Origin of the sequence: Niallia endozanthoxylica (assembly GCF_008710145.1) — a bacterium.
GTDB lineage: Bacteria > Bacillota > Bacilli > Bacillales > Cytobacillaceae > Bacillus_BD > Bacillus_BD endozanthoxylica.
Genome location: NZ_VYKL01000014.1, coordinates 1 through 115,343 on the forward strand (window position 1 = coordinate 1; position 115,343 = coordinate 115,343).

A 115,343-nucleotide genomic window follows, 5' to 3' on the forward strand; every position below is an offset into this window, starting at 1 on the left:
GAAGACGCAGTCGATGTGACTCCGATTGAAGACGCGGTCGATGAGGCTCCGGTTGAAGACGCAGGCGATGAGGAGATCGTTGATGGCGCAGTCGATGAGGAGATCGTTGAAGACGCAGTTGATGTGACTCCGATTGAAGACGCGGTCGATCTGACTCCAATTGAAGATAGGGTCGATGAGGCTCCGGTTGAAGACGCAATCGATGGGGAAATCGTTGAGGACATGATTAGCGAGACCCTTATGGAAGAAGTCATAGATGAGACTCCAGACTCTGGAGAGAACAAGTCAGAAAATGACATAGGTGTCATTCTCTCTGGCAACGAGGTTGAAGAAGACTTAATAGAACAGTACGAAACTGAAAATCTTCCAGACGCTGACACTAGTGAAGTTCTGCCTGAAAATAGCCCTCAAGATTTGCCAACCGTTGAAGTTGATAACTCATCTTCAATGAATAACGCGGATATCTCGATAGAAGTTAATCCTGATTTACAAGACAAATAAATATTAAAGAGTAACCTTATACAGAAAATAGTATCCCTTTTACACTGCCTACCACTCCTCTAATTCTCCTAATTTCCTGTTTTCAATCAATTTGATGAAAGGTTGAAGTGATAAGGATTGAACCTCGGACATATATTCTATAGACATCATAGTTCACTACAAGGGGGCGTTCTGATATGCAGTGGTATCTGAAGGTTTTGAAAAATTATGTAGGTTTCCAAGGCCGCGCAACAAGACAGGAGTATTGGATGTTTGTTCTTATGAATTTTATCGCTGTCTGTATCCTTTCTATCGTGGAGTTACTTCTAGGAATCCCAGGTGTTTTAACAGGAATTTATGGCTTAGCTGTTTTCCTTCCATCCTTGGCTGTACTTGTTCGAAGATTACATGATATTGGAAAAAGCGGTTGGTGGTTTCTTATTTCCTTTATTCCTTTTATCGGTACCATTGTGTTAATCGTATTTGCCTGCCAGGAAAGCCAGTCTGGGGAAAATCAATATGGTTTGAATCCAAAGTTCAACTATTAGTTATCCGATTACACCTAAACCGCCTGAATAAAGGCGGTTTTTTGCATAAAAAAAGGCTTACAGTGCTTCCTGCAAACCCTTTTAAACAAGAGAATCTCAATTTTTATGAATGAATCATATTATTTAAATCCTTCACCAAGGATACTTGCATCCTTTCGTTGGGCAGAACCAATCAGTTTTTGTTTAAAAATATTTTCCTTTTGCTCAATTAACGCTTCTCGTTTGCCTCTATAGACATATTTCTTTTTAAGGACCTGCTTTTTTTGATTATAAAATAAGACAAAACGCTTTAAAGGTAAGTTAGGATTCGTATTAATCCAATTAATTTTAAAAGAAGCAGCATCTTCCCATTCTTCTACTGAAAGCATTTGGGCTAGAATCCTTAATTGTTTTAAATTAAACTCAGGAGTCAGTCGCACTTCCCTTTCAAGTAAAAGAGTTGGATCTTCTATTTCAGGCGGCTGTTTCAATATAACATCCTCATCCTTAATCTTTTGTTCTAATTGTGAAAATTCGATTTTGGGATACAATTTTCCAATCAACTCCTCATAACATTTAGCCGGCTTGCGGCAACGGATTATTATCAACGATTAAAGATAAATAATCTCTTAACAAATGGATTATGAATGCATCTTTTCGCAGCACTTTTTGACTCATATACTTAGTATAATAGTTTTCGTCTCTATATCATCATTATACTATATAGAAGTTACCAACAGAAATAATTCTCATCCATACAATATGATTTATTTTTACCCTTACCGATTGTACACTTTTTTATATCGATATAGCAACACTCATCACAATAACTTTTGAAAAAGGTAAATGTTAAATGAATCCGCAATAAGTCTTTTTAATGAATGAATACATGAATCCCCTACTCATTTATTATTTGACTAAAACAATAAGAAATGGAAGTACAATAAAAGATAAAAGAGTTGTCCAAAGAATACTTTTCGTTACGATTTTTGGAGACGCATCAAACTTTGACGCTAATATACCGGCATTCACAGCAACTGGCATACATGCCAATATCAGTAGCACGGAGAATAAGAGTCCATCAATTTTAAGTATGTATAAACAAATTAAAGCGATGATTGGTGCAATCAGCATTCTCATTCCCATACCCGTCCAGTAAGCGGTGTGCGTTTTTCGATCAAGTTTTTCCGTTTTCACATTCATCATTTGCGCACCCAAAATAGCTAAAACAATGGGTGAATAGGCGTCTGCAATCATTGAAAAACCACTTGCAATACCGCTTGGAATCGGAATATCAAAAATACGAAGTAAAAATGCCAGCACAGCAGCATAAATGGCCGGTAATGAAAAAACAGATTTAATGGCATTTTTAATCGTAAAGTGTGAACGGGCAGCGAAGTAGATACCTACTGTATTAACAATAATCATTTGCAAGACTATAAAGACGGATGCCTTGTCCAGTCCCAGCTGTCCAAATGCAAGTAAAATAAGCGGTATCCCATAGTTGACACAGTTTGTAAAAGCCGAAATAAGTGTGAGTCCAGCAATATCATTTTGCGATAATCGAAGCAGTTTCCCTAACCCATTTGCCGCTCCCCATAGTAATAATAGATTTAACAGCGAGAAAGCAAATGTCTGATAAACATCCTGATGAGACACTTCCGCATTTATTAACGTATCAAAGATAACAACCGGAGTAAAATAATATAAAACTAAAACTAAAAGCGGTTTAATATCAAGCTGCTTGTATTTGCTTAGTAATGCACCAGCAATAACTGGCAGCGCAAGTGGGACGAGCACTTGGAAAAGAGTTGAAAAAACATTTTGAATCATGATGATAAATTCCTCTCCGACGACTTTAATGAGAAACGATTCCGAAAAGACAAGTGAATTGAAAATTCATGATATAACAGTGTAATATCTATCGTTTATTCATTTTTCATATTCCAATATTATACTACAATATTCTTAATAATAAGAAGATTAATTAATAAAAAAAGCCGAACGTGACAAGTTTATGTTAACGTCACATTCGACTTTTTGCACAAAGAATGATTTCTTCCAATCCTGAACATTCCTCTTTAGATATTCCATCGAATGAGCAATCCTGCGTGTGTTAATCCCCCGCCGAAGCCATATAGTAATAAAATATCCCCATTATTAATCTTTCCTTCACGTATTCCTTTATCAAGTGATAAAGGGATAGTTGCTGCCGACGTATTTCCGTACTCCACAAGACTGTATAACGTTTTCTCAATTGGAAAATCTGATCTATCACAGATGGATTCAATCATCCTTAGATTTGCACTATGTGGTATAAACCAGTTTACATCACTTAATGGCATAGAGGCTTTTTCCAAGACTGCTTTCATTCCTCTTGGCACAGTCGTCACTGCCCATTTATAGACCTCACGGCCATTTTGCACAAATTTATTACTATTAGTTATGTCTTCTTCAAACATGCTTTTGGATAAATTAGAACAATATAAATTTTTTCCCTTTTCCCCTTCTGAACCTAGATGAAAAGAAAGGAAACTCGGCTGTTCTTCATCATATTCTACCAGTACAGCTCCTCCGCCGTCACCAAATAATATACAGGTCGTCCGGTCTTCATAATCTGTAATTCTTGAAAGAGTTTCAGCTCCAATAACAAGAATTTTCTTATGCAAACCAGATGTGATAAAACTGTTTGCTACATGCAGTCCATAAGCAAAGCCTGAACAAGCAGCATTTACATCAATCGCTCCAGTATGTTTGATTCCTAGTTTTGCTTGGACTAATGAGGCGACACTTGGGGTTTTGAAATCAGGAGTCATCGTGCAGGCAATGATCATATCAACATCTTCAAGTGACCTATCATATCTCTCGACTAAGTTCAGTGCAGCTTTATATCCAATATCACTCGTATACTCATCCTCTTGTGCGATTCTGCGTTCTTTAATACCTGTTCGTTTAACAATCCATTCATCATCTGTTTCAACTAGTTTTTCTAACTCATCATTTGTTAATTTTCTTTCAGGGACATATGAACCAATTGCAGTAATACGAGCTTTTGATAAAATCATTAAATACCCCCTAGAATTCATAATATAGTAATTTCCCTTATTTTAACACTTATTATTAACACTAGATACTAATTTGAATTCAATTCATGAAAAAAGGGCTACTTGTTTAACTGAGCCATTTAAGGTCTTGATTCAGAAACTAGTTCAAGGGATAATAGATTAGTTGATGAAAAGACGTTAGGAGCAGGTAAGAATGAAAAGGATTTTGCAAAATTTTATTAAAGGACTTTTAACAATTGTTCCCATTATTTTAGTTATCTATGTCGTCTTTAAAATTTTTATGGTTTTAGACGGTCTGCTTGGCAATTATTTAAAACCCTATTTAAAGGATGATTACATACCTGGGATTGGATTACTGTTTACATTTATCTTAATTACTATTTTAGGTTGGTTGTCTACAAAGGTTTTTACAGGGACTCTCTTCCGTATGATTGACAGACTGTTAGAAAAGATTCCGTTAGTCAAAACGATTTATTCTGTTATCAAGGACACTTTCCATTCTTTTCTTGGAGAGAAAAAATCTTTTTCAAAGGTAGCCATTGTTACAATTCCTGGAACAGAAGTCAAAACGATTGGTTTTATCACGACAGAAGATTTGCAAGGTTTTTATGATCCATTAAAGAATTATGTAGCTATCTATGTCCAACAAACCTTTCAAATAGCCGGTATTACTTTATTAATCCCAAAAGAACAGGTCGAAGTCATTGACGTAAAACCTGAGGATGCAATGAAATTTGTATTATCAGGAGGCATGACGTCCAGTCAAGGAGAAAAATCCTTAGATTAATACATAAATCTAAGAACGCACTTATTGAAAAATAGGTGCGTTTTTCTCCGTTACAAAGTTTAGAATTATTTCTGCCTGGTACCTTTTAAGTTTTAACTAATTAGAAAATAACGGTTTAATAATCGTGAAGCTGTATAACCTAGAATTAATATCATATCTTATTGAATCTGCAAAATGATTGGGATTACGAGTATTATTCGTTTCTAATGCGTACTTTTTTCTAAGGAGATGATTGCTATGTCATTTCGTGGAGATGCCCATAAGCTGTATCTTAAACTAACAAAAATACATAACAAAGAATTCTTAGAGACAAAAGAATTAGCAGAGGTTCAAGAAATTCGTTCCTTTTACCAAACCGTTAGTACCGATTTATTAAGATTAATTTATTACCGTATGATTAAAGAAAAAAATGGCTCCGGGATTATCCCCATCTTTGTCACAGCCATTCCTTGGTTTATCTTTTTATTCTCAAGCAAATTACAGGAATTTCTTTTTCGAGAGGGTGGTATTCTTTGGCTTCCCTTTAGTTTTATTTATATGTTTATTCTCATTATGAGCGTTGTCCTTCATTTTCGTGAACAGGCCTGGGCAGGTTTGCATATTGAAATTATTCAGGATGTCATAGAGGAGCGGAATACCGAACTTCAACCATAAAATGTTCCTAATGATGTGCCAACACCAAAACAACCCCCTGTTTTAAAAGACAGCCGTTATTCATATATTTATGATAACCATTTAATGGGTAGTGACTTTCATCATAGGGGGTATGATGATGTCTAGAAAAATAGCTGTAGCCATCATTCATGGAATTGGAACTCAGGCTGATGATTTTGCAATGGAGATGGAGGAGAAATTAAAAAAGCATTTTATCAAACGTTTAAGGAAAATAAAGCCTTACATTCATGCTCCTGAATCACAAATAGTCATTAAACCTATATGCTGGGCTGATACTTTTGCAGAACCAGAAACCATTCTTTGGGAGAAGTTCCAATCAAGAAAATTAGATTATATGCTTTTACGAAGTGCCATGATTCACGTATTAGCCGATGCTATCGCTTATCAAAGGTCCCCTTCCCAAAAAAACTTCTATAAAAAAATCCACGCGAGAATAGATGAGAAGTTAAATGAACTGGCTTGCGAAACCGGAGATGGGGAAGCACCTTTATGCGTGATTGCTCACAGCCTTGGAACTGTAATTACCAGTGACCATTTTTATGATCTCCAACAGGGAAAAAGAATCGCAGAGCCACTCGATAATCCTCTCGTGAAAGGTGAAACCCTGACCTTATTCTATACAATGGGAAGTCCCATTGCTCTATGGAGTATTAGTTATGATGAATTTGACCGGCCCATTGAAGTGCCGGCAAAGAAAATGAAAGATCGTTATGCAAATATAGGTGAATGGATTAATTTTTATGATAAGGATGATATTATTGCCTATCCGCTCGAACCTTTATACGGAAGTCAATATGTAAAAGACTATCAAGCCGCTGTCGGAGGACTCCTGACTGGTTGGAATCCTCTTTCCCATGCTAAATACTGGACATCACATTCTGTCATTAAACCAATCGTCAATGGGCTCATCAGGACATGGTTGGAAATAAATAAATAACCATGGGGACGAATCGGCTGCTTCCCGATTTAGAAGCAGCCGATTCGTCCCCATTCATTTTACCTTCTCTAGTTTATAAAAGTCCCACCATTTGAAGACCATGATAAATCCCATTCTCTTCAACGGATTTTGTAACAAATCTAGCTGCTTCCTTTACGGAATCCTCCGCATTCCCCATAGCGATACTGTTTTTCACATTTGTCAGCATCTCAATATCATTCAATCCATCCCCAAATGCATATTGACGCTCAGGAGGAAAACCTAACTGTTCCACAATCTTTTGAATACCAATGGCCTTTGAGCCACCTTTTGGGAGGATATCCACTGACACAGGATGCCAACGAATAAAATCAAAGTCTTTAAATTCTTGTTCATACTGTTTCTCTTCCCCTTCCGGACAAAAAAGGAGCGTCTGATATAAGTCTCGTTCTTCGTAATAATACGGATCATGGGAAGGAAAACGATCAATTTTCAGGGTAGTAATACTCTCATTAATATAACTATGCTCAGGAACATTTGCCTTCATATCTTCATGGTCCATAAATACAACAGGATGATTATTTGCAAGCGCTCTTTCTGTTAGCTGTAAAAGAGAGGAAATGTTTAATGGATTCGCATATACAACTTGTCCATTTAATACAACATATTGGCCATTGTAGCTAACATATGTTTGAATATCCAATTCTTTTCTTAAATCCTCAAACATGAAGGGAGCTCTTCCTGTAGCAATTGCAACCACATGTCCTGCCTCCTTCAATTGAAAAACGGCTTCTTTCGTCTTTTGAGGCAATTCTTTTTCATGATTAAGCAAGGTTCCATCTATATCAAAAAAAATTACACTTGTTTCAGTCATTAGTAATCCTTCTTTCGCAATAAAATTTGTTCATCTATTTTGCCAGACATTCAATTAGTACGAGTCTAACTTATGAAACCCGTTTCATGTCAACTATTTTGAAAAATTATAATTAATACAAATCTTCCCGACTCATTCATTAAAGAAAGTATGGGGACGGTGGTATGGCTTCACAAAAGCCATACCACCGTCCCCATGCCTTTATTTTTCATCTGTTTTCCTTTGATTAGCATCCTGCTTTGATGTTTCAACTATTTGCTTTAATTCTCCTTCATCCCCTTTTGCATTAATGATTTCCATTATTTGATTAAGCCCCTTGCTCGTTTGGTCATCTTTATTGTTCATTGCTAAATCTTCCTTTCCTTTTTCTATTATTATTTTCATCTTCCTTGTTGACTATGTTTCCTTCAGGTGAATGAAAGCCAATAAAGCTGGTAAAATGAAAAAGAAAATTCACAAAACTCCATTTACAAAAAGGATTCACTATTGATATCATGGAAAATGGAAGTTCAATGAATCTTATGCTCTAAATCAAACAAGCTAGTTTTACAGTTTGAGAATGATTCTTAAGGCATAAAAGCATAGGTTTTCTAATTACAACCTAATACATTTATGGAGGTTTACATAATGAGCTATCAATACTTACTTTGCGAAATCGAAAATCGTGTGGCCGTTGTTACTATCAATCATTCACCAGGTAATCAATTAAATACACAGGTATATCAGGAAATCACTAGGCTCATGGGGGAATTAGAAGTAAATCCAGATGTACGAGCCATTGTGCTGACAGGAGCTGGCGATGAGGCATTTGTAGCTGGAGCGGATATTCATGAAATGGTCGATTTAGATACCGTTGGCATGATGAATTTAACACAAGTGACGAGAGTTTCTTTCTCAAGAATAGAAAACTTAACAAAGCCTGTGATTGCTGCAATCAATGGCGAGGCACGCGGGGGCGGCTTTGAGCTTGCTTTAACTTGCGACTTACGCATCGCTTCTGAGAAAGCACAATTTGCTTTCACTGAAATCAATTTAGGCGTCATTCCAGGAGGCGGCGGTACACAGCGAATTCAAAAGATTGTTGGGCAAGGTACCGCTAAGGAATTACTATACTTTGGAAAATTTATTGATGCAGAGCGTGCTTATCAACTGCAAATTGTTAATAAAGTCGTTCCTCATGATCAAGTCCTTTCAACTGCAAAAGAATGGGCTGAAGAACTTGCACAAAAAGCACCGGTTGCGTTAAGAATGATGAAAGCAGCTGTTCAAACAGGTTCTAATGTTGACCTTGAATCAGCACTAACAATTGAAGCAGCATGCTATGATGCCGCTTTTGCTACGCAAGACCGCCGGGAAGGTATGGCTGCACGTTTAGAAAACAGAACGGCTAAATATACAGGTAAATAGTAAAAATCTAGACGAAAGGCTGTCCCTATGAAAGGGCAGCCTTTTATTGGTTATCATTATTTTTATTTGTCTGAAATATATCTTGTGACACCGCATTCAGCTTGTTAACAAACCGATTGAATCCAAATCCAACAAAAAAGGATATACTGATTTGAACATATGGGGTATCACTATATTCTATAAACTCGATAAATAAAATTCCACTGTCAATTAACAATACAGCAATCACAGCTGTACCTGTTGCAAAAATTGGATAAAACACATACCTAATCCACTCACGGTAATTATTTAATTCATTTTTCATATAGTATGTGCAGAACATATAAAGATGCCGTAATGATCCTCCAATGGATCCAGCAAAAAAGTAATATAAAAAAACCTTAATTTTAGAAACAAAGGGCAGCGACTGTTCCAGTGCACCTGTCCATAATGCTCCGACCATTATAAAACTGCCAAAAAACAACAGGGAAAGATAAGCCAGAATAAATACTTTAAGTGACTTCTTCACTACATCACCCCGCTTTGGATATCCTATCCTATGTAACAGACATAATGTTCGTTCCCATGCAAAAAGAAGGATCCATTCCTCATAAAGAAACAATAGATCCTTCCCCTTTCGTTATTATCCTACTTTTACATCTTTTGATTGTTGATTTTCTTTTTGTAATTTTGAAGCTTTCTTGCCATGTACTAGATAATAAAGAATAATACCAAAAAAGACGATAGCTGCCATACTCATATATAAACTGCGAAAGCCAATAAGCGGCAGAATAAATCCCAATAGGAAGGGACCGACTCCAATCCCAAAATCATAAAAAACAAAAAAGGTTGATGTAGCCAAACCAATTCTATTCCGAGGAGCCAAGTTAACGGCAACGGTTTGCGCACTTGACTGAAATGTTCCAAAACCGATGCCAATTACTGCTCCTGCAATCAGCAAGGTAATCCCATGCTGCGCTTGACTCAAAATGATTATCCCTAAACCAAACAGAAAAATCGATGGATAGATGATCTTATTTTCGCCTTTTAAATCATACCATTTTCCTGTAAAAGGTCTTGTTAGTAACAAAAACACAGCGTACATCACAAAGAAAAAACTAGCTGCATCCGCTAAATGGATTTCTTCTGCATACGTACTTAAAAAAGATAAAATACTTGAGTAAGCAAATCCGAAAATAGCCACAAGAATGGCAATAGGAATGGTACTTTTTTCAAAGTAATCACTTGGATGAAACCCCTTCTTCATCTGAGTTGGCTTAGTTTCTGTATTCACCTTTGGAATGTGTAAAAATAGTGTAGCTATGATTGCTATAACAGAAAAAAAAGTTGTAACCACAAAAATAACGCTGTGATTGAAATTTTGACTAATGAATAATCCTAGAAATGGTCCCACAGCCATAGCCAAATTCACACTTGTTGCAAAATATCCCATTCCCTCCCCACGACGGGACATAGGAATAATATCTGCAGCAATCGTTCCTGTTGCTGTTGTAGCAATACCAAAAGCAAACCCATGAATAAAACGAATCAGCAGCAACAGTGGTAAGCTATTGATTGGAAAATACAATAACATCATAATTAGGAATAAACTCAACCCAAAAAGCAACAGCCTCTTTTTCCCCACTCGTTCAATCATTCTCCCTGCCACCGGTCTTACAATGACTGCCCCGAGGACAAAGATACTAGAAGCAAGACCAGCTTCGCTTTGAGAAGCATGAAATTTGTCAATAGAGTAAACAGCTAGTGTCACCATTAAAATATAAAATGAGATAAATAATAAAAAATTGGACATGGATACCATTACAAAATCTTTTGTCCATAATTTAGGTTTTTGATTCATCTTATCCCTTCTTCCATTATTTCAGTTTTTCTTTTAATTGTTGTATCGTTCGTAGCGTTGTTTCTAAATCTGTCATCGAGATTTCCGCTAACAGTTGATTTTCGAATTCATCAACAACCTTTTTTGCTTCCTGATAAACAAGATTGCCTTTTTCGGTTAGTCGAATTTTTCGTTCACGCTTATCTTTACTCGGAACCTTCTCTATTAGTTGGTTTTCTTCTAATCGATTAGCCGTACGTGTGATGGTTGGTTTTTCCACATCAATATATTGACTGATTTCCACAAGTGTAGAAGCACCAAATTGTTTTAAATAATAAACAATAATCCATTGGGAATGATATAAGCCAACACTCGCTAACTGTTCATTTAATTTTTTTGTAAAACTTCTGGAAAACTGTAAGTGCTGATGAAAAAATGAAAGTGACAAATAAAAACCTCCGACCATATTAGTTACCTAGGTAACTAATATACTCCCTTTTTCACAATTTGTCCATAATTACGGGTTTTTCTTTATCATGAAATCAACTAAACAAAAAAACTCTCTATCACCGTCCATTCGGCAATAGAGAGTTTTACAATTATTTTGTTGAATTAATAAACATCACGCTGATAGCGACCTTGCTTTTGCATATCATTTAAATAGGCTTCAGCATCTTCACGTGACATCGCACCTTCTTTTTCTATCACATCAATAAGTGCGCTGTGGACATCCTTCGCCATTCTTTGTTTATCACCGCATACGTAGAAGTACGCTCCATTTTGAATCCACTCAAACAACTCTTTGCTGTTTTCAAGCATTTTATTTTGAACATATACTTTTTTCTCTGTATCACGAGACCAAGCAGTATCTATTTTTGTAAGTACACCATCTTTTTGATAAGCTTCCAATTCCTCTTTATATAGAAAATCAGTAGCTTCATGCTGGTCACCAAAGAATAACCATGACTTTCCTGATGCATTCGTTACGGCAAGTTCTTCGATAAAAGAACGGAACGGTGCAATGCCTGTCCCAGGACCGACCATAATAATATCTTTATCTCCTGATTCAGGTAAGTGGAAGTGTTTATTCGGCTGAACAAATACAGGAAGTGTATCTCCTTCTTGAATACGTTCAGCCACTTGTACAGAACAAACGCCCTTTCTCTCACGTCCATGAGCTGTGTAGCGAACTGCACCAATGGTTAAATGTACTTCATTTGGATGCGCAGCAATACTGCTGGCAATGGAGTATAGACGCGGCGTCATCTTTCTTAAAACAGAGATAACATCTTGTGCTGAAGCATTCCATGGACCGAAATCACGCAGCATATCAAGAAGGTCGCGGCCATTCGTATATTCCTTCAGCTGGTCAGCATTCTCTACTAAGATAAGCTTTTGTAATTCTTCATTTTCTGTGAATTCAGCCGCCTGTTGCAATATTTTTTTAGAAAGAAGCGTAATTTCAAAATACGCTGTTAACGCTTCTTTTAGCGGCATTGTATCACCCTGTTTATTAATGATAACAGCATTTTCCCCATCCCAGTTCATTTCCTCAAGAATGGCTGAAACTAACTGTGGGTCATTAGATGGAGCAATTCCAAGAGCATAGCCTGGTGCATACGTAAGACCAGATCCTTCTAGTGAAATTTCAATATGTCTTGTTTCTTTTGCAGAACTTTCTCCATTTAAATTAATATTTTTAAGGACTCTAGCTTGAAATGGATTTGTTCTTGAATATACAGCTGGAGCTGTTCTTTTTTCAGTACTTACTACAGTATTTTGCATGATCTCACCTCAAGAAATTATATAAAATAGGATAACATAAGTTGACAAATTCTGATATGTTTTTTCTTTTCATTCGGAATAATTTGTATAACAAAATTAGTGTATTAACAGTATTATTATACAAATTAGTCTACTTTCTCTCAATAAGAAATTTCCGCATAAGAAAATATAGGTCATTTATCACTCTATCAGGACGAGTTTCAGTTCTCAATGCTATATAGTCAGTATTTGCCTATGTAACATATTATACCCCCTGAATATTTAACGGGGTTTCATGATTTTACTAATGATAAAAATTCATTCCATTCTAAATTTTAAAATTATCTTTATATAGTTTTTCCCTAAACTGATTACTGACAATTTTTCCGTAAGCCAGGACATACTGAATGAAATAATAATCGCAAGAATTAAAGCATATCGATTCATGAAGTTATTGATTCAGCCTGTAGATCTCGCGAGCAATACCCTCTAAAATATAAACAACGGGTACTTGCGTCGTAATATTCGATTCTTCCACAAATTCCTCTGTAACGTAATAGGAAATATTTATATCAGAGATTTTCGCAATAGTTGAGAGTTTATCATTTGTAATACTGATAATTTGACTTCCTTCTTGTTTTAATTGGTTAAGATGTGTAACTGTAAATTCATTTTCTCCTGATACTGAGAGAGCAATAGTCACGCTATTACGACTGATTTTGGAATAAATTGGAAAATGGGGGTCTTTAATATACAACGAAAAAGTCCCTAAACTTGAGAGGTACCTTGCACCATATTCAGCTAGAATACCCGAGCTTCCAATTCCAATAAAGATAACATTATCCGCTTTGAAAATAAGATCTGCTGCCTTTCTAATGATTTCATCTAAATCCCCTTTTAACGACCTCTCAAAAAATTCTACTATAGATTGTTGGGAACTTTTTATGCTCGTTATTTTTTTCTCTTTTAAATGCATTTTTAGCTTTACCTTGAATTCGGAAAAACCCTCACACTGTAGTTTTCTGCAAAAACGTAAGATCGTAGTCGTTGATACATGGGTTTCATCCGCTAACTCACGAATCCGCATATAAGCCACTTTTTCACTATGTTGAACAATATAATTATACAAAGAAATTTCTAATTCATTAAAAGTTGAAATGATTTCATTTGTAAACATGATATTTAGAAATCTCCCCTCCTTACGTGATTTAGTACAATCGCTGCCAAAGCCCTAGCGCCATTTTAACATACCCTTCTTTCATGAAACATGGCGTTACATTCATGTAACAAATTCCTTTCTCCGTTATAACAAACAAGTTTCCCTCTGTTCATTTACTATTCTGCAAAACGTCGATATGATTTTTTTAACGATTATAACCTTACTACTAAAGAAAAAAATTAATTTTACTCAAAAAACAAATAGTAAATAAAGAAATAAATTTCTGGAGGTATCGTAATGAAAACCTATTCATTTCCAAAAGGGTTTCTATGGGGCGGAGCTACTGCTGCAAATCAAATTGAAGGCGGATTTCAAGAAGGTAATAAAGGATTAAATGTTGCAGACGTTCTTCCTGGCGGAAAGGAGCGTTTAAATATATTAATGAATGCCGGTTTCGACTTTGAAATCCATCAGGATCAATACTACTATCCCAATCATGAAGCGATTGACTTCTATCATCGATATCAAGAGGATATTAGGTTGTTTGCGGAGATGGGTTTTAAAGCATTTCGTATGTCCATTGCCTGGACAAGAATTTTTCCAAATGGAGATGAACTAGAGCCAAACGAAGATGGCCTTATCTTTTACGATCGTGTGTTAGATGAATTGCACAAGTACGGGATTGAACCGGTCGTAACCCTTTCCCATTATGAAATGCCCCTTCATCTCGTTAAAGAATATGGAGGGTGGAGAAGCCGTCAAGTTGTTACTTTCTTCGAAAGATATGTAAAAGCTATTTTTAATCGTTATAAGAATAAAGTAAAGTACTGGATGACGTTTAATGAAATCAACAGCGCTTTAGTAATGCCGATTAATGGACTTGGTTTTTCTATTCAAAAGGAAGAGGATAAATACCAGCCTACTTTTCAGGCGTACCACCACCAATTTGTTGCCAGCGCATTGGCTGTTAAATTATGCCATGAGATGATTCCCCATTCTCAAATTGGCTGTATGATTCTTTTTGCCCCTGTCTATTCCTTTGATAGTAATCCGGAAAATGTTATGTATGCACTACAAGAGGAGCATTTGTTCAATTACTTTTGTGCAGATGTACAAGTTCGGGGTGAGTACCCGGCATTCATGAAGAGATACTTTAAAGAACATCAGATTGAATTGGAAATACAAGACGGCGATTTAGAATTACTAAAGGAAGGTGCAGTAGATTATATTGGCTTTAGCTATTACATGTCCCGTACAGAAAAGAAAGTAAAGACAAAGGAGGAAGCGACTCAAGGAAATATTATCGGTGGCATAAGAAATCCGTTCTTACATGCGAGTGACTGGGGCTGGGAAATTGATCCAATAGGACTGCGAATCAGCTTGAACAAATTATATAATCGCTACCAGAAACCGCTGTTTGTTGTGGAGAATGGATTAGGAGCTTATGACAAAACAGAAGAAGACGGCACAATTAATGATGACTATCGTATAGACTATCTTTGTGAACATATTAAAGCAATGGGTGAAGCCATTGAAGATGGCGTTGAATTAATGGGCTATACGAGCTGGGGCTGTATTGATATGGTTAGTATGTCAACCGGAGAGTTCTCCAAACGATATGGTTTCATTTATGTAGATAAGCATGACGATGGCAGCGGCACATTAGAGCGGAAAAAGAAGCAATCCTTTTTCTGGTATAAGGATGTCATTGCTTCAAATGGACAAAATTTATAAATCTATATATGTAATAAAAAAATGCTAATCGAAAGATTTCGATCAGCATTTTTTTATTTATCCCACTCTTAATGAGCAGTAAGACCCCCACTGATGGAAGTTTCACTTTATTGATTGCCTCTTTTCACCCATTCAGCTACTGTTACCGTGCGTTTTGCCTGGTGCTTGACTGCGGCTTGTACGTCCTCGATCATTTTTCCATTTTGGTCAACTGACACACTTGTTCCGTATGGATTTCCTCCTGCTCCAAAGAGAACCTGATCTGTGTAACCAGGCGGTACAATGATAGCACCCCAGTGCATCATTGAAGTGTAGAGTGATAAAATCGTTGCTTCTTGCCCTCCGTGCGGATTTTGCGCGGAAGTCATGGCACTTACGACTTTGTTGACTGTTTTACCTGTTGCCCATAGTCCGCCTTGAATATCAAGGAATTGCTTCATTTGGGATGGCATATTGCCAAATCGAGTAGGAACACTGAAAATAATAGCATCTGCCCATTCAATATCGTCACCTGTTGCAATAGGGACATCTTTTGTTGCTTCAACGGTTTTTTTCCATACTTCATTTTTTTGAATTATAGATTCTGGAGCCAACTCTTCCACTTTTAAAACCTTTACTTCTGCACCTGTCTCTTTAGCACCTTCTTCGGCCCATTTGGCCAGCTGATAGTTTGTTCCGCCCATACTGTAAAAAATGACGGCTAATTTTACATTTGCCATTTCTTTGGTCTCCTTTTTGATGATTTTCCAAATAGCTTAACTAAAATACCAACATATTATTTCTATTCCGTGCGGTGCGTATTCATATTCCTTTTTTAGAAAAGCGAACGCTGAGTAATCTTCAAAAGTTATAAGATTAATTTATTTTATTATTGCTTCTAAATAAATATTCTTTAATTCAAGGTATTTTCACATCGCTATTTCTATCAATCCAACTAGTCATTAAACAATAATAGCGTATGAACCATTTGCATCATACGCCTATTCAATCATTTATACAGTTTTTCTTTCAATTAATTTAACTTTAATCTCTTCATGGGAGGACTCCTTATTGTCTATTGCTTGTAAAAATAGCTTTCTGCCCATTTCCACTAACGGGAGTTCCATCGTAGTAATATGCATAATTTTTGCAATTGGCTGGTTATCAAATCCCATAATGGCAAGCTCTTCAGGGACTTTTACACCTATTTCCTTGCAATAAGTTATCATTCCGGCAGCTACCATGTCGCTTGTTACTAATAAAGCTGTGGGAGGGCTGCTCATCTTCATTAACTCTTGCACGACTTGTACTCCATCTTCAAATTTTAGACAATCATAGAAAACGTACTCATGATTAAATGGTTCCTTTCTTTCTCGTAAAAAATCTTTGTATGCTTTTCCTCTTAGTTTACTATTAGCTCCGGACCTTCTACCAACACAATATCCAATTTTTTGATGACCTTTATTATGTAAATACGCTAATGCTTTAGAAAAGGTTTGGTAATGATCAATATAGATGGAGGAAACATTCTTCCCTCTCGAATCCTCGCAAAGAACAATTGGACCGTATGCTGCATATTCCTCAATAGTGTTCCATGTACATTTCCTCGAACAAATAATCAAGGCATCAATCTGCTTATACTGCAGCATCTTTAACGCTTCGATTTCCCGCTCTTCCTCATAATTCGTTTGAAAAAGGATCAGTTTATAATTATTTTTAACTGCCTCATTCGCTATTCCTTCTACTAACAATCCAAAATAAGGATGGTTTGTAAATGGAATCACCACACCGATTAGAAATGTTTCTCCTTTACTTAAATGTACAGCATTCAGATTCGGCTGGTAATTACATGCCTCCATTGCATGTTTAACAGCTTTTCTTTTTTCTTCACTGACATACGGATGGTTATTTAATACGCGAGAAACAGTTGTAACAGACACACCTGCCATCTTTGCGATATCTTTTATATTTGCCATAGACTCACCTTTATTAAAACCTTTCTCTTGCACTGAAATGCATTTCAAGCTTTATACTTTACCTAAAAAGGCGCACTAAATAACTTTTTCAAGCTAATCGTGCGCCAATTACCTATTTATTTAATACAGCCACGGCACGAATGGGCGCTCCATCTGAGTTCTCATATTTCAACGGCAGAGCAAAGAAAGTAAATAACTCATTTCCAATTTCACCTAATCTCGCAAGATTCTCAATCACAACGATTTCCGTTTCAGCAAACAGCTTATGATGAATGGTCAAATGTTCATCCGAAATCGGATCAATCCCAATCACATCAAGCCCGACACCCTTTTTCTTCGAGCTGATTAAATAGTCGGCAACCTCTTCGGTGATAGCGGGATAGTCGCCAAAATAGGTATTTGTCCCCCAGTGGTTGTCCCATCCCGTATAAAATAAAAGAAATTCTGCCTGATCCGCTTTCTCTTTTACTGCTTCAATATAACTCATCGTAATTCTTTGACCTTCTCCTAACTCGCTGCAATCAATGACCAACCCTTTTCCAATGAATTGTTCGACCGGAAAGGCATCTAATGTGGTTCGGTGCGCAAAAATATGGGATGGCGCATCCATATGAGTTCCCGTGTGGGAGAACATAGTCAGAAGGGTTTCCTTGAAGCCATTTGTCTCATATGTATTGGCCACCTCTAATTTTGGTGTCTCCGTTCCCGGATATACAGGCATATTTTCAGATATTGTATGGGTTAAATCAATCACCTTCATGTTAAGAACCTCACTTTCAAACCAATATGTATTGATATTTTAATATCTCTATTTAACATTTATGATTCTAGATACTTCTTCCTCCAATGTAATAGTTTTTATTACTATAAATGCCCTTTTTCGTGATTTTTTTAAACAAGTTTTATATCAACCGCATACTTTAATAATGAACAAGCACGTAGGAGGTGAAAAAATATGGGCTTATCTTCCTCCAGCATTTTTGGAATTTTCCTTGGTTTATTAACTGGCGTAATCTGGTTATGGCTAGCAATATCTGGGACCATTAGCGGCTTTTTAGGATTGCTTGGACTAACCGGAATCCTAGTAACCATTATTAACGTCCTTGTTGCGCTTGTCGGTTTCCTTGCTTTTCTCATTTTCGGACTATACGTTTTCAAGAGAGCATGGCACTATTCCCGCGACTAAACAGGTACTAATAAAAACAGTCTCTTTAAATAGAGGCTGTTTTTATAGATTTTTACCCTGTTCTACAAGAGATAGTTGGTCCCTGTAAACAGAGACCAACAAATATAATGATAGGAGAAATCATAGGAAACCGATTAAAGAGTCTCAGATTCTAATCTAAATCCTTCAACGACGACATCCTCATCGACTTCAAGTAAGAGGCACCGTTTTCCTTCAAACGTAATATATTTGATATATTTCAAATCTTTCGGGCTGATTGTCACATTCGCAATCTTCGTTTCAATTTTAATGTTTTTTGGAACTAAGCTGCTTGCTTTGAACTCATGATTTTCATCATCTACAACCGCCTTAAATGCATGTTCAACCTTAGCGGTACTCACATCTTCCACGCCGCTGACCGTTAAAATCCGTTCAATGTCCCGATGATCAATCATGGGCGCTTCTGTTTCTTCCTTTTCCTCTTCCTCTTCTTCTTTATCCTGCAGCATCTTATCCAGTTCCTGATAGACATTGGAAATGACCCTTGTATCCACTTCGTCCCCAATCACGTTTTTTAAGATAAGCTCGAAGCAGTCCTTCTCCTCTGCTGCTGTAATAAATTCCTCGCAATTAAGTACCTCATCAATAAAACCAAAATCAGGCTGATTAGCTTTACCAGCAGAATAGAGAATATGATTCACATCCGCTGAATTATCCGAAAAAGCAGGGAACAAAAAGCCTGATAATGGTGAAGCAATATTTAAAATAGGATCGACCGTATGATTCGGTTTAAATTCCTTTTCAATGTAATCAAACAGCAGCGTTCGTTTCGGCTGATCAATTTTATTCAAACTGCATAGAACAAACTGGCTGGAATAAACCTCATCATCCCCTCCCTCTTCCGATTCCAGACCCCTTTTTTTGGTCGGTTTTCGATAATCCCCGCGAATAAACGTCACGACTGTATCAAAGTCATAGATGGTATGAGTGAACATTTTCATGACAATTTGAAGCATATATTGTGTCCAATCATCCGTCGTGTCCGAATGTAATCCTTCGTAGAGAATGGCTTGTGTACTGTTCTCCACATCCCGCTTAAATTTCAGCTCAAATAATTTAGAATCCAGCTGACCGGTCAAAACTTTTTTAAAGTTTGCTAAAAACAATTCCTGAATTTCCTGCTCTAACATTTGAAAGGGCTGGCTTTCATAATGATAAATCTCTCCAGATTCACTTTTTACATAGACATTAAAGATTTCTCGAATATTCAGCTTGTAATTATCTAGTTTAAATTCCTTGCGGATATTTGCAATGTCTTTTTTATTCATATGTATCAACTCCCATTCCTTGATTATACTGTTCAGTCGAGAAAATAGTAATACTTGATATTCTTCTGTTTCATAACGATTGAACGAAAGATGCCTAAATACTATTGGATTACAGGAGTTCTTTCAAAAATAAAACCATTCGCAAAATTTCTCTTTCACGAATGGTTAGTTGATTTACTCTATTTTACTTTTTAACAGCATAAAAAATTTAAACTCTCATCATTTTGGTTACCTTATCAACGATTTCCTCGAAAGTGGTATTCAATGACAAAGCCATTTCTTTAAACAATATTTTTTGAATTGTGTGCAGGAGCTTACGGTCTTGATCATAGATTCTCTTGTTGGTCAGCTTTAGTTCTAAATCTTTTCTCATCAATGTATTGGCTATTTGGGCAATTTCCTGACGATTTCCTGTTTTAACAAGGCGGTTATATGTCATGCTGCGTTGTTTTGCATCGTCAATCCAGTCCATTCCCGGCTGTTTAAAGGACTTTAATAATTCTTCAGCCTTATCCCTATCCATCGGCTTCAGCATGATAACTTTATCATTATCCACTGGTGTACTTATTTTCAATGTCGACTCAGTCAACGGATGTAAAACATAATACGTTCTAGTTATTCCTGAAATCGTTTGATCACATATTTCATCAATTTGACATAATCCGTGCTCTGAATAGACAATCACATCACCAATTTCAAACATATTATTTCTCCTCTTTTTCATTATCAACTTAGTTTACAATATTAATTATAGATTATTACGTGAATATCGTCAACTTAATTGACAATTTTCACAGCCTTTCGTATAGTGAAAATAGCAAATAATGAATACATATGATTGTCAATCTGGTTGAAATCCATTACTGTATTTTATATAGTTGCCTTAATAAGAACAGGGGTGAGTTTCTTGAATTCTAAATTTCAGCACCTAGATTTAGTCGATATCCTAAGTGAACGCCATTTTCTGCTTCGCAGCATTACCGAAAAATTATGGAATGATAGCAGTGAAATCTATATTTCCAATTCCGAATGGTTTATTATGGCTAGAATCTATAAAAAACAGCCAACCATTTCTTATGTATCAAAGCATGTTGACATCTCACGGCAGGCCACACATAAATTTATCAAAAGCCTTGAATCTAAAGGATTGGTTGAAATTCATAACGTGGAAAATAATAAAAAAGAAAAATGCTTATGTTTGACTCCATTAGGAGAAGAATGCTATGAAAAAAATGAAGCATTAAAAGCTACTTTAGAGAAAAAAATTGAAGCAAAGATTGGATCAGAAAACTTATCTCTTTTAACTGAGATTCTAAAATTAGACTGGGGATTATATAATGAAAAACAATAATTAATCTGGAAAGTTTCCCCTTTTGTATCCGCATGTTTGTACCACTAGTTAACCAAGTACAGAATCACTGTGTGCCATACTAGAGGAGAATCCCCATGTCCCGTTAATTTTTCACCACCTTCGACAGAGATAATTTCATTCTTTAATGGAGGAAAAGCAGAAGCAAACTTTGCATCTACATTTTTCTCCCCTATCTCAGTTCGAATCTCCTCTGGGAAATATGTGAGCATCCATGGTTGTCGAAATAGTAATGATTAGCGATTTTGTATCCATTTCTATAATTACCCTCCTCCGTACCACTCGGTCTAGTATACTAGACTAAATAACTTTTCTGAATACTACGTTTTTTTATACCTCTACACTAGTATTGAGGTAATTTAACGCAACACTAAGGATAAAAAAAGAGAATCATAACTTTATGAAAAAGCTCCCTATGCCATCATTTTTCAATTACGAGGAAAGAGGCATTTGTGTTAAGATACAAATATAGTTAAATGTATGCGGTTACATAGCAAGGAGGGAATCCAAAATGAAAGTGTACGACTTTATGATTAGAAAAGTTTTTGCAGTAAAGCCAACGGATACGATCAGGGAATTATTAGACATATTGAATTCAAATCGAATTGGCGGCGTACCAGTCATTGATGATCAAGGCCATTTAGTTGGCATGGTATCAGATGGAGACGTATTACGCTATTTATCTCCAAAACCACTCGGGATTGCCAGCCTCGTTTATATAATCGAAGATGGGGACAAAGAGGAAGTTTTACAGGAAAAATTGAATACACAAGTAAAAGAAATTATGACGAAAAGAAATCTGCTTTACGTATCACCCGATGAAGACTTTGAAAGGGCTATTTGTTTGCTATCCAAGCATCATGTCAAAAAGCTGCCGGTTGTTAACGGGGCTGGCAGAGTGGTTGGTGTGATTAGCAGAGGCGATTTGATACATAACATTTCGAAACGATTATTACAGCCTGAAAATGAAGTTTTTTCCTTGTTCGGCTAAAACTATCATAAAAAAAACCATTCGTAAAATCACTTTACGAATGGTTTTTTCACAATCAATCTATCATTTACTTTTCGTGAACAGGTTCTGTTGCTTTCAAAGCAGAAGGAGATTTTTCCTGTACTGCATTAGGTTTTTTCATAAATAATGACAAGATTAAGGCAATCACTGAAATTCCTGTAACAAAGTAGAACGTATATTTTACTCCCGCCGCTAATATTTCAGTCTGCACGGCATCTGGAGCACCCGCTGCAAAACTAGTTTGACCGGCTGTTAATAGTGTAATAGCAATTGCTGTACCTGCTGCACCAGCTACTTGGTTCAATGTGTTCATAGCGGCTGAACCATCCCCATATAACTCACGTGGCAAGGCATTGAGTCCATTTGTTTGTGCTGGGATGGTTACCATTGTTAATCCAAAGAATAGAACCATAAAGGCTAAGATAATTTGCCAAGCAGGTGTTGTTGCTGAAATAGAAGCAACAAAAATAATATTCCCAATCAATACAATGAGGGATCCAGCAATGGCTAGTTTCTTTGGCCCAATTTTTTCAAATAGTGTTCCAACAATTGGTGACATAATTACGTTAACGGCATTACCTGGAAGTAGTATTAAACCAGCTGCTGCAGCACTAAATAATAAAGATCCCTTTAGATACATCGGTAGCAAAATCCCCGTTGATAAAATAACTAAAATACTTAAGAACATCATCGCTGTTCCTAATGTGAACATTGGCTGTTTGAATACGGCTAAATTAACCATAGGCTTATCCATTGAATTTTGGCGAAATCCAAATAATAATAGAGCAATCATCCCTGCTAGTAATGGCACCCAAACAATAGGAGCTGTAAACGGCGCACCTGCCATTGAAGCTAATCCATAAATTAAACCGCCAAAACCTACTGTTGATAAAACAATCGATAATACATCAATTTTAGGTTTTGTAATTTCCCCAACATTGACAATTTTAGCTACAGCAGCAAGAGTCAAGAGTATATAAAAAGCTGCACTGATCCAGAAAATATAATTCCATCCTAACGTACTAATAATGACACCGGAAAGAGTTGGTCCTAAAGCTGGTCCCAAGGTAATTACAAGACCCATAATTCCCATGACAACTCCACGTTTATGAATCGGGAATATCACTAAAAGAACACTTACCATGACCGGCATGATAATGCCTGTTCCCATTGCTTGTACAATACGACCGGTTTCTAAGATAGCGAAATTGGGAGAGAAGGCTGCTAGAATTGCTCCAGCCATCGAGATCACAAGTCCTCCGATAACTAATTGGCGTGTGCTGAACCATTTCATTAATAGTGCTGAAATGGGTACTAAAATAGCTAATGTTAATAAATAGCCTGTTGTCAGCCATTGTGCGGTGGCCTCTTTGATTGAAAATTGTTCCATAACATTTGTTAACGCCATATTTAAGGCTGTTTCACCAAATAATCCAATAAAGGCGCCAAGCATTAAAATCGCTGCCATTGTTTTTGGATTTTTAACTTGAATTTGTGTACTCATACTAATCCCCTTTTTTATTAATTAAATTAAACCAACCGGTCTGTTTTACACTATTTCAATAGTGCTTTCGAAAAATCAAGAATTCTCTAAATCATGTTCTTATTCAGAGTACTATTCTGAATAGATCATTACCTCTCTCCTGCCCCTTAATATTATCAACCTGGTTTACAAAAAATAATTATAAGTTATTTATTTTATATTGTCAACTTAATTGACGATTGAAATTGCTTTTTTAGTTATAGGAAAGGAAGACACTATTTATAAGCAAAAAAAGAAACCATATGGAAAAATATCCAAATGGTTTCTTTTTATCTACTATTTTATATAACCTTTTCGAAGCGATATTACTTTACTCTCGAAAGAGTGAGCCCGTCGCCGATTGGAACAAGTACAGATTCTAATTGAGGGTGGTTGGCAACCTTTTCATTAAACTTTCTCATAAATTCTGTATGGCGGATTGGCTGAGAATCTGGGTCTGCTACACTGCCGCGAGCTAATACATTATCAATGGCAATTAATGCACCAGGTTCTGCTAATTGAATGCAAAACTCCAGGTAGTTTTCATAATTTCCTTTGTCCGCATCAATAAAGAAAAAATCAAACCGTTTTTGATCATTGACTAGTTTTTCAAGACTTTGTAATGCCGGCCCAGCTAGATAGGTTACTTGATTGCCAAATCCTGCTTTTGATAGATTTCTATAAGCCAGCTTTGCGTAGTTTTCTTCTAATTCAAGGGAAGTTAATGATCCTTCACTGCCGAAGCCTCTTGCAAGACAAATCCCACTATAGCCGCCAAGAGCCCCTATTTCCAGAACCTTTTTAGCACCTGTCATGGATACAAGCATGGTAAGAAGCTTTCCTGTGGAAGGTGATACAGAAATATTTCGCATTCCATTTTCATTAATCGACACAAGAACTTCCTTTAATAGATCATCTTGTTTAGAAAATACCGAATCAATATATGTATTAATTTGTTTCATCTCTTTTTATCCCCTTTTCATTATCATGCAGCGTATCTTTACCAGTGAAAGCAGCGTCACCCAGATTTTCCTTACTCTTATTCTGTGTTTCTGTTAGTTCACTTTCTTCTATTTCAAATAGTTGAATAAATTCGTTTATCATCATATCAATGGCTTTTCATTCACCAACCAGCACTTGCTGGATTGACTGAAATTCCGGTTTTTCTAATTGCTCCATAATGGTTGCACGTTTTACCTTCAACCTCTCTAAAAAAGCGATTGCTCTTCCGCGTCGGAAGGTTTTCGCCCCACGGTGGCGAGAATGCTCTTTTCCTCGATTACTATGTTCGTGTCTCTTTTCCGTTTGCCCCCCCAAATTCCTGATTTCTCATCATTCAACCCCTCATCTCGTATACAATTGTATACTGAAGTCAATTTTTATCTGAATAGTCAGGTACTTTTTGTAAAATGATTGAAAAAATAAAACGAACAGCTTTTTAACTGTCCGTTCCTTCTGTTTAACATATACAAGTTTTCTTTTTTATTCCTATTCGGTCCTTGACTTCCACTTTCTTTATATATTCCGTTGCGAGCGGCACTTTACACGCTGTATTTCCAACGTCTACGTGCACCTTGCCTATCCATTCAGCCGCTTGTTTAGCTTCATCGGTCAATTCTTTTACATAAACGCCTACCGTAATAACAAAACTATTCATAACATATCGTACCCGGTTCCGTTCTTCATGGACTGTTTCTTTCACTTGGTTCAATAATGATCTAATTTCAGCAATATCCAGATTTTCATCAGGGGTAATTGATACATAGTTGGCATAAGTACTCCAGCCGCAAACCGCAATCATTTCGTCCTCTGACTTCATCCATTCTCTTGCTAGTTCTAGAGCATATTCACTCTCCGCTGCCACCCCTGCTACCGTATATTCGGCAAGCATATACCAATAAGCTTTTTTAGCCCAATTGTTTAGTGTATCCTTTGACATCAGCTTTGGATTGATTGAAAGGCCGGCTAAATACATCGCATCATGATTGCCAGAATCATATAATTGTAAGGCTAGTTCATCATCCTTCTTCACAAACTTGACTAGTTTTTTTAAATCTCCTACTTTTACTCCAAAATAGGGCTCTTTAGCTCCATGATTAGAAAACGTTCGCTTCGTCTGCTCTGAACCTAATTCTTCAAGCTTTTGCATCATTTCCTCATAAGTCATATTGGTCCCCTTCCACTTCAACTCTTACTTTTGTATTAGACAATATCCCTCATTATAGCACTCCTCATTAATAACCATTCGCTGTACAAAGTAAAAGTCCTTTCGATTTCAGCTGCGAAACATTTTGCACTTTTGTATTGCTGTTTTAACAAAAAGCCTTGTTTATTAGCATTATTGATTTTTGACTCATCAACATGATTCGTTAACATAGTCAACAAAAAAAGAACAGGATATGAATGAATATCCTGTTCTGTTCCATAAAATAGCTATAGCGCTTGATCTACGCATGACTCTATTTATATTTTGGCATATAAATCACAGCTTTGAATAAATCTCCGTCCACTTGAATGAGAAATCTCCCCTTTTGAATTTCAATTAAGCTTTTTGTTATTGATAAGCCTAAGCCGCTTCCTTCACTTAATCTAGATTCATCCCCTCTTGTAAAACGCTCCATGAGTTCATCTGCTGAAATGTTCAGCTCATAAGCTGAGATATTTTTAAAGGTCAATAAGATTTCATTTCCTTGATTTTCAATATCAATATAAACTCTTGAGCCTTTAAGGGCGTATTTGAAAATATTGGATAAAACATTCTCAATAGATCTCCAGAGTAATCTTCCATCTGCTAACATAAAGACTTTTTCCTCTGGATGATTCAGCTTAAATGTTAATTCTGAAGCTTCAATTTTGTCACTGACCTCTCCCAACCCCTGATTAATTAGCGAGACGATATCAATTTTTTCAAGTTGAACCGGAATATTTCCGCTTGAGGCTTTTGCCGCTTCGAATAAATCATCTGTCATTACTTTCAATCGCTTCGACTTTTGCTCAAGTACCTCAATATATTCTGCCATCTTTACTGGATCATTCTCCTGTTTCAATAAATCCACATAAGTAATAATAGAAGTCAATGGTGTTCTAATATCATGAGAGACATTGGTGATAAGCTCCGTTTTTAGCCGCTCACTTTTCAGTTCATTATCAACGGCCTTATTCAAACCATCAGTGATGCGATTAATATTCGATGCTAGTCTGCTAAATTCGCCTTTGCCATCTACCTCAATACTGTGGTGAATTTCTCCATCCTTTATTCTTTCTACTCCTTCTTGAATCGCTTGAAATGCCTTAATTTTCTTTAAAGCAAACCAAGCCGCAAAACCAATAGTAATTGGAAAAATGAAAAAAGTTACAGCAACCAAAATAGGATAACCTACAACAATGAGTACGGTTTTCACCCCTACACTGCCGCTTTCATACACATTTCTGATAAATGCAATAAACTTTGAAAGAACAACATAGATAAAGGAATGTTTCATGAAAGTTCTATTTTTCAAATGCCTTATCAGCGATAGAATCAACACAAATCCAGCTGTTGCAATAGGAACCGTTAATGGAATAACCATGATCTCCATACTTTGAAATGGAACCGCATCGAGCAAAACAACCCACAGCATGATTAGTCCTAAACACAGCAGAATCTTAATATCATTATAAATTTTATCTAGCGCGTGTAAATGAACTTCTTCATCTTTAAAGAATTTTCTACCTGTCACAAGCATTAAATAAATAAATATTAGGATAAACCCAAGGGAAAATCCAATGAATATCAATAAACCTCTCTCAGCAGCTTCCTTGTTTGCTTCCCACTCTTTAATGCTTTCTTGTAAAAACTTTTCCGGAAAAGCAATAGAAATAACCTGGCTATCCTGATTCATTTCATTCAAATAAGTCAGATGGCTTAGCAGATACTCATTTTCTTCTAATTCTTTTGGAAACAGCTCTCTTTTATAGTCTTCAAAGATCATATAAGACGGATACGACTTAAAGTTTTCTTTTTCACCCTTTGGACTGTTTGTATAGATATTTACCCCATCGCTTGCATAAAATAATGGATTTTTGTATTCTTCTACACGCTGCAGCAATAGATGAAATTGCTTTAGGTCCCCTTTGATTAATTGATCCCTAAGTGAAGTGATTTTATCCGCATATTCTTCTTTAAATACTTCATAGTTTTTTGCTTCGCTTTGTTCTGGATTATAGCGAAGAGAGTGCGCTTGAAAATCATAATAAAGAGTTTCTTCTTCCATTCTTAGTTCCTCTTCACTGATTGTACCGCCATTGAGTATATGTTCTTCACTCTTATATTCTCTTATAAGCGTTGTCAGGTCACTAATAAGTGCTTCACTTTCCTGTACATAGGATTTGCTGTGAAAGTAGCTTTCTTCAAAAACCGTACTGAAATCACTATTTCGGATAATTTCAATATCAACAAACGCTTTAATGACTCCTGAAAAACAGAGAATAGCCAGAAGGAATATAAATATTTTCGTTACTATTGAGTGACTATAATTTTTCAACTTTGTACCCAACTCCCCACACCACTTTTAAATATCTTGGCTCTTTTGGATTGATTTCAATTTTTTCCCGAATCTTTCTAATATGAACGGCTACTGTATTCTCTGGACTAAATGCCGTCTCATTCCATACCTTTTCGTAAATTTCCTCAATAGAAAATACTCTTCCCGCATTTGCCGTCAAAAGCTTTAAAATCTTGTATTGTACCGGTGTAAGGTGGACTTCCTCGCCATCAACCGCAATCGTTTTACTTTCATCATCAATCACAAGACCCCCGCTTTGATAGACGTTACTTTTGCTTTCAAGACCTCCTAATGTGGTATATCTTCTTAGCTGCGACTTTACTCTTGCGATGAGCTCTAAAGGATTAAAAGGCTTGGTTATATAATCATCCGCTCCGATATTTAAGCCCAATATTTTGTCATAATCCTCTGATTTGGCTGAAAGCATAATTAAAGGAATTTTAATAGCCTCTCTAATCTTCATGGTAGCGGTGATTCCGTCCATCTTCGGCATCATAATATCCATGATGATCAGATGAACCTCATTTTCTTCCATTAACTGTATCGCTTCTTCTCCGTTAAAAGCTTTCAATATTTGATAACCTTCATTTTCTAAATAGATTCCAATCGCATCAACAATGGCTTTATCATCATCACAAACCAATATGTTCATGAAAACTCACTCCTATAAATAGATTCTTTCATTATTTATCACCTCAGTATGATTATCTAGGAGAATCATATCAAGTAAATCTTAACAAACGCCTTATGTAAATCTTAAGATTTTCTTACGATGAAAAAAAAGCTGGCAATCAGCCAGCTTACTTTATAAAGTGAAACTTCCATTTAACTATTCAGATGTTTGCTTTTTAAATCCAGCCATTACTCTGGAACAATATCCACTGCCACGTCTTCATAAAGCTGTTTCTCATAGCTTTTAATTAGTCCATTCTTTACTATATCTTTTTTTGAAAGAACCTTCTGTTTCCATTGAATAGAGATCTTCCCTTCAAAAGGAAATGGATTCACAGACACTGTATATCGATTTCGCCATTGCAGAGTCATGATCGAGGATTCTTCTTGCCCTGGCTGCTTCGGGAGTGTGATGCCTTTTTGAAAAAAGAAATGTTCCTTGTCCTTTAAAACACCGGGCTCATTTAAGCACAAATAGAGGGAAATATCGTCACCGAAGCGTAACATTCCATAATGAAAGGAGAACAAATCCTTATCAACTTCTCCAAGCCTATGAATGATTCGCTGCTGCCGCTCTTTCTCTTGTTCGATAAAAGCAACAGCTGTTTGAGAAGAATCAGGCAGTAAAAATCTTGAATAATGTTTGCTGCAAAGAAGAGCCGCATAAGGGTCATGTTTTTCCACTTCATTAATGCCAAAAGTGTAAATAACCGTTTTTGGTGATAATGGATAATTTGAGAATGTATACGGAGCTTGACCTCGATCATTCCAAAAGGGCTGTTTGTCAAAAGATTTCCAACCATAATCATGATATCGAATCGCATATTGGACAGACTGCCAGAAATCTTCACCATGAAAAAGAGATTTCTTCCAATTCTCCATGATTTCACCTGAAACAAGACCATGATTGTCTTGTTCGATTAAAATGAATGTGTCCTCTTGTTCTCTAACAATCATTATAGTCCCCCTATACTCCCGTTTAGCTTCTTTTTCAATTATCTTCTATTCATCATATGTTAATAACACTCACATAACAACGTTTTTAGCAGGACAGCCACTACACAGCAGAACGTGAAAATGAGTGAATCATGGGCTCTTACAAGAGAAAAATCTTCTTTTCAACTAAGCGTGCGCATATATTGATAAGAACTAGTTTTTAAAATCAACTATTTCCTTTGATTTGACGTAAACTGTTAACTTTTTAGGTTTACAATGATTCAATATTCAGCAAAGGATGTGTGGGACAATATGAATATAAAAACATTTGTTAGATTATATCAAGATTTTTTACAAGAGAGTGAACAGAAGGGCTGGAAAGTAGAAGTTCTTATCGAGGAATTTGGGAATTACCTCGCATCCATAAAGAATAATGAAGGCATTGAGGTTCAATTTTTTATTGAGCTAGACTTAGAGAATAGTGAAAAACTAAACGATACAACGAAGCAAGGTAACCTGAATTATGGTGTGATTAGGCAAAAAGGGGAAGGGGACTTATTTGCCAAAGAAGTGTTGGAGGCGTTTCACCAGTATTGGGCAAAACACTCTTTAAAACAGAAAAACTTTATCATCTATAAACGATAAGCGATGAATTCTAATCTTTTTATTATTTAGCTTTGTTTATTAACAGTGTTAATTTTTTGACTCATCTAAAGAAAGAAATGGATATTTCTCACAGATGAGTCAAAGATCTGACTGATTAATATGATTCGTTAACAGAGCCTATTATTTAATAGGGATGAAAATACGTTGACCTGTCATAAATGTAAATTATCATAGGGATTCCATCCTTTTATTTTATCGACCAAATACTGCACTCCATATAATAAATAGGCTTTATAGTGCAAGTAGAAGAAAAATTGTAAATGACTTAACCGATTCAGTCGAATGACTTTCATCTTTTTGAATAGATCAATGATAAGAAAAGCAAAGAGTCCATCAGCAATCGCATTTAGTATAATAAACTTTTTAAAGTTTCCGTATGAATATTTCAACAGCCACATAGAAAGAGGCATATAGGGGCCCACACTAAAAGGAAGTTCATCCCTAATAAATGATTTTCGGAAATCGTAAAACTTCCACCACTTCCTTCTATGCCCATATAAATGATTAATGATCTCAAAAATAACAATAAAAATACCCGAAATGGAATAACGTTTGAGACTTTTTTTCCCAATAAATAACAAAGTTAACCATGGGATCAATATAATTGATAAATTAAAAACCGAGTGCCTCTTTGTTGCCATCGTCTTTCACCTCAACTTACGTTTTCAACTCTTTCTTAAAATATCCAATTTTTATAATAAAAAACCTCCCTTTTTTCCAAAATAAATAGGTGATTACTATTCTTCAGTAATCACCCGTTTGTTTATAGCAGAGAAAAATAGTAAGGAATACTTACTCTAAAAAGATATCCCTTTCAAGTTCCTGATTTATCTTCTCTTTCCTAAATAATAGCCTGTAAGAAACACAGCAAAGGTATAACCGCTGACAACTAGTATCGGGCTTAATACTCCTTTATTACGATTCCAAAACTTAACATAAAAACTACCTAATTGATTTTCTATTACTAAATTATAATGAAAGACAATAACACCTGCCAAAAAGAGCATAAACGAAAACCTAAACAAAGTTAACCAGTCTATCTCACTCTGTTTCTTCCTTCTTTTCCTTTTTGTTTTTTTATTTTCAGAAGAATGGAGTTGGGCTTTATTTGCCGGAGAAATTTCTCTTTTTGGCATAAATTGACTCCTTTCAAAGGATAATCAATAATTATTAGCTTTCGAAAATGTTACCTAAACGATTTATTCCTTTTTCAGCGGTATCCATCATTTCATCAAACAGCTCCCCAACAGTAGGAATTGTGTTAATTAAACCAATAACCTGTCCAGCCCAGCCAAAACCTTCTGCTTCGTTTCCATCATAGATATAGCGGAGGTTCGCTTCACCGCTAACCATATCTTTCAGGTCTTCATAGGTAGCACCTTTTTGTTCAAGGTCAATAATATGCTGAGCAAATTCTGATTTCAACACACGACCAGGTGCACCAATTGTTCTCTTAATAATCACTGTGTCTGTCTCATTTGCTTGAAGGATTGCCTCTTTATATTTCTCGTTTGCATGAACACATTCTTGTGTAGCAATAAAGCGAGTTCCCATTTCAATACCTTCTGCCCCAAGTGCAAAAGCTGCCAATAACCCGCGTCCATCGCCAATGCCTCCGCTGGCTAATACAGGAATCGATACAGCATCAACAACACGGGGAATCAGAACCATTGTACCAATATCGTCGCGACCTATATGTCCTCCACCTTCTTGACCAACTGCCATAACCGCATCCGCACCGAGCTGTTCAGCTTTTTGCGCTTGTCTAGCCCCTGATACAAGTACAAGAGTACGAATATTTTCTCCTTTAATCCGTTCAAACACAGGCTGCGGATTCGCTCCAGTGATGGAAATGACCGGTACCTTTTCCTCAATTGCTACTTCTAATAACTCCTTATAATTCCCATCGTGTCGCGCAATGGCAAAATTGACGCCAAACGGTTTCTCAGTAAGTGACCGTACTTTACGAATTTCCTCCCGAAGTTTCTCAGGTGTACGCAGTGTTGCTGCTGTAATTTGTCCCAAGCCTCCTGCGTTCGACACTGCAGCAGCCAGTTCGGCATAAGCAAGGTGGGCAAGCCCTCCTTGTACGATTGGATACTTAATTCCAAAGATTTCAGTTACTCGTGTCTTCAATATGTATTCCACTCCTTTTTATAGGTTCATGTAGTTACCTATTCGACAAAAAGAAAAGGATTCCTGTCATTTATCTGCACAAAAAAAAACAGACCCTGCAAAGAGAGTCTGTTTTTAAGCTATTATTAAGCTTTTTGAACGTTTGCAGCTTGTGGTCCGCGTTGTCCTTGTTCAACTTCAAAAGTTACTGTTTGACCTTCGTCTAAAGATTTGAAACCTTCGCCTTGGATAGCTGAGAAATGTACGAATACGTCTTCTCCTGCTTCACGCTCGATGAATCCAAAACCTTTTTCTGCATTAAACCATTTTACTTTACCTGTTTCCATTATTGTTGCCTCCTAGTGTGGATATCCACACAATTTGTTACTATCCTTGCTCAAATACCTTAGACGAAAAACAAAATTCTCAATCTGATGTAGAACAAAAATAATTCTTCCTTAGAATAACAGATAGTTGGAGAAAAAGCAAATCAGGTTTTCTATTTTCTCAACTTTTTTACGCAATCTATCACAAGAATGGCTTTTATAGAGCAGAATAAGGGATAGAAATCATCCAATATTTGGAGGAATTCTATCCCTTATTTCTTAAAAATAAACGATTGTTCTGACTAAATCCTGAATACTTCCATCATTGGCACTTCTAGTATATACCCAAAGCTCACCAACGCTTGATGTAGGACTTCTATCCCATGGCACTGTACTAATAAAAGAACCATATGCAGGAGCACCGATATCGGCCGTCGTGAAACGTTCGTTCGATACAATCACACCGTTAGCATCCCTTACTTGGTGCAGCACATTGGCTTCAAAAGCTCTCGCCTGCCCTTCAATCCTTTGGCCAGAGGCGACTCTAGTTCCCGGAAGCGGATTCCACACAACAATATTTCTTGAGGTTATTTGGGGAAGAATGAGCTGATACCCAGGCCAAATCACATCTGTTTGAAACCCTGGCCGACCTTGGTTCGCACTTATGATGCTTTGCAAAGGAGTCCCAAATTTCCGTGAGATATTAAACAATGAATCTCCCATCTGAATTTCATAGATAAATGCTGGTATCGTTACTAATTGACCAGGATAAATCATACTTGGATTTTCTATACGATTAATACCAGAAACTAAATCTACATGGGAACTAAATTTCATAGCGATTGAGTTCATTGAATCGCCCGATTTCACTATATAAGATACCTTTCCTGCACTAGAAACGTCAGGTACTACTAACAGATTGCCCGGATAGATTAGACCAGGATCGGTAACCGGGGGATACAAATGATTAATTCTCATTATTTCTTGAACAGAACTGCGATACCTTTGCGCGATTGAATAGAGAGTATCTCCTGGCCGAACGGTATAAAGATAATTTTTCCTCGTGATGATCGGCATCCTTATCACTCCATTTTTTATTTCAATAACAAGATTTATCAGGACCATTGTGGATACCACAATTTGAACATGTATTAAAGTTAATACTTATAAACTCCCAGTTGGCTCCAATGACGATTACCGAAGTTAAATCGAACTGGATATCCGTACGCCTCTGTCAACTTATCTAATAACTCTTGGTTAAAATGAAAGGCAGCTCCAGGAGGGTGATAGATGGAACCTGGCTGCATATGTTCAACATGTATTACACCAAACGTCTTTTCATCTTCTTCTGCAGCTGACCAAACATTATAGCCCATTTCAGGTCTAATGATATAAGGCGTAATCATGTCATGAAGCTCTTGTTGGCCTACTTTATTCATTGGATTAGCAGGAGGATGCTCTGCCATTTGTGTTTTTAATGACGTCATACAGTCCTTTAATTTTTTTTGGCAGTCTGTCAGTTCGTTACGAATTTGATAATAGTCTGACGTTACAGATAAGGTTAATGTTTCCTCATCCCAATTCACTTGTGCTCCTACTTTCGAAAACTGGGCGATTGGTACATAAACATATGGAAACTGAGCTCCTTCAGGCTGATAATTTAATGCTTGGTACGGAAATACATTGATATTCTGCTGATTAACATAGACCGGTTGATCTACTGTATAGGCTGTTACAGGTTTGTATTGCCGAAAATCATAACCAGCACTGCTTGTATACCAGTTCCCTTGTGGAACAAAGTGGAAATCATTCATATCAGGAACTCCTTTATAATCAGATATTAATTGGCCATATAATGTATTCACCCCACTTCTTTTGGTTACTAATGAGAATGTTTGGGGCGGTATAGTGCCAGATATGATGAAATTCTGTTTCTACTATATAATTAGTTGTGCACCATACTTGCTAGAATACTAACCTCACGTTAAAATTAAATTTTGCGAACAAGATTTTCATATTTATATGTTTTCGCAGTATGACTTAGGGGGATCAACATGAACGTAATTGAGGTTCAAAATTTACGGAAAGAATTTAAGTCGTATTCAAGCCGATCTGGTTTATCCGGGGCATTCAGGGACTTGTTTACGAGAAATTATAAAATCCATGCGGCCGTTGATAATATTTCCTTGAACGTTAAACAAGGAGAAATGGTTGGCTACATCGGGGAAAACGGTGCTGGAAAATCCACAACGATTAAAATGCTGACAGGTATACTGACTCCCACATCCGGTTCGATTCTTGTAAATGGAATGAACCCTCACAAACAGCGGGAAGAATTCGTGAGAACGATTGGAGTCGTTTTCGGACAGCGGTCCCAGCTCTGGTGGGACATTGCCGTTCAAGAATCATTTCGATTATTGAAAAAGGTCTATCGTGTTTCAGATGAAGAGTATAACAGACATATGGGTCATGTCATTGACACATTAGATATCGGTCCTTTACTAGATAAACCGGTACGGAAGCTGTCACTCGGACAACGTATGCGCTGCGAATTAGCCGCCGCACTTATACACAACCCTCCTCTCCTCTTTTTAGACGAGCCGACCATCGGACTAGATGTTTTAGTCAAATTAAAAATCCGTGAGTTTCTAAAAGAAATTAACGAGCAATATAAAACAACCATCCTGCTGACGACACATGACTTAACCGATATTGAAGCCCTATGTGAACGGGTTGTTTTATTAGATGAAGGAAAAATCATCTATGATGGAAAGCTTAACCAGCTGCAAGCCCATGCAGTGGAAGGGAAACAAGTCGAATTTGAGTTTTTAGCAGAAATGACAAGAAGCCGTTTGCCGGATATTCAATATGTTCAATGGGAGCAAAAAGACGCCACCACATGGCTAGCTTATATTGATGGAGACGAACAGCTTGTATCTCAATTAATCAGTACGATTGTACAAAAGAACCCGATTAAAAATGTAAGGATTAACGAGATTTCGACCGAAGAAATTGTCCGCAGGATTTATGAAGAAGGAATGGCCCTCTCATGAGTATGTATATCGAAATGATTCGGGTTCGTTTCTTAATGATGCTTGCCTACCGGACAAACTATTATAGCGGTATTCTCATTTACAGTATTAACATTGGAGCCTACTATTTTCTATGGTCGGCGATATATGGCGGCAAAGAAGAGATACAAGGCTTATCCGTCCTGCAAATGACCACATATGTGGCTGTGTCTTGGATGGCAAGAGCTTTTTATTTCAACAATATTGACCGTGAAATTGCAGCTGAAATTAAAGATGGAAAAGTGGCCATTGAAATGATTCGTCCTTATAACTATTTAGGGATGAAAACAATGCAGGCCTTAGGCGAAGGTATTTTCCGTCTCTTGTTTTTCTCTGTTCCAGGTCTCATCATTGTGGCGTTCATCTTTCCAATAGGCTTTTCAGCAAGTCCTTCGACATGGATGTTCTTCTTTGTTTCGCTCGTGTTTAGTTTTATCGTCAATACGCAAATCAACCTGTTGACAGGTATTATGACATTCTTCTTATTTAATAATGCAGGTTTAATTCGTGCGAAACGAGTGGTCATCGATTTGTTCTCAGGGCTCTTGCTTCCAATTTCGTTTTATCCAGGATGGGCCGAGAATCTCATGACCTATCTGCCGTTTCAGGCAATCAGCTATGTTCCTAGTATGATTTTTACAGAAGGTTTTGCCGGACAGGAGATTACGAATGCCATTCTTCTGCAGGCTGTCTGGGTTCTGATTCTGCTGATTCCAATTCGTCTGTTATGGTCTCTAGCAAAAAAACAATTAATTGTGCAAGGAGGCTGACATATGTTTTATGTTTCGATGTTCTTTCAATACGCCTCTCAATATTTAAAAACAAGGTTCACCTATCGAGTAGATACGGCTGTTGAAATTCTATCTGACTTATTAAATCAGGCCGTCAATTTAATCTTTATTTTAGTCGTCTTTGGTCACACATCCCTCTTAAGCGGCTGGAGCCGGGACGAAATTATCTTTATTTATGGCTTTTTCCTTGTGCCGTTTGCGTTATTTTCAACCTTTTTTAATATATGGGACTTTAATGAACGCTATATTGTAAAAGGAGAAATGGACCGTGTCTTAACCCGCCCTGTTCACAGTCTGTTCCAAATCATTATGGAACGGATGGAACTGGAATCCTTGTTTGGAGTAATCACCGGGCTAGTTGTGATGGGATATGCCGGAATGAATTTAGGTTTGTCCTTTACCTGGTATGATGTTTTGATTTTCTTTGTCATGGTGATTGGCGGAATGTTTATTTATGCAGGGATTTTTCTTTCCATTGCTACGATCGGATTTTGGTCGGACAGCCGGACCGATATTATGCCGATGATGTATAATATCAGCAATTACGGCCGCTACCCTGTTAATATCTATAACAAGATCATTCAATTTGTGTTAACCTGGATTCTCCCTTTCGCCTTTGTTGGGGTCTATCCTGCCTCTTATTTTTTAAATCGAGAAGAATGGTACGGGTACGCCTTTCTAACTCCTGTCATGGGAGCCGTTTTCTTCGGTTTGGCTGTAGTGCTGTGGAATACGGGCGTTAAGAAATACCGCGGGGCTGGGAATTAATTATAGGAAACAACAAAAACGAGCCAGGGTCTAAGCCTTAGCTCGTTTTTTCTAGACAAACTAAACATATTATTATCCTTCATTTGCAACGATTTCCTGGAATTCCTTACACCGTTTCAAATAAGCTTCGATTAGTTTAAAGCTATTGTCATCCACAAGTAATTCCGGATGCCATTGGACAGCAAACAATGGAACGCTATCATCTTTTAGTTCGTAGGCTTCTACTAAACCATCCTCTGCCCAGGCAAGAGGATTCAGGGCGTCTGCAAGCTGATCAATTCCTTGATGATGATAGGAGTTTACTTCAATCCTTTCTCCTAATAATTCCTTCATCCATCCTCTTATTTTTACAGAATGGACTGGTTTACTGTAACTATCGGAAATATGCGCAATCCCGCTGCCAAGCTCAGACAGTTCTTGATGCAGCGTTCCTCCTAACGCGACATTAATCAGCTGGAAGCCTCGACATATCCCAAGAACGGGGATTTTTCTTTTTATCGCAAACTGAACCGCTTGAATCTCAAACAAGTCCATTTCCTTATTACAATCGGCTGTTAAGGGATGTCTATCCTCTCCATATAAACTAGGATCAATATCCTCAAATCCGCCATTAAGCACCAAGACATCTAAGCGGTTAAGAATATCAACTTCATTATCAATATCAATAATGACAGTTTCATAACCTAACTTTTGAAAAAAGGTCAATAAACTGGTGGGTACGAATGTAATTGGCAGCGGCGGTGACGCATTGTTTAACCAATCTTGACGCCCGATAAATCCAACGATTCCTTTATTCATCGATAATGCTCTAACCTCTTTTCCATACTAGATTTCCAGGGCTTCATTCTCACGAGTCCATGGATATGCTGCATAATCTGTTCAAAATCTTGACGATCAATCGCCAGCCAATCGTCATCCGGAATTTCTTCATATATCGAATAATCCCACACTTCTGCCCCGAGTACGGCAGAAGTGAGCTGTTCGTATTTACTTAATTCTTCTTTCAACGCTTGAATTTCCTGAAGCAGTTCTTTTTCCCGTGAATATTCCTCCATCCTTCTCTCCTTTCAACCTGACTTCCGCTGAATCAAGTTACAGAACTTCAAAGTATTCTCTTTGTTCCCATTCAGTGGTTTCTACCTCAGCATTTGCAATATTTTCTTCTTGAACATATTGCAAGTACCGGCCATATTCACTTTCTTTAACGGCCACGATATATTTCACAAAGCTTTCCCCAAACTCTTCGATAAATAACTCACTTCTCTTTAACTCGTCTACCGCTTCTTGTAAGCTTTTTGGCAGCTTTGCACGGTCGTTATCATACGGAGTTTCACTTGGCTCACCTGGTTCAATTCTGTTATCCACACCATCTAATCCAGAAACAATTTGCGAAGCCATATACAGGTATGGATTGGCCCCTGGTTCACCGATTCGGTTTTCAAAATGGGAGGAAGCATCTCCTGCGGTTCCATGCACGTTAATCATGACACCGCGGTTAAAAATTCCCCAAACTGTACTCGTTGGCGCTAATGAATTTGGTTTTAGTCTCTTATAGCCATTGATAGTAGGAGTTGTAAAGACAGAAGCTGCTCTCGCATTCGCTAAAATACCCCCAATATAATGACGGCCAAATTCACTGATTGCCTGATTTTCATCCATAAATAAGTTGGTGCCTGTATTTTTATCAATAATTGACTGATGTAAATGCCAGCCGCTGGAACAGAACCCTTTCAAATGCGGTCTGCACATAAAGGTTGCCATATAACCATATTTTCGCGAGATTTGTTTGGTTGCAATTTTAAAATACATCATGGCATCCGCTGCTTCCATTCCCTCTAATGGATCAAACACAAATTCATATTGCCCTGGTCCCAACTCATTCTCCATCGTCCGAAGCGGAATGCCCAATTTTAAGAGATTCTCAGCCAAAACATCTAATATTTCATGTATTTCTTGATTATGCGGCTCCGCTTGATACCATAAACCATGCTCGACCGTACTTACTTTCGGTGCAGCCGGAGGCAAACCTAAGTCACCGTTATGCTCGACTGCAAGCATAGGATCTTCAATCTTTGTCAAATACCATTCAATTTCTAACCCGACTATACTCTCCATTCCACGCATCTTCAGTTTATCCAAGGCTTTTCGATACACCTGTCTTGCGGAATAAGGAACGGGCTGACCATCATTGAAATAAATATCACACATCACCATGGCCTGGCGATCTGCCCACGGGATCAATTTAAAGGATAAAGGATCTGGTACAAGGGTAATGTTTGGACAGCCTGTCATTTCAGGTACACCATAGCCACCGCCTGGAATGAACGGGTTGAACACAAGGGCATAGGCAGAATCAAAAATAAAGGTACCTGTACTGATATTTAAGCCGTTTTTTAGCGACTTAATAAAGCCTTCTTTCGGGACCCTTTTACTTTTTAACACTCCTTGTTGATCTACCCAGGCAATACGGACAATCAGAAAGTCATGCTCCTCCAGCTCGGCAACAATTCTTTGAGCGGCTTCTTTTTGCTCCTCTGTCCATAAGGAATAGTTACTAATAAATCCACCCTCTAATTTTGATAAAATGGTCTCTGCCATACCTTTCACGTTCCTCTCCTATTAGTTATTAATGAATGATTGGTAGATTTACAGCATGAACGTCATATTTTCATGACCCTGATCAGAATTGATTAAATTCACCATTTTCACGGCGATTTTCCATTGATCTTCGACTTTTTGTAATTTATAGCCATACCAGCCGCTATATTGTCTTAACTCTCCAACTCTTAATTCCGCAAGAGTAAAATTACAGCGGGCAAAGACGATATCTTGACTCTCTCCATGGCCTAATTCAAAATTGCCCACAAGCCTTCTCGTTCTTGACATTGGCAGCTGGGAATAGGCATATCCCGTACGTAACCGGTAAATGCGGTCCTCCAATCTTCTTCGGTCATCAAATGCATGACTAACCTCCGTTCGGGGATCTCCTCCACCAGGTGTAATGGGGATCCAATAGAGAGATTTATCAGTATAAAGAGAGAGAAATTCATCAAAACGGTATTCATCTAGCAAGCGGCATTCTTTTATAATGAGCTTTGTGCATTGTTTCTCTGTTGTAGGATTGTCCATTTCTAAATCGGTATCCCAAATAGCTAATTCTTTAAGTAATTCACTATAATAGGCATCATTAATATAATAGGAATAAAGCGATGTATTCGACTGGTTTACTTGTTGATGATTCAAGGGCTTATCCCCCTTCCTTTATTTTATAGACTGATAATTTGTTGCTGTAGACTCTGCTTGACTCATAAGCCTTTTCCATTCATTGAAATATCCTCTCATTGGCAGCTCATCGGTTACAGGTGCAGTAATCACTCCATTCGCATCCTCATGATGTGTTTCCGTCAAAGTTAAGCCCCGGTTGAAAAATACCCATTCTGCTTCAGGTATGGATAACCCTCTCTGTCCTTCTGACCAGTTCGTAACATCATCCGGTTCCCCGAAGGCTGGAAAATCCTCTTGCGTTCTCATCCGCATAGTATTAATTTCATCAGGATAGCCGTTAATCGTAGTGGCATACCAAGTAATTTGTGTTTTATCCACAGCAATCGGTTCAATAACTTGAATCTGGTTTCCGACAAAAAGCAGATTCGGGAAAATCGTTAAATTCATTTGTGAACCTACAGCTTGATCTAAATAACGATAAGCTTTTTCCCCATATTTATCGATCATCTGCTCTTCAAAAACCTCTCTGCCAGGCTGGGGTCTCTGCTGATCCCACATACTGCCATCTCCGCCGCGATGGGCTGGTCTTTGGTCGAGAAAGATATGACCATTTCCTAGATACTGAACGTACATAGGTCCATCATCAGGTTTTTGGGTAAAATAAACCATGTCTTTATCTTCTATCCCTTCTTCCTTGTATCTCTCGTTAATACCTAATAAGGAACGATGGGAAAAGGTAACGTGATAGCCATCTGCCGCATTGTCATAGACAAATTTCCAATTACAACTCATTAATTTTCGATGGGCGTTACTATTTACGCGAAGTCTTTCAGGACCGCCGTTATGGTTCATCCACTGATCAATCAGCTCTTTAGCATTTCCTAAATATTCGTCCAAACTTGGACCGTTTTCGTTTAACGTACCAAAAATTAATCCTTTATACGTTTCAACCCGAACCTGCATGAGGTTAAATTCTGGTGAATGTAATTGATCTCCGTAGGCTTTCGGCCAAGGAGCCCCAATAAAGGAACCATCATTTTTAAAATTCCAGCCATGATACGGACAAGCAAATTGCTTTGAATTCCCTTTTTCCATTCGACAAAGAGTTGAACCTCTATGTGTACATCGATTGAATAATGCGCGAATTTTCCCTTTTTGATCTCTTGTTATGATAATGGGCCTTTTTCCGAGATAACCTGTTTTATAATCATTGACTTTTGGAATTTCACTTTCATGGGCTAAATAGACCCATGTACTCCTGCCGTAAATTTGCACCATTTCCTCTTCAAAAAGCTGTGGATCTGTATAAACAGAACGGTGAACCCGATCTTTTTGAACTAAATGCTCCCAATTATACATCTCTTAACCTCCATTGAATCCTTATTCTTATTTATGACTATCTATTAATTTAAAGAATATTCTGAACATTGTAAACTAAAATCATTGTAAAAAAACTTTACACCCTGCCGTTTTCTATCGGATTTCGCTTATATTAGGTTTGTTTTAACTTAAAATAGTTTAATAGAATGGCAAAAATAAGAATCGCTCCTGTGATCACTTCCTGCCAATAGGAGGAAATCCCTGATAGGCTTAGTCCGTTTTGAAGAACCCCAATAAACAGAACTCCTAAAGTGGTTCCAACCACCGTCCCTTCTCCCCCTTTAAAGGAAGTTCCGCCTAAAAGAACTGCAGCAGCTACTAGTAACTCCATCCCCGAACCTATAGTAGGAGATACAGAGGCTAACTTTCCTGTATTAATGATCCCAGCAATCGCTGCATACAGAGCACTAATCCCATAGACACCAATAAGGATGAATGATACCTTAATCCCCGATAATTTGGCGGCTGTTGCATTTCCACCTACAACATAAATCGCTCTTCCAAATTGTGTATACTTTAAAAATAAATGGGTCACTACACATATAGCTAACATAATGATGATTGGAACAGGAACCAACCCTATCGTGCCATTCCCAAGAAAACTAACAATGGGATTATTATCGGCATATTGGGTTTGACCATCTGTCCACACATACACCGTGCCTCGAAACAAAGACATGGTTCCAAGAGTGACCACAAAAAAGTTTAAACCTAATTTTCCAATTAAAAAACCATTTGTCATCATCCCAATAAGCAGTACGACAATCAGCGTAATCAAAATACTTACCAGCTCTGGTACACCGGCAGCCACTAAATTGACAAGAATTAATCCGCTAAAAGCTAAGCTTGCCCCAACTGATAAATCAAATCCTCCTGAGATTAACACCAACGTCATAGCCATCGCCATAATCCAGATAGCGGAAATGGAATTTAATAGATTGATCCAGTTATTGGCGGTTAAAAAAGAGGGGTTCAGTATGGTCATAATGACGCAAAGCAGGATTAATAGCGGACCAATTCCTACTAATTTAAAGGCATTCTTTTTCATTGATTGGCTGCGTTTTTGTAATTCTTGTTCTACTACCACATTATCCATGGAACACCTCCTAAAATCTTAATTGCCAGTCGCGTAGTACATAACCTTTTCTTCGGTCATTTCCGCCTGATCCAAGACTTTCTGTAAATGACCGCGGAACATCACGCCAATTCGATCAGCAATACCGATGGCCTCTGGCAATTCAGAGGTCGAGACGATGACCGTCACTCCTTGCTGTGCTAATTCACGCAGCAGCCTATAAATCTCGGCTTTTGCCCCTACATCAATTCCTCTTGTCGGCTCTTCCAATAAGAGGAATTTTGGATTTAACGCCAAGGCACGCGCGAGCACCACTTTTTGTTGGTTCCCCCCTGATAAGGTTTTAATTAGAGTATGAACCGTAGGTGCTTTGATTTTCATATTTTCTTTCATTTGGAGAAACATATCCTTTTCCACTTTCCGACCAATCCATTTCCAAAATGCCTTTTGACTGCGGTAACTAATCATCGCATTTTCCATAATGGACATTTCAGCAATAATTCCTTCCGCTTTTCTTTCACCAGGGATATAAGAAAATCCCTTATCAATGGCTTGTCTTGGGTTTTTAAAAGTTATGGGCTCACCATGAATCTCTAATTTCCCCTTTGAAGGCAATACTCCAAATAAGCCTTTTAACAGCTCACTTCGACCGCAGCCGTCCAAACCAGCAAGAACAAAGACTTCCCCTTTTTTAATCGAAAACGAAACATTTCGGACTTGCTTGCAATAAAAATCATGAAAAACAATTGCCTGTTCCTCAGAAGGAACCTTACCCTTTGGCGGATAATAATCCTTTAGCTCTCTCCCTACCATCGAGGATACAATGGCATCTTCACTTAGCTCTTGTTTTTTCAGATTACAAATATAATTGGAATCTCTTAAAACGGTGACTGTATCACATAAGCGAATATATTCTTTTAATCGATGTGAAATAAAGAGAATGGCAAGACCTTTTGCTTTAAGCTCATCTAGTACGGTAAAGAGCTTTATCGTTTGGTCTTCGGATAAAGAACTCGTCGCCTCATCTAATAATAAAACTCTCGGATTGGAGGCTAGTGCGCGCGAGATGAGAATTAATTGCTGTTTATCAGGTGACAGTATTTCTACAGGAATATCTAAATCAATATCTGACACACCAAGCAGTTCTAAGTACTTTAAAGCAATTTGCTTATACTTTTTCCAATTCACAAACAGTTTGTATTCATGTCGATTGCCCATGGCGATATTTTCTGCTACAGATAGAGAGTTTACTAGTGAAGGCTCTTGCGTCACCATAGCCACGTCTCTCTGCAGTAACCGTTGTGACTCTTTTAGGGATTGGCCGTCGTAGACGACCTCACCCTGATTTTGCTTTTCCATGCCGCTTATAATTCGTAACAAAGTAGATTTACCAGAACCATTTTCTCCTGCGATTCCGTGAATGCTTCCCCATTCAATATTCATAGAGATCCCATTCAACGCCACAACACCGGGATAGTGCTTTGTCATATTTTTTATTTCCAAAGCAAATCGACCATTTTGTTCAAGAATCATTTGGCACCACTTTCTTTGAGTGCATCATACTGACGATCTTTCACTAGTTTTAATTCTTCCTCCCAAGAAACAAAATCCTTAACATTCGATGGATCAATTAATGGGGATGGAACAATGATTTCTTTAGCGATTGAATCTTGTGCTTTTTCTACTACATACTGGTTGATAAAATCGACTTGAATCGCTCCGCTTTTGACTGGGTTAATATTAAAGGTTGCATGCATTTTGCCGTTTTTTACTGCTTGAATTCCACCTTTCTCAGCATTAAATCCAACGACCATAATTCCATCTTTCTTATCTTCAGAATATAATTTGCCACCTGCATTACTAATCGCCTGCGAAGCACCAATGGCACTTTCGTCATTATAAGCAAATACGGCTTTGATATTTGGATTGGCTGTTAGCAGGTTTTTCATTAATGGTTCGGCACCAGCAATATTATCTGAAGGATTATCCTGCTGACCTGCAAAGGTTAAATGGTCATAGTTTTTAAGTTCACTTTTATATTTATCCATCACAAAGATATTGCCAGGAACAGGTATCGCAAAGCCGATTCCCGCTACTTCTGCTTCTGTATAGGAATCCGCGAATAATTTAGCCACTGTAACCGCTGCTGCTTCGCGTCCAAGAATCATCTGGTTAACCATCCCGTAGTCGTCTCCGCCTTTTTGCACATTAAAATCAATCCCAAACATCGGAATATTCTTTTGTGCTACACGGTCTAAAGCCGGCTGCAGTGCTTTCGAATCTAATGGCCAAACGATTAACGCGTCAATGTCCTGACCTAATAAAGTATTAATATCACTAGATTGTTTGCTTGCATCACCTTGGGCATCAATTCCCATTACTTCAAAACCATAGACATCAGCCCTAGCTTGGATGGCCTTATACCAGGTTTTAACCGAATTGTTTGCTTCCATTGGAACCGAAACACCAATTTTAATTTCTGAGGTGTTTCCGTCTGTTCCCGAATTCACAGTGGATTCCGTTTTTCCACAAGCAGAAATGAATAAGATACTAATCATAAGTAAGATGATCAACTTTAGTTTCATTATGTTTCCTCCTAAATATTTAAGAAACTCATTTGAATAATATCGTTTATAAGGTCCTTCTAAATAATGGAATAAGGAAACGAACAATACTGAAAAATTTACGAATACCACGAAACCTTGATAGACTAATATCAGTCTATCAAGGTTTCGTTTTTATCCTATCAACTATTGATCATCTCAAAATCTGTTCAATAACACCTTTCTTTTCATCGCGAATTACTACTCCATAGTTTTCTTTCGCGTACTCTTTTGAAATATAACCATATCGAACCTCTTTAGCGACCATTTCAGCAGGGCGTTTTTTCGGGTCACCATAACCGCCGCCGCCTCCTGCAAGTTGTCGATAGACCGTTCCCTTTGGTATATCAGAAATCAAATCCTTCGTAAAACTCTTGTATTCTCTTCCATCTGGATATTGGAGAGTAATAGAATTCACGGCACCATTGGTTCCACCTAAAATTCCAGGAGCAGCAGTGGCTTCGCTGCCGCCATCACCAAACACACTGGCTTGGACACCGTCAGCATTAATCGTGAACTTTACTTCAACACCTAAGCCGCCTCTCCATTCCCCTGCACCGCAGGAATCTGTCGCATATTCATATTTGTGGAGAGTAAAAGGCAGCGTCAATTCAAACATTTCCGGATCTTGTGCAGCTAAAGCACCTCCAGAAGCAATTAAACCAATGTGGTCATACCCGTCAGCACCTTTTGTACCGCCGCTTCCCCCTTTACTTCCATTTAACAGAATGTCAACAAAAGGACTTTTCGTGCGTTGGTCCGTTCCATTTAATATCGCACATAGTAACGAATTCCAGCCCGCTGTCACTTGCTCTGGTAAGGCTTTGGACAGAGCAATAAATATAGCCGAACATATTTGATCACTTAAATGGTTTCCAAAGCCCGAAGCAGCTGGAAATACTGGATTAAGCATGGTTCCTTCTGGAACGTGGATGGAAATACATCTTTGAATCGCTTCATTATGAGCAATTTCCTGCTCGGTTAGCATGAAGAAGGAAATCATGACTGAGGAAATGGTCACTGGTAACGGCGCATTGACATATCCCTTCGTCTGTTGTGACGTTCCTGTAAAATCAAAGTGCATCTGTTCGTCTTCTACCGAAATGGTCACTTTAATTTTCATTTCCGCTTCATGATCAAAACCATCATCAACGACTAACCATTCCCCTTCATAAACCCCGTTTGGAATCGTCTTAATAATGGACTTTGCCATTTTTTCAGTAGAATCAAAGATTTCCGAGATGGCTTCATTGACAATTTTCCCGCTATACTGATCTAACAGTTTGACGAGCTCTTTTTCACCAACGGTACACCCTCCTACCATTGCTAGAATATCATCACCAACAACAGGCAATCTGACATTCCCCATCACTAAATCCCACACATCCTTCAGCTTTTTACCTTTGCTGAAAATACGAATAGGTGTAATGCGAATTCCTTCCTGCCATAAATCCGTTGCATAAGGATTATAGGATCCTGGAACTGCTCCTCCAACATCAGCTTGATGGGCAGTAATAGTCGTCCAGCCAAATAATTCTCCCTCGTGAAACACAGGTTTTAAGACCTTCCAGTCTGAGTTCTGGTTTCCGCCAGTGAATGTATCATTATGAAGAAAGACATCCCCTTCATAGACATCATCTTTGAAATATTCCACTACGGCCTTCACACCTGGCGCCGCTGCATAACCTAAAATCGGGATATACTCGGTTTGCTCAATTAACACCCCATCTGCAGTGTAAATCCCTAAGGAGAAATCTCTTCCTTCGACAAGGAGTGGTGAATGAGCACTTCTTTCGATTACGGCCCCCATTTGTCTCCCAATTGCTTTTAACCTATTAGATATTACTGATACTAAAATCGAATCCATGGTAGTCTTCCCTCCTTAATTATTGCTGGAAGCAAATAGAAGATTATAACCCTTCATTTGAGACCCTGTATCTTTCATAATAAAGTTTCCATTCTCATCCAAGTTCATTTCAAATTCACTTGGAACAATAATCGTTGTTGTAGTTAATTCTACAATAGCTGGACCCGTTATTTCGGCACCAGCCTTCATATAATCACCATCATAAACTGGAACTTCTGTCATTGATTTTTGAACCGGATCAAACATTTTTCGATAATGTTTAACGGCAAGTTTTTCATCAGAAGACATATTTTCAATGGTTCTTGGTGAAAACTCCACAAAATCTCCTCGACACGATAAGCGAATATTGATCATCTCGATATCATGCCCTTTTAAATGAAAACCATATAACTTTTCATGTTCCTTATGAAACTCGTTTTCTACCCATTCTTTATGATTGTTTAAAATCATCTCCTCATCGACTTCAATAGCAACCTCATAATGCTGACCAACATAGCGCAGGTCTAAGCCCACTTTTATGATTTGCTTATCCTCAGATACTCCTTCAGAAAGCAAGGCTTTCTTTCCTTCCTGTTTATCCTCGGCAAGGATAGAAATAATATCAGCGAAGTTCGCATGTTCCCATCTTCTATGGAAGCTTTTTACAAAATCGTGTCGTAATTGAGAAGCAAGCATTCCCACTGCACAAAGGACAGAAGAGAAAGTAGGGATAATAATTTCAGTAATATCTAGTTCTCTAGCTATCATCGCTGCATGTATCGGTCCGGCACCGCCTGCGACCACGAGCGGAAAGTTTCGCGGATCTTGTCCATTTTGAATCGTTATTTCTTTCACTCCGTTGGCCATGTTCAAATTGGAAATTTGATAGATTCCAAATGCCGCTTCCTCTATACTCATATGGAGTGGTTCGGCAATATTCTTTTGGATAGCCTCATTTGCTAACTCCTTATCCAAGGACATTCCCCCGCCAAGGAAGAAGTCTGGATTTAAATATCCTAATAGCAGGTTGGCATCCGAGCAGGTTGGCAATTCTCCTCCTCGTCCGTAACACGCCGGACCTGGAGAGGCGCCTGCACTTTGAGGCCCTACCTGCAACAGTCCTCCTGAATCAATCCAGGCAATGCTTCCACCCCCAGAGCCAATCGTATGAATGGAGACCATTGGTAAAGAAATGAGATTTCGATTGATTTCCCCTTCTCTGCGAATATTGACTTCTCCGTTTTCTATTATCGACGCTTCAAACGATGTCCCCCCCATATCAATGACAATAGCCTTATTAAATCCAGATGCCTGTGCAAAGGCACTCCCAGAAACCGGACCAGCAGCAGGGCCAGATAAAACGGTCGTTGCCGGCAGCTTCGATACGGTAACAGGGTTGGTTACTCCTCCATTTGATTGCATAATTAGAAGTTCCCCATTTGTAAAACCTTTTGCTTCAAGCTTGCTCATTAATTTATCCATATAAGCTTTTAAAATCGGACCGACATAAGCATTCATGGCAGAAGTGCTTACACGGTTATATAGGCGGATAATGGAGGATACATCCGTTGATACGGTGACATATGCTTCAGGCATATACTTCTCAACGATTTGTTTTGTTTTAATTTCATTTTCAGGATTGGCATACGAATGCATATAACAAATCGCGATCGATTCCACTCCTTCTTCTTTAAACCAATCCAAGGCTTCACGGATTTCTTTCTCATCAATTTCTTTCACAATCTTTCCGTCAGCATCTGTTCTTTCATCAATGCCTACGACTAAATCTCTCGTTACTAAAGGAGCGGGAGCATTATATTTATTATTATAAAGATGCTGCCTGCTTCTCACTCCTCTTCTCATTTGCAACACATCTCGAAAACCCTTTGTCGTCAACAATCCTGTTTTCGCACCAGTACTTGTTAATACGGCATTCGTCGTAACGGTTGTACCGTGTACAATCAGGGTTGTATTTTCTAATAATTCTTGTATGGTCATTCCTAATTTATTAGCTAGGTTATTAAGTCCATTTGTTACTCCAATGGAAGGATCCTCAGGTGTAGAAGAAGTTTTATCAATGATTTGTTCTTTTGTATTCATATTAATTAATAATAAATCTGTAAAAGTCCCTCCGACATCAATTCCAATCGTAAATTTATCCAATGCTTTCACTCTCCTTTTGGGATAAATAAGTCATATATGGAAGCTTACTTAAGGATTCCGCACCATCTTTTGTTACGATAAAGACATCCGCGATACTCGCTCCGAATTCTTCCTTTGCATTTGCAAAGTTAGGATGTACACTTAACACCATTCCTTCTTCAATCACGTCTGTTCCGTTATCACTAATAACTGGTATATCATGGTCCACACCAACACCATGTCCATGCCAAATCCCAATTTTGACATCAAGATGAGCAATCTGTTTATTTATCGCATAGGCTATCTCTCCGACCGTTATACCTGGTTTGATTGTCTTTTTCACTTCCTCCATCGCTTGAACACAGGCATCAGCAAGCTCTCTCATTTCATTACTAAGGTTTCCAACAGCGATTAGACCGCCTTTTTCAACCCAATATCCATTTTCATCAATTAATTCTACGTAACAAGTAACAAGTGCATTTTCACTAATGACCTTCTTTGTTGGTTTTCGAAGGAAGAATGGACCCTCCTCAATAAAAATTAGGGTATCAATAGCACCGTTTCCTCTAGCAATTCGTTCAATTTCCCCAGCTATTTCTGCACAGGTCTTACCTGGTTGAATGACTTCCTCAAAAGCAGCATAACTTTTCTCAGCAAGAACAAACGAATTCTTAACCATTTCCATTTCTTCTGGTGACTTGTAACTTTTGATTTTTGCCACCATACCTGTCCCATCGACAATTTCACCTTTAATATGATTCATTAAAAACTCATATTGTTTGATATTCATATTTTCTTTTAATCCTACTATGCTCACTTTTTTAGGCGAGGCGGCATTAATCACATTGGCAAGTTCGACTAATAATGGATCTTCGGCTTGAATCACATCGCCCGTCCCTACAAAACGCACATCTTTTATTGTTCCTTTTTCTTTCGCAAGGTAATAGTCCGCTCTTGTATTGTAATAAGCGATAGGCTGTTGTCCTTTAATTTTGATAACAAAACCATGTCTTAAAATTGGATAATACCCGCCAAAATAATATAAATTACCATATTGAGTAATGATTCCTTTTCCATATATTAAAACGATATCTAAGTCCAATGTTTCCATTTCATTTTCAAGCTTTTTCCATCGTTGGTTCATGATTTCACTTTTAATGATGTCAATCGAATTAGTTGTTGACATTAGAGCACCCCTTTAATAATATTATTTTAAATAATTTAAAAAATCTGTATATTCAGATATTTTATCTTATTTTTCGACCTCTCTTATTCGATTAAATATACACTTTATCTATTAAGTTAGCTCCACAAATGAGTGACCCCGTTGTTATATTCTAAATTTACAAAATATTTAGATAACATTCAACCCGTTTTGCTGTAATAAAACTTTCCACCCTGGCTAGTCCGTTGTAATAAATTTTTACATCCTAAAGGTTTATATCAGAATAAAAATGTAAACTTTCTAATTATTGTAAGAAAATCTTACATAATCGTTTACAGGTGGACACAGGAATCATAAGATTTAATTGATAGAACAATTATGGGAGTGTGAATGTTTTAATGTTGTCAACTAATAATGTTGAATTATTATCAATTCCTGAACAAATTGCTAATTCTATTAAAAAAATGATTATTGAAGGAAAGATTAAACCGGGTGATATGCTCCCATCACAATTAAGTCTAAGTAAGGAATTTGGCGTAAGCAGACCCACTATGAAGGAAGCCTTTAATTATCTAGTAGACAATCGCATGATTAAACCCTATGACAGTCAACTAGGAGGATACATAGTCAATGATTTTCTTTCAGAAGATGTAAGTAATAATATCTATGAACTAATATTGCTTTCTCTCCATTCAAAAACCATTACACACCCTGATATATTTGAATTAAGAAAAATAATTGAAATTCCCTCCGCTGGTTTAGCTGCATTAAAGAGAACAGAAAAGGACTTAATATTTTTAAATAATTGTCTTGCAGAGATTCGCCAAGACAATCTTACGGTGGAAGAAATGTTAAAAATTGATAGTTCTGTTCATTATTTATTAGCAAAATGCACTTATAATCCTTTAACCGAGGCCATAATGAATGCAATCATTATGACCTATCAAAAACATTCGCCAAATATCCAGGATGAAGATAAAAAATATATTTTAATAGGAATGACGGACGTTATTGAAGCCATCATAGCCCAGGACGAAATGCGTGCAAAAAAGGCCATGGAGGAACATTTACTCTATTCACGAACCTATTTACAAATTAAACGATTAATGAGCTGATTATAAGAAAAAACGTTTGTTCATCTAACAGCGAATAGTTATGAAAAAAAGGCAGAAACGAGTGAAGGTCTTCAATGAACCTTCACTCGTTTTATTTTTTTCTTAATGAAGGATAAAAACTAGTGGTTGAAAATTGAGGTTTACTACAATCCCCTGTTACAATATATATAGATAAATCTTCCATAGGATAATCCTACAATAACGATTTGTCCCCTTAATTATAATTACTATTGTTAAGAAATTATTATAAATAAGTGTTGACAAACGAACCCTATTAATTGATAATAAGAACTAGATAATAATTATTATAAATAAAGAACAAACATAACCTTTATTATCTAAAGTAAAACAACAGATCCTGTGTAAACTATCAAAGTTAAGTTTAACCTACTATAAGTAAAAAACAATTACATTATAAACTTAAAATACAAGCTTAGCTCTTGTGGGAATATAAGGAGGAATTTTATATGTTACTTGATGCAGATATCAAAGCTCAATTAAATCAATACCTTCAAATGATGGAAGGTCCTGTAGTATTAAAAGTAAGTGCTGGTGCCGATGAAGTATCAAATAATACCCTTGAACTTGTGAATGAATTAGCTTCTATGTCATCTCAAATTACGGTAGAAAGAACAACTCTTCCAAAAACACCAAGCTTCAGTGTGAACCGCCCTGGCGAAGATACAGGTGTTACTTTTGCCGGCGTACCGCTTGGACATGAATTTACTTCCTTAGTATTAGCGCTTTTACAAGTAAGCGGCAGAGCGCCTAAAGTGGATCAAAAAGTCATTGATCAAATTAAAAAGATTGAAGGCGAATACCACTTTGAATCTTATATTAGCTTAACATGCCATAACTGCCCTGATGTGGTTCAGGCACTAAACTTAATGAGTATTCTTAATCCAAATATTACACATACTATGATTGATGGCGCGGCTTTCAAAGAAGAAGTAGAAAGCAAAAACATTATGGCTGTTCCAACTGTATTCCTTAATGGGGAAGAATTTGGCGGAGGCCGTATGAGCATTGAAGAGATTCTTGCCAAAATGGGAACTGGCCCAGATGCATCTGAACTATCTGATAAAGACCCGTTCGATGTACTTGTTATCGGAGGCGGACCTGCTGGTGCAAGTGCGGCAGTCTATGCAGCACGTAAAGGCATTCGCACAGGTATTGTCGCTGAACGCTTTGGCGGTCAAATTATGGACACTTTAGGAATTGAAAACTTTATTTCTGTAAAATATACAGAAGGTCCTAAGCTAGCAGCAAGTCTTGAAGAGCACGTGAAAGAATATAACGTTGATATCATGAATACTCAGCGTGCTAAGCGTTTAGAGAAGAAAGATTTAGTTGAAATTGAGCTTGAAAACGGTGCGGTTCTAAAAAGTAAAGCCGTGATTCTTTCAACGGGTGCCCGTTGGAGAAACGTAGGCGTTCCTGGAGAAGCTGAATTCAAAAACAAAGGTGTGGCCTACTGCCCTCACTGCGATGGTCCATTGTTTGAAGGCAAACATGTGGCGGTTATTGGCGGAGGAAACTCTGGTATTGAAGCTGCGATTGACCTTGCAGGGATTGTAAGACATGTAACAGTAATAGAGTTCTTGCCTGAACTAAAAGCGGATTCCGTATTACAAGAGCGCCTACACAGTCTGCCAAATGTGACTGTTATTACGAACGCTCAAACAAAAGAAATTCACGGAAACGAAACGGTTAACGGCATTTCCTACATTGATCGTGCAACAAACGAAGAACACCATATCGAACTAGAAGGTGTATTTGTTCAAATCGGTCTTGTGCCAAATACGGATTGGTTAGAGGGTTCAGTGGAGCGAACTGCACGTGGTGAAATTATCATTGATAACCATGGTGCGACAAATATTCCTGGAGTATTTGCTGCTGGGGATTGCACAAACAGTGCCTATAAACAAATTATTATTTCAATGGGATCAGGTGCAACAGCAGCCCTAGGTGCTTTCGATTATCTCATCAGAAATTAATTAAAACTTGTCATTGATAATGGGACCGAGATTCCGGCAACCGCCGGGCTCCCCCTTTATCATGAATGAATTGCGTAAATTTCGTTACGTTTTTATAAAATTAGACAGATTTTTAGCTTTTTATTTGACAATTAATTTATATTTATAGATAATGATAATTAGTTAATAATTAATATAGTTTATAAGTCATTATGACTTATTTACATAATAAACATATTTCTAGGAGGAATTTTTACTATGTCTCTAATTGGAAAAGAAGTACAACCATTTAAAGCGCAAGCATTCAAAAACGGTGAATTTGTTGAAGTATCTGAGCAAAACTTCAAAGGTCAATGGAGCATCGTTTGCTTCTACCCAGCAGACTTTACTTTCGTATGCCCAACTGAACTAGAAGATTTACAAAACCAATACGAAACTCTTAAGCAATTAGGCGTTGAAGTATATTCTGTTTCTACAGATACTCACTTCGTTCATAAAGCATGGCATGATACATCAGAAACTATCGGTAAAATCACTTACACTATGATTGGTGACCCTTCTCACGTAATCAGCCGTAACTTTGATGTTCTAATCGAAGAAGATGGTGTTGCTGATCGTGGAACTTTCATCATCGATCCAGATGGCGTTATCCAAGCTGTTGAAATCAACGCTGGCGGTATCGGCCGTGACGCAAGCACACTTGTAAACAAAATCAAAGCTGCTCAATACGTTCGCAACAATCCAGGCGAAGTTTGCCCAGCTAAATGGCAAGAAGGCGGAGAAACACTTAAGCCAAGCCTTGATCTTGTAGGTAAAATCTAATAGAAATACTTTTGCTATTAAATAAAAGAGGAAGCTGGTATTATGCCAGCTTCCTCTTTTTATCTATATTAGTGCCTTTATTTATAGTTATGATATTTCATCTTCATTATTAATAAGCACCTTTGTCACACCCTTTAATAGGTCGTATTGCACCCCATCGCCGAGTTTGCCCTAGCAATTTCCAATTTATTCAATCATATGCTCATGCAATGCTCTCCTGACCTCATCCGGAATCGGGAATGCTTTCGGAAAGTCTTTGGAAAAGTCTGTCCAGGCATGGACTTGATAGCCTTCTGCCAGCTTGGTCTCCCCGCGTTGGAAAGTATGTCGAATCCGGAATACCTTATTCCTTATTTCCTCAATTCCAGATGTGACCACAATTTCATTTCCAAAAAAGGAAGGAGAGAAAAATCCACAATGAGTCTCCAATAATGGGATTCCGACCCGTTGTTTGTCAAATAAATCCACACAGGAATGCCCAATTTTATTAAAAAAATGGTGTGTCGCATTATCCATCCATTTGTAATAATTAGGATAATAGACGATTCCCGCTGCATCCGTGTCTCCCCAATTAACCGTAAAGGTAAATTCCATCATATTTTCTCCCCCCTCTTTCCCCATATTGTTACTATAAATATGCTTTTTACAAATGTCAAAAAACTACAGCTATTCCAGTACGGTACTTTCTATAAATCCCAATTTGCGTGAGATCTTCATGGCCGTATTTTTACATTGATTTATTATCTCTGCCAAACTTTCATCGTCGAGTTTATGAGAACGAACGATGGTTCCCAGTCCAGCTGTTACAATCCCTTTTGCATCAAAGATTGGCACAGCAATCGTAGTGAACCCTACGAAGGTTTCTTCTACGCCAACAAAATAACCTTGTGATCGGATTTCAGCTAATCTATCGATATAGCTTTTTGTATCCGTTAAAGTATGCGGAGTAAGCTGTATTAATGGATATTTATCAATGATCCCCGCTGCCTGCTCTACAGGTAAATATGCCATCATGGCAGTTCCAATGCCCCCCATATGCAGAACCTTCCGGCTCCCTACATGCGTATGGGGTTGAAATCCTTCTTGACTGTCAACTCTTAAAATATATTGTAAATGATCCTCTTGTCTTACTGCTAAAATAACAGACTGGTGAATCGTTTCATTTAGAGTCTTTATTTCACTTTCTGCTTCTCTGCCGATATCCAAATTTTCAAAAACAATATTCCCAAATTCTAAAAGCTTATAACCTAATCGGAAAGAATGCAATTTTGAATCATATTGAATCATCCCGTTTTTTTCAAGAGTCCACAGCAACCGATATACAGTGGCCCTTGTCAGCCCTGTCTCTAGCATAATATTCTCAATGGTTAACTCTTTTTTTTCAAATTTAAAGCAACATAAAATTTGTATAGCTCTCTCCACAGATTGAATCGGTTTTATGTTAATATTTCTCATATTTCATATCTCATCCTTCTTGCTTATTCGTCATCTTACCCCAATCAATTCATGAATTGAGCGATTTTTCAGAAATGTATAGAGGTAAAGATTCCTAACTCTTTATTAAATTCAGACAAATGAACAATGACACCTCCATTTCAATTCTTTTCCTATAAGCTTTTTTATTACTTTGATAAGCTTGCATCTACACTCGTAATCATTTGTTTATTTTTTCCCTTTTTCCATTGTATCACAAATCCGAATCCAACCATAAGAATACCAAGAACCAATAAAATCGGAATTCTATTAATCAAAAATAACAGGATGAACGTGCAGCCGATTGTCCACAACGCTTGTTCCCAAATTTCCATTTTGGTTTTAAAATAGCCGACAAAGGCAAATTGCAATCCAAACAAAAAGATAATACATAAAGCAAGCTCAAACCAGAATGTAAAGCTAAGTACACTTATTTTAAAGATAATGGAAGGGGCATAGACAATTAAAAACGGTAATAAAAAGGCTGAAAATGCAGCCCGGCAAGCCTCGATGGAAGCCTTCATATAATCTGCTCCCGCCATTTTCGCTGCAACAATAACCGCCAAGGCAACAGGCGGAGTAATGAATGCAAAGACCGCTGGAAAAACGACGAAGAAATGTGCTGTTTCAAATGGAACCCCAAGTTTAGTTAGAACCGGAACACCAAAGGCCGCTGCCGTAAAGTAACCAACCGTCGCTACTCCAACCATTCCAAAAAGAATAGAAACCGCCCACAGAATCAACAGCGCTACAAATAAATACCCACCGCTCCATTGCTCGATTCCAATGGACAGCTTTACGCCGATACCGCTTCCAGAAAAAGTCGTTAACAAGATTCCAACAGCCCCTGTAATCACGCCGATTTGCGCTCCGGATTTTGCACCGTCGATAAGGCCTTCAACGATGTTCATCCAAGTAGGTCTGTAGCTTTTTGGAACAGCAAAACCCAATACAATGGTAGATATAATACACCAAAAGGCAACATTCATGATACTGAACCCAGTACTAAGCATAAAAATCATGATTGCAATCGGAATCACAAATCCTGGCAAGCGGTAAAGAATCGCTTTCTTATCAACCGGCTCAGGCTTATAATCAATCTTAACACCTTCTAACTCAATTCTTTTGGCTACGGAAAAATGAGTATATAATCCGACACATGAAAAATATAATAAAGCTGGAATAATTGCCATCACAACTACTTGAATGTACGGGATTCCGGAGAATCCAGCCATAACGAATGCAATGACTCCCATCATTGGCGGCATAATCTGGCCGCCATTTGAGGCTGTTGCTTCAATAGCTGCAGCCTGTTCCGGACGGTAGCCTTCCTTTTTCATAGAGGGGATAGTATAAGCGCCCGTAATCGTGACATTGGCAATGGCACTTCCTGTGATAGAACCAACAAAGCAGCTATTGACGACGGATAATAAACCAGAACCGGAACGAACTCTGCCAACAATTAATTTTGATATTTCATAAAAAAATTGTTGAACACCCGTCACTCCAATAAGGGAACCAAAAACGACAAATAGAAACACGTAATCCGCCGAGGTTTTTAAGGCCACACCATAAATTCCCTGGGTTAGTCCGACTGATAAATTTGAGATTGTTTGAGGAATTGAATAGGCAGTCGTAGTCCATGGTTCCGGGAGGTATTGCCCGAAAAATGGGTAAATCATAAACACCACAATCAGGCTCGGAACCAACATTCCAAAAGCTTGGACGGATGCAAGTAAGGACATGACAATTAATATCACACCTACTGCTAAATCAAGAGGCTCCAAAAGCCAACCTCGCATCTGAAGCTCTTCACTTAAAAAATGAACATATAACACAGCAAAAAGCGAGAATACGGCCAGTAAAGGAAACATCCATTTTCCTAACTTTTTCTTACTTTTACTAAAGCCTGATAAGAAAACAATTAGTAAAGAAAAGCCAAGATGAAGATTATAATAGGTTAAGGAATCAAACATATCTTGAGAATAGTACATGTGTATAACGACCATCAACAGAGCTAAAGCTGCAATTATTTTATTATTCATCCGATCATACCATTTGTTTCCAGTTTCAAGTTGAGACAAGAATCATCACTCCCATTCATCTTTTATTTTTAGGCTCTGTTAAACTATCAAAATAGCTTTAGCTCAAGCACATTAGTCTTTTTCCAAAACACCTTCTTGAATCAGTTTTTGGTGAATATTTTTACGCAACGCTTTTTTATCCAACTTCCCTACATTGGTTAATGGAAATTCATCAATGATTTCCAATCTTTCAGGCCAAAGGAGAACACCGGCTCCTTTTTCCTTTAAAAAATCGGTAATATCCTTCAGCTTAATATCGTTGACCTTTTCTTGTTTGTGTAAAATGACATAGGCACATGCTCTTTCTCCCATATACGGATCAGGCATTGCGACTACGGCCACTTGATCAACAGCCGAATGCTGGGCAATTAAGTCTTCCATTTCACTTGGGATAATTCCTTCTGCCCCACGTTGAATAATATCCTTTTGACGTCCGGTAATAAAAATGAAACCATTCTCATCAATTTTCCCTACATCGCCAGTTTTATAGTAACCCGCCTTTGTAAAGACCTTCTCATTCTCTTTTTCCGAGTTATAATATCCGGTAAAGACGCCAGGCCCCTTCACGGCCAATTCGCCTATTTCATTCGGCTGCAATACTTCTTCATTTTCACCAAGCGCAATCCAATGATCCCCATCTACCACCGGTTTTCCAATTGATTTTACGAGTTCTCCGGTCGGTGTGGTCAAATGATGGGCACTTGGACCTTCACTTGAACCGTAGGCAGATCCTCCTACTGTACAACCAAACGAATGAAAGAATTCTGTCGCTTTTATAAATATGTCAAAATGCAAGGAAGCACCGCCAGCCCGCACATACTTCAATGAACTCAAATCAAATTGATCAAGGTGCGGATGCTCCAATATTCCGATTAACTGAGTCGGAACCAGCGTTAATCGAGTCACTTTTTCGTGATGAACCGCTTTCAAAATATCTTCTGGTCGTGGGGAATTGCATATCACCAAGGTGCCACCCTTCATGAGAGTGCAGCCAATGGCACCTTGATGGGCCATTCCATGCCCAACTGGAGTGGTTAATAGACTCACATCATGATCGGTATGCATATGACTTATATAACGAATATTGGCTAAAATGCTGTTATGTGTTCGCGGGACCGCCTTCGGTACACCTGTTGTTCCTCCCGTTAAAATAATTAAAGCCACATCATTGGGATCAGGTTTTTCATGTTTAACCGTTGCCACTTCCTGGTCCGTTACTTCCTCTAGGGCCGCCATGACATCATGGGTTCCTTGAGGAAATCGGTCTTGTTCCCCGATCATCAAGACAAAAGAAAGCTGCTTATTTTTCGAACGCACTTCGCTTATACGTGGCAGTAAATCATGGGTACCGTCCCGATCGGATGTGATCCAGCCGATGGCACCGATTAAATCAATAATTTGATTGATTTCAAAGGTATCTTGCCTTGGTACAGCGAGTACGGGTATGGCACCAATTTTTTTCAATGCAAATAGTACAATGAGGAATTCATGGCGGTTGGGTAATTGAACGATAATTCGATCATACTTCTTGATTCCGATTTTTTTATAAAAGGCGGCACAACGATTCACCTTCTCTTTGAACTGTCCGTATGTCAATCTTGCAAATTGATCGACGACGAATAATTTATTTGGTTGTTTTTGGACTACTTTCATTAATACATCCTCATACGTTTCATTCAACCAATATCCTTTTTCATTATACTCTCGAATTTGTTCTGCTGTATAAGGCGTGACACCTGTCAATACATCGCCATTTACATTTATATTCACGTATTCCATCTCCCTCTGTATAATGCAATAATAGATAAAATGCAGAAAGTAGAAGGGCTGCCCATAAAGTCTAGCATCCAACGATTAGGCTATATCTAGAGAGTTACTGTGCTTGTTTAAGACTAGATATGATATCGTGATGCTATATACTTTGTTTTGGACAGCCCCATAAAATCTTATTGGTTCAATTGTTATTTCATAAACGGACTTTTCGTCACATCAATGCTTTTCTCTTCGTAATATTCTAATGCTCCAGGATGTATTAGTGATTTATCTAAGCCCAACATGGCCATTGTTTCCGGAGAAATATAGGCACCTGTTGGATGAACATCCTTAAAGGATTCTGCATTTTCCGCCATGATGCGCACGATTTCCTTTGCTACGCGATCCGGGAGTTCCTTATCTGCATACCACCCAACCATGGTTGCCTGTACAACATATGGATCTGTTTGATCTTTACCCAAAGCACCTGCCGGAATCTCCAGCGGTTCTCCTCCTAATTCATCCAATTCTTTAATTGCTTCTTTCATGGCTTTTGTATCAAAGGATAAATAGTTAATCTTATCAGTTGCTCCAAGTTCTGTCATGGCCGGATTGGATGCCCACTTGGCACCGCTTGGGTCCGTAGCAAATGATCCGTTTAAGATGGCATCGACTTTGCCATCCTTTAACGCTTGAATATCAGAGCCAATCGCCAAATTTTCATACTTGGCAGGTTTGATACCCATTTTTTCCAATACCAGTTTTGGTAGTTCCACACGTACGGCTGATGGCGGTGTTCCAATACCAACCACTTTGCCCTCTAAATCTTTTAATGTTTTAACGTCAGGATCGATAGAAACAAATGCATTGAAGTTCAAACCAAAGGATGCAAGTGCTCTTATTCCATCATACGGCTCTTTGAAAGGTGGAAATCCTGCTGCCGCTTCTTCAATTGCCATGACCCCAATTGTATTCTTTCGTTTATTTTCATCACTCATAACAAGTTGGGTATTTTGAAACGTTCCAGGTGATTCAAGAGCATTCGCTTTTAACCAACTGCTGTTCGAATTAATTAATTCTGCTAACGCTACACCAAATAGATATGTGGACGAACCATTTGAGAATGTATAAATATCGATTTCATATGTTTCATCCCCTTGTCCCCCCTTACTTTCCCCACCATTTGATTTGGATGAAGATGTACTACTTGAATTACAAGCAGATGCAACAACCATGAAAACACACATCATAACGACGAGCAACCATTTTCTTTTCATAAAAAACCTCCTTAAGAATTTTATTAGTTTAATAGAGTAACTTTTTAAACATTCAATTATTAAGGTTTACTTAAATTTCTCTCGGCCTAAACATTCTTGAATGCGGCATCTCAATTTTGAATAAATGCGCAGCGTTGCCTCCCAGAATAAGGTTCATATCATCTTGGGAAATCCGCAATCTTGTTAATTCACGCAAGCTCCATCCCCAATAATCCACTTGATGTGTGACCGGACCTTTTTTTCTAACTTGAACGCCATAACTTTCCGGATATCGGCCGGGTTGTGAATGGAAGCCCATGCTTGCGCCCCAATCCGTACCCCATAAAAGTTTTTCCGGTCCGATATTTGGATCAATTAAAGCCTTTTCATATAACTCTGTCCAATATAACCCGGTTTCCAAATATACATTGTCGTGGCTCGCTGCTACGTGGAAGCTTTCCTCTACAAATCTCTCAGACCACCAGCCCTGCATGCCGCCATGGTCAATGATAATTGGTACATCAGGGAAGGCATTGGCCAAGTCATGGGCCCATAATGGGTTATAATTAGCCGGACCTAAGGAGCCGTATGAATATGGCACTGTATATCCCATCGGCGCTCCCGTGTGATAGCGAGCCACTACATTATGATGCTGACAGACTTCCATAATAGCAAGCATGTTTCTGATAGCAGTTTCACGACTAATAATATTTTCCGGTGTATACGGCTGCGGCATGTATGGCAGCTGTTCACCAATCCCGACAAATTTTCCGGTAGAAAGATGTTTATCCAGCTCGTCACAAACTCCCTGGATAGTCCACTCAATTTCTCCTTCCATGACCAACTTGCTATACTCATCGATTCCCGCAAACGCGACAAATTTATTCGGATATTTTTCCACCAGCTCGGCATTAAGGGCATTTGTAAATCCAAATCCAGGTAGGAGGGCACACATATCGACTCCATAGCATTCCATATCATAGAAGAGTCTGTCTGTATTCGCATAAGGAACAATCTCCCTTATGGCTTCCGATAAATTATTCCACTTATTTGTGACCGGCTTTTTGGCCGTCATGTCCTTCAGTTTTTTCCCTGCAGCAAATCTTTGTGCATGTACATGTGTATCCATTACAAATCTTCCGGCTTTCAATAAGATTCCCTCCTAAATGATGAATTCATTTTTTTACATTTTTGTTCATCACTGCTTCAAATTATTTCCTGTTATTGGCATTTACTTCTTTCATTGAATATTTGCACTTATTTGCGGCTACGAACCTCCCATCGATTTTAAATGAATTATTAAATTACTAGTTATAAAATTTTGTTCACAATGTGAATTGATTGTTCACATTATTCATGATATAAATCTATCAAACTTTCATATTATTGTCAAAATATTTTATATTTTTTGATAACTTAAATAATTTATGTACATCAGTATTAAACATTAAGAACTTCCGGTTGTATATTTGCAGTGTTACTGCAAATATACAACTGCCCGTCACACAAAAAGAAGCTGGGTTTTATCATTAACCAGCTTCTGCTTTATTTTTCTCACCTATACTATGTTACGCTATGTCAAAAAGAAGCATTTTAAAGATTCCTATTAGATATAAAGCTCCTTATTAATTGGAATTCCATGTTCACGACAGTAGCTTTCATAGTGATTGATGTACCACCAGACATCACACGTTTCAAGGAAATTGGCATCCTCGTCGTAAAACTCAATCGCTCCATTCAGCCAGCCAAACAGCTTTACACCATCTGGGTGATCTGTCACAAGAGTATGTGTCTGGCCAGGTGTTTCATAAATAAATCCCCCAGGCCCTGCCACCCAGTCGTATTCGAGGTAGCGGACGCTTCCTTCCAGACAAAGCATTACCACCGTACCCCTGTGCTTGTGTGTACCAATTACACCAGGTGATTTGATCCATAGAATATTACTGAAAGTGTTGTTGCGAACATCGAAGGCAAGGTGTTTAATGGCAGCATTATCTCCGAACGGCACCCATGGGCTATCCTCGTCCGATACGAATTTACCTTCAACACCATAGCGCTGAATCTCATCTGCATAAAGTTCGGGGACATTGACAATTTTATAAGCGCTCCCTGGAGCCGTCATTCTTTTTACATTATTTGTTGTTTCTGTCATCATTTATTCCTCCTTAGTTATCATTAATATTTATGATTAATATTTTACTAACTCACAAGAAATCGTAATTTTCCTACTAGTTGCTTCATTTCATCCTACATCTATTGAGCGCAATATCCACCATCAACGAAGAGTTGACTTCCTGTTGTGAACTTGGATTCATCTGAAGCTAGGTAAAGAATTCCATTTGCAACGTCTATTGGTTCTCCGAAATGTCCCACCGGAAGTAATGATTTGACGTATTCGACATCCTCAACATTTGCCATCAATGGAGTTTGAATATATGCTGGATGTATAGTATTCACCCTAATATTCAGGCCAGCTTTCGCGCAATAAAGAGCAGCGGACTTTGATAATTGATCTACTCCCCCCTTGCTTGCGCTATATGCGACTAGTCCAGGATCACCAACCTTTGAAGCGATGGATGAAACATTGATAATGGATCCCTGCCCCGATCGTTTCATTGCTTCAATTCCATATTTAGTGCCTAAAAAAGGACCATCAAGGTTAACGTTAAGAATTTTATGCCATAGTTCAAATGTTGTATCTTCTATTGATGCAAACGTTCCTATCCCTGCACAATTTACCAATATATCAAGCTTATTATAGCTTTGGAGGGTCGTTTGGATGACTGACCTCCATTCTTCTTCCACTGCCACATTATGCTTTAAAAATAACGCCTCGCCATCATTTGACTGAATAATCGTCACTACTTCTTTTCCCATCTCTTCATTGATATCTGTTAAAACAACTTTTGCACCTTCTTTTGCAAATAAAATGGCTGTTTCTCTCCCAAGACCCGATGCGGCACCCGTAATGAGTGCAATTTTTTCTCGTAATCTCATTCCTTTCAATCCTCTCAAAAAATAGTTCAATTCATATTTTCGCTTTTAGGTGTTACTAGAATTTTCGAGTGAGATTTGTCTGTTAAAAGGGTGTTAAACCCTTCTTCTACTATTTGATCTAATGTAACTTTTTTAGAGATCAATCCCTTGGCATTTATTTTTCCGCTTGCTATTAACGAAATGACCTCTGGAAAAACATGCCGATATGCACAGGAAGAGCGAATCTTCCGTTCTTTTAACACTAGCAAATTAGGATTAAATGATACGGGGTTTTCCCATAAACTTACGATTACTGTTTCGCCATCCGGCTTTACGCTTTCAATAGCTTCCAAGAAAGAGGCCTCAACTCCAGCGGCTTCATAACTTACATCCACACCTCGATTACCGGTAATATGATGAATCATATCCACCGTTTTGTCCGTTTTTGGATTAATTAAATGGGTGGCGCCTAGTGCTTCCGCTTTTGTTAATCGGCTTTCGGATACTTCCACGGCAATAATTTTACTGGCACCTGCAGCTTTAGCAGCTTGAATAAGCAGCAATCCAATTGGACCTGCACCAAAAACAGCACAGGTATCTCCCACCTTTAGACCACTTTGGCGAACAGCATACACAGCCACCGCTGCTGGTTCTACGACCGCACCTTCCTCAAACGACATGTTATCAGGCAGTTTATGCACCAATTGAGCTGGTACGGTTGTATATTCCGAAAATCCTCCCCCATTTGAAGTAAGACCATGAAATCCTAACTTTGGACAAAGATTATAACGACCGCTCTGGCAATGAATACAAGTCCCACAAGTTAAGACGGGTTCCACCGTAACACGGTCACCAATTTGCACATTTGACACCCGTTCACCTATTTCAACCACCCGGCCTGCAAACTCATGACCCAGAATGACTGGAGCTAACTGTCCTGTTAATGGATGCGGTTCCTTTACAGGGATTGTCATTGGACCCGATACATATTCGTGAAGGTCACTTCCACAAATCCCGCCCCACTCTACCTCTATTTTAACCATCCCTTCACTTACAACCGGTTCTTCTACTTCTTCTACCCGGATATCTTTTAACCCGTGCCACCTTGCAGCTTTCAACTAGATCCTCTCCTCTTCCATGGTTAATTGAATTTAAATATGAGTCGGATTCTCTGATACAGGAGGAGTTTGTAATTCTTCTCTTTTTTTCACCTTAATTGGTGACGTTTCTGTTAAAAACAGTCCAATAACAGCACTTATAAGAGCAAATGCCGCTGCCATCAATAGTGGAGTCGCAATCCCATAGCTGTCAGCAAGGACACCGCTTAATGTTACAATTCCAACACCCCCTATTAATTCACCAGCACCCATAGTTAATCCCACAGCAGCTCCAATATATTTAGCTGGAAGGGCTTCAGACGGAATAATGGACATATAGAGGGCCATTGGTCCTGGTCCAGCACACCCAATAATAACAAGTAACATCAACAGCCAAAATGGTCCGTTAAAATATAAGATGGATAAAGGTCCTAACATCGAAATTAACGAAAATATTATCATGGCCGGCTTTCGTCCCCACCGATCAGACAAGGCAGGTACAACAAACCCCCACACAGCTGCACTTAGACCAACTGCCGCCATAACATAGCTCATAATATTAGGAGATACTCCTTTGACTTGAACCAAATACAGCGGAGCAAAGGCAAATAACAGCGTATACCATGGGATTAAAAATACTCCAATAATGGTACATAACATGATATTCTTGTTTTTTAGCAGCTCCGTCAGACGAATCTTCTCAGCTTTGTTCTGACTACCAGTTGACATTGAATCGGTTTCAATTGCAGATTTTGGTTCTCGAACATATTTCCATATTAAAAGTGCTACGATGATACCAGGAACAATGGTTAGCAAGAACGTTGTTCTCCAGCCTATTGCCGCGGCAACAGCAACAAGAACAATCGGTCCTAAAATCCCGCCTAAGAAATTAGATGAAAAGTTTTGCAGAAATCCTAAGTTGAATCCACGTCGGGATTCGGATGATTCCACAGCTAAAATGGATGTACCCGCAGGAAAGAATGGCCCTTCAAATAGCCCCATGGCCATCCGTATAATAAGTAAAGACATGAAAGATGTTGCGATACCTGTTGTAAATGAGCAAAGAGAAAATAGCAGAACCGTGAAGACTAATACTGTTTTCCTTTTCCCCATTCGATCCGCTAAAGAACCTCCAAAATATCCTCCCAGTGCCCACGTAAGGGAAAATGCAGCAGCAATTAAGGTGATTTGGGTGTTTGTCATTTGAACATCTTCAAGAATAAACGGCATTAAATAATTTAGCCCGAGTCGATCAAAAAATAGAAATCCCCATCCCAATGATAAAATTAGAAGCAGCCTATTTTCGTAATTCCAAAACTTCCTTTTTTTCATGCCTATTCACCCTTTCATCACTCGTTTGCTTTTCATAGATTATGTACAAGTTTGTATTATTTTGTGATTCCTTCCCGCTTTGTTTCCGCTCTCATTTTATTAGAAACCTTTTATGCATCTGTATTATTATTAGCTGGTCTCCTCCTTGTTTTATGAATGATTATGGTACTTCTTATATTTTTTATATTATTTGAATTTTCTAATAAATTATAGTGCAGAAAGTGTTAACATTCATGTCTTCTTTTAGCAATAACTGTTCCTAAGATAAAGCTTAAAAAATATGAGTCTACCAATAATAACTAGTAAATAGGGTTTTCTAACAAAATAAAGGCCAGATAACGAGACTGCTGAAAAAGTCGTCATTTTTGATGGAATTTCCATTACCATAACGAATTTTTTTCGAGGCCCAATATTTCTATCGATATTTTTCGCAAAAATAGTGTAATTCGATAAGAGGAACCCTTTTTAGAGGATAGTATTCTCGCTATCCTCTTTAAATTAACTGCAATGGCGGTTAAATTTGCTTGTCTGGACATGCTTTTTAGACCGTACCCCCTAGTACGATCTAACCCGTGTAGATTCTTTATCTCGCCATTTTTTCCTTCTTGGCAAGCTCTCTGCTTATATTTTCCTTAAAGGTCTCTTCAGCAAAAAGTTTTTTAACAAACAACCTTCTGCCGAATGTACACAATGGTTCAACCATATGGGTATGATCGCTTCATCGTATGGCACCATTCAATCAGTCAAAGCGTTAAGGGATGAGGACTTAAGATCTGAATTATCTAGTGTACATGTTCCTACTCTTCTCCTGCACGGGACAGAGGACCAGATCTGTCCTTATGATTTTGCGCTACATCTGTTGGAGAAGCTGCCAAATGCGCAGCTTCTTCCTTTTGAAGAAAGCGGACATGGCGTGTTCCATGATGAAAGAGAGAAGTTTAACCGGGTGATAGTGGATTTCTTAAAGCATTCACTGATCTAACTGTCTAGGTAACACGCATGAATCGTTCCTGCATTTCAAAGCACATCAATAAACAGAAGACATTCCTACTGGAGTAGTCTTCTGTTTCTAAAGATATTAGTGAGTGAACACAGTATATTTCACATGGAAATATACTGGCACTAAGCACCTATGATATTTCGATAAGCCCTAAAAGCAGAAATACCTGTACAGCGACATGGGCATCAAAAAATCCTTGACTCGTGGAAAGGTCAAATCCGCCGATTTCTTGAATGCGGGTCAGCCGGTAGCGGGCAGAACCTAATGAAATGTGCATTTCTTTTGCCGTGTTTTTCATATGGCCATTATTCTCTAAGTAGCAATAGAGTGTATGAAATAAATCCGCTCCGTACTTTTGATCATAGGCCATAATGTCATCCAATAATTCGTGAGCAAATAACGTGAGCTCGGAAAAGTTATCAGGCTCAATAAATTTCGCAATTGCGCCTAACTCTTTATACGATTTTATCTTCATCGGATTCTTGCTAAACGACATCATGCTAATCGTTTTTTGTGCTTCACCCAGCCCCCTGTTCAATTCCTCTACTTTGTTACATAAAGCACTAATTCCTAACGTAATATCCATCTCCGTGTTCCCGGCAAACACTTGGTCCAACAGCCAAGCTCCTGAGGACACCAAAGAAGGAAATGTTCGAACAAATTCCTCTGAAATCAGTACGATGATCTGGTTGAACCGAGTTGCAAGCACCCCCTTCACGTTTTGTTGGTCCAAAGCTTTGTAAAATCGATCAACAGCCGATTTTTTAAATTCGATAAAAGCTTCATCAAGCAGCTGTTCCTTTGGATCGTGCTTATTTAGATGAAACAGATACACATACTGCGGCTGCTCAATATTATAGCCAGCTAATTTTAAACGGTAGATGATATCCGCCTGAGGGATATCACTTTGAAAAAGAACATTCAGCAGCTCCTCTTTTAAACGGTGTTCATTTTCAAAAGCAGACGTCTCATTTAATATTTGAATGGCACTCACTGAAGAGGCTCTTTCAATTAATAAATAATCCAGTTCAGAGAAATCACCTGTTTTTTTAATAAAAGAAAGAAAACCAAATAATTTATTTCTTAGAAAAATAGGTGAAATAAGCCGGCTATAGACTTCATTCTCTGCTGTCGGAACCTTTAAGAGGATCGTCTTTTTTGAATGGAGGGTAGACTGAATCATTTTTTTTAATTCTTTATTGACAAAATCGGGATTTAAGTTGTCATTTTTCACAGAAGAACTTGCCTCAATCCGTTCAAATTGAATATTCTCAATGATGACTGGATAGTTCATTTCTTTTTCAATAAGTGTAATTAGTCCTTGCAGCCCGCTCCCGTTTAAGATAGCATTCGGTAATTTTTCGCTGATCTGCAAAGCTCGTTTGAATACATCCTTCTGCTCTTCGATCCGTTTGAAAGCGTTGTCTAATTCCTGGCCTAGATTTTCCTCCTGATAGTAGGGTAATTCATCCATAATCTCCTCCGCCCAATCAGCAACAGGCTTCGCAATCCAACGGCAATAAGGGTCTCCCTTCCCTTTGCATTCTACTTCTTTAAAAATAACCTGCCTCCCCAGGATACTGCTGACATATCCACCGGCATAGCCTGTTAATGTAAAGCAAACCGGTTCATAGGAGAAACCAAAATGTTCAATATGTTTCTCCGCTTCTTGTGAATATTTCCAATATCCTTCTGAAAAGTAATCTTTTGTGTCTGGATCAACGACTAATTTTGTAACAGAAATACCCAAATCCGCCGTCAAACCGTGTATCTGCGAACCAGAAAGGAATAAATCCTCTAACGTTAATGAGCTATATTCATCCTTGCTTTTTAATAGCTCAGAAAATTTTTCACCGCAATCCCAGCCATACCGAAGCAAAAATCCTTTGGCACGATCCATCCCCAAGGCAGAAATCAAATTTTTCCGTAGAGTGCCCAAAAGTTGTCCAGATTCCGGTAAGTATTTGATCATCTCATCTGAATTAATAATATTTGTCAATGGACGGTCCCATCCTTTAGTCTTTATTATTAAAAATATTCATAATATTAACAATTATTGTACTATTATTCGTGCTATTTTTACAATAAAATGATCATACAAACCAGGCGCCAATGGTTTTTGAAAACGTTCACACAATTGGAGGAATGAAGTATGAGTAAATTCAAAGAAACAATCAGAACCTGTACACAGCCCATAGCCGATCTAATAGAAAAGACGACAAACCCGCTCCATATTGCCATCCTTGAAAATTATCGCCGCCATATCCATCTGGAGGGTTCTGGTCAATTTGATAAAATCATTGCTTCTGATATGACAGTGGATCACCCCGTCTACCGCATCACATGGGGTGAGAATCCAATGGTTGTTGAGGAAAAAGAGGGTGTAGTTGACTTCTACAATATTGCCGCTCAATCCGTTCTTTGGCACTCCGACGAGCTATTAGCAGTAGCAGATTGGGGAATCGCTGACGAGCTTACCTTTCATCAATTAATTAAAGGACAGGCCCTGCTTGACTTAGGATTTCATGTAGCCGATCCAGAAAAAATCTATCACTATTCAAGCCGCCAAGTTTTCTTATGGCCATATGATCCAGAAACTGCCCGCTTAAAAGGAGAGCATCTATACGAAGATAAAACAACAGTGGTTATTGAAGAAGTGGCTGATGAGGATTTGATCACAACTGCTGAAGTAGCGCAGATTCATAAAGAAGTACTGGAACGTCTGGAAGCTGGCCGCCCGGATAAATACTGGACACTAGAAGTGGTGAAGCAACAGTTGGCAAGCAAAGTTTGATTAAGGATTCATTTCATTAAAAATTAGGGGGTAACGAAAATGATTGAAAGCTATATTACGATTGAGGAAAAATTAGATATACGACGTGACCACTTTGCTTTGGAAGAGGGATATTTGAGCGTATCTGAGGAAGAATCTCCTTGGATTCCATTTCCAGGAAATGATAAAGTATGGATTCGTCATTTGTCCTTTGATGTCCGCAATAACTCAGCCGTTAATATCCTTCGCGTAGACGCCGGCGGTTCACTAGGCCGCCACCGTCACCGCGGTCCTGTCACAGGCTTTACCCTTGAAGGAAGCTGGTATTATGAAGAGTATGATTGGGTCGCCAAACCTGGAGATTTCATCCGTGAAAGTCCAGGCAGAACCCACACCCTCATGTCTGATAATGGCATGAAAACCTTATTTCATTTAAATGGAGCCGAAGAATTCCTCGACGACGAAGACCGCATTCTCTTCATTATAGATGTGTACTGGTTCATCGACCATTATATGAGCTACTGTGAAGAACATAATTTACCGATTAATCAGAAGTTGTTTCTGTGAAAAGGATAGGTTATGCCTATATCACAGGGCTGGCTGTATTGCTTCCGCTGGAAGCAATACAGCCAGCCCCTCTTTATTCCCTTTATGGTTTTCCTCTTAGTATATATTTCGGTAGAATCACATAATAACTACCTCCCCTCCTAATTCTAAATAGTGTAGACTCCCTTCATTATAAACTCACATTTTTCTAAAGAATTTTTCATAAAAGAAGAGTCAGCGGAATAATCGAGGGCACTGAAAAAACTCCTAAATATTGTAAAAAGATATAATTATAGTATCAATTTCAAATGGATGGATACTATGATACAAAATCAAGAATCAATGGTTTTTAGTAAATATATGGATCTTTATGCTTTAATTGTTCCAAATGATAATATGTTGCGTAAAATTAACGATTTAGTGGACTTCTCTTTTGTTTATGACGAGCTTAAGGATAAATATTGCCATAATAATGGTCGACATGCTATCGACCCTATTCGCATGTTCAAATATTTATTGTTAAAGACTATTTATGACCTATCCGATGTAGACATAGTTGAGCGTTCAAGATACGACATGTCTTTTAAATATTTTTTTCATATGGTCCCAGAGGAACAGTTAAACCTGTTAAAAGAAACAGTCTCTGATGATATCGAACATTTACAGACTTCTAATGATAAGGATACAAAAGTAGGACATAAAACGGCCGATTCTTCATTTTTTGGCTATAAAACACATATTGCCATGAATGAAGAAAGAATCATTACTGCCGCGACTATTACTACAGGCGAAAAATAGCGAATTAAAACACAGACACGGGTATAACGTGGCAAAATCCTCGGGTCTAGTTGGCATGGAATTGCAAGGTGCTATAGCTATTTTTACAGTAAACTTAAAAAGAATAGTAAAACTAATCGACTAAACTAGAGGGACACAGACTCCAATTTACTTAAAAAAACGACTCAAAATTAACAGTTTGAGTCGTTTTTTTGTTATCACATTTTAAATCTCTCCAAAAACTCGGAAGATTTTCAGTGCCCTCCAGAGAACTGGCCTCTTTTTTAATACCGAATTTCCGCATTGTTTACTTAGTTAAATTTCATCATCCCTAAGAAACTGTATACTTGCACAGCCAAATGGGCATCAAAAAAGTCTTGGCTATTTGTAAAATCCAAATTACTGAGCTCCTGAATCCGTTTCATACGGTACCTAATTGCCCCCATAGAAATATTCAAATCGCGCGAAGTTTTTTGCATATTTCCTTGATTCTCAATAAAATAATAGAGCGTCTTTAATAATTCCGAATTATATTGCTCATCATAAGCCTTTATCTCATTTAATAACTCACAGGCATGGTTTTCAAGGTCAGCTAAATTCTCAGAACAGAAGATTTTCCCAATAAAACCGAGCTCACCGAAATAAATTACCCGCAAAGGACTTCTCTTTAGTTTCAAAATCTCAATGGCTTTTTCCGCTTCCTCAAATCCTTTTTTCAACGTTTTTATCTGTTTGCAAATAGAACTAATTCCCAACATGATGTTAAAGTTCCTATATTTATTTGTGATGCCGTTTAGGAGTGTTTGGCCAAATTCATTTACCTCGAGCTTGGATCTTTTGATAATCTCATGAGGCATTAGAATGACAATTTGATTTAGCTTTGTTGACATAAGACAAGGTTGCCCTAAACTTTTCACGTGATGATCAATCATCTCAGAGATTTGTTTCTTTACTTTTATTAAATGTTCTTCATTGCCTTTATACTCAGCGGCGGTCTCTAAATGAAATAAGAACACATAATGTTCTTGCTTAAGGTTATATCCTAAAATTTGTATACGATACATGATTTCTTCATTGTATGAACCTCTTATCAGTTCATTGAGAAATTCACCCTTTATTTGTTGTATCATTTCTATAGCTGTCCGTTCGTTTAATAGATAAATAGCACAAATTGTAGAGGCTCTCTCTAAGGAGATGTATTCCATTTCATCATACCTGCCAGCTTCTTTAAGGAAGGATATGTACCCCAGAATCTCATTTTTTATGATAATAGGTGAGATAAGCCGTTCATGCAGCCAGCCGAACTGCTCGGGAACAGTCATATGAACCGTTCTTTTTTCATTTATTACTTGATTAATTTGTTTTCTCAAGGTTGGTTCATGATTCGGGAACTTAATAAGTTCTAATAAGTTATGCTTCTTATATCTTCCATACGATTCTAATATATTAAAATTTTTATCTTCTATTATCACAGTATGGTTTAATTCTTCTCCCAAAATTTTAACAACAGATTCCAATCCACCGCCTGCTAGTAGTACTTTTGATAGTTTTTCATTAATCTTTAATGCTCTTTTAAAAATTTCTTTTTGTTTCTCAATTCGAAGAAAAGCGCGATCCAACTCCTGTGCTAGATTTTCCTCTTCATAATATTGCAATTCAGTGTCAATATCCGCTCCCCAATCTTCAATTGGTTTTCCGATCAATCGGCAACGTAAGTCACCCTTTCCTACACATTCAATTTCCTTGAAAATTATTTTCCTGCCCAATTGAGCACTGACGTAACCTCCTGCAGTTCCAACAAGATTAAAACAAACCGGTTCATGATGATATCCAAAATTTTGAACATGTTGTTCTGCTTCAACAGAATCATACCAGTAGCACTCTGAATAATAGCCCTTTGTAGCAGGATCAAATATAAGTTCTTTGACCTCCACTGAAACATACCCAGTCATTCCGTGTACATACCCCCCTGCGGAAAGCCATTCACTTTCCGAGTCAAAAGGAAACATTTCTTTTAAATGCTTTGCGACATTGATGCCATAACTCCATCCGTGCCGTAATAAAAATCCTTTTGCCCTGTCAATGCCTAACGAAGCGATGAGGTCTCTTCGTAATGTGCCATATGCATCCGCCTCCATTAAAATCATCCTTTTGTTGTTTAAATGGATTCTTCCAGATTCAGGGTAGAATTTGATTATATCTTCTATATTCATTTGTGAGTTAGTAATCATGTATTACTCCTCTCATAGACATTAGTTATATAAATAAGTATTATAAGAGAGTATGAGAAAAGAGAGTATCCAACTGAATACTCTCATTCTCATACCGAATACCCCATTTAATGTTTTTCTGAGTGATGAGGATATTTTTTTATGCTTAACATACAAACTATACGTCATTCATTTCCATTTAGTTTAGTAAACTATTCTGGAATATATGGCAGGTCTAAAACATTTGGAACGTTAATAACATGTGATTGAACATAAGCTAATAGCCCTTCGTCACCGTATTCACGACCAATGCCTGATTGTTTTACTCCCCCGAATGGGAACCTGACATCTAGACCCATAATGGCGGCTGTATTGATCATGGTTGTTCCTGCCTCTATGCGGCGCGCTACCCGGATAGCATGTTCTTCTTCTCCCCAGATTGAGCTTGTAAGACCATATATACTATTATTGACCAAGGAAATTACCTGTTCTTCATCATCATACGGAAGAATTGGTACCGCAGGACCAAACTGTTCTTCCACCACTATCCGTTCATGATAATCTGCATTTAATACCAATGCCGGCTGCATAAAATAACCCTTTTCAAAGACATCCTGTTCTAGGATCTTTCCGAGGGAAATAACCTCAGCACCACGGTTCTTAGCATCATCAAGTAAACCCTTAACAAAATTGAGCTGCGCAGGATTGTTCACCGGCCCCATCGTTGTTTCTTGCTTCAATGGGTCTCCTATACGGATCCACTTATTAGCTGCCTCGATATACTTTTCCACAAATTCATGATAAATCGAACGATGCACATACACCCGCTTTGCAATCATGCAAATTTGACCATTATTAAGGAAGTTGGCAATGACTAATCGGCGCATCGCTTGTTTGTCGTTCACATCAAATTCAGGAAGGAAAATAGCAGCATCGTTCCCACCTAATTCAAGTGTCAAATTCTTTATCGTATCAGCAGCAGATTTCATAATATGTTTGGCTGTTTCGGTACCGCCGGTAAAGGCAATTTTAGCTACCTTCGGATTGGTGGTTAATTCCACACCCACATCTGATTCTCCATGTACCAGGTTAATGACACCCGGCGGAAACTCTTCAGCCAATATTTCGATTGCCTGACTGACAGCAAGCGGGGCATACGGACTTGGCTTGAGCACCACTGTATTACCTGTTAATAGTGCCGGTGCTATTTTAATAGTGGAAAGTGAAATAGGATAGTTCCACGGGAAAATAGCTGAGACTACTCCCATTGGATCATAAGTAATAATGGTTTTTCCATTTTCATGTTCCTGTACTTTTCCCTTTACAACTTCCTTTACTCTATTGCATGCATGTTCCATCCACATAATCGATACAAAAAGTTCCCCTTGTGCATCATAGAGGGGTTTCCCATGTTCACGAGAAAGTAGTTCTGAAAGCTCAGGGCCTCTGTCCTTCAGCTTTTGGATGGCACGCTGCATCCGTTCAATCCGTTCATCTATCGATGTTCGTGCCCATGACTTGAATGCATTTGAAGCTGCTTCAATCGCCGTTACTGCATCTTCCCTTGTATTGATTGGAGCATAACCCACAATCTCCTCAGGGTTTGTCGGATTCTCACGAGAATATTGTTTTTCAGTTTTCACTTTTTTCCCGTTTATGATGGATTGAACAACTATCAGTGTTTTATTTTCCATAGAATATTCCCTCCGTTATTCTATTTATTTATTAACCAAACAAACTAGGAATCCATAAAGTGACAGCTGGAATATAAGTAATAATGACTAGTGCGACAAGAGCGACTCCAATAAAGGGAATGAGTGTCCGAGACAATCTCTCAATTTTGATATTACTCATGGATGAAGCGATAAATAATGCGGTTCCAACTGGAGGTGTGATTAAGCCAATGGTTAAGTTCACACAAAGGATAATCCCAAACTGAATCGGATCAATTCCGAATTGCACGGCTACCGGTAATAATATTGGAACCAGGATAATCATGGCAGCCATTCCATCCAGGAACATCCCCACAATTAAAAAGATAATATTGATTAATAACAAGAACACAAATGGGCTGTCAGAAATGGAAATTAGGAAGTCTGCCACCTGATTCGGTATTCTTTCAAAAGTCAAAATCCAGCTGAACAAGCTTGCCATAGCCACAATAAACGTAACAATGGCCGTATTCAGTGCTGTATTCATTAAAATTTTTGGTAATTCCTTCAGCTTCAATTCTTTATAAAGCAGCCAGCCAATTAACATGGCAATCAAGGCGGCAACAGCAGCTGATTCGGTTGCTGTAAATACGCCTGACAAAATTCCGATTAGAATGATGGCAGGAATACTTAATGCTGGAATGACATTCACAAAACTTTTCACAACTGTTTTAAAACTGGCTCTATCAGCTTTAGGAAATTTTTCTTTTTTCGATATAGCAGCAATTAAAAGGATAAGACCCCCACCAATTAAAAATCCAGGAATTATTCCACCCAAAAACATTTTGGCAATCGATGCCTCAGCTGTAACTCCATAAATAATGAAAACAAGGCTTGGAGGAATGATGGGTCCCAACAATGCTGATGAAACCGTGAGTGCTGAGCTAAACTCCTTCTTATATCCTTCTTTTTCCATGGCAGGTACCATCACCCTGCTCATCATAGCTGTTTGAGCATTAGCAGATCCTAAAATAGAGGCCAAGAACATATTTGCAACAACATTTACATAGGCTAAGCCTCCGCGGAAATGCCCCAGAATCACTTGACAAAAGGAAATCAGTCTTTTTGTGATACCGCCAGAATTCATCACTTCTCCGACAAAGATGAACAGCGGGATCGCCAACATTCCAAAGTTTTGAATTCCCGAATAGACCCTATGGGAGGCTGACTCTAGTAAAAGCATATCGCCGCTGAACAAAATATAAAGAAGGGAACTGATTCCGAGCACATAGGCAATCGGAACACCTAGGAAAAGAAGAATGACAAACGACAGAAACATGATAAGCAATTTACTCTACCCCCCATTCTTTTTCTATACTTTGCTGGTAATCAGCAACTGAGGTTGATGATTCAGTTTTTAATAATTGAATGATATTACTGATACAGAATATGATGGTAAGCAGCGTCGTTAACGGAATAATGGAATATGGAATCCACATCGGAATCTGCAATGCTGATGATAAAGTACTTTGCACATTCGGTGCCGTGATCCAATTAAAACTATAATAAAACAACATACAAGAGAAAAATAAGACGAATAGTTGGATAATGATCTGTACGGAAGTACTAACATGTCCTTTTAACCGCTCCAAAATGACTGTAATAGCAACCATGGAACCCTGTTTGATACTTAGACTCGCACCTAGAAACGTAATCCATGCGAGTAGAAAAAGAGCTATTTCCGATGTACCTACGAGCTGAACTTTAAAAATCCGAAATAAGACAGCAATGTTCAGGTCGAGTATTAAAACCCCGACACTGACCTGAACAATGAAAATAACTATCTTTTCAAATATACGGCTGACGTATTCAATCCCATTAAGATATTTCATCATGTCAGAACCTCTTTCTTTTTAATCCATTTCCAACATTAATTGGAGTTGATTTCTTTTGCCTTCTCAACGAATGCCTTAATTTTTTCATCTTTGCTTGCATATTTTTTGATAAATTCTTCTTGTACTTTTTGTAACTCTGCATCCATTTTTATTTCTGTAAATTTAACTCCTTCTTCTTTCATCGCTGCCATCGCTTCATCGGCTAATTCTTTATAAATAGAAATGTTTTGTTCAACCGCCACATTCATCGATTCTTCAACAATGGACTTCTCTTCATCTGATAAGCTGTCCCAGAACTTATTGCTAGCAAGGATGGCAGAGTTAAAGGCCATATGATTAGTTGTCGTATAATTTTTTCCGATTTCATAAAACTTACCTGATGACATCCCTGTAGATCCTGAATCGATTGTATTCACAACGCCTGTCTGGAAAGCACTGTAAAGCTCTGCAAAATCAACCGGAGTCGGGTTGGCCCCTAATGTCTCCCAAAAATCAACAATAGCGGGACTTGGAGTTACGCGAATATTAAGTCCTTTGAAATCATCAATACTTTCAATCAATTCTTTACTTGATAAAACATCACGCATTTCAATCAAGAAATAACCAAGCGGATGTACACCTGCTTCTGTTAAAGTCTCAAATAGTGCCTTAGCTTCGTCTGTTTTTCCCATTTCATAAGTTTGTTCAGCATTATCAAATAAAAACGGCATAAACCAGGCATTGAAACTAGGAGAATGATTGGCTAATTCCCCTGAAATAATCGCAGCCATGTCTACAGAACCGGATTTCAATTGGCTCATCGTTTCAGCATCGGTACCCAATGTATTGTTCGGATAGAGTTCAACAGCAATTTTCCCATCCGATTTTTTTTCCACTTCATCTTTAAAAATAAGAGCTGATTTATAGTGAATATGAGATTCGGCACCACTAAAGGCAAATTTAATCGTTTTTACACCATCCGAAGAAGTCTTGCTGCTGCCTCCCCCTCCACAGGCAGATACAATAAGCATAAGAAATACGGTTAATATGACTAATAATTTTCTTTTCACTTTCTTCACCTCGATAAATTTATTTTTATTACATTCACTTTCGACTATCTATATAACAATGTTGTATAGAATAATTTTGTTATCTTTTAATTCAACTGCCAATCCGCAGCCTGTCCCACAAGAGCTGCAAATCGTTTTCGTTGTATGTAAAGATGTTTCTGTACTCAACTTTCGAACCATTTCATCATTTTCCAAACGGGGAAATAAACTTTCCCCGTCAGGAAGTTTAAAAAGTTATCTCACAGAACCATGCGGGTCAATAACAAACTTTCTTGCTACCCCGCTGTCAAAAGCTGCATAGGCATCAGGTGCTTCATCAAGTGAGATAAGGGTGGCATTGACTGCTTTTGCAATTTGAGCCCGTCCGTTTAGGATAGACATCATCAAATCACGGTGATACTTCATTACCGGAGTTTGGCCAGTTACAAATGTATGAGCTTTTGCCCAGCCTAATCCAAAGCGGACTTTTAACGTGCCCTGTTTGGCATCAGCATCAATCGCACCTGGATCTCCTGTTACGTACAATCCAGGAATACCTAACTGCCCGCCGGCACGGGTGACTTCCATAATGGAATTAAGTACTGTTGCTGGGGATTCGGTATGGTTCTTCCCATGACCATGTGCTTCAAAACCGACACAATCAATGGCTGAATCGACTTCAGGTACACCGAGAATATGTTCAATTTGTTCACCTAAGCGATCATGCTCACTTAGATTTACGGTTTCACAGCCAAAGCTTCTTGCCTGAGCTAGGCGTTCAGCATTTAAATCACCAACAACCACAACAGATGCGCCTAACAATTGGGCTGAGTGAGCTGCTGCTAACCCAACTGGACCGGCACCTGCTACGTAAACCGTGGAACCTGGTTTTACTCCAGCAGAAACGGCACCATGGTAGCCTGTTGGGAAAATATCGGACAGCATTGTCAGATCAAGAATTTTTTCCATTGCTTTGTCTTTATCAGGAAATTTCAGTAATTGGAAATCAGCATAAGGAACCATCACATATTCAGATTGACCGCCAACCCATCCGCCCATATCGACATAACCATAAGCTGAGCCGGGACGATCCGGATTGACATTTTCACAAATATGAGTATTTTGTTCTTTACAGCTGCGGCAGCGCCCGCAGGCAATGTTGAAAGGAACCGAAACCAGATCCCCTTTTTTGATAAATTCAACATCACGACCTACTTCAATCACTTCACCCGTTATTTCATGACCTAAAACCAGTCCTTCTGGAGCGGTCGTTCGTCCGCGCACCATATGCTGGTCACTTCCGCATATATTCGTTGTAACGACTTTGAGTATCACCCCATGTTCACACTTACGACCAACATTTAAAGGATTGACACCAGGACCATCTCTTAGGATTAAATCAGGATAACTAATGTCCTCCACCGCTACACGTCCTTGACCTTTATATACTACCGCTCTATTACCCACCATGTTTATCCACCTCATTATTATTTTCTTTGAATCTAGTTATTTAGAAATCTTCTATTAAAAAAGAAAAAATTCATATACCCTTAGAGGGTTACCTTTTTTTAGTACGACCTCCTTTTTGAACTATAATGAGCTCTTATTTGTTGAACAATATTGCTCATAATTTTAGTATAATTTTGGAATATTTGATTGTCAATATATATTTTTTCAATTGTTAGAATATTAAAATATTTTATAAAAAACGATCTCCACTCTTCCTTTTTCAATTAAACTAAATAAGTATAGTTATCCTGTATTAATTCCCGAATATTCATTATATGTTTTTTTACAGCTTCCTCACATTTGACTGGATCCCTGCTCTGTAAAGCTTTTAAAATCGCTTCATGCTCTTTAATCGAAAGATCCTTTCTGCCAGGGACCAAAATCGTTCGAAAATAGGATCGATTAAGCTGTGTTTTAATAGTATTAATCATTTTAACAGCTTCCGGATTGTTCGAAGCCTGATAAATAATTTGATGAAACAGACGATTTTTCTTTGAATATTCATCAAAACGGTTCTCTTGTATTAACGTACTCATTTCAGAAAAAAGTTCTTCCAATCGTACTAAATCATTGTCCATAATGTTTAATGCCGCTTTTCTGCCAATTAACCCTTCCAATACTTCACGCATTTCTAAATAATTCATCATTTCTTCCAATGTGAACGACTTGATGGTGGCCCCTTTATTCATTTCAACCGTTACTAAATTTTCTTTTTCCAGCATCATTAGAGCCTTTTTGACCGTACTTCTACTCACATTAATGTCTTCAGCCAATTTATTTTCTGTTAATTTTTGAGATGGTTTAAAAACACCATTTAAAATTCTCTCTTTAATATATTCATAGGCTATTTCCATTTGTGTTACGGCCATAATACCCCCCCTTCCCCTTTACAGGATGAACATTTTCTTTCTATCTCTACTATCCGCATGTTTAAAAAAGAGGGCTGTAACAGCCGCTCCTTTATTTAAATTTGAATATTCCGAAAATTAATTTTAGATATAGAGTATTTGGTTTATACATAGACATATTTTTGTTTAGTATTTCTAGCTGGATATGGATCTCCTTTTGATAACAGATGATGATCCATTTATATCGTTTTCTTCCATCACTTTGTCAAAAGACGCATACTTTTCTTGAACCAGCAGGTAACCAAGAGATACAAGAATACATGGTACCGCAAACAAAGCAAATGCAAATTTAGTATCAATACCTGTTGTAATTAGCATAGCGATTAACGTTGGTGCAAGAATGGAACCAATACGTCCCACAGCCAGCGAGTATCCTGATCCGGTTGCGCGTATTTCACGAGGGTAGTACTCAGCAATGTATGGATTTGCTAAGTTCATACCTCCAAATGTACCTACACCTGCAAGAAAAATCAAAATGTATACAAAAGCAATATTTGACGTAAGACTCATGCCTATAAACGCAACAATACCCAGGGCAAATGAAGTAACTAGGACCCTCTTATGTCCTATTTTGTTAGCAAAGTAACCCCCTGCCAAAGTTCCGATGATTTGACCAAAACTAACCACCATATTAAATGACAAGCTTGATTTCATACTAAAACCTGCATCTTGCATTAATTTTGGCAGCCATGTGTTTAGCCCGTATACGATCATCATTGTACAAAATACAGCCATCCAAAAAGCAATTGTGCTGAATGCCCTATTGTTGGTAAACAGCTTTTTAACCGGAAAGCCTTGACTTTCTTTTGCCGCCATTTCTAGCTTATAATCATCTGTTTCTTTAAAATCTCCGTCTGGTTTTACTTTATTAAGGATTTCTACCACTTTTCCAATCTGTTTTTTAGCTAAATAATAAGACAGTGATTCAGGAAAGTATTTAATAAATAGAGGGATTGTCAGCAAAGGAATTCCGCCGATATAATACAATATCCTCCAGTTTGTCTGTTGAATCAAAAACATTCCAATTAATGATGCTAAAATACCACCTAATGCATAGCCAATATAAATCGATCCTACAAGGATAGGACGGTTCTTTTTCGGTGAATACTCTGTCATAAGGGAAATACAGTTCGGCATCAATCCTCCCATTCCAATGGCAGATATAAAGCGCATAACCGTAAACCAAATAAGATTAGGAGAGAATCCAGCTGCTAACGTAAAGGCACTGAACAAAAACATACATAGTACAATGGCATTTTTACGACCAAATTTATCAGCCAATGGAGATAGTACGAGTGCCCCTAACATCATACCAATTAATGAATAGCTTCCCACCGCTCCTGCCTGCATTGGGGTTAAATTCCATTCTGCCATCATCGATGACAATCCAACACCATACATAGCAATATCATATCCATCAAAACCGATGAGATAAAAACACCAGACAAAAACCAATAAATGAAAGCGGTTAAATTTACTAGCAGATACAACATCTTGTGCATCAATTGTACGCATGCCTATTACTCCCTTTATTTATGTATGATTAAAATGAAAAGAGGCTGTCTCAAATGTCTGGCACCACTATACACTATTAAACAGTAAAATTTACTCATAATAATCATTGTAAGTGTCAGACGCTCTAACAGCCTCTTTAGTCAGGAAATCTCATGAAAATTTATTATATTAGCTCTACCGATTCAAAAATCGATTATTCCTTGATGATTTATTTCACTCCATTACTAAATCATTAAGCTGCCGCCGTTTACATCTAAGACAGCACCATTTACATAACTGGCTCTATCTGAAACAAGATACACTACTGCATCAGCCACTTCGTCCGGCTGACCGATTCTCCTGAGCGGTGTCCTTAATGCAGCTTGTCGGCTTAATTCTTTATCAACACTCTGAGTCATTGGTGTATCAATCCTGCCTGGTACGACCACATTCACTCGAATGCCATTAGGACCATATTCACCAGCAAGCTTGCGGCTTAACCCTAAAAGTCCAGCTTTACTCGCTGCATAATGGGCGGATGTTACAGGGCTAAAGGTTCTAGATGCTTGTGAACAAATATTAACAATAGAACCTTGACCTTGTTCAACCATCATTTCTAAAGAAGCCTGGCTGCAAAGAAACGCACCGTTTAAATTGATGGCAATCACTCTATTCCAATCTTCAAATGTGATATCTTTAAAGGGAATCGCACCATTCGGACCTTTTGGTGAGATCCCCGCATTATTAACCAATATATCCACTTTATTGAATCGCTCTTTTATTTTTTCTTTCGCTTCGGATACCAACTGTGGATCTGATATGTCGATTGGAAGAGCCAACACGTCAATATCGAACGTTTTTAGTTTCTCTGATAGCTTATTTAAAGCTTCCTTGTTTATATCACTTAAAACAAGATGGCTTCCTTGCTGGGCCAACTTTTCACTGATAGATTGCCCGATGCCGCCAGCTGCTCCTGTTACCCAGCTAACCTTATGCTTCAGTTCCATTTAGGACTCCACCTTCACAGTATCTTTATCAACGTAAGTGACACCTAAATTTTGTAATTTTTCACGAAGCCCATAAATATCTAACCCAAGCTCCCCTTTTGCAAGACGTTGTCTAACGATTGCTTCACGATCTTCACGTGCTTGTGCAGCTTGTGCTACTTTTTCGACATCCTCTTTAGGTACTATTACGACACCATCACGATCCCCAATAATAACATCACCTGGGTTTACAATGGCACCTGCACATACAACTGGAATATTTACGGAACCTGGAGTTGCTTTAACTGTGCCCTTCGCAGAGATCGCTTTTGACCAGACTGGAAATTTCATCTTCGTTAATTCCGTTGTATCACGTACCCCTGCATCAATAATTAAACCTTCCACACCTCTTGATTGTGCGGATACTCCAAGGAGGTCTCCGAACATTCCATCCGTATTATCAGAAGTGACTGTCACTACAAGAACATCGCCTGGTTGACACATTTCAATTGCCGCATGAATCATCAAGTTATCACCTGGATGAGCGGAAACGGTAACCGCTGTTCCACATACCTTAGCAGTATCGTAGATAGGGCGAAGGTACGGGTTCATTAAACCGGTACGTCCCATTGCTTCATGAACAGTCGCTGTTCCAAATGATTTTAACCTTTCAATGGTATTCTGATCTGGCCGCTCGATATTTTTTATAATGACATGACTCATACTAGTGTACCTCCTACAGTTGGAAAATGACGTTGATAGGCTTCCGCATACGTGATCTTACTGCCTGAAAGACTAATGGCACTGCCGATATTACGGCCAGCTTGCATCCCGCGGCGCTTCGCTAATTCTGAATAGTACTCCCATAAATGTTCTTGTGCATTCATACATTCCATCGCTTTACGCTTACGATCAAATACAGAACTAATATCTAAAAAGGCATTCGGTTTAAAATCACATTGTTCTGGTTGATGCGGCTCAAATGAGAAGACTTGAGGTGCTCCTAATATACCGTGTTCTGAAGGATAACCTTCTGCTTGAGCAAGAACGCGGCATTCTAGAACAAATTCTGCTGTTCGCTTATGGTCAAAATTATATGGATCTTCAAGTGAATGTGTCAGAATGATTTCTGGTTGATGTTCTCTAAATTCATTCACAACAATATCCTGTAATTCTTTTGTTATTTGTAAAGGATAATCCCCAGCGTCTAAAAATCGAATTTCGGCACCTAAAATTCTTGCTGCTTCTTCTGACTCTGCGCGGCGTTTGGCCTTAATTTCTTCTAGTGTTTTTCCATCTTTCCATAAACGGGCAGACTCTCCACGTTCGCCAAAAGATAAACAGATGACACGTACTTGATACCCTAGATCATGATATAGAGCGATTGCCCCGCCGCTGCGCCAAATAAAATCTGCTGAATGTGCACTTACAACTGTAATTGTTTTTTGTTTATTAGACATGATTTATTTCCCCTTTGGCATATTATTTAAATTTTCGGAATTTAATTCAAATACCAATTATAATGATAAGTATACTTATATTTGATTATGAGCTTTTTAAGGTTTCTAAATCAGCATGTTTTTGTATAAACTGTATGACTAGTTTAGTAAATTCTTGCGGAGCCTCACTAGGAAGAAAATGTCCATATGGCAATACAGCCATTTCGGCATTTGGAATAAGTGAACGGACCTTCTCACCCATAGTTAAGTCATTTATTTGATCCTCTGATCCCCATACTACCAAGGTCGGTACCTTAACATGAGGCAATCTTCTTTGAAGATTATATCTAGCCCTATGTAAAGGTTGATTCATATGATTTAAGATTTTTTGATATGCTTCAACTGCACCGGTTATTTTTGTACGTTCATACCATTTTTGAGCTGTTTCTTCTATATTAATGCTTCCTGGTTCAGTGGTTTGCTTAACATGTTGTAAAATCTCTTCGTATGAAGGCGGAGTGAAAGCAGTCATTGTTGATAAGGTTCGAGTTGATATTCCGCCATTTCCTACTAATGTTAGTGTACGAACACGTTCAGGACTTTCATAACCAAAAAGAGCTGCCACCCATCCGCCCATGGAATGACCTACAATGTGTGTGGACGAAACCCCGATTGCGTCCTGAAATTCCCTTACAAAATCCGCTAGATACGAAAACGAATACTCTACAGGAAGCCGGTCTCCGTTACCCCATCCTACAAAATCTGGAGCGTACACATGAAAATACTTGCTAAGTTCTTCTACATTTTTTAACCAATAATCGCCCCCTGTGTAGAAACCAACCCCGTGAAGCAGAATCAGAGGCTCACCCTGACCTGCTTCTAAGTAATAAGTTGTACCGTGACTTAATTGAATCTGGTTTTCTTTAATCTCCATCTTAATCCTCCTTTTCTAGTATTCTTGTCTATTTATCTTAAGATAAATAGAGTTTTCTATAGAACTTAAATTGTTCCAATTACTTCCAGACTGCAAATGTCATTCCTACTCCTGTACCGGCTGGTGAACGGTAACCTGCAACATATTCTAAATATTCTACTTTCTTATCTTCTAATGCTCCCGCTGCAACAATCCAATTCAAAATCTCTCCAGAGGCTCCCTCTAACTTTTCTCTCGGAATGGACTTAAGAACTTCCTCGTCTCCTCTTTTTAAACCATCGATCACCACTTCATCCAGTTTTTCATCTAGTTTAAAATGGCTTAGTCCTCCGGAACCAATGATTACAACACGTTTATCTTCTCCCCAAGATTCAATGGCCTTTCTCAGGGCTTTTCCAAATTCGTAGCAACGAGCTGGTGTCGGCTTATTTGGCGGGAAGAAACAGTTAACGAAAATCGGAACCATTGGGATTGTTTTATTAGATAGAAGACGTCTTCTTACAAAGGTATAAGCATGACCGATTGAACGCCCTTCAACTTGTGTTGTACTCTGAGAAACATCAAATCCATCTAGCATCATTTGTTCAATGATATGATTTCCAAGTCCACTTTCTGTTGGATAAATATCCGTGTTTTCTGTAGTATGCCATGCCCAAATGACAGGACGTAACGATGGATGAAGATCATCTAATTTTACAGGAAAATCTTTCAATTCTGTTCCATTGAACACTCCAAAGGTTGGCTTCGCTTCATTCATAAACAGTTCTTCCTGATCATCTCCAATGACAACTAAAATATCAGGATCTGCGGCAAGGATTTCTTTGTTAAGATGATTGACAGCTGCATTACACATTTCGTATTTTTCTTGCCAAAGTTTTGGGTCTAAATGTTCTTCAAGTGTTGCAGCCAGTTCCTGTGAACGTTCTTCAAAATTTGTCTCAGGATTTAAACGATCCCTATCTGCATGCATGGACCAAACTTCCGCTGGACTGCTAACTTGAGGACTATGTGACGAACCAATCCCTAGTACAATTTTTGCCATTTAAACCTCTCCTTTTTACCTTTATATTTATTAAAATAATTTATTCGTTATCTTCTAGGCACGTTTTCTATCATTAGAAATAACTGTCATTCAGGTAAAACCGCGATAATCTCCAATTGTACAACTGCTCCTTGTCTTAACTGGGTCACTTTAGAATGTCGAGCCGGTCTGCTTTCGGGATCTGGAAACATTTTGATCCACTCTTCATTAACTAAATCTCGAATGCTTTCATCCTGAACTAATACGGTCACTTTCCCGATATGTTCTGGACTCCCGCCCGCAACTTCCATAAAACTGCGAACGTTTTGAAAAACATACTTTACTTGTTCTGCAGAATCCTCTGGAATCAACCCTGTCGCAGGATTATTACCAGCAATGGCTGAGGAAAAAACCATATTGCCCAATTTAGAACCCAATGGAATGGGTGTGTTACCATGAGCTACCCCTTCAATTTCAATACTTTTACGATAAGTCATTTCGTCACCTCATTCGCTTCACTCTTTATCACTTTCACTCATTTATAAGTTGTCCTCTTAAATGAGTTCAATATTGTTTAACAATTTTGTTTATAAATTTAGTATATTTTCTAATCACTAATCTGTCAATGAATAATATTTAAAATTTTCTAAAAATTTTATTGAAAATAACATGCTTGAGAGAAGAATCACATCATGATTTCACCTCTCAAAAGCAGTTATATCAAGAGTTAAACAAAAATTTATAAAAACGTGGTTAGATTCATAACAGTTAAGATAGATTGGTCAGGGTAAATGCATCGTGAGGCAATTTTCCACTCTCCGTCGACTTTACGCAGAACATCTATACGCTCACCAAAGATTTCTTCTGCTTGATGATCCGTACCTCTACTTCGTTTTGTTAAAAAATAGCTGTTTACATTAATTTCATTGTTCTTTAATCCTGGTTCAAGCACAATATTAGAAACAAAATGGCGGGTGTGTAACGGTGGATCTTCTGCCCACGCTGAAGTCGTTCCAAATCTTCGTACACGCGTTGTTAAAGATTTCTTACTTTCTTCAAAATAGGTCATAGCATCGTCTTTACCTGTCAAATCTTTTGATTCTCTTGTCACACGTACTGGCATTCGATAAACGATGTCATCAGTTAGTAATTCCAGCCAATCCTCATATTTTCGAGAGTCTAATAATCGCGCTTCCTTATTAAGCAAATTAGTAATGTCATAGAGTAAGTCCATGTTTAACTTGATCTCTTGTACTTCCATATACAATCTCCTCTCCCAATAATTACTATATGAATCAAACGCTTACACATCATTCATCTCGATCCGCAGACAGTAAGTCAAGCCAATAATCATGCATTCCCCTTAAAGCGAAGTCCGTAAAGCAAGTCGGATAGGCAATCCCAGGACCCGGCCAAGATCTGTCCGGCTCGATTTTGTCCATACCCATCATATAATTTAGGACATTATTAAAGTTTAGATCACGATCTCGGGCCATTTTCCCTTTACTTGCTTTTGTCACACGAGTCCAAATTTCTGTATCATCTGCCTCTAACGTTCCAGATGGGCCGAAAGAAGCTACATAACCTTTATACGACGCTTGTTTATACTCTTCAGGTGCAGCCTTATCAATTAAAAACCATGCCCAAATTTCAGTTTTATCCGGTGCAATAGGTCTCCAAATACGCAGTGTTAAATAGTTATGCAAATGCCCTTCGTTTCCATGTACTGGACAGTGGAATGCTAAATTTGGAAAACAGTTTCCAACTATAACTACAGTTTTTTTATATACTTCTAACTGTTCTTTCGTTAGATTTTTCTCAAACATTGGCCACATTTCTTCTGGAAGCCCTTGATATGGAGGTACATTTAAACCATTATCCGAAGAACTAACATTGATTGCATGTCCATGATTTAATTGAACTTGATGTCCATAGCTGGCATAAAGCGGATCCTGTGGACTGATACCTAGTTCAACAGTTGACTTATGTGTGGTTGCTACATGGTATGGATCTCCACCAAAGTTTTCTGCTGCAATCTTCCAATTAGTATTGACAACCCAGCGCTGTGGAGAGCCGACTACTTCCATCCCACCATCACTACGTGCCAAGAATAAATCAAAGTACCATTTAAGTTCACCTAGATAGTCGTCAAGCGCCATCGCATTTTTATCTAAATTTCCGAAAATGAGTCCTTTATAAGTCTCAACTCGTGGAATTTTTCGTAAATTCCATTCTGGTCTTACCATTTTTTCGCCAAAGACTTTATTACCAGCAATGACTCCCATTAATTCTCCATCTGTATTGAAGCTCCAGCCATGGAATGGGCAGGTAAAGGTTTTTCTATTCCCCAAATCTGCGGCACATAAATGAGTTCCACGGTGAGAACATGAGTTTAAAAATACATTAATTTCACCTTTTTTATTTTTCACTAACAAAACCGGATCATCCATTAACCATCTAGTCACATAATCCCCAGGCTCCTTTAGTTCAGATTCATGCCCTAAATATTGCCATGTATAACCAAATACCTTATCCTTTTCTAAATCAAAAACCTCTGGATCACTGACCATCCATTGGGGAAACAACCCTTGATCAAGCTTTTCTTTAATATTTTCTAATCTTTCTTTCGAAAGTACACCATTTGAGTTTGGTTGACGTGTAATGCTCATTCAGACTCCCTCCATTTATCCACATTAATATCCCTCATACTAACAAACTATCCATCTATCTTGATTCCTTAACCAAATCTTGTTTAGAAGTCGCTTCTATTACTTTAGTAAAATGTTCTAGACTTTTATCAACAAAATTATTTTCTTAATTTTAGGAATAAATAATTCCCTCTTCCTCTAAAACTTTTTCTATTACTGAAATGGCTGCTTTAGCGCATTCAACATCTTCCTCCGCTGTACCGCCAGAAACACCGACCCCTCCTACTAACACACCATTCAAATAGATTGGCAATCCTCCGCCAAATATAGCGAGGCGGTTTGTATGTACAATCCCATGAAGAAGAGCCGGGTTATTCTTAATGGTTGGATACCAATCCTCGGTTGCTCTTCCTGAAGCTGAAGTATATGCTTTATTCTGAGAGATTTCTAAGCTCAATAAGCTGGCACCATCCATCCTTGTGAATGATTTTAAATTCCCCCCATCATCACAAATGGCTACAGTCACTTTAATTTTTAACTCTTCTGCTTTTTTACAAGCAGCCTTTAACATCTCAAATGTTAATATTTGTGGAAGTATTGGTTTTTGATAGCTAGATTTCATTATTTAATCTCCTCTCTTTTTGAGAAACAGTGTGAAGTTTCATTCGTTTAAATGATTAGCAATAATTTTGAGGGCAAAATTGATGAACATTTTTGTTTTCAATTTGAGTATAAATTCTGATTATTCACCTGTCAATAAATAATCACCGAATTTTTAGAATTTTCGTTTCGCTATTTTTCATTTTTATAATCATGGTCTAAATCCCTATTTTTTTACTTATTAAAGACCAAAAAAACATAAAAAGCCCTGAGATAACACCTATCTCAAGACTTTAATCATTTCCTGCCAGCAAATATAAACATCGGTCCCATTGAATATTCAGTGAAAATCGAAGTCCATCCTTTATCCATTTTCACTGAAGAAATTGATAGTTTTGGACAATCACTTGACGCACATGATCAACATGGTGTTCAACTGCTTCAACAGCTTCTTTTTCATTTCGATTTTTTAATGCCTCATAAATTCTTATGTGCTCCTGTAGTGATTCTTGATTTCTTCCAGGAAGTAAAAGACTTCTAAAATTAATTCTTTTTAATTGGTTTTTTATCATATTAATCATTTCAACGGCCTGCATATTTCCTGAAGCTTTATATATAATTTCATGAAATTCATGATTTAATAATGTATATTGATCAAAATCATTTTCTTCTGTAAATTTTTTCATTTGTTGTACAATTTGATCAAGTGCTTGTACATCCGAATCTGTTATTTTTTGGGTTGCATTTTTAGCTACTAATCCTTCTAATACTCCCCTAATTTGCATGTAGTTCACAACTTCCTCCATTGAGTAGGACTTAATCGTGGCACCCTTATTTTTCTCAAGTTCAACTAGATTTTCTCGGGCGAGCATTAATAACGCTTTTTTGATTGTATTTCTACTAACTCCTACATCTTGAGACAACTGTGCTTCTATTAATTTTTGCGAAGGTTTATACGTACCATCTAGAATTCTTTCTTTAATATATTGGTATGCTGTTTCCGTTTGTTGGCTCATCCTTTTACACTCCACCTGATTATTATAATCTCAAAGTTCAACAATATTGTTTACAATTATCTTACATCCTATTTGAATATTTCGTCAATGTAATTATGCGGGCAGGCTTTTTATTCTTGAAAAGAAAGTCATCTTTATCCCCCAAAAAAAGCTCAGAGTCGCTCTGAGCTTTCCTTTTTAAATGAAATTTATTTATAAATAAATCTCATTCTTATTCAATTCCATGCTTCTTTAACAGAAAAAACTGCCTTTCTGTTTTTTTATTTCTTCTTCAATATTTCTAAAAACACCTTAATCTCATCCAAGATAACAAAATGTATATAATAGTTGAACAAAAATAGAAGTAATACCCACTTAATCAATCTTAAAATTTAATTTCTGGATTTTAATTAATAAGCATCTAATTTTATATATTTATCCATGAGAAGAGTCGGCTCTGTAACCGACTGGATATCGTCAATGGTATACCCTTTTGCTACTTCAACTAATTTTAAACCAGATGCTGTCACATCGATCACTGCCCGTTCTGTAATAATACGATGGACCACTCCCTTACCTGTCAAGGGCAAAGTGCATGTTTTTAATATTTTAGGTTGTCCCTTTTTATTGGTATGGTCCATGATAACAATAATCTTTTTGGCTCCATGAACCAGGTCCATTGCTCCTCCCATTCCCTTAATCATTTTTCCAGGAATCATCCAATTGGAAAGGTCACCTGTCTCAGAAACTTCCATTCCACCTAAAATAGCTACATCAATATGTCCTCCGCGAATCATAGCAAAGGACTCCGCACTAGAAAAATAGGAAGCACCCTTAGCAGCGGTAATGGTTTCTTTACCAGCATTAATTAAATCAGGATCTATTTCTGACTCCTTTGGATATGGTCCTATACCAAGCAACCCATTTTCAGATTGAAGCACGACCCTTTTATCCTTACTAATAAAATTAGCAATTAAGGTCGGCATGCCAATTCCAAGATTCACGTAATTTCCAGAGACAATCTCTTTTTCCGCTCTTTTGGCAATTTTCTCCCTTATATCTAACGTTTGTTCAATTGGAGTACTCATACTTTTTCCCCCACTTTCTGTACCGTTCGTCTTTCAATTCGTTTCTCTTTCCTGCACACAACGATTCGTTGTACATAGATACCAGGTGTTACAATGTGCGCGGCGGGAATGTCTCCCATCTCCTCCACTTCTGCAATCGTAACCCTTCCAGCTGCAGCCATGATTGGATTGAAATTTTGTGCCGTTTTGTTATAGATTAAGTTTCCCATTTCATCCGCCCGTAAAGCTGAAACTAAGCTGAAGTCAGCTGTTAGTGAATGCTCGAGGATATAGTCTTTCCCATTGAAGGTACGAGCTTCTTTTCCATCAGCAACAATGGTACCTACTCCTGCAGGTGTATAGAAGGCGGGGATCCCGGCTCCTCCAGCGCGAATTTTTTCTGCTAATGTTCCTTGAGGCAAAAGTTCAACCTCAATTCCCCCTGATAAAAATTGTCTTTCAAACTCCTTATTCTCACCCACATAGGAGCTTATCATCTTTTTGATTTGCTTCCTTTTTAAAAGAATTCCTAACCCCCAGTCATCAATTCCACAGTTATTCGAAATAACTGTTAAGTTTTTTACACCTGTTTCTGAAAGGGCTTGAATCAGGTTCTCAGGAATACCGCATACACCAAAGCCCCCAACCATAATTACCGCACCATCGTGTATATCCTTCACTGCATCTAATGGAGAGCCGACTATTTGTTTCATTCTCTACCCTCATTTCTATTAACTTACCATTCTCATTCTTTTCACTCATTCTTTTCACTCATTCTACTTAACTCATTATTCAGTGAAAGCATTCTTTCATACTTCTTTGACGGAACTAGAAAATGAATAAAGGGAAACCCCTAAGGGTCTCCCATCCTAGAGAATCACCAGTTCATCCTATTTAACGGTTGGCAGCGGTTTCTTAATCCACTCATTATAGAACGTATCAATATCCGGTTCGAAATCAAGAATAATCGGATACCAAGGAGGAACGGCTTCAACTTCCAACTGCGTTGCACAGCTTGGGCAATAATATTCGCGAATGACCTGCCACTCTGGGTCCGGTGACATTAATTTCGGATAAATTTCATTCATTTTTTCCTCTGTATCCCGCACAAAAATCCGTGCTTGGAGCTTCCAATTTTCTCGATAATCACAGAATTCGTGACCGCAATCGCATTTGACTATACGGTCTCCGTTTGCTTTTTGCACAATATAGAGATGCAGCCCATATGGAAGCAGGATGGGATCATCCCAGCTCACACGATCCTGCAAAACCTCCCGATAAATTTCAAAACGCTCCGGGTCTTTATGGCTTGTCATCATATCTTTCAACTGATAAAATTCCAGCGTTCCATCTATCAATTCACCAATTCTTTTTTTATCGTATTTTGCCACTTTCTTCACCTCTTTGTCTCAATTTATTATTTTTTCTTTTTAAATCGATTGATACGTGAACCTAGTGTAGGTACACCTAAATCATCTTCATAAATCATCCATTCTTCAGGGATGTTCCAGAAGCTCTTGAATTCACTCGTAAACTTCTCACTTAAGGCAAAGCTTTGTGCATACATATGTTTCACCTGAATGGCAGCCTCTTCGTTCATAATCTTCGTTCTTTCGCCTTTCATCCACTCTTGAGTTGGCTGGCTGCGGTTCAAACGTTCCATACGAACTTGCTTGCGTTTTTCTTCCGTAGCTTTAAGATCAACGGTATAGACGCCATTTTCCTCTGTAAAAGCACATCCGTATACTTGTTCTGCATAACGGAGAAGGATATATTTTTCATTCAAATCGTTTTCAACTTGTTTTGGATCCCTTTCAAGCGGATCACCAAAACCAGGACCTCCGCGAAGGTAGTTCATAATCACATCATAGTCACCAAATTCTTCTTGTGTTGATACCGCTTGTCTATCACGGTATACAACCTCGGCCTCCATATTTTCCTCATAGGTTGGATTGTCTGGATCGACATCACCGCCTAACGGAATTGGTAGACCTTTCTCAATACGGTCTTTGATATTGGTTTTATTCGCTTGGAATCGATAGCCTGCAGATGCCGGATAACCACCCATGAGACCGCAGTCTGTCGCCATGACTCCTGAGCCAGCAACAAACATCGTCCATTCCTCTGCACCCCATCCTAAACGAAGCGATTGCCAGCCATTTCCGCCACGGTATTTACCAGCTCCGCCTGATCCAGGTAAAATTTGTCTTCCAAGGAAGATAAGAGGTTCAAGCAGCTCCCAAATTTCCATATCACCCATGTCTCCCTCTGGATTCCAGAGAGCGGCCGAATGGCTGATTCCATCTTGAACAGCACTTGCTCCTACCCCGCAAGAAGAGGTCTCAAAGCTATTCATTGCAGATAATTGACCATATTGATCATATCCTCCGCCCATCAGCCAGTTAGAGGTATGTGCATTTCCAGCGTTTACTTCCTCTAAATATCCGCGACCAAAGTAAGAACGGCTTAGGCCCCGCCATAATGGCGACCATGCCGCAACAAGCGCATGCCATGTATTCGAATGGGCAGACCGAATATCATCCGGATTAAACCAGGATCCATATGGAATACCAAACTTACTTGCGTAATAGGCACCATCGTTTATCCGGTCATTTGGGACAAGCGTTTGGGAAAGCATAACCCAGATTCCACTCGTAATCGAAACCGGTGTGGCATTGAATGGGTGCCAGCCCCAGCGGTTTGCTCCTTCAAAATCAATTTCAAACTTAGCATCCTTATGAACAGTAATTTCAGAAGGTGTATGAATAATTGTATTCAGCTTCGCAAAGGAAGGAAGATCTAAATCCTTAAACGGTACATCTACAAATGATGCTTGACGATATTTTCCTGGAATTAACATCGTTTTTACTTGGTTTACGAAACCGCGGCGTCCATCCTCGATAATCTCACGCATAAATTCTTTATACGCGTCAACGCCTTCTTCCTTAATAACATCTAGTACAAGGTCACGGATCATGTGACATCCGGCAATACGGGTTTTTTCATCCAAAGTCCAATATTTAACGGCACGTACGGACCTTGTACTTTCTAGCAGCCAATCTTTAGATAACGTGTCATTTTGACCAATTTTTCGGCATGTGACTTGATAACCATCATCATATCGCTGAACTGGACCCATTGGCATACTTCCCGGTGCAGAGGCTCCTGTATCAATTACGTGCGTTACACCGCCGGCCCAGCCGACTACTTCTCCCTCCCAGAAAATCGGAACAAGGGTATGAACATCACATGTATGAACATTTCCTACATGGTTATCGTTATTACAGAAAATATCTTTATCTGCAATACCAGGATTTTCTTCATAATCGTTTTCAATCATAAATTTAATCGCCGCACCCATCGTCCCTACGTGGATAATAATTCCCGTTGAGGTAACAATCGAATCGGCTTCAGGTGTGTACAAGCTAAAGCACAATTCCCCTTCTTGTTCGACGATTGGAGATGCCGCCACCTTTTTAGCTGTTTCCCTTGCATGAACTACACCGCCGCGCAGCTTGGAATAGATTTTTTCAAAGCGAATCGGGTCGCTTTCCTTAAACGGAAGGGTCTTTAAACCAGCATAATGACCCGTTTCTCGACTAATTTCATCCATTTCCTTCCGCATTTGCTTTAGTGTTTTTCCGTCCCAGCCGATCGTTTTTTTGCCTTGTAGATCCTCAAGAGTTTTTGCCAAATGTAATACCCCCTTAAATTGAATTGAATGGTTTGAAAGCTATTATTTTAATTCCCTTAAATGGAAAATACGGTTTTCATCAAGATAAGCCTCAAATCCGAGCGGAACGACTAATGTTGTTGCTGTGGATTCAAGAATGGCAAAGGCAGAAATTTTGTTACCTGGCAATAATTTTTCCATTTCATAAATCTCTGCTTGCAGGAACTCACCATCCCAATAAATTTCGCGGTAGCCTATAAAAGCGTCACGAGGCGGTATTTCACCGGCTAATGGTTCCTGTGGAATTTGCGGTTTTGCCACTTCAACCACACCACGAACAATCGCACCTGTGATGGAATAGCCTAGCTCTGGTGAAAGTGCAGCTTTTGCATAGACACGTGCATAGGTCTCTTCAAAGGTCCTTACAAGGCTTTCCCAATCTTCGACAGAATTGAAGGATGAAATCGGAGCTTCAATTTCGAGATCGTTCAATTGTCCTTGATATTGCATCCGGAATAACAAACGAAAATCAACATCCTCTGGCTGATAATCATTTTTCCTAAATTCCTCTGTTACTTTGGTCTTTAATTCATCCCATGCGGCTTGTAATTCTCTGCCCGCAAGTAACGCATCAGAATCCTCTGCTCCATCATCAACATTTAAATCCAATGTTTTGTCATATCGATATTCGAAATCTGCCGCGCCGCAGCCAAATGCTGAGAACCCAGCAGCCCAAGCAGGAATTAGAACATCTTCAAAACCAAGTCCCTTCGTATAGCCTGCTGTGTGCAACGGACCACCGCCGCCGTAAGAGAAGCAAACATATTGAGAAGGAGAATACCCTTTTCCTAGAATCATCGACTCAAGATAGTTTCGAAGCTGTGATTCTAATAATTCGATTACCCCGTATGCTGCATCCTCAACGGTTAAACCAAGCGGATCAGCAATTTGTGTTTTCACCGCTTCATAGGCTTTAGCTTTTGAAAGCTTAATGACTCCGCCAATGAAATTATCTGGATTAATTAGACCAAGTACGACGTGACAATCTGAAACGGTCACCGTATCCAGTCCGCCTTCAGGGTTACAAACGCCCACACGGGATCCCGCACTGTCCGGTCCTAGTGTAATATTTCCATAGTTTGGATCAATTCGAACGAAGCTTCCTGTACCCGCACCTGTTGTATCCATTGAAACAAGCGGCAATGATAAAACCAGACGGGCCATATCAGGACTTGCATTGATGGCTAATTCTCCTTGTGTAATCAAACCAATATCAAAGCTTGTTCCTCCAATATCAGAGCAAGCCACATTTTTCAAGCCGAGCTGTTCAGCTAAGTATTTGGCGCCAACCATGCCTCCAATTGGACCCGATACGCACGTTCTTGCCAATTCATTGGCTTTAATACTGATCGTGCCGCCGTGACTAGCCATAATCCGAAGGTCAAAATCGGTTCCTGCTTCCCTTAAAGCTTTATCAATATTTGCCAGTGTTTGACGAGAAGGTTCCGCCGCATAGGCTTCTACAATCGTTGTATTTGTCCGGTGGGATTCTTTTCGAACCGGATAGTAATCAACCGTTGCAAACACTTTAATGTCTTTATTTGCCTTTGCAACAATTTGTTCCGCGATATCACGAATTCTTCTTTCGTGAGCAGGATATTTATAGGAATGCAGTAAGCTGACAACAATCGCTTCTACATCCTCATCAATCAATTTTTGAATAGCTGGTTCAATTTCATGCTCATAAAGTGGAATGACCACATTTCCGAAAAGGTCTACCCTCTCAGTAACGCCAACAGTCCATTTTCTTGGAACAAGCGGCGGGTCAAAGTGATGGGTATTGATATGAATCTTGTCCGAATAGGAGTAGCCAAGGAAAGATTGAAGCCCTCGTCCCATTCGGTGGTTATCCTCCATCCCTTTATTTACTACTAATCCAACTCGCCGTCCAACCCTGGAAACGAGGCGGTTGAGCATTGCCGTTCCAGAATAAACCCCTGCTAAGAGGTTCGGGAATTCGTCCTCCATTTTCGCATCCCATTGGCTCAAAGCGTCTCTAGCAGAGTTTAATAGTCCAATATGCTCGTCTAGCGGAGTAGTTTGTGCCTTACCGACGACAAAATCTCCCTTTTCATCAATAATGAACGTGTCTGTCATAGTACCGCCGGCATCAATAGCAAGAATTTGAGATTTAGCCAAATAAAACGCTCTCCCTTCAATTGAAAGTAAATGGATTAAACAGCAGTTTATGTAAAAATAGCAGTCTTATTATTGCTGTCACTAGTAATCTAGCAAGCAGCGTGCCAACTTTCCGTCATTTTCAAATTTTTTATATAAAAAGGGGTTAAGAATGGCTTATGTTACTCAGCTACAAATGGGCTTTATCTAAGCAAAATCCCCATTTCATTAGACTTTTCACCCTATCTCAAAGGCTTCAGCATGGTTTATAAAAATTTAGATGAGTCAAAAAACGAACCCGTTCTTTACCACTTACAGGCTTTCCAATACATCCTTTATAATGTGAGAGATAATAGAAAAAAAACTGTTCAATCAACCTGTATTATTTTGCAACACATGTAGCGCTACAGATTGTTTTATCAAAACAGTCAATTAACTATTGATTTAGCCTGCTGGGTCGTTTAATATTTTAAATATACTGAATATTTGAAATATTAAACGACCCATTGTTTCACATTCATCTATATTCACTGATTGCTTGTAAAAAATATTCTAAATTTATATAAGGAGGTTTCATACAAGTTGGATAACCCTTTTCTCTCTATTTTTTCCACAAAGGATTTATCGAATAAAGTTAGTGAAATCAAACATAAATGGGAAACCTTCATCACAAATCCTACTAATGGTGAAAATCTGGAAAATATCGTTCGCCGCGATATCCTGCATTCATGGAGCCGCTGTCATTCTATCGGAATTAATCCGGAACAAAAACAAGCAAGAACAGCACTAACTTCGTTTGAACTAGAAACCCTTCTGTCAGAATCCGAACTGTACCATACAGCTAAACCGATTATTGATAATATTTATGATAAATTAATTGGTACGGGCTATTTAATTACTCTTAATGATGAAAGTGGAAAAATGCTCTATTTAAAAGGCGAAAAGGAACTTATTAGAAAGACAGAGAGAATCAATTTTTTGCCAGGGATGGATTGGAGTGAAAATGCAGCAGGAACGAATGCTATTGGTACAAGCATTGTTTCTAAAAAACCCATTCAAGTATTTTCTGCTGAACATTTCTGTGAAGGCTTTCATCCTATGACTTGTTCTGCATCACCTATTTTTCATCCATATACCAAAAATGCCATTGGAGCCATTGACTTTACAGGATTTTGGCCAAGCACACAACCTCATACACTCGGATTAGCCGTCTCCCTCGCTCAAATGATTGAACAACAACTTCAGCTTAAGTATCGAAGCAAATATACGAAGCTCGAAGAATATTACCATCAATATACATTCAAATACAGGGAGCATTCTGTACTTGTCATAAGCAACGATGCCGTTCTAGTAAATGGAGATCGAACATTATTGAATGTCCTTCAATTGAAAAAAGAATCAACTTTTGAGAACCATCTAAAGATAAAAAAACTTCTTCAGAATCCAGCTTCTTTCTTTAATCAAGCGAAAGAGTATCAATTTATCCACCTAGAACCCATTATCATCAATTATGAAGAAGTTGGTTATGCGGCTATTTTAAACAAGAAAGCTAAGGCATCATCCAGCATGCTAGCGCTAGCTCAAGCAAAGGATCATCAGTTGATTGGTGAGTCTGTGGAAATGAAAGAAATTTTACATAAATGCCGGCAGATTGCATTGGTCACCACCCCTGTCTTGTTAACAGGTGAAACAGGCACAGGGAAAGAATTAATTGCCAGATATATTCATGATGTTAGTTCAAGAAGTGATAAACCCTTTATCGCGATTAATTGCGGTGCCATGCAGAAAGAGCTCATCGGCAGTGAACTATTTGGGTATGAAAGCGGTACCTTTACTGGAGGAAAAAAAGAAGGAAAGAAGGGTAAATTCGAAGAAGCGAACGGCGGTACCATCTTTTTAGATGAAATTGGAGAAATGCCACTCGATCTGCAAGTGCATTTACTTCGTGTTCTTCAGGAAAAAGAATTGACAAGGTTAGGTTCATCCAAGACCATTACAATCGACGTTAAAGTAATTGCAGCAACGCATAGAAACTTAGAGGCGATGATTGAGGAAGGATTGTTCCGACGAGATTTATTTTTCAGGCTGAATGTAATCTCCTTTTCCGTTCCCTCCTTATCTGAGAGAACAGAAGATATTATCCCTATCAGCCATCACTATTTACGTTTATTTGCTGAGAAATATAATAAAACTCTGTCGCTTCGTTTAGCAGAAAAAACGGAAAGCTTCTTTTTAAGTTATAAATGGCCGGGCAATATTCGAGAATTAAGAAATGCCTTGGAACATGCTGTCATCTTTAGTGATTCAGCAGAGATTGATGTCAGGCACTTGCCCGATTATCTGGCCCATGTTCAACCACAGCCAGCACTTGACAAGGTGGAACATGATAGCTTTTCTGTTATGGAAAAAACAGAAATGGAGCAAATAAGAAAGCTTTTGATTCATAGCAAATGGAATATTTCAGCTGTTGCTAAAGAGTTGAGAATGGCAAGATCCACCTTATATCGAAAGCTCAAAAAGTATCAGTTGAGGGATTTGAATAATACTTTCCAATGAAAGGCTGCCATTGATCTGATGTAATGGAGTTAAAACACAAACAAGCCTGTTATTAAGTATGTAAGATTTATACTATAGTGATAAGCAAACTAGGTTACTGACCTAGTTTCTTTTTATGTACAGCATGATTTTTTATAGGTCACCTTGTATATACCAGGAAAGATACTGAAAACAACATTTTGATATTACTATTGTTAACCTGCTTTCAATGAAAGATAATAGTGGAAGAAATATCAACTCTCATTTTAATAGTCTAGAAGGATGTACCGATTTCAATTCCTTCGGAAAGAGGTTAATCGTGAAATCAAATAAATCGAAAGCTATGGAGCGTCAGGTGTCATCTTCACAGAGTTGCATTCACTCTGTTGAAAAGCAGAAACAATTATATCGACGGACGCTGTTTATTGTGGTGATTTCCCAGATTTTTGGCGGAGCGGGTCTTGCAGCAGGGATAACGGTCGGAGCACTGCTTGCTGAGGATATGTTAGGAACCAATCAGTTTGCAGGGCTTCCTATTGCCTTATTTACACTTGGTTCTGCTGCGGCGTCCTATTTGATTGGACGGATATCGCAGCGTTTTGGGCGGCGTCCCGGACTGGCAGCTGGATTTTTGACTGGTGGAATAGGTGCCATTGGGGTCATTATTGCCGCCTTAACGAATAATATCATCCTTCTATTCGCTTCCCTGCTTATCTATGGAAGCGGCACAGCGACAAATCTACAGGCAAGGTATGCGGGAACTGATTTAGCACATTCCACACAAAGAGCAACAGCGGTTAGCATTGCCATGGTTTCAACTACGTTAGGTGCGGTCGCAGGGCCTAATTTGGTTGAGGTAATGGGTGATGTTGCAGTGAAAATTGGTGTTCCTGCCCTTGCAGGTCCTTTCATCCTTGCTGCTGCAGCATTCATTCTTGCTGGTTTGGTCCATTTGATTTTCCTGCGGCCAGATCCGCTCATTGTGGCAAAGGCCATTGCAGATGGACAGAACACCAAAGATAAGAATCTTTTACACCCGAATGCTACGGAGCTTGCAAATAACAAACGTGGAATCATAGCCGGGGCTTCTGTTATGCTTTTCACCCAAATTGTCATGGTTGCCATTATGACGATGACACCTGTGCATATGAGAAGTCATGGTCATGATTTAAGTGCAGTAGGAATGGTCATTGGCTTTCATATTGGCTCCATGTACCTTCCCTCACTCGTAACAGGGATCCTTGTCGATAAAATAGGACGAACGAAAATGGCCATTGCCGCAGGAATCACTCTTCTGGCTGCCGGTGTCACAGCTGCCTTTGCACCCGCAGATTCCATGTTTGTATTGATTATGGCTCTATCGTTACTTGGACTTGGCTGGAATTTTGGCTTAATCAGCGGCACCACCCTCATTGTGGATTCAACGACTCCTTTCAATCGTGCAAAAACACAGGGAACCGTAGACATCCTGATTGCTTTAGCCGGAGCATCCGGGGGTGCGCTTTCAGGGATGGTAGCAGCGCATACGAGTTATGCGGCACTTTCCCTTTCTGGAGGGATCCTTGCCTTGCTGCTGATTCCTGTTATTATTTGGTCTCGCAGTATTCAAAAGAATGAATAACTCTTCTTCAATTTAAAAATAGAAGCAGGCTTTGGCCTGCTTCTATTACTGTTCGTCTATCAAGACTTTATTTTTCTATAAGACTTAACTTTTCCTCAATTTTTCCTTTTGATGCAAATTCCGGACTAGGTTTGCCGCCCCATCTATCTAGCGTCCATGGACTTGGCTCAAGTAAGCGGGCATCTCTGGCATTTTCTTCTGGAAACTCTTCCATCCCAAAGCTATATTCCATAGTCATTCCATCAGGGTCTAAGAAATAGAAGAAGATACTCTCCGATGGCTCATGACGTCCTGGACCAAATGCGATAGGAACATCGCTATTTAACACACGATTTCTCGCAATTCCAATATCATCAATATCTTCCACCATAAAATTGACATGGTGTAATTTATTCTCGGTATTTTTAATCAAGGCAAAGGAATGGTGATATGGATTTGGGAAACAACGCAGCCAAGCATTTTCACCCAAATGATCAGAAACAATAAAGTTCAATTGTTCAGTAAAGAACTTTATTGTACTATCGACATCAACTGTATTTAGAACCACATGCCCTAATCGTTGGATTTTCGTATGTTTCGGAACAAAGTTTTTAATCATATGCATCATTTTGCTATAAAACTCTAACTCTAATCCTGTATTCGGTTCAACAATACGGAAGGTGCGCCCTTGTTTCAGTTCCTTCTGCTCCTCCTGTGACACTTCTCTTGGATTTAAACCGTTTTTCACAAACTCTTGGTAAGCCAATTCAAGTTGCTTATCATTTTCTAATTGGAAGCCTACTCTTTTGATACCCGGCTCCTGTGATGGATACAAGATAAGATTATGATGGTCATTGCTGCAACGGAAAAAGGATATTCCCTTTTCATTCGTTTCCACATGCTGCAAGCCAACCATTTGATCATAGAACTCTGTTGATTTCTCAACATCACTTACATTTAATGCTACATACCCAATTTTTTTATATCGAAACATCTAAATCTCCCCTATCTTTCTTATAATATTAAACTTACTTTTCCTTGTGGACGTAAACTTTCAAGCTTCAATACTACTTTCTTTTCCTCTATCTTTAACTGTTCATTTTCAATTACCAATTTGTATTCTAGGACGCCAATGAAAGAATCAAGATCTGCTCGTTTTGATCGGTAGGTGGTAAAATTGCATTTAACAGAAATAGAATTCTCATCTTGGTCTACCATTCGAACATTATTGTAATTTCTCAGCGTTGAAGAGTGCGGATATTCTACATGGGCTTCTTTTTTTAACAATCGTAATGCCCTCTGTTCAAGCCGTGCTCTATCATCGTTTACGAGATAAAGAGACTTAGCTGAGTCTGCATTAGGGTTTCCAATCGGCGGGATGAGATAGGAGCCGTTAGATGAAAATAAGGTCGCCCACTCTTCTAATTTCCACTCATCCAAAAGTTCAGCTTCCATGTATAAGAAATCCTCTATGGCTTGACGTGTGATATTCATCCTTTCACCTTCTCTTCTTCAACGTTTATAGAATTTGAATTGGAAAGGATTTCATTGTATTTTCTCCAAAATCCACGCATTTGTTCTTCATCATTAGAAAGTGGCTGCTCACGAATCATTCCTTTAGAAATATCATTCCATTCTACCTCTTGATTGTTCAAGAACCCTTCCTGACAAAGCTCAAGTGCTTCATTATCATCTGGAGTAGCAAACCCTCCTGGACCAATAAACTCCAAGAAGTTATCATTTCTTCTCCGTCTAAATTCCTCATTTTCTCCTTTTGCAGCTAAAGCATAGCCTGTCACTTCCATATACCCTGGTTCAATGGGATAGAACGTACGAATGGTGATCGCCATAATATCATTGATAACCAAGTTAGGGAAAATAAGGAGATTGCGATTCTTTTGGGTAATCCTTTCCGCTCTTTCTTTTCCAAATTTATTTTCTAATTTACGAGTGATTTCATCGATTTCTTTCTGCCCTTCTTCCCCCCAGGCTGGAATCCAGCGTCCGACAGGTCTTCCCCAAGGTGCTGTATATTCCACTACTGCGTGGCCGTTACCTAGATCAAGTCCCACCCCCTGTAGATCACCCTTCGACAATTCTCCGCCCCGTGTTGCCACAATTTCAAAATAAGTCTTATGCGTCGGCATGCCGTGATAAGAATCTACGCTATTTTCAGATAAAAGCTTCCAGTTTGCACGGACGCTATATTCCTGTGGATCTAGTAATACTTCCATACCTAATTCTGACTGATCAGCAACTAAATCAAGATATTCTTTTGCATTTCCTAGATAGTCGTCAAGCGAAATCGCGTTGTCATCGAAATTGACGAAAACAAATTCACGATAGGATTCAAGCCTAGTAACCTCTTTTAAATTTTTGGATCCATTACAGTTAAAGGTTTCAGAAAAGCCATCTTTACCTGGCATTCCAACTAATTCCCCTTTATTCGTAAAGCTCCATGCGTGATAGAAACAGCGGAACACCTTTGTATTCCCTTTATTTTCACGACAAACAAGTGCCCCGCGGTGTGTACAAGAATTGTATAAAGCCCTAACTACACCATCACTGCCTCGTGTAAATAATAGATTTCTTCCGCCTACTTTTCTTCGAACAAAGTCTCCATTTTTCGGTATTTCTGATTCATGCCCGATATATAGCCAACACTTACTGAAGATTTCTTTTTTCTCTCGTTCTAAGATTTGCTGTTCTGTAAAAACACTGCGATGAACTAAAAATTCGGAGTTCAACTTATCTTCAACAACAAACTTTTTCATAAAAATTCCTCCTCATCATTCCATAAATTATTTATAATTCATAATATTCTGAATATATTGCAGGCATTTTTATACGTCAACATGTCTTTCTCTTCTTGACTTATGTTCAACTCATGAATCCAATGTCCTGGGTTTTCCTCTCTGATTAGAAAAGGATAATCCGACCCTATCATTAATTGACTGGAACCGAACTGTTGGATTAAATAACGGAGCGTGTTGGTGTCATACACTAAAGTATCGTAATACATTTTCTTGGCATAATAGCTTGGTGGATGGGGACAAACTTTTCTTATTTCCTCCATCTTTTCCCAACCAAAAGTTAATCGAGGTAATAAGGCAGCGAAGGTTCCTCCACCATGACTAACGTAAATTTTTAAATTTGGAAATTTTTCTAGGATTCCTCCTGTAATCAGTGAAGCCACGGCATAAGCATTTTCAGTTGGAAAGCCAATAATAGCTGATAAGGCAGGAGGTCCAACGATTCGCTCTTTACCAATTGGATGCAGGGCATGGATAAAGATTGAAATATCTTCAGCTTCCGCTTCTGCAAAAAATGGTGTGAAAAATGGATCTCCAATCAATCTGCCGTTAATATTCGTACCTACTTCAACGCCTTTTAAACCGAAGTCATTTTTTAATCTTTTTAATTCTTTGGCCGCTAATTCAGGATCTTGTAATGGGACCATCCCAAGACCAATAAAACGATTTGAATCATTCTCGATAAACTTCGATAATTCAAAATTAATATAGCGTGAGTATTCTAGTGTATCCTCAGCTTTAAACCAATAGGATAATAATTCCGGCATGGGTGATAACACTTGTATCGTAATATCCTCTTGATTCATATCGGTTATTCTTCTTTCAGGACTCCAGCATTGGTCGGTGATGGTTCTGAAGTGTTTTCCCGAAATCATGATCTGTTTATGGTGGGTTTGTCCGCAACTACACTTTAGAGCCGGCCATCGATCACCGCCAAACCGATTACCCATGTCAGGTAAGTGTTCAGGTACAAAATGAGTATGAACATCAACAATCAATTCCCCATTCACGCCCCTCTATTATTAACATGTGTATTAAAGCATTGTACTGCCGCCATTAACACTAATGACTTGACCTGTAATAAAAGTTGTTTTTTCAGAGGCTAAAAACAGAACAGAATCAGCTATTTCCTCTTCGTAGGCACCTCTGCCTTTTGGAATGATATCAATCATTTTCTTCGCCGTTTCCGGTTGTTTTTGTTTATATAACTCTAAAGCCCCTGACTCCACCGCTGGCGGCGCAACGGTATTAACCGTAATATCATACTGCGCAAACTCCCGGGCCAGTCCTGTCGTTAAGGCATGCATACCGCCTTTTGCTGCATTGTAGGCCGCATGCTCCCATAGTCCATTACGAACAGAGTCTGCACCAATGTTTATGACTCTTCCAAACTTTTGCTCAACCATGTAAGGAAGAACCTTATAACAGGACCACAAGCATGTCCAAAGATTTCGATCGATTGTCGTTTTCAGGGTTTCTGGAGTTTGTTCTAAAAATGGTCTTATAACCCCGCCTCCAGCATTATTAACAAGGATATCAATTTTTCTCCATTTAGTTACCGTTTTCTCTACCATTGCTGTAACACTCTCTTCAAGAGAAAGATCACCCACAAAGTAATCAATTTCTCCTGCCGACTGTTCAGCAATTTCAGCTGCTGCCTGTTTGGTACGCTCCTCCTCGGTACCGGTTATGAGAACTTTTGCTCCTTCTCTCGCAAAGCTACTTGCAATGGTCTTTCCTATTCCACGCGATGAACCTGTAACAATCACGACTTGACCTGTAAAAGATGGGTGATTTGTTAGAATAGACATTGCTCAACACCTCTTCATGTTAATCTTTGAATCCGTTTACATATATCATTTTAGAATGTAATCTTTTGAAAGAATGATATGGATTAATTCCGAAGAAAGAAGTTTTCACAAAGCTCAGCAAATTCGTTCTTTTTCTCAATTTGAGTCCAGTGTCCACATTTTGAAAAAATATGAAGCTCAGAATTTGGAAGTAGTTCTAAATATCTTAAACTTGTTTCTTTATAAGGAACGACAATATCTTCCCGCCCGTGAATCATTAAAACAGGTTGTTCTATTTTCTTAAGCTGCTCCTCAGGTAAGGCAAGTTGATTCAGTTTTTCTTGACGAGGTTCAGCAAACATTTTTGAGAAAGCTTCCTGTAAGCCTGGTTGAATGCTAGCTTCATATCGTAATTGAGCTAACTCATCTGTAGCAAAATCTTGGTTGTAAGCAAAAATTTCTAGTAATCTCTTCATATTTTCTACACTTGGTTCATAACCCCAAACTTTATCTAAACCATAAGTCACCATAAACGGCAGGCCTGCTGCCCCCATTAGAACCATTCTGTTCACTAAATCAGGTCTCTTATTCGCAATATGTAAGGCTAATGCTCCTCCAAGTGAATTTCCGATAATATGAACACGACTTTCTCCAATCGTTTCAATAAAACTAATTAAGTGATTGGTCCATGTTTCAACTCCATATTGGATATCCTCAGGTCTTTCTGTATAGCCAAAACCTACAATATCCGGTGCGTATACATGAAAATTCTCAGAAAGTCTCGGAATAACTAATCTCCAGTTCGCTTCAGCTGTAACCCCTGGACCTGATCCATGAATTAAAAGAATCGGTTCACCTTGCCCGCTTTCAAGATAGTGTGTTGAAATGCCATTAACCTCAATATTTTTTGATTGATACATCGTAATCCTCCTTATATTACTATTTTAATAATAGGTTTTGATCGTCAGCTATTTGATATTTCACATGCCAACAATTAAAATAGTGTATAATTATATCTTATAGATAGAATGATTTGAATTTTCCATCTGTTTGACTTATCTCAAGTATAGCTTCATTTTCTATTAAAATCTAACAGAAAAAACTTATTCGAAATGTGGTTTCCTCTAAGTTTTTCCTTTAGGTTGTTGTAAATCTATCATTTACTTTCACACTTTTGATTTTCAAAATAAGTATTCTATGATAAGGAGCAGCTCTTCATGGACACAGTACAATTAGATACATTTTTTTCGGTTATTGAACATAAAAGTTTTTCCAAAGCAGCAGAAGCATTAAACGTCTCACAACCTACTGCATCGGCCAGAATTAAAAATTTGGAATACGAACTAGGGTGTAAATTATTTGAAAAGGATGGGAAAAATCTGGCTCTTTCCAAGGAAGGAAAAGTATTTCTTGATTATGCTAAAACAATCATAGCTAATATGAAGCATTCCATTGAGGCTACTCGGCATGCTAAATTTCATCATGTAAAGGTTGGTTTTTCTCCTGGTTTTTCCTATTCATTTTTAACAGAGTTAATCACTTCTATCTTATCTATAAAGGATTTAGAGGTTTCTATCTTTGAGGGGATTGATTCTCTTCGGTTAAACGAGCAAATTACCTCCGGGGAACTAGATATTGTTTTTACAAGGAATGCCTATACACAACAACCTGATATCGTTTCGGAATTTTTATTTGAAGATCAGTTAATCCTTATTTGTGGGAAGGATCATCGATTGGCAAACAAAGAAGTCATTGTACCAGAGGATTTAGAAGGGGAAACGCTGATTTGTTATCAGCGTCACACGCCTATTTGGGCGGAAATTGAAAAACAACTTATCGGAGTCCCGCAAATAAAAAGAATTGAAGTTGGAAATAACGAAATGGTGAAATCAATTGTTGGAAGCGGTATTGGAGTGGGAATTACATCCTCACTTGGAGTAAATGAGTTTGACCAAATGAAAGTCGTGATGAAACGAATAAAGAAAGTTGAAAATGTACCAAATAATATCTATGTACAGTACAGAAAAAATTCCCGTATTGAACAACCTATTAAACAGATTATTTATTCCGTTATTAATCATGAAATACAGCAGTAACAGAGGGGTTCCCCCCCTCTTTCTATCTAAAACAATTAAAATAGTCCTTTATTATTAATAAGGCTCTGTTAAACATTAATGTTAGCGCTTCGAATTCCTCTGTGGCATGCGTTCAGTAAGTTATTCATGCTGAATAAAATAGCTGCCCATATGTCACAGAGGCTATTTTCAACATTTGTCGCTAACAGAGCCATTAATAAAGTTACGTCTGATAAATAATCTTTGACATCAATTATCACTCAGGAATTGTAAGTAAAAGAAGTTCCATATCCAAATGTTTTCTACAGAGTATGAAGTAAATCACAATCGGAAAATATTCAATCGTTTATAATATAAACATATTGAATAAGGGAGTTCATAAGATGAGTGAATCAAATTTATCTACATTATATGACCAAATCGGTGCGGAAAAGATAGAGGAATTAGTTCGTGCTTTTTATCCAAAGGTATACAGTAATCCAGAATTAAGTCCTTTGTTTGAAGGAAACATTAAAGAAATCATGCGAAAACAGCGAATGTTTTTGACCCAGTTCACTGGAGGACCTGCTCTCTACAGTCAAGAATTCGGACCGCCTGCCATGAGGCAGCGTCATCTTCCTTTTGAAATTACGCCATTAAGAGCCCAGTGCTGGCTTCGTTGTATGAAGGAGGCCTTTGAAGAAGTAGGCTTGGATCAACATCCTGCAGGCGAATTTTTTTACAGCCGGCTGCAGCAAGTGGCTGGAATCATGGTTAATTCAGCCTAATACACGGAGGACTGTCTCATAGACAAGTAACTTAATCCTTGTTGAGACAGCCCTCCATTGTTTTACCGTTTAACCCAATTAGTTAATTTTTATAAATTTCCACAGAAGATATCCAATCTAAAAAATGCCGATAGGGATAATATGTAGTTCCTTTCAACTCAACCTTTGGTGCATCAGGATATTTGCTTAACAGTTCGCTTACCTCCTCTTTACTTAAACCTAAATAAAGATGCAAATCCTTTTCTTTAATTAATGTAGGATATTGTGTTGGACTTCCTTTAGGGTTCTTAAAATTCTTTAATCCATCCCCAATGAAATAGCCTAAACCAATTAATCCAATTCCAATCCAGAAAAAACTTATATCCAATATAGTAATCCCCTTTTCAATCGATTTTTCTATTATACGATTAAATAAGATGAAAAGTTTCTATCATTCTATATTAATTGTTTCACGAGGCAATTAGAAACGCTGTTTATAGCAGTATGTTTTTTGAATATAAAAAAAGCCAAAAATATGCATAAAACGAATGAAAACTTCCATATTTTCGGCTTAGTTATCATTTGTGATATTAAAGAAAAGCACCCAATTATTGAATAAGAAGTAAAAGGGGTCGTAAAATACGGGTTTGTGAGGTATTTTTGCTCAAACTTTATTTCAAAGCTACCATTAATTAAAATGATTTAACTCAATCACTCGATGACAAAGTCGTTCAATTAGCTTAGCTTCATGACTGACAACGACTATGCCCATCTCTCTCTTTTTGGCTATACCCATGACAGCCTGCCAAATTTGTGCCTGTGTGATTGCATCAAGCATGGTTGTCATTTCATCGGCAATTAGAAACCGAGTATTGGGGCCAAGAGCTCGAGCAACACAAATCCTTTGTAACTCCCCTCCAGATAGTTCATTTGGCCATCTTGTTAACCATTCTTGCTCAATCCCTAATACTTCAAGTAATTCTTGACTTGGCTGCCATCCCTCGTTTAGAATTTTGCCCATTTTCCAACGAGGGTTAATCGCTTTTTCCGGGTGTTGAAACACTAGTTGGACTGGGTGATACCCTTTCTTTTGCACAGGGTATCCATCTAACGTTATCGTTCCTTCAAATGGTTCCTCATAGCCAGCTAATATCCGGCAAAGCGTTGTTTTCCCATATCCACTAGGTCCAACTAAACCAACAATTTCCCCTGAATTTAATGTGAAATTGACATGTTTAAATAGCCAAGGTTCTTTTCCATAACGAAAGGCAATATTTTGCGCTCTAAGTTGCATGATTACATCTCACCATTCCATTACGTAGATTTCTCATCACTGGTCGTACTTTTTCGCAATCAGGTGCAGCCATTTCACAACGAGGGGCAAATAAACATCCAGATGGCAATTGATTTGGGTGTGGTTGTGAACCGGCTATAGGGATGAAATCATTTTGCGGCAACGCACGCCATAACGCTTTGCTATAAGGGTGTCTTAACTGCTCACCCTTTCCACTAAAATGTTCAACGGGCGAAATTTCCACGGTTGTTCCTGCATAAAATACCGCAATTTTATCAGCAATTTTGAGCGCTGATTCAATGTCATGTGTTATAAGCATGACAGCACATCCATTGTCAGCAAATTCCTTTAAATGGTTAAGTGCTTCTGATATAACAGCAGAATCAAGGCCAGGTGTTGGTTCATCAGCGATGATTACCCGGGCTCCACTAACCATCGCAGTTGCTACAAGTGTTCTTCTAGCCATACCCCCTGATAATTGAAATGGATACATCTTCTCTACCTCAGTTTTTAAGTGATAACGATTAAAAACTTCTCTTTGTTTCGCTTGAGCATTCCCATTCTTAACGGATGTTCGAACCTGTGAGCCGACGCGCATAAGTGGATCAAGATAATTGACCGATTGAGGAATTAATGCGATTTCACTACCACGTAACACACGTTGACGAGCAGGCGTTAATTCCTCTCCTGCATATTTAATAACACCACTCGTTATAGCATTGCTAGGAAGAATCCCTAATATGGCATGGGCAAGTAAACTTTTCCCCGATCCACTTGCTCCCACTACCACAAGGATTTCCCCTTCTTCCATTGTTACATCTAAACTTGATATCACTGTACTTTTTTTATACTTTAGCCCCACTGTATACTGTTTGAATGAAACGGATAAATTTTCTACTTCAAGAATAGGCATACATTTCTCCTTTATAAAAATAATGTAGGTGCTTCCCTTACTTTATCTAATTCTTCTTTATTCATGAGCTCGATTTGGATCAATGAGAATACGTAATTTTTCACCTATTACGTCAAATGTACGCACAACGAGAAGTAAACAAAGTCCAGGGAAAAATGCGAGCCACCACATTCCAGAAGACAAATATTTCATCGATTCTGAAAGAATAATTCCAATAGCCGGCTTATGCGGGGATAGTCCAAGCCCTAAAAAAGTGACAGCTGCTTCATGTAGGATGGCATGGGGAAACAACAACATAAATCCAACGACAATTTGCGGAATAACATGTGGAAAAATATGTTTCGTTGCAATCCACACATTTGATTTTCCCATCTTTTTAGAAACTTGAACAAATTCGGCTGAACGTATTTGCATCACTTCAGCACGAATGATACGAGCAAGGCTAGGCCAATGCGTGAGTGCAATTCCCATTACGATTCCTTTAAATCCCCCGCCTAACGAAAAAGCGATAAGAATAAGAGTAACCAGGTGAGGCACACTTAAGAAAAGGTCAATCAACCACGAAACGATTCGGTCAGCCATTTTCCCCATCGTAGCAGCCATCATCCCCAGAATAATGGCGATGAATGTACTCCCAAAAGCACCCATTAAGCCCACTCCAACACTTAATGAAAGACCCATGAACGTACGTGAAAACATATCCCTGCCTAGCCAATCTGTACCAAAAGGATGTTCCAGAGATGGTGGATAATTTCGGTTTTCAAGATTTGTTGCAATTCTCCCCTCATCAAGGAAAATACCTATTGCTACAACACTCATTAAAAAGGCAAATGCTACTATCGTAAGAATCAACATCCTCTGCCTTTTATTTAGTAGTTTAAGAGGTGAAATCATTTCGATCTTCCCCCCCTCATTCTAGGATCTAACAGATGGTAAATCAGATCGGCTATTAAATTCCCTACAAAAACAAATAGGGCACTAAATAATACTAAACCGAGTAATAATGGAACATCTCCACGTAAACCAGCTTCTACTGTTGCTTGTCCAAGTCCGGGATAGGAAAACACTTGCTCAGCTAGAACGGCTCCACCAAACAGCTCACTAAATCCGGCAAATTGCAACGTGATGGCTGGTATTGCAATATTACGTAATCCATGTCGCCAAAATAAAATAATGCCTCGTTCGCCCCTTGCTCTTGCAAATAGCACATATTCACTAGCCAAAACATCTATTAATTTCTGACGTGTATGCAAGGCCACATTACCAACTCCAACAATACTAAGTGTCATTGCTGGAAGAATCAGATGCTTGATTTGGTCACCTATCGTAACATCTTCAGCAAGGACACCAGCAGGTACACCTAAACCGACTGGAAACCAGCCAAGCCAGACGGAAAAAATAATAAGAACTAAAAGACCCATCCAAAATGTGGGGGTAGAAGCAAGCAAATAACAATACCATTTAATCAAACGATCGATCCAAGTATCTTTTTTCATGGCCGCAACAACACCCATTATAAATCCAATCACTCCAGATAGAATCCAGGCTGTTAGCATAAGTACAATGGAATGAAAAAACCTTTCACTTATGACTTCAGAAACTGGCTGGCGATAGATCATAGAAGTCCCCATGTCCCCTGTCAGCAACGCAGAGCCCCAATTAAAAAACTGCACCAAAATGGGTTGATTTAATCCCCAATATTCAGCAATCTTCTCCCTTTGCTCTGGTCCGACTTTTAACATATCCGCGCCGATATAGGCTTGAATAGGATCAATGGGTGAGTTTTTTATTAATAGAAAGGAAATGAAACAAATAGCAACTAATAAAGTTGCCATTCTTATACATTTCAAAAAAACAAAGATTCCTAGTTTTTTGATCTCTACCTTCCCCACCTTACTCAGCCCATTTCCATTCTTCAATATTGTTTGTCACCGGCCAACCGTGTCCATGTGGCTGGATTCTTTGTTTTCCAATATCAAGACCGTCTTTGACCAAATACAAATGGTCGATGTTGACTAGCCATGCCCATGGTGCGTCCCCTTTTGCGCTCAAGCCGGTTGTTCCATCCCATTGTGCTTTCTTCCAATTCTCCATAGCTTCTTTTGAATCTGTAGCTGCTAGAGCTTTTTCAAAATATTCATCTACTTTTTTATTTTTATAAAAACCAGTGTTATAGTAATCTATACCCGCATATTTGCTGCTATATACGTTATACATTTCATGTGGGTCATGACTTCCCCATCCCATGAGTACAGCATGTGAATGCATCTTCTGTTCAATCGTATCCCAGCTTGCTCCCTCAACTTTTATGTTAATTCCAAGTGGCTTCACCATATCAGCAACAGCAATCGCAAGAGATTGGCGAATGGCATCGTCTGCTGGATAATATAAACTAAACTCAGCTTTCAAAGTGTCTTTTTCTAAAATACCGTCACCATCTGCATCCTTCCAACCAGCATCTTTTAATAGTGTTTTCGCACCTTCCATATCTCCATCTTCAAAAACAGTCTCTGGATTCCACCAAGGCAGACCATCTACAGAAGTAAAAGCTTTTGATCCGTATCCCTCTAATACTCCGTCAATGAGTGCTTGTCTATCAACGGCCATATTAATTGCATGACGTATGGCTGAATCTGCTGTCACATCGTTACCAATTGGTAAACCGTCTTCCGTCACATCTCCTGATTTCACATATGGAAACACAATCCCACGATTATCGACTGATTTTACTACTTCTAACCTCATGCTAGGCACTTGTTGCTTACTAAATGAAGCTGGAATCGCTGCGACATCCAATTTTCCTGCTTGAGCAGCAGCAAATGTAGCATCTTCATTTAAGAATAAAAAGGTGACTTTTTGAAAATAAGGCTGTTTACCATAATATTCAGGGTTAGCCTTGACAATAAGTTGCTGGCCCTTATCCCACTGAACAAGTTGATAAGGACCTGAGCCAATTGGATTTTCTGCATAATCCTTTCCATATGCATGTTTTGGAACAATTCCGGTTACAACTAGAGAGTTAATAAATGTTGATTGTGCTTCCTTTAACGTAAATGTTACTTTGAAGTCATCAACTGCTTCGACTTTCTCCAATACATTAAGATCGACTACTGAACCATTCTTTTGTGCTGTTTCGAACGTAAATTTTACATCATCAGCTGTTAAGACTTTTCCATCTGAAAACTTAACATCATCACGTAAAAGAACCGTCCAAATCTTACCGTCTTCACTCACTTCGTAACCTGTTGCAATATCATTGACAATATTGAGGTCATTATCTCTTTTTAATAATGTACTTTGGAATAATGGTGAGCCATAACGTCCCCAACCAGTTGTTGGATCAAACCCTGTATCAGGTTCTCCTTCAACAGATAGCATAAGCTCATCCCTGTTGTTTTCTTCCTTAGATTGATCCGATTTTTCTGGTGTACACCCTACTAATATAGTAGAAAGGGCAAAAATAACGAAAGCGATTAGT

The 115,343-nt window shown here is 38.3% G+C and carries 111 protein-coding genes and 2 pseudogenes (1 of these 113 running past the window's edge); 25 read left to right on the forward strand and 88 right to left on the reverse strand.

Annotated elements, in window-relative coordinates:
• A partial coding sequence (locus F4V44_RS27270; protein ID WP_191090594.1) for a hypothetical protein occupies positions 1-501 on the forward strand: 501 nt, incomplete at its 5' end.
• A gap of 176 nt (positions 502-677) precedes the next feature.
• A complete protein-coding gene (locus F4V44_RS06385; protein ID WP_150439172.1) occupies positions 678-1,028 on the forward strand; it encodes a DUF805 domain-containing protein in 351 nt (116 codons plus the stop codon).
• A 119-nt stretch (positions 1,029-1,147) separates the two neighbouring features.
• Here F4V44_RS06385 and F4V44_RS06390 read toward each other — a convergent pair whose 3' ends face one another.
• From F4V44_RS06390 to F4V44_RS06400, 3 genes are all read right to left on the reverse strand, one after another.
• Complete coding sequence (locus F4V44_RS06390) at positions 1,148-1,558, reverse strand: hypothetical protein (protein WP_150439173.1); 411 nt, start codon at positions 1,556-1,558, stop codon at positions 1,148-1,150.
• A 358-nt stretch (positions 1,559-1,916) separates the two neighbouring features.
• On the reverse strand, positions 1,917-2,840 hold the full coding sequence (locus F4V44_RS06395; RefSeq protein WP_150439174.1) for an AEC family transporter: 924 nt from the start codon (positions 2,838-2,840) through the stop codon (positions 1,917-1,919).
• A 248-nt stretch (positions 2,841-3,088) separates the two neighbouring features.
• Positions 3,089-4,072 carry a ketoacyl-ACP synthase III gene (locus F4V44_RS06400; protein ID WP_150439175.1) on the reverse strand — a complete coding sequence of 328 codons (984 nt, stop codon included), beginning with the start codon at positions 4,070-4,072 and terminating at the stop codon, positions 3,089-3,091.
• A 193-nt stretch (positions 4,073-4,265) separates the two neighbouring features.
• Between F4V44_RS06400 and F4V44_RS06405 the strand changes: the two genes are divergently transcribed.
• The 3 genes from F4V44_RS06405 to F4V44_RS06415 all read left to right on the forward strand — a co-directional run bounded on the left by F4V44_RS06405 (position 4,266) and on the right by F4V44_RS06415 (position 6,471).
• Positions 4,266-4,859, forward strand: coding sequence for a DUF502 domain-containing protein (locus F4V44_RS06405; protein ID WP_150439176.1), 594 nt, complete (start codon positions 4,266-4,268; stop codon positions 4,857-4,859).
• A 237-nt stretch (positions 4,860-5,096) separates the two neighbouring features.
• Complete coding sequence (locus F4V44_RS06410; protein ID WP_150439177.1) at positions 5,097-5,513, forward strand: hypothetical protein; 417 nt, start codon at positions 5,097-5,099, stop codon at positions 5,511-5,513.
• 118 nt (positions 5,514-5,631) lie between these two features.
• Complete coding sequence (locus F4V44_RS06415; protein WP_150439178.1) at positions 5,632-6,471, forward strand: chemotaxis protein; 840 nt, start codon at positions 5,632-5,634, stop codon at positions 6,469-6,471.
• 73 nt (positions 6,472-6,544) lie between these two features.
• Here the strand turns inward: F4V44_RS06415 and F4V44_RS06420 are convergent, their stop codons facing one another.
• Together F4V44_RS06420 and F4V44_RS27275 are read right to left on the reverse strand one after the other, a co-directional pair.
• Positions 6,545-7,324 (reverse strand): Cof-type HAD-IIB family hydrolase, encoded by a 780-nt coding sequence (locus tag F4V44_RS06420; RefSeq protein ID WP_150439179.1) that lies wholly within the window; start codon positions 7,322-7,324, stop codon positions 6,545-6,547.
• Between the two features lie 201 nt (positions 7,325-7,525).
• Positions 7,526-7,669: a hypothetical protein gene (locus F4V44_RS27275; protein ID WP_191090595.1), complete on the reverse strand. Its 144-nt coding sequence runs from the start codon at positions 7,667-7,669 to the stop codon at positions 7,526-7,528.
• A 282-nt stretch (positions 7,670-7,951) separates the two neighbouring features.
• Between F4V44_RS27275 and F4V44_RS06425 the strand changes: the two genes are divergently transcribed.
• Positions 7,952-8,731 carry an enoyl-CoA hydratase/isomerase family protein gene (locus F4V44_RS06425; RefSeq protein WP_150439180.1) on the forward strand — a complete coding sequence of 260 codons (780 nt, stop codon included), beginning with the start codon at positions 7,952-7,954 and terminating at the stop codon, positions 8,729-8,731.
• A gap of 43 nt (positions 8,732-8,774) precedes the next feature.
• Here the strand turns inward: F4V44_RS06425 and F4V44_RS06430 are convergent, their stop codons facing one another.
• The 5 genes from F4V44_RS06430 to F4V44_RS06450 all read right to left on the reverse strand — a co-directional run bounded on the left by F4V44_RS06430 (position 8,775) and on the right by F4V44_RS06450 (position 13,491).
• Positions 8,775-9,239: a hypothetical protein gene (locus tag F4V44_RS06430; protein WP_150439181.1), complete on the reverse strand. Its 465-nt coding sequence runs from the start codon at positions 9,237-9,239 to the stop codon at positions 8,775-8,777.
• A gap of 114 nt (positions 9,240-9,353) precedes the next feature.
• Positions 9,354-10,571 carry an MFS transporter gene (locus tag F4V44_RS06435; RefSeq protein WP_150439182.1) on the reverse strand — a complete coding sequence of 406 codons (1,218 nt, stop codon included), beginning with the start codon at positions 10,569-10,571 and terminating at the stop codon, positions 9,354-9,356.
• A gap of 16 nt (positions 10,572-10,587) precedes the next feature.
• Positions 10,588-10,998, reverse strand: a complete 411-nt coding sequence (locus F4V44_RS06440; protein WP_191090596.1) for a MarR family winged helix-turn-helix transcriptional regulator — start codon at positions 10,996-10,998, stop codon at positions 10,588-10,590.
• A 164-nt stretch (positions 10,999-11,162) separates the two neighbouring features.
• The gene (locus F4V44_RS06445) at positions 11,163-12,335 is read right to left on the reverse strand and encodes a sulfite reductase subunit alpha (RefSeq protein ID WP_150439184.1); all 1,173 of its coding nucleotides are present in this window, start codon (positions 12,333-12,335) and stop codon (positions 11,163-11,165) included.
• Positions 12,336-12,765: 430 nt separating this feature from the next.
• Positions 12,766-13,491, reverse strand: coding sequence for a MurR/RpiR family transcriptional regulator (locus F4V44_RS06450; RefSeq protein WP_150439185.1), 726 nt, complete (start codon positions 13,489-13,491; stop codon positions 12,766-12,768).
• 279 nt (positions 13,492-13,770) lie between these two features.
• Between F4V44_RS06450 and F4V44_RS06455 the strand changes: the two genes are divergently transcribed.
• Positions 13,771-15,207, forward strand: a complete 1,437-nt coding sequence (locus F4V44_RS06455; protein WP_150439186.1) for a glycoside hydrolase family 1 protein — start codon at positions 13,771-13,773, stop codon at positions 15,205-15,207.
• Between the two features lie 107 nt (positions 15,208-15,314).
• Here F4V44_RS06455 and wrbA read toward each other — a convergent pair whose 3' ends face one another.
• The 3 genes from wrbA to F4V44_RS06470 all read right to left on the reverse strand — a co-directional run bounded on the left by wrbA (position 15,315) and on the right by F4V44_RS06470 (position 17,922).
• A complete protein-coding gene (wrbA, locus tag F4V44_RS06460) occupies positions 15,315-15,926 on the reverse strand; it encodes an NAD(P)H:quinone oxidoreductase type IV (protein WP_150439187.1) in 612 nt (203 codons plus the stop codon).
• A gap of 273 nt (positions 15,927-16,199) precedes the next feature.
• The gene (locus F4V44_RS06465; RefSeq protein WP_150439188.1) at positions 16,200-17,162 is read right to left on the reverse strand and encodes a LacI family DNA-binding transcriptional regulator; all 963 of its coding nucleotides are present in this window, start codon (positions 17,160-17,162) and stop codon (positions 16,200-16,202) included.
• Positions 17,163-17,274: 112 nt separating this feature from the next.
• Positions 17,275-17,922, reverse strand: coding sequence for a cyclase family protein (locus F4V44_RS06470; RefSeq protein ID WP_150439189.1), 648 nt, complete (start codon positions 17,920-17,922; stop codon positions 17,275-17,277).
• A 195-nt stretch (positions 17,923-18,117) separates the two neighbouring features.
• Here F4V44_RS06470 and F4V44_RS06475 point away from each other — a divergent pair, with 195 nt between their 5' ends.
• Complete coding sequence (locus F4V44_RS06475) at positions 18,118-18,348, forward strand: ABC transporter (RefSeq protein ID WP_150439190.1); 231 nt, start codon at positions 18,118-18,120, stop codon at positions 18,346-18,348.
• Positions 18,349-18,482: 134 nt separating this feature from the next.
• On the opposite strand, the gene F4V44_RS06480 is transcribed toward F4V44_RS06475, so the two are convergent.
• Both F4V44_RS06480 and F4V44_RS06485 read right to left on the reverse strand, forming a co-directional pair.
• Positions 18,483-19,655, reverse strand: a complete 1,173-nt coding sequence (locus F4V44_RS06480; RefSeq protein WP_150439191.1) for a DUF4317 domain-containing protein — start codon at positions 19,653-19,655, stop codon at positions 18,483-18,485.
• 208 nt (positions 19,656-19,863) lie between these two features.
• Entirely contained in the window at positions 19,864-20,358 is a 495-nt protein-coding gene (locus F4V44_RS06485; protein ID WP_150439192.1) for a CarD family transcriptional regulator, read from the reverse strand.
• 204 nt (positions 20,359-20,562) lie between these two features.
• On the opposite strand from F4V44_RS06485, the gene F4V44_RS06490 reads away from it, so the two are divergent.
• Complete coding sequence (locus F4V44_RS06490; protein WP_150439193.1) at positions 20,563-21,006, forward strand: MarR family winged helix-turn-helix transcriptional regulator; 444 nt, start codon at positions 20,563-20,565, stop codon at positions 21,004-21,006.
• A gap of 529 nt (positions 21,007-21,535) precedes the next feature.
• Complete coding sequence (locus tag F4V44_RS06495; protein WP_150439194.1) at positions 21,536-22,015, forward strand: CBS domain-containing protein; 480 nt, start codon at positions 21,536-21,538, stop codon at positions 22,013-22,015.
• Positions 22,016-22,082: 67 nt separating this feature from the next.
• Here the strand turns inward: F4V44_RS06495 and F4V44_RS06500 are convergent, their stop codons facing one another.
• From F4V44_RS06500 to F4V44_RS06530, 8 genes are all read right to left on the reverse strand, one after another.
• Complete coding sequence (locus F4V44_RS06500; protein WP_150439195.1) at positions 22,083-23,540, reverse strand: DHA2 family efflux MFS transporter permease subunit; 1,458 nt, start codon at positions 23,538-23,540, stop codon at positions 22,083-22,085.
• Between the two features lie 344 nt (positions 23,541-23,884).
• Positions 23,885-24,520, reverse strand: a complete 636-nt coding sequence (locus F4V44_RS06505) for an O-methyltransferase (RefSeq protein ID WP_150439196.1) — start codon at positions 24,518-24,520, stop codon at positions 23,885-23,887.
• Positions 24,507-24,665 (reverse strand): hypothetical protein, encoded by a 159-nt coding sequence (locus F4V44_RS28365; protein WP_396897483.1) that lies wholly within the window; start codon positions 24,663-24,665, stop codon positions 24,507-24,509. The genes F4V44_RS06505 and F4V44_RS28365 overlap by 14 nt, the downstream gene beginning before the upstream one ends.
• A 12-nt stretch (positions 24,666-24,677) precedes the next feature.
• Positions 24,678-24,875 (reverse strand): hypothetical protein, encoded by a 198-nt coding sequence (locus tag F4V44_RS28370; protein ID WP_396897484.1) that lies wholly within the window; start codon positions 24,873-24,875, stop codon positions 24,678-24,680.
• Between the two features lie 142 nt (positions 24,876-25,017).
• Complete coding sequence (locus F4V44_RS06515) at positions 25,018-25,725, reverse strand: DNA alkylation repair protein (protein ID WP_150439197.1); 708 nt, start codon at positions 25,723-25,725, stop codon at positions 25,018-25,020.
• Positions 25,726-26,017: 292 nt separating this feature from the next.
• Complete coding sequence (locus F4V44_RS06520; protein WP_223881819.1) at positions 26,018-28,081, reverse strand: HAMP domain-containing sensor histidine kinase; 2,064 nt, start codon at positions 28,079-28,081, stop codon at positions 26,018-26,020.
• Positions 28,068-28,754, reverse strand: coding sequence for a response regulator transcription factor (locus F4V44_RS06525; protein ID WP_150439199.1), 687 nt, complete (start codon positions 28,752-28,754; stop codon positions 28,068-28,070). The genes F4V44_RS06520 and F4V44_RS06525 overlap by 14 nt, the downstream gene beginning before the upstream one ends.
• 209 nt (positions 28,755-28,963) lie before the next feature.
• Positions 28,964-29,731 (reverse strand): DUF3891 family protein, encoded by a 768-nt coding sequence (locus tag F4V44_RS06530; RefSeq protein ID WP_150439200.1) that lies wholly within the window; start codon positions 29,729-29,731, stop codon positions 28,964-28,966.
• A 291-nt stretch (positions 29,732-30,022) separates the two neighbouring features.
• On the opposite strand from F4V44_RS06530, the gene F4V44_RS06535 reads away from it, so the two are divergent.
• Positions 30,023-30,355, forward strand: a complete 333-nt coding sequence (locus F4V44_RS06535) for a hypothetical protein (protein WP_150439201.1) — start codon at positions 30,023-30,025, stop codon at positions 30,353-30,355.
• Positions 30,356-30,528: 173 nt separating this feature from the next.
• Here F4V44_RS06535 and F4V44_RS06540 read toward each other — a convergent pair whose 3' ends face one another.
• The 6 genes from F4V44_RS06540 to F4V44_RS06565 all read right to left on the reverse strand — a co-directional run bounded on the left by F4V44_RS06540 (position 30,529) and on the right by F4V44_RS06565 (position 34,631).
• Positions 30,529-31,017 (reverse strand): hypothetical protein, encoded by a 489-nt coding sequence (locus tag F4V44_RS06540; RefSeq protein WP_150439202.1) that lies wholly within the window; start codon positions 31,015-31,017, stop codon positions 30,529-30,531.
• A 186-nt stretch (positions 31,018-31,203) separates the two neighbouring features.
• On the reverse strand, positions 31,204-31,512 hold the full coding sequence (locus F4V44_RS06545) for a hypothetical protein (RefSeq protein WP_150439203.1): 309 nt from the start codon (positions 31,510-31,512) through the stop codon (positions 31,204-31,206).
• A gap of 34 nt (positions 31,513-31,546) precedes the next feature.
• On the reverse strand, positions 31,547-32,512 hold the full coding sequence (locus F4V44_RS06550; RefSeq protein WP_150439204.1) for an NAD(P)H-dependent flavin oxidoreductase: 966 nt from the start codon (positions 32,510-32,512) through the stop codon (positions 31,547-31,549).
• Positions 32,513-32,637: 125 nt separating this feature from the next.
• Positions 32,638-32,838 (reverse strand): cold-shock protein, encoded by a 201-nt coding sequence (locus F4V44_RS06555; RefSeq protein WP_150439205.1) that lies wholly within the window; start codon positions 32,836-32,838, stop codon positions 32,638-32,640.
• Positions 32,839-33,096: 258 nt separating this feature from the next.
• Complete coding sequence (locus F4V44_RS06560) at positions 33,097-33,894, reverse strand: LysM peptidoglycan-binding domain-containing protein (RefSeq protein ID WP_150439206.1); 798 nt, start codon at positions 33,892-33,894, stop codon at positions 33,097-33,099.
• Positions 33,895-33,974: 80 nt separating this feature from the next.
• The gene (locus F4V44_RS06565) at positions 33,975-34,631 is read right to left on the reverse strand and encodes a hypothetical protein (protein WP_150439207.1); all 657 of its coding nucleotides are present in this window, start codon (positions 34,629-34,631) and stop codon (positions 33,975-33,977) included.
• Between the two features lie 240 nt (positions 34,632-34,871).
• Between F4V44_RS06565 and F4V44_RS06570 the strand changes: the two genes are divergently transcribed.
• From F4V44_RS06570 to F4V44_RS06580, 3 genes are read left to right on the forward strand one after another with little or no spacing between them, the layout of a single operon-like run.
• Positions 34,872-35,870, forward strand: coding sequence for an ABC transporter ATP-binding protein (locus tag F4V44_RS06570; protein ID WP_150439208.1), 999 nt, complete (start codon positions 34,872-34,874; stop codon positions 35,868-35,870).
• Positions 35,867-36,658, forward strand: a complete 792-nt coding sequence (locus F4V44_RS06575) for an ABC transporter permease (RefSeq protein ID WP_150439209.1) — start codon at positions 35,867-35,869, stop codon at positions 36,656-36,658. The genes F4V44_RS06570 and F4V44_RS06575 overlap by 4 nt, the downstream gene beginning before the upstream one ends.
• Positions 36,659-36,661: 3 nt before the next feature.
• Positions 36,662-37,447 (forward strand): ABC transporter permease, encoded by a 786-nt coding sequence (locus tag F4V44_RS06580; protein ID WP_150439210.1) that lies wholly within the window; start codon positions 36,662-36,664, stop codon positions 37,445-37,447.
• A 72-nt stretch (positions 37,448-37,519) separates the two neighbouring features.
• On the opposite strand, the gene F4V44_RS06585 is transcribed toward F4V44_RS06580, so the two are convergent.
• From F4V44_RS06585 to F4V44_RS06635, 11 genes are all read right to left on the reverse strand, one after another.
• A complete protein-coding gene (locus tag F4V44_RS06585) occupies positions 37,520-38,245 on the reverse strand; it encodes a gamma-glutamyl-gamma-aminobutyrate hydrolase family protein (protein ID WP_150439211.1) in 726 nt (241 codons plus the stop codon).
• On the reverse strand, positions 38,242-38,502 hold the full coding sequence (locus tag F4V44_RS06590) for a hypothetical protein (RefSeq protein WP_150439212.1): 261 nt from the start codon (positions 38,500-38,502) through the stop codon (positions 38,242-38,244). Before F4V44_RS06590 ends, F4V44_RS06585 begins: the two co-directional genes overlap by 4 nt.
• A 37-nt stretch (positions 38,503-38,539) precedes the next feature.
• Positions 38,540-40,045, reverse strand: coding sequence for a glutamine synthetase family protein (locus F4V44_RS06595; RefSeq protein WP_150439304.1), 1,506 nt, complete (start codon positions 40,043-40,045; stop codon positions 38,540-38,542).
• 48 nt (positions 40,046-40,093) lie between these two features.
• Positions 40,094-40,690 carry an aromatic-ring-hydroxylating dioxygenase subunit beta gene (locus F4V44_RS06600; protein ID WP_223881820.1) on the reverse strand — a complete coding sequence of 199 codons (597 nt, stop codon included), beginning with the start codon at positions 40,688-40,690 and terminating at the stop codon, positions 40,094-40,096.
• An 18-nt stretch (positions 40,691-40,708) separates the two neighbouring features.
• A complete protein-coding gene (locus F4V44_RS06605; protein ID WP_150439213.1) occupies positions 40,709-42,031 on the reverse strand; it encodes an aromatic ring-hydroxylating oxygenase subunit alpha in 1,323 nt (440 codons plus the stop codon).
• A 133-nt stretch (positions 42,032-42,164) separates the two neighbouring features.
• Positions 42,165-43,148 (reverse strand): ABC transporter permease, encoded by a 984-nt coding sequence (locus F4V44_RS06610; RefSeq protein ID WP_150439214.1) that lies wholly within the window; start codon positions 43,146-43,148, stop codon positions 42,165-42,167.
• Between the two features lie 18 nt (positions 43,149-43,166).
• Complete coding sequence (locus tag F4V44_RS06615; protein ID WP_150439215.1) at positions 43,167-44,660, reverse strand: sugar ABC transporter ATP-binding protein; 1,494 nt, start codon at positions 44,658-44,660, stop codon at positions 43,167-43,169.
• Positions 44,657-45,712 carry a sugar ABC transporter substrate-binding protein gene (locus F4V44_RS06620; RefSeq protein ID WP_150439216.1) on the reverse strand — a complete coding sequence of 352 codons (1,056 nt, stop codon included), beginning with the start codon at positions 45,710-45,712 and terminating at the stop codon, positions 44,657-44,659. The genes F4V44_RS06615 and F4V44_RS06620 overlap by 4 nt, the downstream gene beginning before the upstream one ends.
• 172 nt (positions 45,713-45,884) lie before the next feature.
• Positions 45,885-47,597 (reverse strand): hydantoinase B/oxoprolinase family protein, encoded by a 1,713-nt coding sequence (locus tag F4V44_RS06625; RefSeq protein ID WP_150439217.1) that lies wholly within the window; start codon positions 47,595-47,597, stop codon positions 45,885-45,887.
• A 15-nt stretch (positions 47,598-47,612) separates the two neighbouring features.
• Positions 47,613-49,739, reverse strand: a complete 2,127-nt coding sequence (locus F4V44_RS06630; protein ID WP_150439218.1) for a hydantoinase/oxoprolinase family protein — start codon at positions 49,737-49,739, stop codon at positions 47,613-47,615.
• Positions 49,732-50,904, reverse strand: a complete 1,173-nt coding sequence (locus tag F4V44_RS06635) for a M24 family metallopeptidase (RefSeq protein WP_223881821.1) — start codon at positions 50,902-50,904, stop codon at positions 49,732-49,734. The genes F4V44_RS06630 and F4V44_RS06635 overlap by 8 nt, the downstream gene beginning before the upstream one ends.
• Positions 50,905-51,281: 377 nt before the next feature.
• Between F4V44_RS06635 and F4V44_RS06640 the strand changes: the two genes are divergently transcribed.
• The 3 genes from F4V44_RS06640 (at position 51,282) to ahpC (ending at position 54,796) form a co-directional block, all read left to right on the forward strand.
• A complete protein-coding gene (locus F4V44_RS06640; protein ID WP_150439219.1) occupies positions 51,282-51,998 on the forward strand; it encodes a FadR/GntR family transcriptional regulator in 717 nt (238 codons plus the stop codon).
• A 467-nt stretch (positions 51,999-52,465) separates the two neighbouring features.
• Positions 52,466-53,995, forward strand: coding sequence for an alkyl hydroperoxide reductase subunit F (ahpF, locus tag F4V44_RS06645; RefSeq protein WP_150439220.1), 1,530 nt, complete (start codon positions 52,466-52,468; stop codon positions 53,993-53,995).
• A gap of 237 nt (positions 53,996-54,232) precedes the next feature.
• Positions 54,233-54,796, forward strand: a complete 564-nt coding sequence (gene ahpC, locus F4V44_RS06650) for an alkyl hydroperoxide reductase subunit C (protein WP_150439221.1) — start codon at positions 54,233-54,235, stop codon at positions 54,794-54,796.
• A gap of 186 nt (positions 54,797-54,982) precedes the next feature.
• Here ahpC and F4V44_RS06655 read toward each other — a convergent pair whose 3' ends face one another.
• The 11 genes and pseudogenes from F4V44_RS06655 to F4V44_RS06705 form a co-directional block, all read right to left on the reverse strand.
• Positions 54,983-55,393 (reverse strand): acyl-CoA thioesterase, encoded by a 411-nt coding sequence (locus tag F4V44_RS06655; RefSeq protein ID WP_191090597.1) that lies wholly within the window; start codon positions 55,391-55,393, stop codon positions 54,983-54,985.
• Between the two features lie 69 nt (positions 55,394-55,462).
• On the reverse strand, positions 55,463-56,251 hold the full coding sequence (locus tag F4V44_RS06660; RefSeq protein ID WP_150439222.1) for an IclR family transcriptional regulator: 789 nt from the start codon (positions 56,249-56,251) through the stop codon (positions 55,463-55,465).
• A gap of 167 nt (positions 56,252-56,418) precedes the next feature.
• Positions 56,419-58,353, reverse strand: a complete 1,935-nt coding sequence (locus F4V44_RS06665) for a TRAP transporter permease (RefSeq protein WP_150439223.1) — start codon at positions 58,351-58,353, stop codon at positions 56,419-56,421.
• A gap of 72 nt (positions 58,354-58,425) precedes the next feature.
• Positions 58,426-60,123: an AMP-binding protein gene (locus F4V44_RS06670; RefSeq protein WP_191090598.1), complete on the reverse strand. Its 1,698-nt coding sequence runs from the start codon at positions 60,121-60,123 to the stop codon at positions 58,426-58,428.
• 191 nt (positions 60,124-60,314) lie between these two features.
• Positions 60,315-61,382, reverse strand: coding sequence for a TAXI family TRAP transporter solute-binding subunit (locus tag F4V44_RS06675; protein WP_150439225.1), 1,068 nt, complete (start codon positions 61,380-61,382; stop codon positions 60,315-60,317).
• 70 nt (positions 61,383-61,452) lie between these two features.
• Positions 61,453-62,511 carry an amidohydrolase family protein gene (locus F4V44_RS06680; protein ID WP_150439226.1) on the reverse strand — a complete coding sequence of 353 codons (1,059 nt, stop codon included), beginning with the start codon at positions 62,509-62,511 and terminating at the stop codon, positions 61,453-61,455.
• A 456-nt stretch (positions 62,512-62,967) separates the two neighbouring features.
• Positions 62,968-63,516, reverse strand: coding sequence for a 2,4'-dihydroxyacetophenone dioxygenase family protein (locus tag F4V44_RS06685; protein ID WP_223881822.1), 549 nt, complete (start codon positions 63,514-63,516; stop codon positions 62,968-62,970).
• Positions 63,517-63,614: 98 nt separating this feature from the next.
• Positions 63,615-64,358, reverse strand: a complete 744-nt coding sequence (locus F4V44_RS06690; protein WP_150439227.1) for a glucose 1-dehydrogenase — start codon at positions 64,356-64,358, stop codon at positions 63,615-63,617.
• Positions 64,359-64,384: 26 nt separating this feature from the next.
• A complete protein-coding gene (locus F4V44_RS06695; protein ID WP_150439228.1) occupies positions 64,385-65,455 on the reverse strand; it encodes a 2,3-butanediol dehydrogenase in 1,071 nt (356 codons plus the stop codon).
• Between the two features lie 33 nt (positions 65,456-65,488).
• The gene (locus tag F4V44_RS06700; protein WP_150439229.1) at positions 65,489-66,766 is read right to left on the reverse strand and encodes an MFS transporter; all 1,278 of its coding nucleotides are present in this window, start codon (positions 66,764-66,766) and stop codon (positions 65,489-65,491) included.
• Between the two features lie 380 nt (positions 66,767-67,146).
• A pseudogene (locus F4V44_RS06705) lies at positions 67,147-67,395 on the reverse strand (transposase); the annotation flags it as partial.
• Between the two features lie 74 nt (positions 67,396-67,469).
• Here F4V44_RS06705 and F4V44_RS06710 point away from each other — a divergent pair.
• On the forward strand, positions 67,470-67,748 hold the full coding sequence (locus F4V44_RS06710) for an alpha/beta fold hydrolase (protein ID WP_150439230.1): 279 nt from the start codon (positions 67,470-67,472) through the stop codon (positions 67,746-67,748).
• Between the two features lie 148 nt (positions 67,749-67,896).
• Here the strand turns inward: F4V44_RS06710 and F4V44_RS06715 are convergent, their stop codons facing one another.
• Positions 67,897-69,765, reverse strand: a complete 1,869-nt coding sequence (locus F4V44_RS06715; protein WP_150439231.1) for a helix-turn-helix domain-containing protein — start codon at positions 69,763-69,765, stop codon at positions 67,897-67,899.
• A 153-nt stretch (positions 69,766-69,918) separates the two neighbouring features.
• On the opposite strand from F4V44_RS06715, the gene F4V44_RS06720 reads away from it, so the two are divergent.
• The 3 genes and pseudogenes from F4V44_RS06720 to F4V44_RS06730 all read left to right on the forward strand — a co-directional run.
• Entirely contained in the window at positions 69,919-70,560 is a 642-nt protein-coding gene (locus F4V44_RS06720; protein WP_150439232.1) for a hypothetical protein, read from the forward strand.
• Between the two features lie 39 nt (positions 70,561-70,599).
• Complete coding sequence (locus tag F4V44_RS06725) at positions 70,600-71,106, forward strand: 2,4'-dihydroxyacetophenone dioxygenase family protein (RefSeq protein WP_150439233.1); 507 nt, start codon at positions 70,600-70,602, stop codon at positions 71,104-71,106.
• A gap of 300 nt (positions 71,107-71,406) precedes the next feature.
• A pseudogene (locus F4V44_RS06730) lies at positions 71,407-71,880 on the forward strand (transposase); the annotation flags it as partial.
• A 293-nt stretch (positions 71,881-72,173) separates the two neighbouring features.
• On the opposite strand, the gene F4V44_RS06735 reads toward F4V44_RS06730, so the two are convergent.
• The 24 genes from F4V44_RS06735 to F4V44_RS06850 all read right to left on the reverse strand — a co-directional run bounded on the left by F4V44_RS06735 (position 72,174) and on the right by F4V44_RS06850 (position 98,120).
• Positions 72,174-74,093 (reverse strand): XylR N-terminal domain-containing protein, encoded by a 1,920-nt coding sequence (locus F4V44_RS06735; RefSeq protein WP_150439234.1) that lies wholly within the window; start codon positions 74,091-74,093, stop codon positions 72,174-72,176.
• A 191-nt stretch (positions 74,094-74,284) separates the two neighbouring features.
• Positions 74,285-75,766 carry an aldehyde dehydrogenase family protein gene (locus F4V44_RS06740; protein ID WP_150439235.1) on the reverse strand — a complete coding sequence of 494 codons (1,482 nt, stop codon included), beginning with the start codon at positions 75,764-75,766 and terminating at the stop codon, positions 74,285-74,287.
• 31 nt (positions 75,767-75,797) lie between these two features.
• Positions 75,798-77,063 (reverse strand): TRAP transporter large permease, encoded by a 1,266-nt coding sequence (locus tag F4V44_RS06745; protein ID WP_191090603.1) that lies wholly within the window; start codon positions 77,061-77,063, stop codon positions 75,798-75,800.
• A gap of 10 nt (positions 77,064-77,073) precedes the next feature.
• A complete protein-coding gene (locus tag F4V44_RS06750) occupies positions 77,074-77,619 on the reverse strand; it encodes a TRAP transporter small permease (RefSeq protein ID WP_150439237.1) in 546 nt (181 codons plus the stop codon).
• A 35-nt stretch (positions 77,620-77,654) separates the two neighbouring features.
• Entirely contained in the window at positions 77,655-78,668 is a 1,014-nt protein-coding gene (locus F4V44_RS06755; protein WP_150439238.1) for a TRAP transporter substrate-binding protein, read from the reverse strand.
• Positions 78,669-78,716: 48 nt separating this feature from the next.
• Positions 78,717-78,848 (reverse strand): hypothetical protein, encoded by a 132-nt coding sequence (locus F4V44_RS28375; protein ID WP_150439239.1) that lies wholly within the window; start codon positions 78,846-78,848, stop codon positions 78,717-78,719.
• 54 nt (positions 78,849-78,902) lie between these two features.
• Positions 78,903-80,117 carry a formaldehyde dehydrogenase, glutathione-independent gene (gene fdhA, locus F4V44_RS06765; protein ID WP_150439240.1) on the reverse strand — a complete coding sequence of 405 codons (1,215 nt, stop codon included), beginning with the start codon at positions 80,115-80,117 and terminating at the stop codon, positions 78,903-78,905.
• A 263-nt stretch (positions 80,118-80,380) separates the two neighbouring features.
• A complete protein-coding gene (locus tag F4V44_RS06770) occupies positions 80,381-81,025 on the reverse strand; it encodes a GntR family transcriptional regulator (protein WP_150439241.1) in 645 nt (214 codons plus the stop codon).
• Positions 81,026-81,199: 174 nt separating this feature from the next.
• Positions 81,200-82,579, reverse strand: a complete 1,380-nt coding sequence (locus F4V44_RS06775) for an MFS transporter (protein ID WP_223881823.1) — start codon at positions 82,577-82,579, stop codon at positions 81,200-81,202.
• Between the two features lie 224 nt (positions 82,580-82,803).
• Complete coding sequence (locus F4V44_RS06780) at positions 82,804-83,565, reverse strand: SDR family NAD(P)-dependent oxidoreductase (RefSeq protein ID WP_150439243.1); 762 nt, start codon at positions 83,563-83,565, stop codon at positions 82,804-82,806.
• Positions 83,566-84,267 (reverse strand): 4-carboxy-4-hydroxy-2-oxoadipate aldolase/oxaloacetate decarboxylase, encoded by a 702-nt coding sequence (locus tag F4V44_RS06785; RefSeq protein ID WP_150439244.1) that lies wholly within the window; start codon positions 84,265-84,267, stop codon positions 83,566-83,568.
• Positions 84,264-85,004 carry a PIG-L deacetylase family protein gene (locus F4V44_RS06790; protein WP_150439245.1) on the reverse strand — a complete coding sequence of 247 codons (741 nt, stop codon included), beginning with the start codon at positions 85,002-85,004 and terminating at the stop codon, positions 84,264-84,266. Before F4V44_RS06790 ends, F4V44_RS06785 begins: the two co-directional genes overlap by 4 nt.
• Before the next feature lie 85 nt (positions 85,005-85,089).
• Positions 85,090-85,917 carry an alpha/beta fold hydrolase gene (locus tag F4V44_RS06795; protein ID WP_150439246.1) on the reverse strand — a complete coding sequence of 276 codons (828 nt, stop codon included), beginning with the start codon at positions 85,915-85,917 and terminating at the stop codon, positions 85,090-85,092.
• Between the two features lie 79 nt (positions 85,918-85,996).
• A complete protein-coding gene (locus tag F4V44_RS06800; RefSeq protein ID WP_150439247.1) occupies positions 85,997-86,959 on the reverse strand; it encodes a DODA-type extradiol aromatic ring-opening family dioxygenase in 963 nt (320 codons plus the stop codon).
• 86 nt (positions 86,960-87,045) lie between these two features.
• Positions 87,046-87,435, reverse strand: a complete 390-nt coding sequence (locus F4V44_RS06805) for a RidA family protein (protein ID WP_150439248.1) — start codon at positions 87,433-87,435, stop codon at positions 87,046-87,048.
• 242 nt (positions 87,436-87,677) lie between these two features.
• The gene (locus tag F4V44_RS06810; RefSeq protein ID WP_150439249.1) at positions 87,678-88,199 is read right to left on the reverse strand and encodes an aromatic-ring-hydroxylating dioxygenase subunit beta; all 522 of its coding nucleotides are present in this window, start codon (positions 88,197-88,199) and stop codon (positions 87,678-87,680) included.
• Between the two features lie 49 nt (positions 88,200-88,248).
• Complete coding sequence (locus F4V44_RS06815) at positions 88,249-89,607, reverse strand: aromatic ring-hydroxylating oxygenase subunit alpha (protein WP_150439250.1); 1,359 nt, start codon at positions 89,605-89,607, stop codon at positions 88,249-88,251.
• 151 nt (positions 89,608-89,758) lie between these two features.
• Positions 89,759-90,208: a GlcG/HbpS family heme-binding protein gene (locus F4V44_RS06820; protein ID WP_150439251.1), complete on the reverse strand. Its 450-nt coding sequence runs from the start codon at positions 90,206-90,208 to the stop codon at positions 89,759-89,761.
• A 352-nt stretch (positions 90,209-90,560) separates the two neighbouring features.
• Positions 90,561-91,202, reverse strand: coding sequence for a GntR family transcriptional regulator (locus F4V44_RS06825; RefSeq protein WP_150439252.1), 642 nt, complete (start codon positions 91,200-91,202; stop codon positions 90,561-90,563).
• 389 nt (positions 91,203-91,591) lie between these two features.
• Positions 91,592-92,269, reverse strand: a complete 678-nt coding sequence (locus F4V44_RS06830) for a 3-oxoacid CoA-transferase subunit B (RefSeq protein WP_150439253.1) — start codon at positions 92,267-92,269, stop codon at positions 91,592-91,594.
• Positions 92,266-92,961 (reverse strand): CoA transferase subunit A, encoded by a 696-nt coding sequence (locus tag F4V44_RS06835; protein ID WP_150439254.1) that lies wholly within the window; start codon positions 92,959-92,961, stop codon positions 92,266-92,268. The genes F4V44_RS06830 and F4V44_RS06835 overlap by 4 nt, the downstream gene beginning before the upstream one ends.
• 177 nt (positions 92,962-93,138) lie before the next feature.
• Positions 93,139-93,639, reverse strand: a complete 501-nt coding sequence (locus tag F4V44_RS06840; RefSeq protein ID WP_150439255.1) for an acetone carboxylase subunit gamma — start codon at positions 93,637-93,639, stop codon at positions 93,139-93,141.
• Between the two features lie 26 nt (positions 93,640-93,665).
• Entirely contained in the window at positions 93,666-95,942 is a 2,277-nt protein-coding gene (locus tag F4V44_RS06845; RefSeq protein WP_191090600.1) for a hydantoinase B/oxoprolinase family protein, read from the reverse strand.
• A 42-nt stretch (positions 95,943-95,984) separates the two neighbouring features.
• Positions 95,985-98,120, reverse strand: coding sequence for a hydantoinase/oxoprolinase family protein (locus F4V44_RS06850; RefSeq protein WP_150439256.1), 2,136 nt, complete (start codon positions 98,118-98,120; stop codon positions 95,985-95,987).
• Between the two features lie 561 nt (positions 98,121-98,681).
• On the opposite strand from F4V44_RS06850, the gene F4V44_RS06855 reads away from it, so the two are divergent.
• Together F4V44_RS06855 and F4V44_RS06860 are read left to right on the forward strand one after the other, a co-directional pair.
• Positions 98,682-100,655 carry a sigma-54-dependent Fis family transcriptional regulator gene (locus F4V44_RS06855; RefSeq protein WP_150439257.1) on the forward strand — a complete coding sequence of 658 codons (1,974 nt, stop codon included), beginning with the start codon at positions 98,682-98,684 and terminating at the stop codon, positions 100,653-100,655.
• A gap of 322 nt (positions 100,656-100,977) precedes the next feature.
• Positions 100,978-102,255, forward strand: coding sequence for an MFS transporter (locus F4V44_RS06860; protein WP_150439310.1), 1,278 nt, complete (start codon positions 100,978-100,980; stop codon positions 102,253-102,255).
• Positions 102,256-102,322: 67 nt separating this feature from the next.
• On the opposite strand, the gene F4V44_RS06865 is transcribed toward F4V44_RS06860, so the two are convergent.
• The 6 genes from F4V44_RS06865 to F4V44_RS06890 form a co-directional block, all read right to left on the reverse strand.
• Entirely contained in the window at positions 102,323-103,228 is a 906-nt protein-coding gene (locus tag F4V44_RS06865; RefSeq protein ID WP_150439258.1) for a VOC family protein, read from the reverse strand.
• Between the two features lie 20 nt (positions 103,229-103,248).
• Positions 103,249-103,728 carry an aromatic-ring-hydroxylating dioxygenase subunit beta gene (locus tag F4V44_RS06870; protein ID WP_150439259.1) on the reverse strand — a complete coding sequence of 160 codons (480 nt, stop codon included), beginning with the start codon at positions 103,726-103,728 and terminating at the stop codon, positions 103,249-103,251.
• Positions 103,725-105,008: an aromatic ring-hydroxylating oxygenase subunit alpha gene (locus F4V44_RS06875; RefSeq protein ID WP_150439260.1), complete on the reverse strand. Its 1,284-nt coding sequence runs from the start codon at positions 105,006-105,008 to the stop codon at positions 103,725-103,727. The genes F4V44_RS06870 and F4V44_RS06875 overlap by 4 nt, the downstream gene beginning before the upstream one ends.
• A gap of 38 nt (positions 105,009-105,046) precedes the next feature.
• A complete protein-coding gene (locus tag F4V44_RS06880) occupies positions 105,047-106,057 on the reverse strand; it encodes an amidohydrolase family protein (RefSeq protein WP_223881824.1) in 1,011 nt (336 codons plus the stop codon).
• A 24-nt stretch (positions 106,058-106,081) separates the two neighbouring features.
• Positions 106,082-106,858 (reverse strand): SDR family NAD(P)-dependent oxidoreductase, encoded by a 777-nt coding sequence (locus F4V44_RS06885; protein WP_150439261.1) that lies wholly within the window; start codon positions 106,856-106,858, stop codon positions 106,082-106,084.
• A gap of 83 nt (positions 106,859-106,941) precedes the next feature.
• Positions 106,942-107,757 carry an alpha/beta fold hydrolase gene (locus F4V44_RS06890; RefSeq protein WP_150439262.1) on the reverse strand — a complete coding sequence of 272 codons (816 nt, stop codon included), beginning with the start codon at positions 107,755-107,757 and terminating at the stop codon, positions 106,942-106,944.
• Between the two features lie 297 nt (positions 107,758-108,054).
• Here F4V44_RS06890 and F4V44_RS06895 point away from each other — a divergent pair, with 297 nt between their 5' ends.
• Entirely contained in the window at positions 108,055-108,933 is an 879-nt protein-coding gene (locus tag F4V44_RS06895) for a LysR family transcriptional regulator (protein WP_150439263.1), read from the forward strand.
• Positions 108,934-109,295: 362 nt separating this feature from the next.
• Entirely contained in the window at positions 109,296-109,679 is a 384-nt protein-coding gene (locus F4V44_RS06900; RefSeq protein ID WP_150439264.1) for a globin domain-containing protein, read from the forward strand.
• Between the two features lie 82 nt (positions 109,680-109,761).
• Here F4V44_RS06900 and F4V44_RS06905 read toward each other — a convergent pair whose 3' ends face one another.
• The 6 genes from F4V44_RS06905 to F4V44_RS06930 all read right to left on the reverse strand — a co-directional run.
• Positions 109,762-110,046, reverse strand: coding sequence for a DNA-binding protein (locus F4V44_RS06905; protein WP_150439265.1), 285 nt, complete (start codon positions 110,044-110,046; stop codon positions 109,762-109,764).
• A gap of 300 nt (positions 110,047-110,346) precedes the next feature.
• Entirely contained in the window at positions 110,347-110,952 is a 606-nt protein-coding gene (locus F4V44_RS06910) for an ABC transporter ATP-binding protein (protein ID WP_150439266.1), read from the reverse strand.
• Entirely contained in the window at positions 110,942-111,865 is a 924-nt protein-coding gene (locus F4V44_RS06915; protein ID WP_150439267.1) for an ABC transporter ATP-binding protein, read from the reverse strand. The genes F4V44_RS06910 and F4V44_RS06915 overlap by 11 nt, the downstream gene beginning before the upstream one ends.
• Before the next feature lie 57 nt (positions 111,866-111,922).
• Positions 111,923-112,759, reverse strand: a complete 837-nt coding sequence (locus F4V44_RS06920; RefSeq protein WP_150439268.1) for an ABC transporter permease — start codon at positions 112,757-112,759, stop codon at positions 111,923-111,925.
• On the reverse strand, positions 112,756-113,742 hold the full coding sequence (locus F4V44_RS06925; protein ID WP_396897486.1) for an ABC transporter permease: 987 nt from the start codon (positions 113,740-113,742) through the stop codon (positions 112,756-112,758). The genes F4V44_RS06920 and F4V44_RS06925 overlap by 4 nt, the downstream gene beginning before the upstream one ends.
• A gap of 16 nt (positions 113,743-113,758) precedes the next feature.
• Positions 113,759-115,343, reverse strand: partial view of an ABC transporter substrate-binding protein gene (locus F4V44_RS06930; RefSeq protein WP_150439270.1) — the 3' portion only. 20 nt of this gene lie beyond the right edge of the window; only the last 1,585 of its 1,605 coding nucleotides appear in the window; the start codon falls outside the window, past its right edge — the gene reads right to left on this strand; its stop codon occupies positions 113,759-113,761.

Bases quoted from the DNA above. Each gene is read 5' to 3' on its own strand.
- F4V44_RS06385 (WP_150439172.1), top strand. From the start codon at position 678: ATGCAGTGGTATCTGAAGGTTTTGAAAAATTATGTAGGTTTCCAAGGC.
- F4V44_RS06395 (WP_150439174.1), bottom strand. From the start codon at position 2,840: ATGATTCAAAATGTTTTTTCAACTCTTTTCCAAGTGCTCGTCCCACTT.
- F4V44_RS06400 (WP_150439175.1), bottom strand. From the start codon at position 4,072: ATGATTTTATCAAAAGCTCGTATTACTGCAATTGGTTCATATGTCCCT.
- F4V44_RS06405 (WP_150439176.1), top strand. From the start codon at position 4,266: ATGAAAAGGATTTTGCAAAATTTTATTAAAGGACTTTTAACAATTGTT.
- F4V44_RS06410 (WP_150439177.1), top strand. From the start codon at position 5,097: ATGTCATTTCGTGGAGATGCCCATAAGCTGTATCTTAAACTAACAAAA.
- F4V44_RS06415 (WP_150439178.1), top strand. From the start codon at position 5,632: ATGTCTAGAAAAATAGCTGTAGCCATCATTCATGGAATTGGAACTCAG.
- F4V44_RS06420 (WP_150439179.1), bottom strand. From the start codon at position 7,324: ATGACTGAAACAAGTGTAATTTTTTTTGATATAGATGGAACCTTGCTT.
- F4V44_RS27275 (WP_191090595.1), bottom strand. From the start codon at position 7,669: ATGAACAATAAAGATGACCAAACGAGCAAGGGGCTTAATCAAATAATG.
- F4V44_RS06425 (WP_150439180.1), top strand. From the start codon at position 7,952: ATGAGCTATCAATACTTACTTTGCGAAATCGAAAATCGTGTGGCCGTT.
- F4V44_RS06435 (WP_150439182.1), bottom strand. From the start codon at position 10,571: ATGAATCAAAAACCTAAATTATGGACAAAAGATTTTGTAATGGTATCC.
- F4V44_RS06445 (WP_150439184.1), bottom strand. From the start codon at position 12,335: ATGCAAAATACTGTAGTAAGTACTGAAAAAAGAACAGCTCCAGCTGTA.
- F4V44_RS06450 (WP_150439185.1), bottom strand. From the start codon at position 13,491: ATGTTTACAAATGAAATCATTTCAACTTTTAATGAATTAGAAATTTCT.
- F4V44_RS06455 (WP_150439186.1), top strand. From the start codon at position 13,771: ATGAAAACCTATTCATTTCCAAAAGGGTTTCTATGGGGCGGAGCTACT.
- wrbA (WP_150439187.1), bottom strand. From the start codon at position 15,926: ATGGCAAATGTAAAATTAGCCGTCATTTTTTACAGTATGGGCGGAACA.
- F4V44_RS06465 (WP_150439188.1), bottom strand. From the start codon at position 17,162: ATGGCAAATATAAAAGATATCGCAAAGATGGCAGGTGTGTCTGTTACA.
- F4V44_RS06470 (WP_150439189.1), bottom strand. From the start codon at position 17,922: ATGAAGGTGATTGATTTAACCCATACAATATCTGAAAATATGCCTGTA.
- F4V44_RS06475 (WP_150439190.1), top strand. From the start codon at position 18,118: ATGGGCTTATCTTCCTCCAGCATTTTTGGAATTTTCCTTGGTTTATTA.
- F4V44_RS06480 (WP_150439191.1), bottom strand. From the start codon at position 19,655: ATGAATAAAAAAGACATTGCAAATATCCGCAAGGAATTTAAACTAGAT.
- F4V44_RS06485 (WP_150439192.1), bottom strand. From the start codon at position 20,358: ATGTTTGAAATTGGTGATGTGATTGTCTATTCAGAGCACGGATTATGT.
- F4V44_RS06495 (WP_150439194.1), top strand. From the start codon at position 21,536: ATGAAAGTGTACGACTTTATGATTAGAAAAGTTTTTGCAGTAAAGCCA.
- F4V44_RS06500 (WP_150439195.1), bottom strand. From the start codon at position 23,540: ATGAGTACACAAATTCAAGTTAAAAATCCAAAAACAATGGCAGCGATT.
- F4V44_RS06505 (WP_150439196.1), bottom strand. From the start codon at position 24,520: ATGAAACAAATTAATACATATATTGATTCGGTATTTTCTAAACAAGAT.
- F4V44_RS28365 (WP_396897483.1), bottom strand. From the start codon at position 24,665: ATGATGATAAACGAATTTATTCAACTATTTGAAATAGAAGAAAGTGAA.
- F4V44_RS06515 (WP_150439197.1), bottom strand. From the start codon at position 25,725: ATGACTTATGAGGAAATGATGCAAAAGCTTGAAGAATTAGGTTCAGAG.
- F4V44_RS06525 (WP_150439199.1), bottom strand. From the start codon at position 28,754: ATGAACATATTGGTTTGTGATGATGATAAAGCCATTGTTGATGCGATT.
- F4V44_RS06530 (WP_150439200.1), bottom strand. From the start codon at position 29,731: ATGATTGTTAGAGAACAAGAGGACACATTCATTTTAATCGAACAAGAC.
- F4V44_RS06535 (WP_150439201.1), top strand. From the start codon at position 30,023: ATGAATATAAAAACATTTGTTAGATTATATCAAGATTTTTTACAAGAG.
- F4V44_RS06540 (WP_150439202.1), bottom strand. From the start codon at position 31,017: ATGGCAACAAAGAGGCACTCGGTTTTTAATTTATCAATTATATTGATC.
- F4V44_RS06545 (WP_150439203.1), bottom strand. From the start codon at position 31,512: ATGCCAAAAAGAGAAATTTCTCCGGCAAATAAAGCCCAACTCCATTCT.
- F4V44_RS06555 (WP_150439205.1), bottom strand. From the start codon at position 32,838: ATGGAAACAGGTAAAGTAAAATGGTTTAATGCAGAAAAAGGTTTTGGA.
- F4V44_RS06560 (WP_150439206.1), bottom strand. From the start codon at position 33,894: ATGCCGATCATCACGAGGAAAAATTATCTTTATACCGTTCGGCCAGGA.
- F4V44_RS06565 (WP_150439207.1), bottom strand. From the start codon at position 34,631: ATGAATGATTTCCACTTTGTTCCACAAGGGAACTGGTATACAAGCAGT.
- F4V44_RS06570 (WP_150439208.1), top strand. From the start codon at position 34,872: ATGAACGTAATTGAGGTTCAAAATTTACGGAAAGAATTTAAGTCGTAT.
- F4V44_RS06575 (WP_150439209.1), top strand. From the start codon at position 35,867: ATGAGTATGTATATCGAAATGATTCGGGTTCGTTTCTTAATGATGCTT.
- F4V44_RS06580 (WP_150439210.1), top strand. From the start codon at position 36,662: ATGTTTTATGTTTCGATGTTCTTTCAATACGCCTCTCAATATTTAAAA.
- F4V44_RS06585 (WP_150439211.1), bottom strand. From the start codon at position 38,245: ATGAATAAAGGAATCGTTGGATTTATCGGGCGTCAAGATTGGTTAAAC.
- F4V44_RS06590 (WP_150439212.1), bottom strand. From the start codon at position 38,502: ATGGAGGAATATTCACGGGAAAAAGAACTGCTTCAGGAAATTCAAGCG.
- F4V44_RS06595 (WP_150439304.1), bottom strand. From the start codon at position 40,045: ATGGCAGAGACCATTTTATCAAAATTAGAGGGTGGATTTATTAGTAAC.
- F4V44_RS06605 (WP_150439213.1), bottom strand. From the start codon at position 42,031: ATGTATAATTGGGAGCATTTAGTTCAAAAAGATCGGGTTCACCGTTCT.
- F4V44_RS06610 (WP_150439214.1), bottom strand. From the start codon at position 43,148: ATGGATAATGTGGTAGTAGAACAAGAATTACAAAAACGCAGCCAATCA.
- F4V44_RS06615 (WP_150439215.1), bottom strand. From the start codon at position 44,660: ATGATTCTTGAACAAAATGGTCGATTTGCTTTGGAAATAAAAAATATG.
- F4V44_RS06620 (WP_150439216.1), bottom strand. From the start codon at position 45,712: ATGAAACTAAAGTTGATCATCTTACTTATGATTAGTATCTTATTCATT.
- F4V44_RS06625 (WP_150439217.1), bottom strand. From the start codon at position 47,597: ATGGATTCGATTTTAGTATCAGTAATATCTAATAGGTTAAAAGCAATT.
- F4V44_RS06635 (WP_223881821.1), bottom strand. From the start codon at position 50,904: ATGTCAACAACTAATTCGATTGACATCATTAAAAGTGAAATCATGAAC.
- F4V44_RS06640 (WP_150439219.1), top strand. From the start codon at position 51,282: ATGTTGTCAACTAATAATGTTGAATTATTATCAATTCCTGAACAAATT.
- ahpF (WP_150439220.1), top strand. From the start codon at position 52,466: ATGTTACTTGATGCAGATATCAAAGCTCAATTAAATCAATACCTTCAA.
- ahpC (WP_150439221.1), top strand. From the start codon at position 54,233: ATGTCTCTAATTGGAAAAGAAGTACAACCATTTAAAGCGCAAGCATTC.
- F4V44_RS06655 (WP_191090597.1), bottom strand. From the start codon at position 55,393: ATGATGGAATTTACCTTTACGGTTAATTGGGGAGACACGGATGCAGCG.
- F4V44_RS06660 (WP_150439222.1), bottom strand. From the start codon at position 56,251: ATGAGAAATATTAACATAAAACCGATTCAATCTGTGGAGAGAGCTATA.
- F4V44_RS06675 (WP_150439225.1), bottom strand. From the start codon at position 61,382: ATGAAAAGAAAATGGTTGCTCGTCGTTATGATGTGTGTTTTCATGGTT.
- F4V44_RS06685 (WP_223881822.1), bottom strand. From the start codon at position 63,516: ATGATGACAGAAACAACAAATAATGTAAAAAGAATGACGGCTCCAGGG.
- F4V44_RS06690 (WP_150439227.1), bottom strand. From the start codon at position 64,358: ATGAGATTACGAGAAAAAATTGCACTCATTACGGGTGCCGCATCGGGT.
- F4V44_RS06700 (WP_150439229.1), bottom strand. From the start codon at position 66,766: ATGAAAAAAAGGAAGTTTTGGAATTACGAAAATAGGCTGCTTCTAATT.
- F4V44_RS06710 (WP_150439230.1), top strand. From the start codon at position 67,470: ATGGGTATGATCGCTTCATCGTATGGCACCATTCAATCAGTCAAAGCG.
- F4V44_RS06720 (WP_150439232.1), top strand. From the start codon at position 69,919: ATGAGTAAATTCAAAGAAACAATCAGAACCTGTACACAGCCCATAGCC.
- F4V44_RS06725 (WP_150439233.1), top strand. From the start codon at position 70,600: ATGATTGAAAGCTATATTACGATTGAGGAAAAATTAGATATACGACGT.
- F4V44_RS06735 (WP_150439234.1), bottom strand. From the start codon at position 74,093: ATGATTACTAACTCACAAATGAATATAGAAGATATAATCAAATTCTAC.
- F4V44_RS06740 (WP_150439235.1), bottom strand. From the start codon at position 75,766: ATGGAAAATAAAACACTGATAGTTGTTCAATCCATCATAAACGGGAAA.
- F4V44_RS06745 (WP_191090603.1), bottom strand. From the start codon at position 77,063: ATGTTTCTGTCGTTTGTCATTCTTCTTTTCCTAGGTGTTCCGATTGCC.
- F4V44_RS06750 (WP_150439237.1), bottom strand. From the start codon at position 77,619: ATGATGAAATATCTTAATGGGATTGAATACGTCAGCCGTATATTTGAA.
- F4V44_RS28375 (WP_150439239.1), bottom strand. From the start codon at position 78,848: ATGGTTCGAAAGTTGAGTACAGAAACATCTTTACATACAACGAAAACG.
- fdhA (WP_150439240.1), bottom strand. From the start codon at position 80,117: ATGGTGGGTAATAGAGCGGTAGTATATAAAGGTCAAGGACGTGTAGCG.
- F4V44_RS06770 (WP_150439241.1), bottom strand. From the start codon at position 81,025: ATGGCCGTAACACAAATGGAAATAGCCTATGAATATATTAAAGAGAGA.
- F4V44_RS06775 (WP_223881823.1), bottom strand. From the start codon at position 82,579: ATGCGTACAATTGATGCACAAGATGTTGTATCTGCTAGTAAATTTAAC.
- F4V44_RS06780 (WP_150439243.1), bottom strand. From the start codon at position 83,565: ATGGAACTGAAGCATAAGGTTAGCTGGGTAACAGGAGCAGCTGGCGGC.
- F4V44_RS06785 (WP_150439244.1), bottom strand. From the start codon at position 84,267: ATGAGTCATGTCATTATAAAAAATATCGAGCGGCCAGATCAGAATACC.
- F4V44_RS06790 (WP_150439245.1), bottom strand. From the start codon at position 85,004: ATGTCTAATAAACAAAAAACAATTACAGTTGTAAGTGCACATTCAGCA.
- F4V44_RS06795 (WP_150439246.1), bottom strand. From the start codon at position 85,917: ATGGAGATTAAAGAAAACCAGATTCAATTAAGTCACGGTACAACTTAT.
- F4V44_RS06800 (WP_150439247.1), bottom strand. From the start codon at position 86,959: ATGGCAAAAATTGTACTAGGGATTGGTTCGTCACATAGTCCTCAAGTT.
- F4V44_RS06805 (WP_150439248.1), bottom strand. From the start codon at position 87,435: ATGACTTATCGTAAAAGTATTGAAATTGAAGGGGTAGCTCATGGTAAC.
- F4V44_RS06810 (WP_150439249.1), bottom strand. From the start codon at position 88,199: ATGGAAGTACAAGAGATCAAGTTAAACATGGACTTACTCTATGACATT.
- F4V44_RS06815 (WP_150439250.1), bottom strand. From the start codon at position 89,607: ATGAGCATTACACGTCAACCAAACTCAAATGGTGTACTTTCGAAAGAA.
- F4V44_RS06820 (WP_150439251.1), bottom strand. From the start codon at position 90,208: ATGAAATCTAGCTATCAAAAACCAATACTTCCACAAATATTAACATTT.
- F4V44_RS06825 (WP_150439252.1), bottom strand. From the start codon at position 91,202: ATGAGCCAACAAACGGAAACAGCATACCAATATATTAAAGAAAGAATT.
- F4V44_RS06830 (WP_150439253.1), bottom strand. From the start codon at position 92,269: ATGAGTACTCCAATTGAACAAACGTTAGATATAAGGGAGAAAATTGCC.
- F4V44_RS06835 (WP_150439254.1), bottom strand. From the start codon at position 92,961: ATGAAACAAATAGTCGGCTCTCCATTAGATGCAGTGAAGGATATACAC.
- F4V44_RS06860 (WP_150439310.1), top strand. From the start codon at position 100,978: ATGGAGCGTCAGGTGTCATCTTCACAGAGTTGCATTCACTCTGTTGAA.
- F4V44_RS06865 (WP_150439258.1), bottom strand. From the start codon at position 103,228: ATGTTTCGATATAAAAAAATTGGGTATGTAGCATTAAATGTAAGTGAT.
- F4V44_RS06870 (WP_150439259.1), bottom strand. From the start codon at position 103,728: ATGAATATCACACGTCAAGCCATAGAGGATTTCTTATACATGGAAGCT.
- F4V44_RS06875 (WP_150439260.1), bottom strand. From the start codon at position 105,008: ATGAAAAAGTTTGTTGTTGAAGATAAGTTGAACTCCGAATTTTTAGTT.
- F4V44_RS06885 (WP_150439261.1), bottom strand. From the start codon at position 106,858: ATGTCTATTCTAACAAATCACCCATCTTTTACAGGTCAAGTCGTGATT.
- F4V44_RS06890 (WP_150439262.1), bottom strand. From the start codon at position 107,757: ATGTATCAATCAAAAAATATTGAGGTTAATGGCATTTCAACACACTAT.
- F4V44_RS06895 (WP_150439263.1), top strand. From the start codon at position 108,055: ATGGACACAGTACAATTAGATACATTTTTTTCGGTTATTGAACATAAA.
- F4V44_RS06900 (WP_150439264.1), top strand. From the start codon at position 109,296: ATGAGTGAATCAAATTTATCTACATTATATGACCAAATCGGTGCGGAA.
- F4V44_RS06910 (WP_150439266.1), bottom strand. From the start codon at position 110,952: ATGCAACTTAGAGCGCAAAATATTGCCTTTCGTTATGGAAAAGAACCT.
- F4V44_RS06915 (WP_150439267.1), bottom strand. From the start codon at position 111,865: ATGCCTATTCTTGAAGTAGAAAATTTATCCGTTTCATTCAAACAGTAT.
- F4V44_RS06920 (WP_150439268.1), bottom strand. From the start codon at position 112,759: ATGATTTCACCTCTTAAACTACTAAATAAAAGGCAGAGGATGTTGATT.